Raw genomic sequence first — 115,343 nt, forward strand, 5'->3', positions numbered from 1 at the left:
ATCAGGCGCCGTTGCTTGCTCCTTCGTCGCCTACGCAACGACACCTGATCGACGGGACGGCCGCGAACCCGGCCGCTGCGCGACCGGCCCCTCCCTAGGGGTCGGGGTTCTGGGGTTCGATTCGGGTTGGTTGAGCGTCGGCACGCTCGAGGTCGGGATTGCGGGGTCGGGCCTATTCGACGGTGACCGACTTGGCGAGGTTGCGGGGTTTGTCCACGTCGTAGCCCAGCGCCTGTGCTACCTCGGCGGCGAAGATCTGTAGCGGCACTGTGGACAGCAACGGCTGGTACAGGGTCGGGGCGGCGGGGATCTCGATCAGGTCGTCGGCGAACGGGCGCACGGTGTCGTCGCCCTCCTCGGCGATCACGATCGTGCGGGCGCCGCGCGCCTGGATCTCGCGAATGTTGCTGAGCAGCTTGGAATGCAGCACCGCGCGGCCCTTCGGCGACGGCATCACGATGATCACCGGCAGGCCTTGTTCGATCAGGGCGATCGGCCCGTGCTTGAGCTCGCCCGCGGCGAATCCCTCGGCGTGCAGGTAGGCCAGTTCCTTGAGCTTGAGCGCGCCTTCGAGCGCCACCGGGTAGCCCACGTGGCGACCGAGGAACAGCACCGTCGGCACATGCGCCAGTTCGCGTGCGATGGCCCGCACCTGCGGCGCGGTCTCGAGTACCCGGGAGATCAGCTTCGGCATCGACTCGAGTTCGGCGAACTCGCGGGCCACCTCGTCGGGGTACTTGGTCCCGCGCGCCTGCGCCAGGGCCAGACCGACCAGATAGTTGGCGGCTACCTGCGCCAGGAACGCCTTGGTCGAGGCGACTCCGATCTCGGGCCCGGTGCGCGTGTAGATCACCGCGTCGGACTCGCGCGGAATCTGCGCCCCGTTGGTGTTGCAGATCGCCAACACGCGCGCCTTCTGCTCCTTGGCGTGGCGCACCGCTTCGAGGGTGTCGGCGGTCTCACCGGACTGCGAGATCGCCACCACCAGTGTCGACCGGTCCAGAACCGGGTCGCGGTAACGGAATTCGCTGGCGAGCTCCACCTCCACCGGCACCCGGGTCCAGTGCTCGATCGCGTATTTGGCGAGCAAGCCGGAATGATACGAACTGCCGCAGGCGACGACGAACACCTTGTCGAACTCGCGCAGCTCCTGGTCGGCGAGGCGCTGTTCGTCGAGGACGATCCGGCCGCCCTTCTCGTCGATGACGAAATGCCCCAGCAGGGTGTCGGCGACGGCGGTCGGCTGCTCCTCGATCTCCTTGAGCATGAAGTAGTCGTGGCCGCCCTTCTCGGCGGCGGCGAGGTCCCAGTCGATGGTGAACGGCCTGCTGTGCACACCCTCGGTGTTGCCCGCGAAGTCGGTGACGCGGTAGCCCTCCGCGGTGATCACCACGGCCTGGTTCTGTCCGAGCTCGACCGCCTCGCGGGTGTGCTCGATGAACGCGGTGACATCGGAGGCGATGAACATCTCGCCCTCACCGACCCCGACGACCAGCGGCGTCGACCGCCGAGCCGCCACGATCGTGCCGGGATGATCGGCATGGGTGAACACCAACGTGAACGCGCCCTCCAGCCGCTGCAACACGGCATGGACACTCGCGGTGAACTCGCCCGCGGTGGGGCCGTCGGCGTACGCGCGCGACACCAGATGCACCGCGACCTCGGTATCGGTATCGCTGAGCAGCTCCACACCGGCTTCCTCGAGCTCGCGGCGCAGCGGCGCGAAGTTCTCGATGATGCCGTTGTGGACGACGGCGAGCTTGCCGGAGATGTCGCGATGGGGGTGCGCGTTGCGGTCGGTTGGCGCGCCGTGCGTGGCCCAGCGGGTATGCCCCATCCCGGTCGACCCGGCGAACCGCTCGGTGCCCGCCTCGCCGAGTTCGGCTTCCAGATTCGCCAGCCGTCCGGCCTTACGTTCGACCGCGAGAGCACCGTTTCCGTCGAGAATCGCGACCCCCGCGGAGTCGTATCCGCGGTACTCCATACGTCGTAACGCGTCGACGACAACGCCCAGCGCATCCCGGTATCCGACGTACCCCACGATTCCGCACATGGTCCCCCACCCTACTGATCGGATACTCTTCTCGCCGTGTCGGTGTCTGCAAAATCGCTCGTGAGCGCCCTGTCCATGCGCGGCCCCCACCGGGTGCTGCGTGGGAATCTAGGGATCGCAGGTCAGCCGGGTGTGGTGTACACGCCCGAGTCCGGACTTGACCTGCCCGCTGTCGCGTTCGCGCACGGCTGGCTGACCAGCGCCGAGAACTACAAGAGCTTGCTCGAGCACATCGCGTCGTGGGGTTTCGTGGTCGCCGCGCCCGATACCGAGCGCGGCCCGATCCCGTCACATCTGGACCTCGGCACCGACTTGCTCACCACGCTCGACATCGTCAGCAAGGTCCGGCTCGGTGACGGCACCATCAGTGTCCGCCCCGACCGTCTCGCCCTCGCCGGCCACGGTATGGGCGCGGGCGCCGCCGTGATCGCCGCAGCTCAACGCCGGGTCGCCACCGTCGTGGCGCTCTTCCCCGCACCGACCTCCCCCGCCGCGGAGAACATCGCCCCCGACCTCGACACGCCCGGCCTGATCCTGACCGGTGACGACCTCGACTCGGTCAGCTCCAACGCCCGCGCCCTCGCCGCGGCCTGGTCGGGCTCGTCGCTCCTGCGCACCATCGACGGCGCCTCCCACAACGGCATCATCGAAGGCCGTCGCCTCTTCGCCGCTCTCGGCGCGGGCCGCTACGAACACAAAACCGACAAGACCACCCGCGCCCTGGTCACCGGCTACCTCCTCGCCACCCTCCTCGCCGACAAGAAGTACGCGATCTTCGCCGACCCCGAAGCCGAGATCCCCCACACGAAGGTGGTCGACCCGCACGCGGAGGTCGAGGTCGAGGCACCGAAGTTGTCCATCGGCACGGTCGCCAAACTGATCCGGGGCTAGGCATCGCCAACCGAACTGCTGCGCAACACAGTTCAGATGTCGCCACGTTCCGGTGCGCCCGAATCGGTCCCAACTCCCAACCGGATTCCCATTTCCGCTGAGGATCAAGTCATCGGTTGCCCCGCGCGGTGATCACCGGCAATGCCTGGAAACGGTGTGGCTCTTCGACGCATCCGACGACACCCCATCGGTGTTGCATCGCAATGACAGCCAATCTCGCATAAATGCGTTGCAGCAGAGCCTTTTTGCGCCAAGCACCGAGTCGATGAACACTTGTAGAACTCGGTGACAGAGCCCGCTACCGAGCTGATGGCGCCACTACTATCGGTGGCCGAGCGTCGGGGGCGGTTCAACCTGGCGGGGGCTTTGGGACGGGGAATTCATGCAGGTTTCGCCAGCCGAACTGCGGGCAGTCGCAGTCGAGATGGATCGGATCGCCGACGAAGGGATCGGCCGGCTCCCGGTGATCGATACGCCGGGATTTCTGGGAACCCTCGGCGCCTTTATGGCCGGGTCGGATGTCGGGCCGGAGTTGGACAAGATCGAGCCCGCCCGTACCCGTAGCTTGAAGGTGGCCGGTGGACGGTATCGGGAACTGGGCGCGGTGTTGCGCGCGTCCGCGGACGCCTATACCGATTCCGACCTCGCCGCCGCCACGCGCATCGCCGCGCTCAGCGATCTGAACACCGGGGAGATGCCGCAGTGAAGCGACCGAATCCGGGTCTGGTTCGTTACTGGAACATCGATCTCGCGTCGACCGCGACTAAGGCGACGGCTATCGCCGACGGAATTCGCACCTCGGTCGAGCAGATGCACCGGGCCATTGACGCGATGAATTGGTCAGGCCAGGCGCGGCAAGCGGCGGACACCCGGTGCCAGCGCGAGGTGACGCAGATGCGGGTGCTCGCCGCCGCCTACGACGATCTGGCAACCGCGCTCAACAACGGGCATTCGCAGATGGGCCCACCGGTGTCCACCTTGCGGGCCGACTACGCCTCGCTGGTCAGCGACCGGTATATCGTCCATTTCGACTGGACCGTCGTCAATGAATCAGATGACGATGCGCGGAATCAGGAAGCTGCCAACCAAACCATTCGCCTGCAGCGTCTCGCCGACGAACTCGGATGGGCCGACCACAACTGTGCCCAAGCGGTAAGCAAGGCCGTCGACGCCATCAATCAGCTCACGCCGGAAACGGCCGGCCTGAATCCACGCCTCGCGCGCGAGGATGTCGACGCCTTCCGCAACGGGACCGCGACGACTGAGCAAATACAGCGGCTGCGCTGGGCGACGACGCTGAGCCCGGAGCAGATCGATGCATGGCCAGCGGCCAACAGGTAGTCATCCCCCAGCAGCAACTGGACTATCTGACGTCGGTGATGCGCGACCTCGACGGGATGTCGGTCACCCAGATCTCGCAGATCGGCGCTGGGCTGCCCAATGGTCAGGACAAAGTGGTGCAGGCCGGTCTTGCCGACGCCATCCAGTTGGCATCGAACCCACAGGTGACCTCGAGCGGCTTGACAGCGGCGCAGGGCGGAAAAGTCGGTGTGGATTTCGGTGGGTTGGGCGCTTTGCCCTCACAACTACGAACAACGCTCACCGAGGATCCGAAGAACTCGCTCACCAAGAAGGACGACCTGCTGACGGTGTCGAACATTCTCGGCAAGGGGTCCCCCTTGCTCGCGGAAGGCACCGACGCCGACCGCGCGCTGCTCAACCAAGCTGTCAATATCGCAAGTCGCGACAGCTATCCGGTGGTGCCGGGCGGAGCGGATGTCACGGGCTTTACCGACACGACGGACGACAGCATCGCCAGCAAAATACTCAGTCAAGCCGGTGGCGACCGGGCGGCGGTGCATGACCTCCTCACCGGACAAGGCATGGACGCCGTACTGGCGCCCGGGGAGAAATTCGACAACCAGGCTGCGATCGGCACCTTGCTGGACCACAACTGGCACGGATCCGATGATGGTGTCACCACGGTTCTGAAGACCATTGACGACAATGCCACATCATCGAACTCGCACGTGAATTCCGAGGCGGGTCAATCGGCTCGCCAGCTCGCGAATTATGTCTCGACCCACCGTGAAGCATTGCTGAATCTGACCGATGAGACCGGCGGTCCGGGAAATCTGCTCCAAGATCCGGTGAGTATCGGCAGCGCCAATCCGCAAATGACCGCCCAGCTCGGCGACACGCTGGCGAACTATATTCCCGCGATGGCTGGGGTACGCGACAGCGATCTGGCCGCTCACGGATTCTATGACAACAACGGCGGCGACTTCGATAAAAAGGCCATGACGAACGTTTTCGCCGTCATCGATTCCGACCCGGACGCGGCAAAACAGTTCAATGCGAATGCCTACCAGGCGGTCGCCGACCTCAATCAGAAGTTCGGCGCGACCGGCGCGACAGACTACTCGCTGGCAGAATGGGGTGCCCGCATCGACCAGGCTGCTCAGGACGGGGCTCTGCTCGAGATCGGCACCAGAGAAGCAGACGCGGCCACGGCGCAAAAGGAGAAAATGGCGCTATTCGACAGCGTTCGGGAGGTCGGGGCATTCGGCTTGAAGCGAATTCCGCTGGCTGGAGACCTACTGGAACTCGGCTGGAAATCGACATCGCCGGAGGTACGACTGGGTGCGTTGGGGACTGTTCCCGAGGTGGCAACCCATGTCGACACCTCGAACTATGGCAGCACACCGGCGCAGACATACAACATCTTGCAAGGTATCGCGAACTCGCCCGGGCATCCCGACCTTCGGTCCGACCCCAACATCGGCCGCTACTTTGATCAGGAGACCGGCCAACTCCGTTCCTTCGATGAGATTCGCCACGAGGGCGGGAGACCCGCGGGCACGAACCTTCCCGAACTGAACACGAACGTAGCGAAGTACGCCCCCACTGTGTCCGAATATCGTGACCGATGGGACAGCGGACACGGTCGCGAGCCCGGTGACGCTCCGAAATGAGACGTTACGCAAGGGCGCTGGGCGCGGGGTTGCCGGTCATCACTCTGCTCGTGTTGAGCGGCCTCGCTGGTGATGTACCGAGGCCGCCCCACATCTGGAAGGACCGATACCAGTACAACTTCCGTTGGGCGTCACCTTCGGGCGTAGATCTGAATTCGGAAATCGCGATTCAGGTTCGGTCCTATGTCGAGACCGCGTTTCTGAACGGAGCGGGTGAGACAGACTGGCGCGAGATATGGAAACGGATGGGAGTCGCCGAGAACCAGCTTTTCAGCCCGCTCGCGCTGCAGTTCGACGAACGCGCAACCGACCCCGATTGGACGATTCGGGGTACGGCCTACGCTTCCTTGACTGCTGTCCAGCGGCACGACATCCCACCACCGTACGATCGACGGACTCCCCCGAATCGGTGGTATTTGACTGCGACGGTGTGTGTTTGGGGCACCGGATTGGCGTACGGCGATATGTCCGGGGAGTACTACTCGGGTCGGTACGCGGCCTTACGTTCGGGCAGGCTCGAGCTGGTCTTCTCGCTGCCCGGTGGTGGGGTAGCCGATCCTGATGCCCGAATCTCGGGGCCAGCTCGGTACCCCACTCGCGACTACTTCGGCGACTGGATCCAGTCGTGGCGGGTAGTCACGCCAGACCTCGAACGAGGTTCCGGCAACCCTGAAACATGTCGGCTCCCTTCCGAGTTCCCCGACGCGCTCGACCCAGGCGAGTATGTCGAGAAACCCTCGGTGCGAGTCCCCCCGCCCGAGGTACTTCCGCCCTACCCCGGCTGGCCCGAATAGGTCGCCACGGCGCACATCCGTTCTCCGCCGAGCCGTCAGTTGAGCTCGGAAACCACGTTGCGCGAGGCAGCACCGTCGACCCCTACTACGTGTCGGCGGCGCTGCCGTCACTCATCGCCGGTACTGAAACGCTCAGACGAGCCAACTCTTGCGCTGGTAGTACTCGGCTTCGGGATCGTCGTCGTCCAGGGGAGCAGCGCGGTCATTAGCCCGTCGAGCGGCGACGGACCGGGCGATGGCTTCGCGCTGCTCTCTTGCCGCGGTTTCCTGACGCTCGCGTTCCTCCGCTTCGATCCGTTCCCGCTCTTCGGCTTCGGCAGCTTCGCGCTCCCTGGCCGCATGAATCTCGGCGAGGATCTCGTGACCATTGTTGCGCACGGCGAGGCTGCTGCGCATCTCGTCGTACTCGTCGTCCAGAATCTGCACCCGGCGAAGGAACTCGTGAGCGCCTTCGTCGATCCGCGATCGACTCATGACGAAATCCTCTCAACTCGTTGATTCACAGCGGTCCCGCCTCCGACAACACCGCACCGCTGTCACCCGGATCGGGTTGTTGCTGACCCACCGGGTACTGCTCCGCCCAGTGCTCGCCGTCGGGCTCGTTGTCCGCGCTGGGCCCGGCGGCGGTCCCCGGCACACCCTCGGCGGCATAGCCTTTGGCGTTGAGCGAGCCGGTCGGGTTGGCCGTCGCGCCCGAGGACGTCCCCTGTTCGGCATCCTCGAGATCGGTCGGGCCCTGACCTGTGCCGGTCTCCGGTGTGCCCGAACCGATTGCGCCGCTGGACTGATCGTCGCTGATCACCGGAATGCCGTTCGCGTCCAGCGTCATGCCGTATTCGTGGGAGTTGCCAGCGGAATCGGTGGTACTCACCGTGAGTTGGCCGTTCTCATCGGTTCCCACACTGACCTGGGTGCCGTTCAGGTCGAATGTCGCGCCACCGGACAGCAAGCTGCTCAACTGGCTGGATATCGACGCGAAACCCTCTTGGACCGAGGTACTGAGCGAGGTGAGGCCGGAACTGATCGTCTCCGCTGTGGTCGTGACAAGCGATTCGAGTTCGCTCACCGAGGACACGAGCGAGGTGAGGCTGGACACCACCTCGCTGACCGTATCGGTGATGTCGCTGATCGTATCGGTGATGTCGTCATCATCGTCGTCATCATCATCATCGTCGTCCTTGGTGGTCGACGGATCCTCGGTGGTCGCCGGTTTGGTCGACGTGTCCTCCGTTGTCGTCGGTGTGCCACCGGTCGACGTGGTGTCGCCCTTGGACGTATCTTTCGTTGTGGGCTGTTCCGTTGTCACAGGTGTCTGCGGCTTGCTCGACTCCTGCGGCATCGGGTAAGCGCCGGTATCCAGCTTGTTCAGGGCTTCGACAAGAACACCATAAATTCGACGAACTTCGGTGTCGACCTCTTTACACAGCTGAATGAATTTGTCGTACGTTGCGTGGACGTGCGGCATGAAGATATCGACCAGCCACTGCTTCGCCTTCTTGCCTGCGTCAGAATCCGGTTCATACGCTACTTCTTGTATGTATTCATCGATCGCGGTGCGGCTCATCCCACTGCTGTTCTGCTGCGGTATGTCAGGCGTATTGGGTGACCAAAAGCTCTGGACCGTAACCGCTTTGTGCCGCACAGCAGTGCGCAGCGCGGTCGCGGCATTGCTGAGCTCCAGTGATATCGTCGCAGCTTCGGTGCGATCTTGTTCGGCACGCATAATCTGCGTATTCAGCATATTGGACGCGGAGTCGCCCGCCTGCCCCTGCCATATCGACGGCAACGCGGAGAGCTGCCGTCGCTGCTCGTCGATCTCGCCGGGCAATTTAGCCATTACCTTGGACAGCGCCGTGGACATCCGATCGATTGCCGCGATATCCATACCGCGTTCGGTATCGTATTTCGCGTAGATCGAATCGAAATCACTGTTCGCTCCCGCGAGCAATTCTGCCCGAGCGGGAGCATGAGTAGCAGCTGACGCCCGTCCGTAGCGCGGCAGATATTCGACGAAATACTGCAAACCTTCCGCACCGAGGTCGAGCATCTCGTCGGCGCCACCGCCGGTAGGAATATTCGCCCAGGTCGGGGTGTCAGCCATGGACGCCCCCGGACACCACGGCCGGATGTGTCGACACGATCGCGCGCATCACAGGTTCACCCCGGCGGCGGTGATCTTCTTGACGTTGGCATCGTCGACCGTCGCGTACGTATCGGCGCTGGTCCCGAACTGAACGCCCGTCTTGTCGATCGCGGTCTGCCAGTTCTTCAACCAGGTCTCGACCTTGCCGATCACACCCCCGACCTTCGTCCCCTCGGCACCGTAGTCGCGACCGGCTTGCGCGGCGGTGAAGGACCAGCCCTTGACATCGGCCGAGCAGGTCCCGATGTCGGCTGCCGACGCCTTCAAGTTCGACGCGGCCTTACGCAGAGCCGTCGGGTCGACAGTCACTGAATCGCCCACTTCCCCCTCCTTCTGGTCGAGCGCCGGCAGGCGCACTACTCCCTTAGACGCGCCACAACCGGGATCGGTTCCACGATCACACGACGAATACCGCTGTGCTCGGATTCGATCACAGCGGCACCCTCGTGCGCTACTTCTCCAAATTCCCCTGATCGGTCTTGCGCCACTCCGATGTCCCATCGGGATGGCGGTGGTACTCCCACGCGGCGTAGTCGCCGTCTTCCTCGACGACGGTGACGTGATCGGCCAGGCCGTCGTGGTCGTAGTCGGACCAGATGCTGGTCGAGTCGGCGTCGCTGGTGGAGAGGGAGTCCACGACGCCGTCGTGGTCGAGGTCGAGGGATGGGTTGTTCAGCTCGACGGGGCCGAGGCCACCCAGGGACGAGTGGGCATCGATGTCGGGTAGGCCGAGGCCGGGGAACTCACCCGAGGTGACCATGACTGCTCCTCCAACGCAAAACTCGCGGATGACGACGTGGCGGGGTTGCGACCATCTTGTCATCCGCGAGCCGTCGCCGGACGGTTCGGGTCTACTTGCTCGGGATGAGGATCCACAGCGCCAGGTAGATCAGGAACTGCGGGCCGGGAAGCAGGCACGACACGACGAAGACCAGGCGGACGATGCTGGGGTTCCAGCCGTAGCGCTCGGCGAGGCCACCGCAGACGCCTGCGATCCACTTGTTGCTGGTCGAACGGGTGAGGCGGCGGGCGGGGGCGGTCATGGTGTTGCCTTCCTGTGGAGCGGTGATGTCTCCACTGTGCCGTCGCGGCGCCACCGCCCGCATCGGTCCACAGACCCATACGCACCCTGATTTCGACGGGCCCCGACCTCAGGGTCGGACCCCGAGACGGGCACAATTGTCGAGGTGAGCACGACATTGCACGCCAGCGGCCTGTCCGCGGGGCACGCCGAACGGACCCTGTTCGCCGACCTCGATTTCACTCTCGCCCCCGGCGATGTGATCGGGCTGGTCGGGGTGAACGGCGCGGGCAAGTCGACGCTGCTGCGGATGCTGGCCGAGCGCCGGCCGGGCGAGGGCACCATCGCGTTGAGCCCGCCGGATGCGACCGTCGGCTATCTGACGCAGGAGCCCGAGCGCATCGAGGGTGAGACGGTGCTCGAATTCCTCTCGCGTCGAACCGGAGTCGCGCACGCCCAGCGGGTGATGGACGCCGCGGCCGAACGCCTCGGCGACGGCGGCGACGACGACTACTCGCCCGCGCTGGAGCACTGGCTGGCGCTGGGCGGGGCCGATCTCGATCAGCGCGCCGAGGAGGTCGCCGCGGATCTGGGCCTGACCCACGGCTTGGCCGGCGGGCTCGACACCCCGATGACGGGGCTGTCCGGCGGCCAGGCCGCGCGCGCGGGGTTGGCTTCGGTGTTGTTGTCGCGCTTCGACATTCTGTTGCTCGACGAGCCGACCAACGACCTCGATCTCGACGGCCTGGACCGGCTGGAACGGTTCGTCACCGGTGTGCGCGTACCGCTCATGGTCATCAGCCACGATCGAGAGTTCTTGGCGCGCACCGTGAACAGCGTCCTCGAACTCGATCTGGCCCAGCAGCAGACCGGCTTCTACGACGGCGGCTACGACTCCTATCTCGCCGAACGCGAGATCGCTCGCAAGCACACCCGCGAGGCCTACGACGAATTCGCCGACACCAAAGCGGGTTTGGAGTCACGTGCGCAGATGCAGCGCAATTGGCTCGAGCACGGCGTGCGCAACGCGCGGCGCAAGGGCAAGAACGACTCCGACAAGATGGGCCGCAAGACCCGCGCGGAATCCACCGAGAAGCAGGCCGCCAAGGCCCGCCAGACGCAGCGCCGGATCGAACGCCTCGAGGTGGTCGACGAGCCGCGCAAGGAGTGGGAGCTGCGCATGGAGATCGCGACCGCCCCGCGCAGCGGCGCGGTGGTGGCCACCGCCAACAACGCCACCCTCGCACGCGGCGAGTTCACCCTGGGCCCGATCACCACTCAGATCGACTGGGCCGACCGGATCGTGCTCACCGGCGCCAACGGCTCGGGCAAGTCGACCCTGCTCGGGCTGCTGCTCGGCAAGATCGCACCCGATTCCGGTTCGGCCGCACTGGGTTCCGGTGTCGAGATCGGCGAGGTCGACCAGGCGCGCGGGCTGTTCCGCGGTGCCGACGCGCTGGCCGACACCTTCGCCGCGGCGATGCCGGACTGGCCCGATGCCGAGGTCCGCACGCTGCTGGCCAAATTCGGCCTGCGCGGTCCGCACGTGACCCGCGCCTGCGACACGCTGTCCCCCGGCGAACGCACCCGCGCGGCGCTGGCCCTGCTCCAGGCGCGCGGGGTGAACCTGCTGGTCCTCGACGAACCGACCAACCACCTCGACCTGCCCGCCATCGAACAACTGGAGCAGGCCGTCGAATCCTTCACCGGCACGTTGATTCTGGTGACCCATGATCGCCGGATGCTGGATTCTGTTCGTGCCACCCGCCGTTGGCATATGTCCGGTGGGCTTCTCAGCGAGGAATAGACGCATGGACTACGCATTAGGTATCGACACCCGAATCACCCTGCTCGTCACCGGATTCCTCTTCCTGAGCGCGTTGCTGCTCGGAGTGTGGAAGTACCACGGCATCCGGGTCGACGGCGCGGCGCACGTGTATGTCGACATCGCCCACCGCGCCGCGCTGATGTACTCCTTCGCGGGGATCCTGCTCGCGGTATTCACCGAGCTCAGCGCCTGGCCGACGATCGTCAACCTGACCGCCGACCTGGTGGTGCTCGCGTTCTTCGCCGGTGCGATCGCCAGCTACGCCCTGCACGGGCTGCGCCGCGACACCACCAATCAGTTCGGCGGGAAGCGGATTCCCACCGAACTACGGCTGTCGATGTACGGGCTGATCGCGGGCGAGATCGGCGGCTTCGCAGTGTTGTTCAGTGGTTTCGTCGCCGAACAGTTCTAGAACGACTGCACCACAGCGGGTTCGGCCGCACCGAACAGGTCGATGTCGGAGCCGAGCTTGGCCCCGATCAGTCCGGCGCCCAAGGTGACACCGAGCACAGCGAATACCGCGATGGCCGAACGCGAGCGCGGCATCCGTGGCGCCGCGAAAGCCCGGGGGCGTGGCGCCTCGGCGACCGATTCATAGCCGGACTGACCGTAACCCTCGTCCCGAATCGGCACGGTGGGCGAATACCCCTGCGGCACTTCGCGGCACCCCGGCCGACCACAGGCCCCGCCACAGCGGTGCGGCTGGTCGGCCTCGCCGTACTCGTACGGGTACTGGTCCTGGTAGTTGCGGGCAGGCGGCGGCACCATGATCGGCCCCCTTCGAATCGTGCTGCGCGCCAGAATAATCGCCTGCGCCTAGCAGCACACACGCGCTACGGGGCACACAGGTCCTAACGGCGTACCCCTGATACTAGTTGGGCCTCGTGGAACACGCCACAGCGACGATCGCCGGAATGGTCGTCCCGACGACTAGACCGCGGCGACCCGCTTGGCCAGATCGTCAGCCAGCGCACGCGCCTGCGCGGGATCGGTGGCCTCCACCATCACCCGTACCAACTGCTCGGTCCCGCTGGGCCGCAACAGCACTCGCCCGGTCTCCCCCAGCATCCGCTCGGCCTCCGCGACCGCCTCCAGCACCTCGGGCGCGACCGCGACAGCGCCCTTGTCGGACACCGCGACATTGATCAACACCTGCGGCACCGTGGTCATCACCGACGCCAGCGAGGCCAACGTGGCCTTGGTCTGCGCCATCCGCGCCATCAACCGCAGGCCGGTGAGCACCCCGTCGCCGGTGGTGCCGAACCGCGGGAACACCACATGTCCGGACTGCTCCCCGCCCAGGCTGTACCCGCCGCGACGCAACTCCTCGAGCACGTACCGGTCGCCGACAGCGGCGGTGATCACGGTGATCTCGGCAGCGCGCATCGCGATGTGCAGGCCGAGGTTGCTCATCACGGTGGCGACGAGCGTGTTGTCGACCAGCTCGCCCGCTTCCCGCATAGCCAGCGCGAGCACCGCCATGATCGCGTCACCGTCGACGATCTCGCCCGCCGCGTCGACGGCGAGGCAGCGATCGGCGTCACCGTCGAGCGCGATGCCGAGGTCGGCGCCGTGTTGCAGGACCGCGCGCCGCACGGTGCCCAGATGGGTCGAGCCGCAACCGTCGTTGATGTTGAGCCCGTTGGGTTCAGCGTTGATCGCGATCACCGTCGCGCCCGCCTCCCGGTACACCTGCGGGGCCACCTCGGCGGCCGCGCCGTGCGCGCAGTCGACGACAACGGTGAGCCCGGACAGATCCTGGCCGGTGGATTCGAGCAGATGCTCGACATAGCGTTCGTGCGTGCCCTCGACGGTGTAGTCACCACGCACCCGGCCGATGCCCGCGCCGGTCGGGCGCACGGTGACGCCTTCGGCGATCAGGGCCTCGATCCGCGCTTCGATCGCGTCGTCGAGCTTGTGCCCACCCGCCGCGAAGATCTTGATGCCGTTGTCGGGCATGGGGTTGTGCGAGGCGGAGATCATCACGCCGAAGCACGCGTCGTACAGGCCGGTCAGGTAGGCCACGGCCGGAGTCGGCAGCACGCCCACCGAGAGAACATCGACGCCGACGGAGGTCAAGCCCGCGGTGACAGCGGCCTCGAGCATCTCGCCGCTGGCGCGGGGGTCGCGACCGAGCACCGCGACCGGGCGCTTCTTGCCGCGGATGAGCACCTGCGCCGCCGCGGCGGCCACGCGCATCGCCAGCTCCGGGCTCAGCGACTCATTGGCGAGCCCGCGAACACCGTCTGTGCCGAACAGCCGTCCCATAAAAACCCTCTACCAGTCGTAGGTCCCCGAATACAGCACGAGAGCAGGCAACCAGCGGTGCTGGAAGCCTGCTCTCGCACACAAGCTCCGCCGACCAGGCCCATCCCCACTCGCGCGGGGAGCATACCTAGCGTATGCGAAGGCCAGGAGTCGACAGTGCGTAAATCAGCGCTTCGAGTACTGAGGCGCCTTACGGGCCTTCTTCAGGCCGTACTTCTTACGCTCGGTGGCACGCGGGTCACGCGTCAGGAAGCCGGCACGCTTGAGCGCGGGACGGTCGTCCGGGGTGACCTCGATGAGCGCGCGGGCGATGGCCAGACGCAGAGCGCCTGCCTGACCCGACGGGCCGCCACCGACCAGGCGAGCGAAGATGTCGAAGTTCTCGACACGCTCGACCAGGACCAGCGGGGACTTCACGAGCTGCTGGTGCACCTTGTTCGGGAAGTAATCCTCGATGGTGCGGCCGTTGAGCTCGAAGTTGCCCGAACCGGGCACCAGGCGAACGCGGACAACGGCTTCCTTGCGGCGGCCGACGGTCTGCACCGGGCGGTCGATGGTGATCGGCTCGAAGGCCAGCTCTTCCTCGACGTATTCGCCTTCGGCGTAGCCTTCGCCGTCTTCGACGATCTCGACGACGACCTCATCGGTGGCGTCGAACTCTTCGGCTGCGAACTCTTCAGGAGCGGTCACTGGGCCACCTGCTTGATCTCGAACGGAACCGGCTGCTGCGCGGCGTGGGGGTGGTTCGGGCCTGCGTAGACCTTCAGCTTGCCCGCGATCGCGTTACCCAGCTTGTTCTTCGGGATCATGCCCTTGACGGCCTTCTCCACGAGACGATCGGGACGGGTCGCCAACACCTCGCCGACAGTGCGCGACTTGAGGCCGCCCGGGTGTCCGCTGTGGTGGTGGATGAGCTTGTCCTGCTTCTTGTTGCCCGAGATGGCAACCTTGTCCGCGTTGATGATGATGACGAAGTCGCCACCATCGACGTGGGGTGCGTAGGTCGGCTTGCCCTTGCCGCGCAGCAGGCCAGCGGCCTGCACGGCGAGACGGCCGAGGACTACGTCAGTGGCGTCGATGACGTACCACTTGCGGGTGACGTCACCCGCCTTGGGGCTGTACGTAGGCACAGTCGTTCCCTGTCTGTCGTCGGTGTTGCCGGCCCTGATGTGTGGATCGAGACTGTCCTGGCGGCCGGTGGAGACCCAGGACATCGAGGAGACGCCGATCCGCGAACGGTTCGACGCTCCACACGCCAACCGGCAACGATACCAGCCACGCATCACCGACCCGCAATCGGGAGGTGCTAGATCACCACTGGCGGACCCGGGTCGGTCGCCCGCGCGGGACCGGGAATCAGATAGCGCAGGGTGTCGGTGCCGGGGTTGACGCAGGCGGACTCGTCGACCAGCAGGCCACGCGCGGTCTCGACACCGTCGCGCGGGACCATGTTCGCGTAGGGGGTGAACGCGCAACTCGCCGGTTCAGCGGCGGAGGCGACGGCGGAATCCGGCTGGAACGCGACCAGCGCCAGCGCGCCGACCACCGCCGGTGTGCCGAAGAAGCCCTTCTTCACCTTCCCGAGCAGTTTCGCGCGGCGATCCTCGCCCGCGTCGTTGTCGTCGAGAGCGTGCCGCGGTGCGCCTGCGGGCGGACCGGAACTCGGCGGGGGTTGCGTGACGGGCGGACCGGCGACGAATCCGGCCGGTCCCGGTGGCTGGGCGGCGGGCGGTGCCGTGGGCTGCGCACCCCAGCCGACCTGTGCGGCGACCGACTGACCAGGATGTCCCGAGTCCGGATAGTCGTCCTCCTCGTCGTCGGCCTCTGGCTCGGTGACCAGCAGATGCGCGGCGCCGAGAACCAGCGCGTGCATCGGATGGTCGGCCACGTGCAGACGCTGGCCCAGATGGTTCTGGAAGGCGAGGCGCAGGGCGTCGTTGAAGCAGACGTTGCCCGCGAGCAGCACGGTCGAGGTGTCGGCGCCGATCGAGCGGGCCGCGGCCATCGCCTCGATCACCACATTGTCGGCCGTGCGGGCCTCACGCAGCGCCTCGGCGCCGACCGAGACCTCCGTCGATTCGGTCGGCTGTTCGTCGTCGCCGTGCACCGCGACGACCAGCAGCGAGCGACCGTCGGAGTAGATCCCGGTGGCGCCGATGCCGGTGCGGTGTCGCTCGCTGGGCGGGGAGACCAGGCCGAGCGCGCGCACATAGCCCGAGAGCGCGACGCTCTCCGGCAGTGGTTCCACGGTCACGTCGAGTTGCTCGACCAGCGCCGCGTACACCTCGACCTTGTCCTCGGGCCAGCTGTCCGGATAGGGCAGCGCCACCAGTTGTGGCTTCCCCTGGAGGTACTTGCCGATCGCGGCCAGCGGGTTGTAGAGCCGGGCCCGGAAGACCAGCTCGGCGGGCCAGGTGGCACCGGCGATCACGATCTGCGGGTGGCCGAGGATGTCGCGCACATCGGCGATCGCCATCCCCAGGTCCGGTCGCTGCCGGTCGACGCCGGCGGTATGCAACCGGCCCGCGGCATCGGCGAGCAGGTAGGCGGGCGGGGTATAGGTGCCCTCGACCTGTACCGGGCGGACCGGGGTCGCGCCGCCACCCGCGGCCACGGACACCACGTCCCACCCCAGATGTAGGGCCCCAACTCGAACGGTCACAGGACCAAGTGTGCCCGGTCGATGACAGACCCGCGCATCTCACCCGAATAAACGATGCTGACCTGCCCGATCATGCTGTGCACATCGCGGCATGCTCGGGCGCCCTGCGTGGTTACGCGAGCTGCCGCCTCCGGGCGCTGACCGATCATGCCTGTGACTTCTTCAGCCGGAGCCGGCTCCACGTGAACAGAGCGAGGATCGACGTGATCACGACGAGCATCACGATGTCGAGGATCCAGATCCCCGCACTGTGCGCCCACAGCGGATCGTCCTGCGACCCGAAGACCAGCTTCGTCAGATCCACCGTCGACGCGCCGGCCGCGTAACCCCAGCGGGAGGGGAACAGGTACGAGATCTGCTCGAGGCCGACCCGGTCGGTCACCGGGATCAGGCCACCCGCCATCACCAGCTGCACCATGATCATCACCACGAGCATCGGCATGACCTGCTCGTTGGACTTGGCCAGACTCGACATCAGCAGACCGAACACCACGCAGCACACCGCGGTCATCGCGATATCGAAATACAGCTCCACGCTGCCGTTCGGGATCAACGCCCCGGCGCCCGGCGGCTTCTTGCCGATGAATGTGATACCGATCAGCACCGCCGACTGCAGGAACGCGGTCACGCTGAACACCACGATCTTGGCCATCAGATACGCCGAGGGCAGCAGGCCGACCGCGCGTTCACGCTGGAAGATCGACCGTTCGCCGACCAGGTCGCGCACGCTGAGCGTGGCGCCCATGAAGCACGCGCCCAGGATCAGCACCACCAGCAACTGCTGGGCCTCACCGCCGCTCTCGCGCCCGAACGAGCCGTCGGGTAGCTGCACCAGCGCGCCCTCGGTGAACCCGTCACTGCCCGGAACCACCAGTGACAACGCGCCGAGGATGAACGGCAGCACCACCAGGAAGATCAAATAGCCCCGGTCGGAGAAGATCAACCGCAACTGCCTGCGCGACAACGTGCTGAACTGGCGCATCGCACTCGACTGCGGCGGCGCGCCCACGTTGCCGCGAGTGGGCTGCGCGGGCGGCGGTGGCGGCACATAGGCCTGTCGGGATCGGTATTTCGCGAAAGCCTGATCGGGATTGGCCGCGACCTCGGCGAAGATCTCCGCCCAGTCGCTCGTCCCCATCGCCGCGCCGACCCCACCGGGGTGACCGGCGAACGCCGTCTTGCCACCGGGGGCAAGCAGCACCACCTGGTCACACATATCGAGGCAGGCGACCGAGTGCGTCACCACGATCACCACGCGACCGGCGTCGGCCAGTTCGCGCAGCATCTGCATGACCTGCCGGTCCAGCGCCGGGTCCAGACCCGAGGTCGGCTCGTCGAGGATCAGCAGCGACGGACCGGTGAGCAGTTCCATCGCCACCGACGCGCGCTTGCGCTGGCCGCCGGAGAGCCGGTCCACCCGGGTATCGGCGTGCTGGGTGAGCGAAAGCTCTTGCAGCACACCGTCGATCACCTTCTGCCGATCGGACTTGGTGGTATCCGGCGGCAGTCGGAGCTCGGCGGCGAAACCGAGCGCCTGGCGGACCGTGAGCTGACGGTGCAGCACGTCGTCCTGCGGCACCATGCCGATGCGCGAACGCAGCGCCTCGTACTCGGCGTGCAGGTTGCGGCCCTCGAAGGTCACTACACCGCCGGAGGGCTGGGTATTGCCCGCGATCAGCTTCGACAGCGTCGACTTGCCCGCGCCCGACGGTCCGATCAGCGCGGTCAAGGTGCCCCGCCCCGCCGTCATGTTCACATCGACGAGCAGCTGTTTGTTGTTCTCGACCGTGAACCCGACCCCGTGCACCGACAGTCCCTGCTCGGCGACCGGCTTCTGCCGATGCGCCAGCGCGCCCTGGGTGACGACGAAGTCGATATTGCCGATGGTGACGATGTCGCGCTCGCGCAGCACCGAACGCTGCTGGCGGTGACCGTTGACGAAGGTGCCGTTGGCCGAGCCGAGATCCTCGATCACCAGGCCCTCGGGCGAGGCCAACAACTTCGCGTGCGCGCGCGAGGCCAGCGGATCGTTCACCACGATCTGGTTGTCCGAGGTGCGGCCGATGCTCAAGCCGCCGGGCGGAATGCGATCACCGCGCGCGACCGGTTCGGTCGAGGCGGCCTTGCGGACCGGCGGCAGCATCGACGAATCGGCGCGGCGGGTCATATTGATGTTGTCCTGCGGCTGCGCGGGCAACTGCGAGGTCGGTACGTATTGCGGTGGCTGTTGTGGCGGGCGCGACGGCGGCTGGAAACCCGGATACGGCTGCTGCGGACGCGGTTGCTGGTGGTGAGGTTGCTGCTGGTGCGGCTGTTGCTGCGGTTGCGACGGCGGCGCGACCATGGTCGCCGCGTGGCGCGCCCCAGGCGCCGCGGGGACCAGGTGCAGCAGCGGCCCGGTGATCGCGTCACCCAGGCGAACCTGGGTCGGTCGGTCGATCGAGACAGGCTGATTCAGCCTGCGCGCGTCGACGAAGACGCCGTTCGTACTGCCGTTGTCGGCGAGCACCCAGGCGCCGTTGCTGAATCGAAGAGTGGCGTGCACACGAGAGACCAGCGGGCTGTCCACGAACAGGGTGACCTCGGGCGCGCGGCCCATGGTGATCTGCTGACTCGCTTCGAAGACTCGTTCGGTTCCATCATGGCGCACGGTGATGGTCTGCGCCCCCGGTGAAGACATGGAGCGGATACTATGCCATCGTCCGGACATCGGCGGTGCCCCCGAGACGGCTCGACGCCCGATCCGGCGATCGACCTGCACGTGAATCCGGCCGACCAGGGGGACTGATGCCGAAAGCCCAAGTGTTCATGGCGATCTCTGTCGTGCTATGCGCGCTGATGGGTGTCGGCTGCACGCGGGCGATCGACGGCCACGGCGTCTCGATCTACGACGACCCGTTCCAAGTGGCGGGATTGCCGACCACCGGCGGGCCGAACGGTCCGCGCACCGGCATCCCGGATTCGCCCCTCACCGCGTCCAACGGCGACGGCGGCGAGGTGGACAAGCTGGCGCTCAACGCGATCGACGACATCCAGTCCTACTGGCAGGCGGGCTTCGGCGCCGAATTCCCCGGCGAGACCTTCGACCCGGTCGAGAAGCTGATCTCCTGGAACGCGCGCGCCTCGCGTAACCAAGCCGTCGAATTCTGCAAGGAAACCACCTACCACCTGGTCAATGCCGCCTACTGCCGCAGCGACAACTCCATCGGCTGGGACCGCGAGATGCTGCTGCCCACCATGAGCGAGACCTTCGGCGCGATGTCGGTGGTGATGGTGCTCGCCCATGAATACGGCCACGCCATCCAGAGCATGGCCAAGATGGTCACCAAGAAGACGCCGGTCCTGGTGAAGGAACAGCAGGCCGACTGCTTCGCGGGCGCCTTCATGCGCCATGTCGCGGAAGGCAAGTCGAAGCACTTCACGATCAACACCTCCGACGGCCTGAATTCCGTTCTGGCCGCGACCGTCTCGATTCGCGACTCCGATCCCGACGACCCGGAGAGCGTGCACGGTTCGGCCTTCGAACGCGTCACCGCGGTCCAGATCGGCTTCACCGACGGACCGCGCGGCTGCAAGGGCATCGACTCCGAGGAGATCGACCAGCGCCGCGGCGATCTTCCGCAGAGCTACGGAGGAGCATCCGGCGAACAAGAGGTGTCGAAATCGAGCTTGATCGAATTGAGCAAGGCTCTCGCGTCGATCATGCCGACCAAGCCCAACCCAGTCTTCAGCTACGGTGGTGCCGTCATCACCTGCAACAACGGAGTTTCCACCGAACCCGTTTCGTACTGCCCATCGAGCAATACGATCGCGATCGACATTCCGGGCCTGGCCCAACGCAGCTCCAACTCAGCCGACGAAGACGGTCCGTTGCCTGTCAAAGTCAGCGGCGACTACAACGCGTACATCGCGGTGATCTCGAGATACACGCTGGCCGTGCAGAAGAGCCAGAACCAACCGCTCACGGGAGCGAAAACCGGACTCAGGGCCGCGTGCCTCTCCGGTGCCGTCACCCGAGAACTCGCCCGTCCGGATCGCCCCGTGTCCCAGGGGGACATCATGCTGGCCGCGGGCGATCTGGACGAGGCCGTCTCCGGTCTCCTCACCGACGGGCTGGCCGCCAGCGATACCGAGGCGAAAACGGTGCCGAGCGGATTCGCCCGCATCGACGCGTTCCGAGCAGGCGTGCTCGGCGGCCCCGCCCCGTGCTCGGCCAGGTACGAATAGCGACAGTCGAGCAAACCGACAACCGGTTGGATTACAGGACTCAGCCGAACGGTGGTGGGGCGGCTGGTTCGTAGCGCAGCACTCGGTTGCCGATCATCACCTCGGTGCCAGGGACCAGGATCATCGGCTGGTTCGGGGTTAGGCGGACCCAGTCGCGGTAGCCGGGGTGCCTGCTGCGGGTTCCGTTGGTGGAACCGCGATCGATGAGTTGTACGTCCCAATTCACCAGGTGCACTTCGGCATGCGCGCGCGACATGCCACCGGAGGTGTCGTCGATGCGCAGCGGGATGAGTCCGCGTTGGGCGGCGTCGGAGTGCTCGGGGTCGCGCCCGATCACCGCGTCGGCGGCCATCAGGTAGGTCATGCCGTCGTCGAGCACGAGCATGCCCAGCGGTGGGCGAACCACCTCGGCGAGGGATTGGGTCTGGTCGACCGGCATGCCGCACACCGTGCAGAACGCCGAGCGCGGATCACTGGGATGGGCACGCGCGCACTTGAATCCCATCACCTTCACCGCCAGCACCGTCGACTTGGCGGTGGCCTCGAGCCTGCGCTGCAGGTCGGGATCGGGTTCGGGTGCCGGATTGGTTCCGGAAAGCCGGGTTTCGGCGTTGTGTGGGTCGACGATCGGGGTGTCGACCGTGCCGGTGACCGCGTCCATCAGCGATGTCGCCGGCTGCATCCCGGTCGCGGGCTGCTCGCTGGGTCGCGGATCCGATTGCGGCGCACGCGGTTCCCGATCGATGCGCGCGGTAGCCGGTGGCGGCCTGCGTGTTCCGCCAACAGGTTCCGCGGTCCGCACCCGACTGCGCACATCGTTGGACCACATCACGGCCCCGCCCGCCTGCGCGATTCCCTCCACCAGCCAACCGATTCCGCGCTCGAGCGGAAGGTCCGGAATCCGCCCCTTGGCGTCATCGACGAACAGCGCGACAGCCTTCGCCGGCTCGGACGCGACCCGGTCGACGGTGAACGCCGCGTCACTGCCGCGGTAGTACTCCGGGCCTCGTTCGTCGGCGAGTACCGCCGTCACCGAACCGTGCAGGAAGATCGCCACGCCACCGTTGTCGGCGGCCGAGAGCACCCCGAAATCGATCGGCACACCCGGCGAGATCTGCTCGGCGTACTTCATCAGCCACCGAGTCGCCTCACGCGCCACCACCGAACCCGGCCCCGACGGCGCTTGCTCGTGCGCGTCGCGCACCAGCTCCGCCAGCGATTCCAGCGCGATCGCGGCGGTATCACCGGGCGTGAGCCTGCCCTGCCCGCGATGGGCGACCACGATCACCGCGCCCGCGACCCGTGCGACGGCGTGACTTCCGAGTACCACTTCGACCTGCCGATCCCTCACAGGTATCGGTCTCCACCGGAACTGCGCAGCAGGGGGGTCGCCATGACATCCAGAGTATGGCAAGCACCCCACATAGGTCCCCCTGGGCGGGTTCGGTCCGGTAACTTCGTATCGAGTAGCCGATGGCGGAGGTGAGCACCTCGCGGCGGACATCGAGGGGCTTGTGATGATCGGTTCGACCAAATTTCGCATCGGGCTCGCCTTGTGTGGCGCCCTGATCACCCTCACCGGCTGCGCGGTCAGCGGCACGCCCGTCGCCGGTGAGCCCGATGTGCGTGGCCTGGAGACCGGGACCTTCGCCACCGACCGGCATACCTACACCGCCACCGCGGGCAACCGAGGCGCGATCGTCGAGGGTGCGCGGATGTCGGCGGCCGTGGTGCCCGCCCTGCGCATCGATCCCTCGCTCTCGCACGGACGCGGCGGCGTGATCATCCCCGATATCGAACGCGCGCTGGATTTCATCGCGAATGTCTCCAAACCCGTTCTGGAGAAACGCAAATTCGTGACCGGCTACGTCGCGCTCGGCGCCGACCGGGCCGATCCGGACGGCAAGTCCCGACCCAGCGCTGACGCGACCGCCCTGACCACAGCGCTGTTGCGTTTCCCCACCGCGGCCGCCGCCACTCTCGCCGCGCGGGAACTCGAGGACGTCGACCTGGCCGTCTCCCCCGACAACCGCAAACTCTCCTCGACCAAATACCCCGACGCCTACCTCCACTGGCGCCCCGGCGTGCCGACCATCGGCGCCTTTCTCGCCCACGACGAGTTCGTGATCTCACTGTTCATCCAGCGTCCCAAGGCCGACGCGACCGACCTCACCGCCTGGGTCGACCAGAATCTCGCCGCCGAACTCACCCAGCTGGCGAAGTTCGCCCCCACACCCGCCGAGAAGATCTCCGATCTGGCCGTCGACCCCACCGGGCTCCTCGCCCGTGCCGTAGTCGCCGACCGTTCCGCCATGCACCCCGACCAGTACTCCTTCGCCACCTACGCCCCACAACACCTCGTCAACAAGGCCGCCGACCTCACGGTCCGCCAGAACCTCGTCGACGCGACAGGAGTCGAGGCGCACGCGGTGGTCGACGGCGGCGCCGTCACCCGGGTCCGCGACCAGTCCGCCGCCAACGCCCTCATGCAGGGCCTCATCGATTCGGCGGGCCAATACGACCCGATCACCGCCCCCGCCGACGTCCCCACCGCGACCTGCCTCAAGCTCAACGACAGCGGCAACAAGGAAGACGACTACGTCTACCGCTGCTATGTCACCTACAAGCGCTACCTCGCCATGGTCAGCGCAGACGGTGAACCCGAGGTCCGCCAGAAGATCACCGCCCAGTACGCCCTGCTGGCCAATAGTCTGTGAGCTCGCTCGACCCCACTCCTCGATAGCGGTGACGTAGGATTCCGCCGACAATCGTTTCGGGGAGGAATGAGTTTGCGAGCCACCAAAGTGGTCGGTCTCCTGGCGACCGCGCTGTTGACCACCGTCGTCACGGCCTGTGCTGATCCCGTTGAGATCGCCGCCATCGACACCCCGGTGGACCTCGCCACTCTCGATGTCGGCAACTATCCGACCCAACCCCGCGAGGTCGGGACGGTCTCGAACCAGGACCAGGCCCGCTTCGTCGAGGCCGAACGGCTCGGCGATTTCGTGCCGACGCCCGCCGATATCGATCCCCGATTCGTCCACACCAATCCATCGATCGCGTCGGTCTTCCTCGATGCCAGAGCCGCGCTGGGCAAGATCATGGCCGTCGACCGGTTCACCGAGGTCGCCCCCGACTTCATCGGCGGTTTCGTGAGCTCGGCGCAGACCAAGCCCACGAATATGGGCATCGACATGGTGAACGCGGTCATGATCTTCCCCGACGCGCAGAAGGCCGCCACCGCCGCGACCGAGCTGGAGAAGGTGGACTTCGGCTACGCCCCGAACAACCAGCCCATCGAGATCCCCGGCTACCCGGCGGCGACCGCGCACTGGCAACCGGATCAGCAGTCGATCGGATCCTGGTTCGCCACCGGCCATCTGGTGATCTACACCTGGGTCTACGACTACCTGATGACCTGGCTGGAGAAGGTCGACAAGCAAGCACTGCTCGACCTCACCCGTAAAAGCCTCGACACGATCGTCCCCGCGGTCGCGAAGTTCACCCCCACCCCCAGCACCGACCTGATGAGCCTGCAGCGCGACCGCGACGGCATGCTCGGCCGCACCGCACCCCGTCCCCGCGAGGATTCCTGGATCAACCCGCCGGGCGTCTACACGGGCCGCACCGCCCGCCACTTCGTCTCCGACCCCGTGGACACGGCGAAGATGATCGACGACCACGGCATCGACCTGTACGCCAACGACGGCGCCGAGGTCTACCGAGCCCGCGATATCGCAGGCGCCCAGGGCGTGCGGGACGAACTCGGCGGCGTCACCCGCAAATTCACCGCGTCCGCCGCGCCGAAGAACCTGCCGAGCGCCCAGTGCAAGGAATACATCGGCAGACAACAGCGGATCGCGATCCGCTTCTATTGCGCGGTGTCCTACGACCGCTACGCCGCCTATGTCTGGTCGAACCAGCTCCTCGACGCCCAACAGCGAATCTCGGCCCAGTACGCGTTGCTGGTGAACGCAGCATGAGAATTCGACACGCGGTGCTGGCTGCCGTACTCGCCACCACCCTGACCGCGTGCGGCTCCACCCTGTCCGGGCAGGCGCTGCCCGGCGAGATGGATGTTCGTTCCCTCGATGTCGGCTCCTATCCCACCGAGCCGATCAACGCCCACGACGACGATCCGGTCCCGCCGTTCTACGAGATGTACGAGGTAGCGGCGATGCGGATCGCCGACTATGTGATCAACTCGCGCGACGTCGACGCCCAGATGACCTACGGCAAACGCGCGACCACCGTCTCCGCAGGCGTCATGCCGTCGGCTCTCGGCGACGCGTCCGCGATGTCGGCCGTCGCCAAGCAGCACAAGATGCTGTACGGCTTCGAATCCAATGGCGCCGCGAAGGATTCGCGCGTCGAGACCTCCGGTGACTGGCCGACGAAGAAGGCCGACAACCGGCTCACCGCCACCACGATGGTCCTGCAGTTCCCCGACTCGGACCAGGCGTCCGCCGCCGCGAAAGAGTTCTACGACACCGACTTCGCGATGAAGGCAGGCCGCAACCAGCCCGTCGCCATCCCCGGACACCCTGCGGCCCTGTCCCATTGGCGTCCGGACTCCCCCTTCCTGCGCACCATTCTCCCCCACGGCCCCTACGTGATCGCCTTCCTGCTCTCGGTCCCCACACCCGATCAGCAGGCACTCACCGCCCTCGCCGCGAACGCCTTCACCGAGCAGATCGCGGCACTGGCCGAAACCACGCCACTGACCGACGAAGAGGTCATGACGCTGCCGTGGGACCCCGACCACCTCCTGATGCGCACCCTCAACCCCGACCAGCTGGCCAACCCAGAGGGCTCCGGCTACTACCTGGTCACCGGCAAACACGGCATCCTGCACTACGCGGGCGACCAGCTCCCCACCGATCGCCACTACATCGACGAGCGACTCACCGAGATGAGCGCCCAACAGGTAGCCCTGTCCTGGGGCTCGATCGCCGTCCGCACCCCCGACGAGCACACCGCCCGCCGCGCGGTCACCGAGAAGTTGTTCCTCTGGCAGGTAGAAGCCGCAGCCGCCAACCCACCCAACCTCCCCGACACCGCCTGCGCGGAGAACAAACGCCCCGGCGCCTCGAAACGGTTCAGCTGCATCCTCGCCTACAAGGAATACGTCGGAATAGTAAGCGGCAACCAGCTTTTGGATGCCCATCAACGTGCGGCCGCGCAATATGCACTATTCGCAAACGCACGGTGACGACCCGGTGGACGCCGGTACGGACACCTACCGTCCTCCCTCCGCCACATCGACGATCACGACCTGAGAGGGTCGACAAGCGTCGAGCGCGCGACCCTTGTGTGAGTGCTATCTTCTCTGGAGCGCTTGGCTGGCGGGGTGGCAAGAGCCCCGAGGTGCTGCGCCCGGGGTTCGGAGACCGGGGAGTTCGTATGGAGGGGAATACATGAGGAGAACGAGCGCGGCGCTGTTCGCGGCGGGGGTAGCCATGACTGTCGCCACCGCCGCCGGGTGTGGCGATTCGCCGGAAGCAGCAGACACACCCGTGGCGGCGCAAGTCGACCTGAGTAGCCTCGATGTCGGCAACCTGAAGACCGAGCCAAAGATCTACGGCAAGGTCACCAGCCTCGAACAAGCTCGCGCAGTCGAAGCGATGCGAATGGCGAACTACATCGCACTTCCGATGGAAATCGACCCTGCGGTTATCGTCGCTCCACCGGCCATGTCTGGAGCAGTTCGGTTGTTCACCGACTTCGGCTCCAGCGTGATCAAGGGGCGTATGAAGGCCGATCCCAATAGATTGAACGAACTGATCAAGGGTTTCATCGGAGGCTTTGTCAGCACCGGACAAACAAGCACAAAAGGGCACCTCTCGCAGGAGCTCGACAATACGGTCATGCTTTTCGACAGCGAACAAGAGGCGCTCGCCGCAGCCGACATCTTGGCAACCGAGGAATTCGGAACCGCTCCGACCAACACCCCTGTGGAGATCAAACAGTATCCCGCTGCGCGCGCACATGTAGATCCAGGGCAGGCGGGAATGTTTCACTCCTGGATCGCTGTTGGCAGATACGTTATTGCCACGTATCTCTACGATAATGTCATGTCGACGCTTAAAACGCACGACAGCGAGAAGCTGGCGACTCGAGCCGAGAGCAGTATCAGCAAAATATCCGCTGGACTGAAAGACTATTCGCCACCACGCCTCGACAAACTACTGGAATCCAACATAGACCTGGACGGAATGCTCGGCTTAGCTTTGCCGACGGTAGGAATCGACGGTGCACAACGCGGCATACCCGGCGTTTATACCCGACACGGAGGCCTTCATATTTCGGGAAGCCCGGAATCTGACGCCAAGTTGTTCGAGGAAACCGGCGTGGACCGAATCTCATGGCAGGGGGACTTCGTGTACCGCGCCAAAGACGCGCAGGGGGCACAGAAAATCGCCGAAGAGCACGGGCAACCATCTAAGTTCTTCCGTCGCGTGGAATCTCCAAAAAATCTCCCCAACGCGCTCTGTAAGGAATATGTCGGCCCATCCGCGTATGCGGTCAAATTCTACTGCTCCGTCTCCTACGGCAGGTATTCGGCTGAAGTTGCGGCATCACAGCTGAAGGATGTGCATCAGCGTATATCGGCGCAGTATTCCATTTTGGCGAAGAGTAAGTAGGGAATAGATGGACCAGAGATCACCGAGGCTTTCGCGGACAATACGCCTTTCGGTACGTATGGCCTCCATTATCACCGCACTCTCCGTTTCCGGCTGCGACTCTACAGTAACAGGCTCCTCAACACCTGCCGAACTCGATGTTCGCAAGCTGGATGTCGGATCTTATTCCACTACTCCGTTGGATATGCGATACACCTACCAGAACGACCTCAGCGGCGGTCTGAAACTCGCCGTAATGCGATTGTCCGACCATGTCGTCACCGGCATGGATATCGATCCTCGATTCAAGTACAGCACCGGGTCGATTCCGTTTGTCGACGCGGCGAAAGCTACTACGGTACTTGCCGACGTCACCAAACCGGTCCTCGAACGGAACAAGATGATGTTCGGCTTCGCCTCGGGCAGCGTGGACAAGGAGCCGGATAAATCAGGCAAGAAGGTCGACGGGCAATCGTTTACCACCGTCGCGGTCATGCAGTTTCCGAATGAATCGGTAGCGAAACAGGCGGCGACGGAGATCGCCGAGGCGGACTTCGCCGTAGCTGCGGACAAGAACGAAAAGGTCCCGCTGCCCAGCTATCCCGAAGCACACACACACTGGCGCCCCGGCGTCGCCACCATCGGTTCGGTGATGGCCAAAGGCAGCTACGTCATCAGCCTGTACCTCAGCAACACCACCCCGGATCTCGCTGCCCTCACGAATCTGGCCGAAAAGTCCTACGCCGCACAGATTCCCCGCCTCGATGCGCTCGAGCCGCTGACCGCGGAAGGAGTGCTGTTCCTGGAAAATGATCCAGATGGGATGCTCAGGCGCACCTTCAACCCCAACGCAATGGGGCTACCCGATCCCGGCAAACAGGGCTCATACACCATGCAGGGCTTCCTGCATCAAGTAGCCAACACAGCCCGGTGGAAAGAAACCCTCACCGATGTCGGACTCGACCGCTTCTCGCTGAGCTACGCGGGCTCGTTTTCCACCTCGATGCTGTTTCGGACTCGTGACGCCGAGTCCGCACGACGCCTCGCGTCCACGATCTTGGATGGCGTCTACCCTGGTGTCGCGGACGCACCTGCCGCTCTACCCGACGCGAAATGCGGCGAAGGAAAGTCGACGGATGACATCGAGAAGAAGCGGTTCCGGTGTGTCGTCACCTACCGCGAGTACACCGCCACGGTCGAGGCCGACCAGCTACGCGATGCTCATCAGCGGGCTGCCGCTCAATACGCGCTCCTCGCGAACAGTCAGTAACGCCCGGCTCGCCCATCCGACAGACGCTGCAACGAACAGAAAGAACGCCTCGCTGATGCAGGACAGGAGACAGTCAGTATGGCGATGAGTCCTGGCACCATCGTCGGCGGATACCGAATTGATCGGATCCTCGGCGCAGGCGGTATGGGCACCGTCTACCTCGGAAAACACCCCAGTCTTCCTCGGATGGATGCACTGAAGGTGCTGAGTCCGGAACTCTCTCGTGACCACGAGTTCCGGGCGCGGTTCGAACGCGAAGCCAACCTCGCCGCCGGGCTCGATCACCCGAATATCGTGTCGGTGTACAACCGTGGCGAAGAGCATGGCCAGCTGTGGATCGCGATGCAGTACGTGCCCGGAACCGACGCGTCGGCGGAGAGCGCTCGCGACCGTCACGCGATGACGCCGCTCCGAGCGCTGCGAATCGTGACAGAAGTCGGAAAAGGCCTCGACTACGCGCACCGAAAAGGTTTGCTACACAGAGACGTCAAGCCCGCGAACTTCTTGCTGTCGAATTCCGATGGGGATGAAGACGAACGGGTCCTCCTCACCGATTTCGGTGTCGCGAAGTCGAACGACGATGCCAGTGAGCTCACGCAAACCGGCAGCTTCCTCGCGACGATCGCGTACGCACCCCCTGAGCAATTGTCGGGCGGCGCGCTCGACCACCGAGCCGACATCTATAGCTTGGCGTGTTCGTTCTACAAACTGCTGACCGGCCAAAACCCTTATCCCGCAGCTCAACCGGCCATGGTGATGATGGGGCATCTTCACGAACCACCGCCTCGGGCTACCGCAGTGAACCCTGGCCTGCCCCCAGCGTTGGACCACGTTTTCGCGCGTGCGATGGCGAAGAACTCCGCCGAGAGATTCAGCACCTGCCGAGAGTTCACTGACGCGGCAGCCGCCGCGTTGACCCCGGGCCACAATCCGGTGTCGACAAACACCTCACCGACCTATCCGATTCAGGTCCTCGGTCCAGAAACAGGTTCTCACTACTACACCCAGCAGCACGTGCCGCCTGCCCCCGGACCGCTGCGGCCGAGCCACCGTGGCAAGTGGATAGCTGCCGCCGCCGTGGCCGCTGCCGCCGCGGTCGCCGTGACGATCGGAATCGTTGCCCTGCAGGACGATCCAGGTACCGCCGCGTCGACACCGGTCCCCTCGACCTCGAAGGTGCTCTCGCCAATCGAGAAGTCGCGGAAGGAGAATCCCGCCTTCGAGGGGAAGCCGGTTGTCATGGTGGATGTCTTCGACGCCGGCGCGAACTCTTTCGATGCGGGGATGGGCGTCTTCCTGTCGCCTTCACCTCAAACCAGATTTCTCGGCGACCTCGGTCTCGTCTACAGCCCGACCTACACACAGAACGGTGACGAAGTCTCGCCCCGTCCGATCGCCAAAGACGATCGCTACACGGCACTGTCGAATGTCACCAACGGGTACATCCTTGCTGTCCGAAGCGATTCCAAAGCCGGTGGGGGCGGCTTGCTCGGATTACCTTCCGCGATCACCAGCTCGCGGGCAACAGTCATCGTGATCGACGACCCCGCAGCAGTGGCCGCGATGCGGAACTGGTCGATGAGCTCTGAACAGACGCTGATCGACAAGGTTGTTCCCGTCCTGCAGACGCAGATCAAATAGGCGATGCGGCACGAGCATCGCCTGCGGTAGTAGGAATCGGACATGGCCACGCGCCCGAAGGTGCGGTAAGGTCCACGGCAGTTGCCGTGCCCGCAGCGCGACCAGCCTGCGACGGGGAGGAGGGGGGACCACGGCGACGATGGTCATCAGTTGCGACGCCGACGTTTGCACTGGCCATCGACACTGTCGCCACCGGTTCGTCCGGACGAACCGGCAGTACGACGAACGCCGCGGACGGCGGTGAACGGGGACGTCCGAACCTTTCGAAAATTGGATGGAACCGATCGCCCGCAGCTCGCGTCCAACTAGATGAAGAGGTCGAATGCCGCGGAGCATCGCGACCTGACCCATTCGGAGAGGATCCACTATGGCAGTGAAAGCGTCAGTCAACGCGGAAGCCGTTAAGACGTTCGCGCACGGCTGCGAAGACAAGCACGCCGCGCTCGTGAAGGCAATCCGGGACCTCAAGACTTTCGAGGACCAGCTCACGGCCACGTGGACGGGTGAGGCGAAGTTCGCGTTCGACTCGTTCATGGAGCGGTACTACTTCCAGGCTGACAAGCTGAACGACAAGCTTCTGCAGACCGTCGAGAACCTGATGACCACCAGCGGGAAGTTCACGAACGCTGACGAGGCGTTCCGCGACACCGTGGCGTCGCACACGTCGAGCCTCGACCTCCCCGCCCTGTAGTCCTCACTCACACATTCGACTGATTCGAAGGAGATCTCATGACCAACATCTCTGCCAAGTTCGGCGAGGTCGCAGCCACTGCCGATGAAATTCGGAACGCTGCGCAGGGCGTCCAGAACATGCTCGAAGACTTCAAGAACGAAGTTGCGAAGTTTGTCGCCGAGAGCTGGGACGAAGGTAGCGCCTCCGAGGCCTTCCGTACCCTGCAGGCTACCTGGGACACCCACTCTGTGCAGTTGCAGACGACGCTGGACGGTGCCGCGAGGCTCGTCAGCAGCGGTAACTCCGATCTGCAGAGCACGGATACGGCCCTCGCCGGCCTGTTCTGAGCCACACCTCTTCGAGCCCCCGAGCTACTTGCTCGGGGGCTCGAATTGTCTCTACTGCAGGCGATTTCGAACCGACGCCGACATAAGTGCGCTATTGCAGCGCTACCCGACCGCGACTCGGTCGATCTAGAACCCAGCGCGTTCGAGGTACTTCAAGGCAGAATCTTTGTCTTTGAAGCCTGACATCACCGTGTACAGCTTCGTCGCCGTGTTGAAAGTTTCCACCGTGGCCCCACCACCCGGAATCGTGTCATCGATGCGGATCTTCTTCTCGCCCTTGTCGATCAGCCATTCCGGGTGCTGACTGCTCCACTGACGGAGTAGCTTGTCCGGGTTGGTGTCGATCCACGCGATCGGGTAGCGGTCGATATCAACGGCTGTTCTGAGCAGGCCTACCGTCAGGCTGTTCTTGGCCGGCACTGTGAAGACCACTCGCACCGCGAACTGGTCGTTGCCGATCGGAGCCTTCTCGGTGATGGTGTTGACGGCAACGACTTCACGTAGAGGCGCGGGCAAGGCTTCGAGGACGAGCTTGGCGTCGGCCGAAACAGGTTGCGTTGCCGCCTTGGTCGTCGTCGGTGCGGCTTTCGAGGTGCTCTTCGCAGAGGTTGTCGCGGCAGGCGCTTCCTGGACTGCCGATGGGGACGCTGCGACCGTTCCCGCATCACCGTTGCCTCCGCTGGAAACAGCGATAACCCCGACGACCAGCGCACCGATGACGACAACGGCGCCACCGACCAACACGAGGGGCGATTTCCACCACGGGTTCTGCTGCGGCGGTTGAGGCCATCCCTGCTGCGGGGGTTGACCCCAACCCTGTTGTTGACCTCCCTGCTGCGGTTGCGGCAACGAGCCATACTGCGGCGGCTGCATCGGCGGATAGGGCTGCTGACCGGCGTACGGCTGCGGCGCACCCTGACCAGGGGCCCAACCCGGACCCTGCTGCGGCGGTGGATAAGTCATGGTTTCCCTCCCAATTCACAGGCCGCACAGGAGAAACAGGCGACCCGCTGCGAGCGTACTTGCGCACACCGCCGAACCCGAATCGAGGCGATCCACTTGATCAAATGAAGACGTGGGGGCACGGGGACGCTGGGAAGTCACTGGACGAATCACTCCGAATCCGTCACGGCATTCGTCACCGCCACGCCTCGACAATCGAGGAAGCTCTCCTGACCCGCTACCGGGCGGATATCGCTATGGCCCGACGTGGACCGCGCCGACTACCTGTTCACAGGCTGTCATCACGCCGTCCCAACCTCCTGCGGCATACTGGCAACCCACGCTGACCTGGACTCCGCGTTCGACGAGGACCTGCCAGCGGACTGTTGACCCGTCGGCGGGGCGCTCTTCGTAGGAAAGCCCGGGACGGCCGGCGAAGACTACGTCTCGGCGCACGGGGGTGACGGTGCCTGCGGGCTTTGCGGCGATTTGGGCGGCGAGGTCGGCGGCGACCTCGTCGTAGCCCGCACTGGCGCTGACCGGTTTCTGGGTGATGGTGATGCGGTGGCGTGCGGCATCGTCGGGAGTCAGGTCGGCGCGGGCGTCGGTGGCGGTGGTGCGGTGCCAGCCCGCGGGGATCTCTACTACTACGCGGCCGACTGTGGCGGTGGTGGGTTTCGGCTGCGGCTTCGCCGATGTGGGCTGTGGCTTAGCCGATGTGGGTTGCGGCGCGGCGCTCGTCACGACGGGAATCGGGGTGGTCGCGACCGCGGCGGTGGCCTGCTGGTCACCGGAGCCGAACAGGAAGAAGCCACCGATCGCCGCCGCTGCGACAACAGCGGCGAGAGCCGCGGCGCCGAGGTAGAGCGGGCGGCGATCGACCGGGTTGGTCGCCGCGGCGCGTTCGCGCAGGGGCTGCATCCACTCGGCCGCGGGCGGGATGTTCGGCGTGTAGGCGGGGGCCTTGTGCGTAGGGCGCGCCAGGTCCGTTCCGGTCAATGGGCTGACGGGTACATCCGCACCGCAAGCACTTTCGACAGCGGCGGTCACCGCGGCCAGTATCGCCGGATCGGTGGCCCCGAACACCTGGACGACATCGGCGGGACGGTCGGCGAGCAGGCGGCCCAGCAGCGCGACGAGCTGACCGAACCCCTCCTCGCCTGCGAGTTCGGAGGCCGCGAGATTCGGTTCGACCTCGACCGCCTCGACATGGGTGCCGTACGTGTCGTAGGTGACCGAGGCGACCGAGGTCGACAGCGTACCGAACTCGATGATCGCGGTGCGGCGGCTACGGCTGGCGGCGACATCGATCGCCGACGCCCGCAGCGCGCAGGTCTCGAATACGACCTCGTGGGTGAATCGCTGTGCCGTGGTGCCGAACAGGTCGAGCTCGGGTTGCCCCCACCAGGTGGGGTGCACGACGACGATCCGCTCACACAGCGGCGTCACCCGCAGGGTGTCCATGATCGCCCCGAGCACCGCGGACAGGGCCTGGTCCACCGTCGGCATCCGAGGCGGCAACGCGAGCACACCGCCGGACAGGTACTGCACCACCGACACCGCCTGGGTGGGTGGGGTCAGCGGCTCACCGACGACGAGATCGGAACCGTTGCTGCCCAACACAACCGACGGTGCGACATCGCAGTGGGTGGTGGCGCCACGCGCCCACACTTTGGCTTCGCTGACAACGAGCTCGACGACGGTCATTCCGGTTGCGGCATCCAGGCGGTCTGGACCAGGCCCTCGGTATTGCGCGTGACGTAGGTGCCACGCCCGGCGGGCTTGGGGCCGGGACGCGTGGTACCGACCATGACGCCTTCGTCCTTGCTGCAGCTCATCACCAGCGCCGCCGAACCGAGGTCCTTCATCCGGGCCAGCGTCGCCTCGTACATGGCCCGACTCGCGCCGCCGGAACGGCGCGCGATGATCAGGTGGAAACCGAGGTCTCGGGCATGCGGCAGATGTTCGACCAGTGCCGCGACGGGGTTGCCCGAAGAGGTGGCGACCAGGTCGTAGTCGTCGACGAGCACATACAGTTCGGGACCGGTCCACCACGAACGCTCACGCAGCTGTTGCGGCGTCACCTCCGGACCGGGGGTCCGCTTGGCGACATACGCCGCGAGGTCGGCCATGTTCTGGGTGAATTGCGGTGCGGTGGAACCATATCCGGCCTGGTAGCCCTCGGGAATGATGCCCAGCATCGAGCGGCGGTAGTCGCCGACGATGAACCGTGCCTCATTGGGGGTGTTCGACGCGGCGATACCCTCGATGATCGAGCGCAGCAGTGTGGTCTTACCGGATTCGGAGTCGCCGATGATGATGAAGTGCGGGCTCTCCGCGAAGTCGATGTAGATCGGAGCGAGCTCGGCCTCGTTGATGCCGATCGGGATTCGCAGGCACTTGGTCGCCGGATCGACGCGCGAAGGCCAGTTACCCGCCAGGTACAGCAGCTGTTCGCGGGGCAGCTGGTCGGGCAGCATGCGCACCTGCGGGGCGGGACGGCCCGGTGTCATCCGGGCGATCGTCTCGACGGCGGAGGACACCGCCTGACCCAGATTCGACGGATCGGAGGATCCGTCGATGCGCGGCAGCGCGGTGAGCATGTGCAGGCACTCCGCCGTCATACCGCGACCGGGGCGCCCCTGCGGAACCAGCGACGCGAACTTGCGGCCGAGGTCGGAATCCATCGGATCGCCGAGGCGCAGCTCGATGCGGGTGCCGATCTGGTCCTTGAGCGCGGGGCGTGCTTCGGCCCAGCGGGCGAGCGCGATCACCACGTGCACGCCATACGAAAGACCCTGCACCGCAAGGTTCATGATGACCTGCTCGAGCGCGTCGAAGTCCTGGCGGATCGAGCCGTAGCCGTCGATGACGAGGAACACGTCACCGAACGGATCCTCGTGCGCGCCCTGGGCGGCCGGACTCGATGCCGGGTCCATCGAGCGCAGGCGCCGGAACTCGACCATCGACTCGATGCCGAGCTGACGGAACTTCGCCTCACGCGTACGAACGATCGTGGTCATCTCGGCGACGGTGCGCCGGACCTGATCCTCGTCGAGACGGCTCGCCACCGAACCCACATGCGGCAGACCCTGCAGGCTGGTCAGCGTGCCACCACCGAAGTCGAGGCAGTAGAACTGCACCTGCTCGGCGGTGTGGGTGAGCGCCATCGCCATGATCATCGACCGCAGGGCGGTCGACTTGCCCGACTGTGGACCACCGACGATCGCGACGTTGCCGCGCGAACCCGACAGGTCGACCACGAACGGGTCGCGGCGCTGGTCGTAGGGACGGTCGACGATACCCATGGGAGCACGCAGGGTGGCGATCGCGGCGAATTCGCCGGTGAGGATCGAGCGCGGCACGAGCTGATCCATGGTCGGCGCTTCGTCGAGCGGCGGCAGCCAGATCTCGTGCGCCGGTCGGCCGTGGCCCGAGATGCGCGAAACCAGCATGTTCAGGTTCGACATCTGCTCGTTGTCGTCGCCGACCGGTTCCGGCTCGAACGCGGCCTCCACCGGCAGCGGAACCCGATCGGACGTGCGGAAGCCGACGTGGGTCGCCGCGAAAGGCCTTGCGTTGACGTCGATCTCGCCGCCGACGATGCCGGCGCTGGTGACCTCGCGGGCCGAACCGCCACCGACATAGGGACCCGACACGTAGGACGCCTGGAAGCGCTGGATCTCACCCGAGTCGGACTTCAGGTAGCCGCCACCGGGGGTGCTCGGCAGGTTGTAGGCATCGGGGACGCCGAGGACCTGACGGGACTCGTTGGCGGAGAACGTCTTCAGGCCGATGCGGTAGGACAGGTGTGATTCCAGGCCTTTGAGTTTGCCTTCCTCCAGGCGCTGCGAGGCGAGCAGCAGGTGGACCTGCAGCGAGCGACCGAGACGGCCGATCATCACGAACAGTTCCGCGAAGTCGGGGTGCTGGGTGAGCAGTTCGGAGAACTCGTCGAGCACGACGAACAGCGCGGGCAGCGGGTCCAGGTCGGCTCCCGCCGCGCGGGCCTTCTCGTATTCGGAGACGTTGGCGAAGTTGCCCGCCTGCCGCAGGACTTCCTGGCGGCGGTTCATCTCGCCCGCCAGCGCGTCCTTCATACGGTCGACGAGGTCGGCTTCGTCCTCGAGGTTGGTGATGACCGCCGCTACGTGCGGGACGCCGTCGAGACCGAGGAAGGTGGCGCCACCCTTGAAGTCGACGAGGACCAGGTTGAGCTGGTCGGGCGAGTGGGTGGCGAGCAGGCTGAGCACCAGGGTGCGCAGGAATTCCGATTTACCGGAACCGGTCGCGCCGATGCACAGGCCGTGCGGGCCCATGCCGTTCTCCGCCGCTTCCTTGATGTCGAGTTCCACCGGGGCACCGTCGGCGCCGATGCCGAACGGCACCCGCAGTCGTTCGCGGCCGTAGCGGGGTCGCCAGGCGCTGGCCGGGTTGAAGTTGCCGATATCGCCCAGGCTCATCAGCTGCGACCAGGTGGAGATCGTCTCGGTCTCGTCGGTCTCGACATCGCTGCTGCGCTGGGTCGCGGCGCGGTAGGGCGCGAGCCTGCGGGCGAGCTGCTGGGCCTGCTCGGCGCTGACCCGGTCGATGGTGGCGAAGCGTTCCTGGTTGCCGGTGGCACCGCGGCCGAGGCACTCACCGTCCTCGACCACCATCTTGATGCCGCGCGAAACAGCAAGGCGTGGTGCGTAATTGCACAGGTCGATGATGGTGACACCCTCGTACCCGGACTCGCGCAGCTGGTCGTCTTCGGCCTCGAGCAGGCCACCGTCGACGACGATCACCACGTGCACCATGTTCGGGTTGTTCGGCTGGTTACGCGAGTACCGCACCCGGTTGCCGAGCAGCGGATGCAGGCCGCTCATCGCCTCACGGATGGAACCGTAGAACATGCGCTGGGTGCCGATGCCGTCCTGGGAATCGGGGTGCTGGGTGTGTGGGAGCCACTTGGTCCACTCCCACTCGCGGGCGGTGTCCGGGCCACAGACCACGGCGACGAGCACCTGGTCGGGCGCCTGGAACATGCACAGCTGCAACAACATCGCGCGCGTCATGTCGCGGGCTTGCGCGCGGTCGCCGTCGAGGGCGACGGTGCCGAAGCCCTTCACCGCGATGGCGGTGGGCAGGTCGGGAACCGTGGAATGCGCGCGCACGAAACGACGCAGCGACACCGCGGCGATGGGCTCCAGCTCTTCGACGGGGCCAGTTTCGGGGGCTACCAGCCTGGTCGCCAGGCGCTGACCACCGAGGCCGATGCGCGCGTGGCAGAAATCCTTGTCGCCGGAGCGGCGCTCCCACATCCGGCTGGTGCCCGCGAGCATCCAGATCAGGCCGGGCTCGGGATGACTCCACTCGACGGCGGCGCGCTGCTGCTTGGCGGTCTCGTCGACATCTTTACGGACCTGATCGAGATAACGCAGGTAGTCCTTGCGATCCTCGTTGGCCTCAGCGGCCTTGGCGCCCTTGCCACCACCCTGTCCGAACATGGTGACCATCGACATGATCATCATCATCGGGAACATCATCGACATCGGGTTGGACAGCATACCGCTGCCCTGGGTGAACATCAGCGCCATCATGCCGACCATGCCGACGACCATCACGACGGGCATCAGCTTCGCGAGCAGGTTTCCCGGGGTGATCCGGGGGATCTCCGGCGGCGGCTGCAACGTGACCTCGCCACCCGGTGTACGCGGCATCTCGCGCCGGGCACGGCGCTGGAACCTGACTGTGCTCATGGTCGAAGACTCCCCCTGCTTGACTACTCGCTCATCTGTCGTCGCGACGGGCTCAGTGTAGAGGTCGTGGCCGACATGTCGTATGGTTCGTCAGGCATTCTGCTGTCCGAACGGTGGGTTCCGCAAACTGTCGGCCGTGTGAGCGGTCGAGCGGAAACACGAGGTAAAGACGGAACTGGGGGAGTTTTGACGCACGCGCGACTCGATCATGTGGAAGAGGACTCCGCACGCGGCATCGTACGCGCGCCGGACCTTGCCCGAGTAACCATCCTGGCCAAGCACACGCAGGTAGACATGGCTATTCCGGTCGATGTGCCGGTCGCTCTCGTCATCCCCAGCGTGGTCGACATGGTCGCGCAGCACAGCCGCTCGAATGATTTCGACAACGACGGTGAACGCTACGAGCCCGCCGAATGGGTACTCGCCCGCATCGGCCACCCCCCGTTCTCGAACTCGCTGAGCCTCGGCGAACAAGGCGTCCGCGACGGCGAACTGCTCATGCTGGAGAGCGCCTCGCACGCGGCACCGACGCCACTGTTCGACGACATCATGTACAACGTCGCGGTCGCCGACGCCGACCACTACCGCAGCTGGACGCCGAGAACCGCCCGCGTCACCGGTTCGGTGCTCGCCGCGCTCACCATGCTGGTCGGCTGCTTCGGCCTGCTGGCCGCGCCGGATGCGTTGCCGTTCTGGGTTTCCGGATCGCTCGCGTTGCTGGTCGCGATCCTCTGCGTGGTGGCGGGCACGGTGCTGAGCCGGATGTATCGCGACGGCTCGGCCGCGCTCGTGCTCGCGGGCTGCGCGCTGCCGACCGCGTTCACCGGCGGCATGCTGCTCGTCCCCGATCACTACGGCGCCGCGCACCTGCTGCTCGGATTCACCCTGCTCGGGTCCGTCGCGGTGCTCGCCTGGCGGGTCACCGGCATCGGCCTCGCGCTGTTCATCGGCACGGCGACCCTCTCGGTGTTCGGCGTGCCCGCCGCCCTGGTCGGGCTGCTCACCGAGCAACCGGCCAAGGCGATCGGCGCGGTCGTCGCCGCGCTCGGTTTGGCCGGACTCTCACTCGCGCCGCGTGTTTCGATGCTGCTGGCCAAGCTGCCGTTGCCGCCGGTCCCCTCCCCCGGCACCCCGATCGACCCGACCGAGGACGATCCCGACGACCATCGCGCCCTACCGACCCTCGACGCGCTGCGGGCGCGTTCGGAGCGGGCACGCAACTACCTCGCGGGCCTGGTGAGCGCGACCACGCTGGTCACCGTCGCCGGCGCGCTGCTGGCCATCGACGCGGGCGCCGAAGATCCCTACTGGCCGGGCATCTCGCTCGCGCTGGTGTGCGCGGTGGTGCTGATGTTCCGCAGCCGCACCTACGCGGGCGCCGAGCAGGCCATCGTGCTGATCGCGGGCGGTGCGGCGATCGTGCTGATCATGCTGGTCGGCGTCGCGCTCGAAATGCGCCAGCCCCTGGTCGTTTTCGGTGCCGCGCTGGTGATTCTGATCTCGGCGCTGGTGATGGGTCTGATCGTGCCGAATCAGTCCGCGACGCCGCCGATGCGCCGGGCCGTCGAGCTGCTCGAGTACGCGTTCGTCGCCGCGGTGCTGCCGCTGGTGTTCTGGGTCGCCGATCTCTACTCGCTGGTACGCGGGCTGTGAGGCTCGGCCTTCGACTGACGGCCGTTGCTCTTGTCGTCGGTCTGAACGCCGGGTTCGGTGTGAGCGGAACGGCTTTCGCCGATCGGCCGCCCGCGATCGACCCCGGGATGCTGCCCTCGGGTGATCCCGCCGCGCCGCCGGACAAGACCGAGCGCGGCAGTGGCACCAACGGGCTGTGCTTTCGCACCCAGGCGAGCACCTCACTGGCGGTGATCCCACCGAGCCAGCGCTCACTCGATCTGGAACGAGCCTGGGAATTCTCCCGTGGCGCAGGACAACTCGTCGCCGTGATCGACACCGGGGTGGAACCGCATCCCCGCCTACCCGATCTGTGGGCGGGTGGGGACTATGTGGCCGCCGGCGGCAACGGCACCGAGGACTGCGATGTGCACGGCACGGTGGTGGCCGGCATCATCGGTGCGACCAAAATCGACAACCAGGGCTTCTCCGGCGTCGCCCCCGAGGCTCGCATCCTGAGCATTCGCCAGACCAGCTCGCTCTACCAGTCCGAGGGCGCGGGTCGCAACAAGGGACCCGACGACTTTCCCGAGGGCTACGGCAAAGTCTCCTCGCTCGCGAGCGCGATCCGGCGGGCTGCCGATTTCGGCGCCCGGGTGATCAACATCTCGCTGGTCGCCTGCAACAGCGGTTCCCCGGCCGGCGAGACCGCGTTCCGCGCGCTCGGCGCGGCGGTGCAGTACGCCGCGGTCGTGAAGGACGCGGTGATCGTCAGCTCGGCGGGTAACTCCGACAATGCCTGCAAGTCAGGCAATCCCGGGCCCGACCCGCTCAAACCCGCGCAGGATCTGTGGAGCACGATCCGCACCTACGTGAACCCGGCCTGGTACGACGAGTACGTGCTCTCGGTCGGTTCGATCGGCGCCAACGGCGCTCCCTCGTCGTTCTCCGTGCCCGGACCGTGGGTCGGTATCGCCGCACCCGGTGAAGGCATCACGTCGCTCGACGCCAGGACCGGCGGCATCTCCGACGGCAAATACGACAACCAGGGCAAGTACATGGCGTACAGCGGAACGAGTTTCGCCTCGCCCTATGTCGCCGGTGTCGCCGCGCTGGTGCGTGACAGGTTCCCCGATCTGACTGCCAAGCAGGTCATCCAGCGGCTGCAGGCCACGGCCCACGCGCCGGCCGAGGGCTGGAATCCGTACATCGGCTACGGCGCCGTCGACCCCGTCGCCGCGCTGACGAACGAAGTGCCGAGGGAACTTCCGCCGAAGCAGGCCAGCCCGGCACGCAGCATGCAGCTCGCGGTGCCCGCACCGCCCGCGCAGGCGGACAACACCGCGCGCAACGTGGCACTGATCGGATCCGGCGCGATCGGCCTCATCCTTGTCCTCGGTGTGCTGGCGTCCTTCCCGATCCGCCGCAAATTCGGGATGTCGGCCGACGATCTGTGACCTGCTCGACCAAAGAGCAAGGTACGGTCGGCGGGCCAGAGCCCGTCGACCCAGGTAGCCGCATGAATTCGTCAACGACCGACCGTTCACTCACTCGCCGACAGCGGTGGGAGCGCGCGACCAATCTGCCGTTGATGGCGCTCGCGGTGGTGTTCGTCATCATGTACGCGTGGCGGGTGCTCGACACCGAGGTCTCGCCGCGGCTCGACACCGGTCTCGTGCTGGCCGATATCGCGATCTGGGTGGTGTTCTTCGTCGATTTCGTGGTCAGGTTCGGGCTCTCGGGCAACCGGCTGCGTTTCGTTCGCAAGCATCCTCTCGACCTGCTGGTCGTGTTGGTGCCGCCGTTTCGCCCGCTGCGTCTGCTCCGAGCTTCCCTGCTCCTGCTCGACACCCTCAACCGCGCGACGCACCCGCGCACCCGTCTGGTGACCTTCGTAGCCACCAGTTCCATCCTGATCCTGTTGCTGTCGAGTCTGGCCTTCTTCGACGCGGAGTACGGCGCGCCCGACTCCAAGATCGAGACCTTCGGTGACGCGCTGTGGTGGTCGGCGGTCTCGGTGACCACGGTCGGCTACGGCGACGTCTACCCGGTGACCACCGAGGGCCGACTGGTCTCGCTGGTCCTGATGACCCTGGGCATCGGCCTGATCTCCTTCGCCATCGGCACCATGACCAGCTGGGTCGTCGAACAACTCAAGACCGTCGACGATGCTGCCGACCGGGCCGAGAGCATGCTGCGCGAGCTGGTCGACGAGGTCAAAGCCCTTCGGACCGAGGTCGCCGAGCTGCGCGCCGATCCAGCGAAGCCGACGACCCGCTAATTCACTGTGGCGACAGGCTTCTTGGCGGGCGAGGCATCGGGCGCGACACCATCGTGGGCGACCATCGCCTCTTCCCGACCCATCGTCGGCCCACCCGCGAGCAGTCCGATGATCGGCCACGGCGCCGGTTCCGCGGTGACCTGCTCGAGGCCGAGAGCCTTGACCGCGTCGGTGTTCTTGATGCCGAAGCGAACCCCGGTGTCGGCGATGTAGAACAGGCTGTCCTTGCGGCGGCTGTTCGGTTCGATACCGGTGGACTGTACGTAGGCGCCGGACGCGGGCGGGATGAAGACGGTGTCGGCGTTGGGGCCCGCGCCGTCGGCCTGTGCCAGGCCGACCATCTTCGCCTTGTCCGGGATCGGCAGGTCGATGCCGGACAACAGGGTCAATTCGGCGCGCGCGGTCGCGTCGGTGTTGTCGGTGGCGCCCGCGATCGGCTTCCACGACATGCAGCTGACCGGCTGGTCGTTGGCGGTGATCAACGTCGGCCGGTCGCGCGGGTAGTCCTGCACCTTCAGCGGGTGCTGCAGGGTCGGTGCGAAGGTGCGGTCCGTGGACTGGATCGTGGTGCCGTTCATCAGCGTCGGATAGAAATTGCGGATGATCTGGGCGGTGATCGCCGAAATCGGCTGCAGTCCGTCCTGGAGCACGACGAAGTTCTGATTGGGTTCGTTGAAGATCTGGACCACGTCACCGATCTTGTGGCCGCTCACGTTGTAAGACGGTGTGGCGCCGGGGTTGTCGATGACCGGTGTGATGAGCGGCAGCACTTCGGGGATCGCGTTGAGCAGCCCCTCGCTGATCGGACGCGGCGTCAGACCGGTGACGCCGAGCGCGTGGGTGACCGCCGGATCATCCATCTTCACGCGGGCACGCTTGCCGTCGTAGACCAGGTAGACCGCGTCCTTGCCCTTCACGAGCATGGCCTTGCCCGCGTCGACCTTCGACGCCTTCGCGCCCAGGCTCGGCTCGCCCGCCAGCACCGATGTGGTCAGATCCGTTGTGCCGTCGGACTTGAGCTGATCGCACACCGTCCAGGTGCGGCCCTTGCCGCCCTTGTCGTAGAGGATCGACGACGGGGCGCCCGGAATACCGATCAGCTGACCGCGCGGCTTCTTCCCGAGCTCGGATTCCTTGACGATCGCCGCCTTGGACGCCTCACCGGCCGCCAGCCGGGCCGAGGCCAGGTTCAGCGCGGGATGCACCACATTGTCGACGACCACGTAGACGCCGCCGGATTCCTTGGCGATCAGGATCTTGCTGTCGCCGATCTTGTCCTGCGGGCGCAACAGCGCGAGCACGCCACACCCCGCGAGGACCACGATGCCGAGCACCAGTCCGACCAGGTAGGCGCGGGTCTGCGCGCGCATCGGGTCGTGCAGCATGCGCACATCCCGGCGTACCAGGGCGTGTTCCATTCGCCGCACCAGGAAGCGGTATCCGCTGACCTGCCAGCGCGTAGTGGGTTTTGAAGGCATGGTTCCTCCCCCGAACAGTGCTCTCGTCCGGGCAACACAGTACAGTTCCCGGCAACAGTTGTTCGCATTCGGCCATCGGCCGATCGACAATCGGGTACCTGGGGGAGGAACGAATGGCTGAGTTCACCGGGGCGGGACCGCGCCCGCTGTTCGGTCGGATTTCGCTGCCGCACCTACTCATTGCGCAGGTCCTCGGCCTGATCGCGGGGGTTGTCGCGCTGGTCGTCGGGCTCGCTCCGCTGCCGTCGCTCGCCATCGCCCTCGTGGTGGCGCTGGTGCCGCTGATCCCGATCGGCAAGCGCACGATCCTCGATTGGATCTCGACCGTTCGCCGGTATTCCGGCAAGCGCGACTACACACTCGGCGACACCGTCGACTTCCGTGACACCGACGGGCGTTCACTCGGCCTGTACTGGGACGGCAGTCGTGTGGTCACCGTCGTCGAGGTGCTGCCGCCACGCGGCGGGCTGACCAGAATCGCCCGCACCGCCGTGCACGCCTCACACCTGTTGCCGCTGCCCGAACTTGCCGCGTGCCTCAATCAGCACGACATCCTCCTGAGCGGGATCGACATCATCAGCCACGGCCACCGCAGCCGGTCCGGTACGCCGGCGGGCGCGATCTACGAATCGCTGCTCGGCCCGCTGCCCGCGACCGCGCACCGCACGGTATGGCTGGCGATCAGCTTCGACGCGGTGGCCTGCCCCGATGCGACGGCCCGTCGTGGTGGCGGCACCGATGGCGCCTCCCGCTCGGTCACCATCGCCACCCAGCGGATCATGCGCACGCTCGAGGACGCCGACTGCAACGCGCGCATCCTCACCGCGCCGGAGATCCGGAAGGCCGTGCAGCAGATCACCGCCGGTCTCGACCCGCGCACGCTGAGTCAGCGGTGGAAGTACGCCGAGATCGGCAATGCGGTGAACATCGGCAGTGCGGTGGATCCCAAGCAACTCGGTTCGGATCTGCTCGCACAGCTGTGGGTCGCGCCGTCGCGGGGCACCACGGTCGCCGTGCGGCTGCGTCCCGGTAGCGACGCCGAGTCCGTGAGTGTCGGCGCCGCATGGCGATTGACCGCGCGTGAACTGCCGGAGAAGACCAAGTCCAAGGGCATGGTGTCGATGAGCGGGCGTCATCGCGACGCGCTGCTGGCGCACCTGCCCATCGCGGTGCCCGGCGTCGACGACACGATCCCGACCATCGAGTACCCGATCGACGTCATCGGCGCGCTGCATCTGCCGTCTTCGGGTTGCGGGCAGCTGCTCGGCTCCGACGACGAGGGCAACGGCGTCGCCACCAGGATCGTCGGCGCCGGTATCTCCACCGTGTATGTCGCCGGTGAGCTGTATCTGGCGCAGCAGTTGGTGTTTCGCGCGCTGGCTGTGGGCGAGCGGGTGCTGGTGCGCACCGACCGGGCGCAGGCCTGGGAGCAGTTGGTGACCACCGTCGGCAATCCGGAGCGGCTGACCATCGCCGTCGAAACACACCAGTCCGACGCGGGTTTCACCGCGACAGTGGTGGACGGCGTACTCGCGCCCGCCCCGCACGCCGGTGTCACCACGATCTATCTCACCGGCGATCCGAACGGCTGGCCCGCTTCGCGTCCCGACCTGGAGATCTACCAGCCCGGTGCGATCGGCAACCGGGTGGTGCTGCGTACGGGAACGACCAGGGTGAATCTCACGCTGGTGTCGATTCCGCGTGAGTCGACCTATATCGGCCAGCCGCGCGGTCAGCGCACGATGGCGTCGGCCTGATCGGTTCGCCGTACCGACTCAGCCCGGATAGGGTTCCACGGTCCTAGCCGCCCGCAAAGTCGTTCCCCACCAGGCCAATTGGTTCAGCATGCGGTCGCACGCGTCGATCGCGGCGGCGTCGTCGGTCATGCCGGTCTTGTCGAAGCGGCGTTTGGCCTGGGCGAAGCTCACCGATTCGCGCACCGACACCATGTGCAGCTCCGCGATCACCTGACGCAACTGCTCGACCGCGCGCAACCCACCCGACAGCCCGCCATAGGACACGAACCCGATCGGCTTGGCCCGCCACTCGTACTTGGCGCTGTCGAGCGCGGTCTTCAGTGCGGCCGGATACCCGTGGTTGTACTCGGAGGTGACGGCGACGAACGCGTCCGCACCGGCCAACCTGGCCCGGAACGCCTCGACCTCCGGCGTTTCGGTGAGGTCGACGGGCAGCGCCAGATCACGCAGATCGAGCACCCCCACCTCGAATTCCGGCCGCTCCCCCAGCGCGGTCACCAGCCAGCCTGCCACCACGGGCGCGAATCGCTCGGGCCGGGTGCTGGCGACGATGATCTCCAACCGCAGCGGTGCATTCATGGCGCCGAGCTTATCGACCGCGATTCGCCCCGGTACCGCAGCCGCTGATCCGGTCGTGCACGATAGTGCTGTCGGTTTCGTTCATGGAGCGCTGGGGGTCGCGCGTGATTGTCGGACGTTGGCAGTTGGTGGAGACGTTGGGGACGTCGAGAGATTGGTCGATGCTGACCGCGGGGACCACGCCGCGCGAGTGGGCGTCGTATCAACGGGCTGTGCCCGCCCGGTTGCAGCCGCTGATCGCGGCCGCGCACCAGACGGGAGCGCCGGTGGAGGAGTTGTTGCCGAAGTCGCGTAATTCCTGGTCGGAGTTGCGGTTTCGCGCGGTTCCGGTGTTGTGGCCGGATTCGTCGGTGCACGCGGTGAAGGTGTGGGTGGGACCGCGAGCTCCGGCGGAGGAGCTGGGGGTGGCCCCGTTCCAGGTCGACGCGCACGCGCGCGTGGTACGCACTCATCCTGCCGGACTCGGACCCCACTTCGGTTCGACCCCGGTCGAATACAGCGGCGCCGAGCCGTTCGAGCGCATCGAGCGCTTCGATCAGGCTCTGGAATTCGTTGCCGCGCTGCACCGTTCGCAACCGAGTAGCCGGTGGTCGGGTGTCGCCACTGTCCATTCGAAGTCGGGTCCGCGCTCGTTGCTGGTGGCCGCGCGCAACGGCGACGACACACAGCGGTTCGCCTGGCGTGGACTGGCCGTCGACGTCACCGATAGCGTTGCCCCGCAACTCAAGTCGTTCGAGGCCACGACGCTCGACCTGCTACGCGAGTCCCAACCCGGTCTCTACCTGGTCATCGTCGACACGGCCCAGTTTCGCGCGGTGCGGTGGGTCACCGAGCCGGTGCCGGGGTTGACCTGGCGCGGGGTCGACGAGCGGACCGTCCCGCATCCCGACGATCGGCCCCGGATCGCCGCACTGCGGGCCGAGGTCTTGGCCGGTGCCACGCGCGCGGGGCTGCGCGGGTTGCGACTGGCCGCCGAGGCCGGCGGCTGGCTCACCGTCGACGTCGAGGTGTCACCGCTGCCCGGCGGCGGCGCGGCGCCTGCTTTCCTGCTCGCTCAGTTGCAGGTCACCGCGCAGCCGGGGTGATCACGGCAGTTCGAAGGGCAGCGATACCCCAGCGTGCACGCGGCAGCGCTCGCAGGTATCGGTGCCCTCGACCGCGGTGACCGCGCGGCGCATGAGCTCCTTGAAGGGGCCGAGGTTCTTCTTGAATTCGGCGAACACGTCGACCGCGTGCACACCGTCACCCTCTTCGAGACCGGCGTCCAGGTCGGTGACGAGAGCGACTGCCGCGTAGCACATTTCGAGTTCACGTGCGAGGACGGCTTCGGGATGTCCGGTCATGTTGACCAGGTCCCAGCCCTGCCCGGCGAACCAGCGGCTCTCGGCGCGGGTGGAGAAACGCGGACCCTGGACGACGACCATCGTGCCGGAATCCTCGACCCGGAGACCACCGATGGACGGCACCGCCTCCGATGACGGCGCTTGTGCGAGACCCGCGTGGTCCGGCTCGGCGACCACTCGCGGACCCGCCGCGCGCACCGCCGCGGCGCGCAGATCATCGCAGTAGGGGTCGGCGAAGGAAACGTGGACGCCGCCGCCGTCGAAGTAGGTCTGTGGGCGACCCGAGGTCCGGTCGACGAGCTGGTCCGGCACCGCCACGGTGCCCGGCCCCCAATCGGCGCGCAGGCTCCCGACCGCGCACGGCGCGAACACCCGGCGAACCCCGAGCGAACGCAGCGCCCACATATTCGCCTGGTACGGCAGGGTGTGCGGCGCGAACTCGTGCTGCTTGCCGTGCCGAGGCAGGAAGGCGACGGCGCGGCCTTCGACCTCCCCGATCGCGACCGGCGCGCTCGGCGCGCCATACGGTGTGTCGACCTCGACGTGCACCGCGTCGTGGTCGAAGAAGTCATAGAAACCGCTGCCGCCGATGACGGCGAGGGCGGGCCGGGGAAGCGAACTCATGGCCCGATTCTTCCGCCCGGGCAGACCGCGCCCAGCACCGGGGGACCTGTCATCTGACAACGCGACCCGGAAACTGTACCCTAGGGGGGTATTAGTTCGCCACGCGAGCTACCAGGCAGGCGAGGAGATCTACGGTGACCACACCCACCCCCGACACCGCGACCGGCGACGAGCACGCGGGCCACGGCTACATCACCGCCAAGGACGACTACCTCAAGCGCCTGCGCCGCATCGAGGGACAGTCGCGTGGGCTCCAGCGGATGGTCGAAGAGGAGAAGTACTGCATCGACATCCTCACCCAGGTCTCCGCCATGACCAAAGCCCTGCAGGCCGTCGCGATGGGACTGCTCGAGGACCACATCTCGCACTGTGTCGTCGACGCGGCGATCGCGGGCGGCCCCGAGGCCGAAGCCAAGATCAAAGAGGCCACCGACGCGATCGCCCGGCTGGTCAGATCCTGACATCGCGGGTCGCCGGGCCCCGTTGAAGCGCCCGACACACTCGCGCGCGGTGTCCCGGCGGCGGTGAGTGAGCGTGTTTACTGGTGGTTGCCAGCAGGATGCTCGTCGACGCACCACCTGGAGGACACGTCCATGTCTGCCGATTCCGCCGTCCTGTCCGTGCGCTCCGAGGACGGCCGCTCGTTCGTCGTCGACAACGCCGCGGCCAGCCCCTTCCCCGCCGGTTCCCTCATCGTGGTCAGTTGCGCGGGCCGCAGGCAGCTCGCGCTGGTCGAGGAACGCACGGCGACAGTGCCTGTCGGGTTGCGCGGCAGGTTGATCGGCGAACTCACCGCAGAGGGAATCGACACCAGGGCAAGTCACGCCTTCGACGGCGGCGAGATCAGCCCCGCCGATCGCGACACCGTCGCCGCGCTGCACCACACCACGGGCGCCGAACTCGAGATCGGGGTGAGCCTGTCCGCGCCCGGCGGGCCGGCCCGGCTGCTGCCCGCCCGGTTCAATCGGCACACGTTCTGGTGTGGGCAGAGCGGTTCGGGCAAGACCTACGCCCTCGGCGTCGTCCTCGAACAACTCATCGCGCACACCGCGCTGCCGATCGTCGTCTTCGACCCGAACTCCGATTTCGTCCGTATCGGCGAGGTGCTTCCCGGCGCTACCGGTCCCACCGCGGATGCTCTGCGCCAGCGCGATATCCGCGTCCTCCGACCGAAATCCGACCCGCCGGGTCGCCTGCGGGCGAAGTTCATCGACATGCCTCTGACGTCGAAGGCCGCTGTGTTGCAACTGGATCCGGTGGCCGATCGGGAGGAGTTCAACGAGCTGGTCCATCTGTCATCGGCGATGACCGGCGAAATCCCCGATGTCCTCGACAATCTGCGCGGCGCCGAGAGTCCCGCGCGCCGCCGCCTCGCGATGCGGGTGGAGAACCTGGGGCTGCTCGACTGGGAGGTCTGGGCGGGAGGCGATCGGGCGGTCACCGACATCGTCGCCGAACGCCCCGACGTGACGGTCCTGGATCTCGGTGGGTTCTCCACGCCCGCACAGCAACTCGTTGTCGCACTGTCACTGCTCGACGATCTGTGGGCCAGACGCGAAGAACGTCGCCCGGTCCTGCTGGTGATCGACGAAGCCCACAACCTCGCCTCGCCCCGACTCGATTCGCCGGTGGCCGTCGCGGTGTGCGAGCGATTGATCCAGATCGCCGCCGAGGGACGCAAGTTCGGACTGTGGTTGCTGCTCTCGACACAACGTCCGTCGAAGGTGCACCCCGGCATCATCTCCCAGTGCGACAACCTCGCCCTGATGAAGATGACCTCCCCGGCCGACCTGGCCGAACTCGGGACCTACTTCGGCTACGCCCCGAGCGGCCTGCTCGCCCAGGCGCCCTGGTTCCGACAGGGCGAGGCGTTGTTCGCGGGCGGATTCGTCCCGACGCCCGCGTTGGCCGAAGTGAACGCCCGGCTGACCCGTGAGGCGGGCGCCGATGTCGCGGTGCCGCTGCGATGACGTCGGGCTTCGTCGCCCTGTGGTTCGCGGCCGTCGTCTCAGGACCCCGCGAGTCCGACTCGTACCGGCTCACGCCGCACGACCCGGCCACTCGGCACCCGCAGCGACTGCGAGCGCTCCCCGCGGGGCGCGGGGGCCACGACCGGACGCACGCCCCGACCGAGATCCAGATCGGCGTAGAGCAGGCCCTCCTGGCCCTCCGCCAGCGGTGCGGCGAGTTCGAGTCCACCGGGTCCGAAGATCCGTGAGACCCCGCCGCCACCACGCAGCAGACGCCGCTCCGGCATCCGCGCGTCGACGACCTCCCAGCCCGCCACCGGCACCACCGCGACGGGCGCGACGACATAGGTCGACCCGTCCATCGCGTAGCGGACACTGGCGGCGGTATTCAGATCGGGCCCCCATTCTTTGCCCTCGCCGTAATACACGGTAAAGCCCGACCACGCGGCGACGTGGATCTGCTCGCGCTGTTCGTGCATCCGCGCGCGCAGGTCGGCACGGAGGTGGTCGGCACCGCCGAGCACACCGATCCGGCCGTGCACGGTGTCGCGAACCAGCGGTTCCCCACCGGACGCGGCATTGAAGACCGTGCGTTCGAGCCCGGTCGGTTCCGCTTTGCGAGCGATGGTGACGGTGCCGTCGGCATCGATCAACGCCTGCGACATGAAAACCTCATGTCCGGCCCGCTCGGCAATGCCGATCGAGACGTGCACGCCCGTGCGGCGGGCGGCGTAGGCGATGGCGCGCAGTTCGGGGCCGTCGGCGGTCAGCGCGTTGGCCAGGTATCTGGCCAGGAATTCCTCGCCCCAATCGACCGAATTGAGCCACATCCACCACGGAAATCCGGGGAGAAATGTCTCCGGAAAGGCGAGCACTTGCGCGCCGCCTCGCTCGGCCGACTCGACATATTCGATTGTCTGTTCGACTCCGGCGGACAGATTCAACCACTTCGGCTCGGCTTGCACCGCTGCCACACGTACTCTACTCATCGTGTCCCCTATGTCGCCCAACCATTGAAGAGTGTTCAATTCACTCTCTCGCAGAATGGCGCCATACAAACTGTCATACCGTGCCAGTTCACTGACCGTGTGTGCCAATCCGGCGATTTCGATGAGTTTTGCCCGGGTTCTGGCGAATATCGCCCGGTAACGGGCGGGATCAGACGGCCAGCGCGCTCGACGCGAGCATGCGGAATTCGCCGGGGGTCATACCTGTTTCCAACCGGAAGGCCCGGAAGAAGTGTCGTTCGGAAGCGAAGCCGGAAGCGAGCGCGACGGTCGCCGTCGCCCGGCCGGGGTCACGGGTGAGCAGCGTGCGCGCGCATTCCACCCGCATACGCCGCAATACGGCACTGAGCCCGTCTTCCACATCACCGAAGAGCCGGTACAGCGTTCTGCGCGATACCAGGCAGGCGCGGGCGATATCGTCGATCGTCAAGCTCGGGTCGGCGCACCTGGTCCGCATGAAAGCGAGCACCTGCTCGCGCGACAATGCCTGCGCGGGTTGATCCGACGGGATTTCCGCCGCGGCCAGCCGGATCGCCGAGGCGAGCAATTTGATGCCGTTGACGGCCAGGACGGTCGCATGGCCGGGCGAGCTCTGCTGGATGCGGGCCAGATCGCGAAAGAAGCCGGCGACCACCCCACCCGCGCTGTCGGAGCTGACCGTCACCGCGGTCGGCAACGGGGACGCGCCGGGGCCGAGCTGTTGAAGCAGGACCTCGAGCGGCGTCTGGACCACGACCTGGGACCACGGGCCGTCGAGGTCCCAGTGATAGGGGCGCGAGGTGTCGTAGAAAACCATGTCACCGGGGCCGACCAGGGCGACTCGACCGTCTTGGTGCAGCAGCCCGGAACCTTCGGTCAGGATGGAGACGAGCAGGAATTCGCCCGCGGTCTTCGCTATCCCGGCCCGGGTGCGGCGGATCCGCTGGCCGCTCGCGCTGATCGTCGACAGTTCGAAGCCGGGCTGGCTACTGCGCTCGATCCGGCCGTGGAAGGTGCCCTCGTCACGCGGGTCCGCCATCAGCGGGACGTAACTCTCCGACAGCAGCGACTCCCATTCGGCAAACGATTCGCGTTCTCCGGCACAAGCCTGCGCATTCTCCATGCCAACCACCTCGCTCCCTATCCGAGTCGAACAGCAAACAGTTGGCGTCGCACAATATTCGGGATCGCCCGTGGCCGAGCCTGCCAGATCAAGCGTCCAATTTCCATCGATTGTTTCCGAATGGGATGGTCTGCCGATACCGGAAATGCATCTAGCACTGACGATTCCAGCGGATATCCGTCCCGGGTCTTTCAGAATGAAACCTCCACGTGAGGTACATCACCTAACCCGGGTTGACGGTAATCGTCAGCTGACAGGGGATCCGGAGCGAGCTATCACACGGTATTCGCCCGGCGTCATACCCGTCGCCACGTGAAACGCACGATAGAACTGCCGCTCGGTGGCGAAACCCGATGCGGTCGCTACCGCCGCGATCGAACGGAAGTCGCTCGCCACCAGCAACACCCGCGCCCGCTCCAACCGCATTTCGCGCAGCACCGCCCCCAGCCCGCCCTCGAACTCCGCGACCACCCGATAGAGCGTGCGTCGCGACACCCGGCAGCCGTCCGCGATCCGCTCGATCGTCAGTCCGGGGTCGGTGAAGTTGGCGCGCAGGTAATCCAGCACCTGCTGCCCGTTCACCGCCTCGATCTGCGCCCGGCCGGGTCGCTCGCCCGAGGCGATGGCCGCCGCCGCCCCGAGCAGGTCGATGCCGCTGCTCGCGAGCACCGCCGCCGATGCCGGATCGGTGCTGTGCAACTGGGCGACCTGACGGAAGAATCTGGCGAGCATGGGCCCGACGCCCCCGTCCCTGATCACCATTCCGGCAGGTAGTGCGTCGGCACGGATACCCAGGTAGTCGACGACCCGCTGACGGGGCACCCGGACCGTGAGGTCCTCGATCAGACCCTGGGAGCACCACCGAATCGGCTGCGAGGTGTCGTAGAAGATCATCGCGCCCGGCGCCAGCTCGACGCGGTTGCCCGCGTGCTCCACCTCGGCATGCCCCGCGAGCACCACGCTACCGATGACATGGAATTCATCGGCCTTCGCGATATGCCTACGCGTACGGCGTAATTCGTGACCCTCGGCAACCACCGTGCCCACCGAAATATCCCCGAAGTCGGCCGACCTGATCCTACCCTCGAACGGGCGCGACACAGTGGGCGCTATCGATACCTCGGTGATAGCGCCGGCAACCAGCTGCTCCCAATACCCGAAGGCATCCGGCGCCGCTATCCGCGCGGTCGAGCAGATCTCGGGAAATCCCTCGAACGCCGTCATCGCCGGATTCCGCTATTCCACAGCGACTACCGGGACGGCGGCATCTGATACGACCGCTTCCCGTTCATCGAATGAGGCCGGGGAGGTATTCATAGTCCGCACCTATTTCTATCGCCGTACCAACACTCGATAGAAACCTAGCACCGCCACCCGAAAACACACCGGCGACGTGCGTGCGGGTGACGTAACCGGCAGCGCCACAACGGTGTTGCTCATTCGCGGGTTGTCGGCAACGTGCCGTAGCGATATCGAATCACCATTCGTATTGGTGAATGTCACAAATCCGGAGAAAGGTTACGGCTATTAGTCGCCGCAGCAACCGCCTTCGGGCGCCGGGACCGTTCTGGATTCCCGGGTTTGCGCGTTGCGGGCGGCGAGGTCGGCGTCGGCCGGATAGTCGACCGCGACAAGGCTCAAACCGTGGGCGGGAGCGACGGTGACCGAGCTGGATCGTGCGGTCTCGGCGAGCAGCGTCGTGGTCCATTCGGGGGCGCGGCGGCCTTCGCCGACCGCGAGGACTGCGCCGACGAGGCTGCGGACCATCGACCAGCAGAAGGCATCGGCGCTCACGGAGGCGGTGAGCAGTTCGCCGTCACGGTCCCAGTCGAAGCGCTGGAGCTCACGGATGGTCGTCGCGCCTTCGCGGCGGCGGCAGAAAGCGGCGAAGTCGTGCAGGCCCAACAGGTTTCGAGAGGCGGCGCGCATGGCCTCCAGATCGACCCCTGGCTTACACGGCACCACCCCGCGCGCCTGCAACGGCTGGGCGCCGTAAGGGGCCGTCGTGAGCCGATAGAGGTAGTGGCGGCGCATCGCGGAGAATCGGGCGTCGAATTCGGCGGGGGCGGTGCGGATATCGGTGATCCGCACATCCTTGGGCAGAAACTTGGCCATTCGGTACAGCAACTTGTCGGCGTCGAACTCCGCCGCGGTGTCGAAGTGCGCGACCTGGCCCTCGGCGTGCACGCCCGCGTCCGTCCGGCCTGCGACCGTCAGCTGCAGGGGTTCACGCAACACCTTCGACAGCGACTCCTCCAGTACGCCCTGCACGGTGCGCAATCCCGGTTGACGTGCCCAGCCGGTGAAATCGGTGCCGTCATAACTGATCCCGAGCCGCACCCGAGTCATGCCATCCTCCTGAATTCGCACGCGGAAAAGAACCGAGCCCGCCACCCACGAAGGGTGACGGGCTCGGCAGGACGCCTGGGGATCAGGCGTCCTTCTTGTCCTCGGTGGCCTCTGCAGCCGGAGCGTCGGCCGCGGCCTCGGTCTCGTCGGCGACGGTCTCGTCGACGACCTCAGCGGCCGGAGCCTCTTCGGTCTTCTGCGAAGCGGCGACGCGACGGGCCCGATCGGCCTCGTTGGTCACGGTCTTCTCGCGGACGAGTTCGATGATGGCCATCGGCGCGTTGTCACCCTTGCGCGGCAGCGCCTTGGTGATCCGCGTGTAGCCACCCTCGCGACCCTCGAACGAGGGACCGATGTCGGCGAACAGGACGTGGACGACGTCCTTGTTGCGGATGTCCTTCATCACCTCACGACGGTCGGCGAGGCTGCCGCCCTTCGCCTTGGTGATGATCTTCTCGGCGTAGGGACGAACCGCCTTGGCCTTGGCCTCGGTGGTCGTGATCCGACCGTGCTCGAAAAGCGCCGTGGCCAGGTTGGCGAAGATCGCCTTCTGGTGCGACGCCGAGCCGCCGAACCGGCGGCCCTTCTTGGGCTTGGGCATTGTGGGTTTCTCCTGGGCGTATTAAAGCTGTTCGGTTTCGGCGTAGTCCTGCTCGCCGCCGTCGGTATCACTGAACGTGCCGCTGTCGCTCCACGTTCCGGTGCTCGCGTCGTAACCCACCACGGAGGACGGGTCGAACGACGCCGGGCTGTCCTTGAGCGAGAGGCCGAGCGTGTGCAGCTTGACCTTCACCTCGTCGATGGACTTCTGGCCGAAGTTGCGGATGTCGAGCAGGTCCGACTCGGTGCGGGCAACGAGCTCGCCCACCGTGTGCACACCCTCGCGCTTGAGGCAGTTGTAGGACCGGACGGTGAGATCCAGGTCCTCGATCGGCAGACCGAAGGAGGCGATGTGATCCGCCTCGGCCGGGCTGGGGCCGATCTCGATGCCCTCGGCTTCGACGTTGAGCTCACGGGCCAGGCCGAAGAGCTCGACCAGGGTCTTACCGGCCGAAGCCAGCGCGTCCCGAGCCGTGATGGAGTTCTTGGTCTCCACGTCGAGGATGAGACGGTCGAAGTCGGTGCGCTGCTCGACACGGGTGGCCTCGACCTTGTAGGTCACCTTGAGCACCGGGGAGTAGATCGAATCCACCGGGATCCGGCCGATTTCCGCGCCGGTCGCCTTGTTCTGCACGGCGGGCACGTAACCGCGACCCCGCTCGACGACGAGCTCGATCTCGAGCTTGCCCTTGTCGTTCAGGGTGGCGATGTGCATGTCCGGGTTGTGCACGATGACGCCGGCGGGCGGGACGATGTCACCGGCGGCGACGGTGCCCGGGCCCTGCTTACGCACGTACATGGTGACCGGCTCGTCCTCTTCGGAGGACACGACCAGACCCTTGAGGTTCAGGATGATGTCGGTGACATCTTCCTTCACGCCGGGGACGGTGGTGAACTCGTGCAGGACGCCGTCGATGCGGATGCTCGTGACCGCGGCCCCCGGGATGGAGGACAGCAGGGTACGACGCAGCGAGTTGCCGAGGGTGTAACCGAAGCCCGGCTCGAGGGGTTCGATGGTGAACTTCGAGCGGTTCTCCGCCACAACCTCTTCGGTCAGTGTCGGACGCTGGGAAATCAGCATGAGGATCTACTTCCTGTTCAGGGCATCCGCTATTTGATGCCTCGTCAGTGATTGCGGGGGTCGCCGCGTGGCGACCCCCACCGTTAAGCGATTACTTCGAGTAGTACTCGACGATGAGCTGTTCCTGCAGCGGCACATCGATCTGCGCGCGCTCGGGCAGCTGGTGCACCAGGATGCGCAGGCGGCCGGGGACGACCTGCAGCCAACCGGGGACCGGACGGTCGCCGACGGTCTCGCGAGCCACCTGGAACGGCAGCGTCGGGAGCGACTTCTCCTTGACATCGATGATGTCGTACTGGGAGACCTGGTAGCTGGGGACGTTCACCTTGACACCGTTGACGATGAAGTGACCGTGGCTGACCAGCTGGCGGGCCTGACGACGGGTACGGGCCAGACCGGCGCGGTACACGACGTTGTCCAGACGAGCCTCGAGCAGACGGAGCAGGTTGTCGCCGGTCTTACCCTTGAGGCGGTTGGCCTCTTCGTAGTAACGACGGAACTGCTTCTCCATGACGCCGTACGAGAAGCGAGCCTTCTGCTTCTCCTGCAGCTGCATGAGGTACTCGGATTCCTTGATCCGCGCGCGGCCGTGCTGGCCGGGCGGGTAAGGACGACGCTCGAACGCCTGGTCGCCTCCGACGAGGTCGACGCGCAGACGACGCGACTTGCGGGTGATGGGGCCTGTATAACGTGCCATGTGTTATCTGTTCCTTTCCCGCTTTAGACGCGACGCCGCTTGGGCGGACGGCAGCCGTTGTGCGGCTGCGGAGTGACATCGGAGATCGAGCCCACTTCCAGGCCTGCGGCCTGCAGCGAACGGATCGCGGTCTCGCGGCCCGAACCCGGGCCCTTCACGAACACGTCGACCTTCTTGACGCCGTTCTCCTGCGCCTTGCGGGCAGCGTTCTCGGCAGCGAGCTGCGCGGCGAACGGGGTGCTCTTACGCGAACCCTTGAAACCGACGTGACCCGACGACGCCCACGAGATGACATTGCCCTCGGGGTCGGTGATCGAGACGATGGTGTTGTTGAACGTGCTCTTGATGTGCGCGTGGCCGTGCGGGATGTTCTTCTTATCCCGGCGACGCGACTTCTGAGTCTTCTTCGGGCCAGCGGCCCGGCTCTTCGGAGGCATACGCTATCCCTACTTCTTCTTGCCGGCGACGGTCTTCTTCGGACCCTTGCGCGTACGCGCGTTGGTCTTGGTGCGCTGACCACGAACGGGCAGGCCACGACGGTGGCGGATGCCCTGGTAGCAGCCGATCTCGATCTTGCGACGAATATCGGCCTGAACCTCGCGGCGCAGGTCACCTTCGACCTTGTAGTCCGAAGCCTCGATGTACTCGCGGAGCTTCGCCAGGTCGTCGTCGTTCAGGTCCTTGGAGCGCAGGTCGGGGCTGACGCCCGTCTCGGCCAGGATCTGGGTGGCGCGGGTGCGCCCGATTCCGAAAATGTAGGTCAGCGCGATCTCCATGCGCTTTTCGCGCGGGAGATCAACGCCCATCAGACGTGCCATGTGGCAGGTTCCTTAATGGTTGCGGAGGTCTGCTCCCCGTCCGTCCCCCCGTGTACCGAGTGGGGGCACCGGCCTCCGTGCCGGTGGATGGCGCGCACACGTACGTACGCGCTGGATCTGGGAGTGCTTCTTTCGGTCAGTCCGATCAGACGATCGGTGCCCGGTGGTGCTGCGTTGAACGGGTCCCTCGGCAAGCCTCGGGAACGCTGTATCAGCCCTGACGCTGCTTGTGGCGCAGGTTGTCGCAGATCACCATGACCCGACCATGACGGCGGATCACCTTGCACTTCTCGCAGATCTTCTTGACGCTCGGATTAACCTTCACGTCAGTCCAATCTTGTATTGGTCCACACAGGTGGTGTGAACACAGTTTTTCCCCAGCCAGAGGACCGGGGAAGTCTGGTGTGCGTCCCGTTGCCGGGACGCTGTGCGACGCCGCGCGCCGGTGAGGCTCGCGACGCCGTCAGGCATCACTTGTAGCGGTAGACAATCCGGCCGCGTGAGAGGTCGTACGGCGACAGCTCGACGACCACGCGGTCTTCCGGAAGGATACGAATGTAGTGCTGCCGCATCTTTCCGCTGATGTGCGCGAGAACCTTGTGACCGTTCTCGAGCTCGATCCGGAACATCGCATTGGGCAGCGGCTCGACAACTCGACCCTCGACCTCGATGGCCCCGTCTTTCTTCGCCATATCCTCCGCGATCCCGGTTACGCTCAACCTGAGTTTGGATTACTCGTGCTGCTCACGCGCAACGGTCGACGACGAACAGTCGACATGCATGCGAACAGTCGGCGCATAGGTGCACCGCCGCTCAAGCTTACCGGGCCGGGCGGCCAGAGGCAAAAATGCCCCGAACCGTACACCCTGATCGGACCTCGCGTCGCGCAATCGGGCCGCCTTCGAGCGCGGCGCCCGGGACACGGTGGCGTGCCACCATGCGGCCACCACGGCATTGGTGTTGTCGCGTAAACTCTGCGACGTCGGAGAAGTGGGTCGATCAGATCGGGGGACCCTGGTGAGCGAGGCGTGCCGGTGAGCCGCAACAACGACAGCCTCCCCATGCTGCCGCCGTGGCTGTCGGAGAGCGACGTCACACAGGTCGGTTACGAGGCTCCGGTCGAGAACCTGCCCCAGGACGACGAGATCGATGAGGCGCCCAAGCGCCGCCGGTTCATGGGCGGGCGCGGTGACGACGCCTCGCGCAAGGAAAAAGGCAGGCGCCGCCGCAAGGAGCGCGAGCCCGAGGACGAGGCGGCCGCGCGTCCGGGCGGGCACGCCGACCAGCAACGCACCGCCGAACCGACCCCCCAGGCCGGTTCCGGCTGGTCGACCCCGCAGCAGCCCGCCGATCCGCTGATCCCCGGCCCGTCCCACCAGCAGCCCCGCTACGAAGAGCCGCGCCCACAGCCCACCTACGATCAGCCCACACGCGGCGACGATCGCGGCGCGGCGCAGTACCAGCAGCCCCACCAGCCGCCGCCCGCACAGCCGAACGCCGGGTGGCAGGCTGCCCCGAATCCGCTGAACCCGCCGATCGGCGCCCCGCCGGCAGCGGCCGACCCGGCACCGCGACCGGTCGCAGGCGATCCGTCGCCGATTCCGGGCCCCTCGGCCGCGGATCCGGCGCCATGGGCGGGTGGTCAGGCCTCGACGACGACACCTCCGTGGTCGACGACCCAGCCACCGGCGGTGCACCCACCGACGCCCATCGATACGCCCCCGCCGCTCCCGCCCACCGCCGGGCCCACACACGCGGGCCCGGCGACGCCGACCAGCGAGGCGGACCACGCGGCGAACGCGCTCCCGACGCGCACACCGGCACCGCCGTCCACCGGCTTCACCCCACTCGGTCCCAACCAGCAGCGCCCCGATCTCCCGCCACCCCCTCCCCTGCCCGACCCGCCCGCGCGACCGACCCAGGCCCCGCCGCGCCTGACCGTCCCGACGCAAGCGACCGAATCACGACCGGTCGCCGCCCAACAGCCGGGCCACACGTCGGAGCCGATCGCCGCCGCCCAACCGGTAGCGCAGGTGGGCCACGCGTCGGAACCGGTCGCCACACCGAGCGAGCTCGGAATACCCGTCACCGAGGCGTCCTCGACGACCGCGTCGAGCCGGATCGAGCAGTCCGCCGAGGTGGCACCACACCCGGCGCCGGCGATCCACGAGGCCGAGCAGACCGCACCGCCGCGCCGGGCGGTCGCCGAGGTCCCCGAATCATCGACGACGACAACCGAGTCCGGTGACTCGCCGACATCCGGTGCCCGTCACTCGGTCGGCGGGTGGTCGATGCCCGCCGAGGACGCGGCCGCGAACACGCCGCGCCCGGATGCCGCCCAGCCGACCGTCGCCGACCCGCGGCCAACTGCCGTTGCGGCCACCACGGCCGAGCCACAGCCGACGCGGGACTCGTTCGCCGAGCCGACTCAGCCGCCGGAACCGGCCGAACGTGACGTTTCCACACCCCATTCGGGACCGGCATCGCCGACGCACCCCGGTACTGATCCACGGTCGGAGATCGGGTCGCGATCCTCGCAGGCCATCGGCGAGTCGGTGTCCCAGCCACAAACGCCGGACCGCTCGACGGCCGAAGCGTCGTCGGATATCCGCCCCACGGGCGAATCCGCGCCACGGCACGGATCGCCGTACAGCTCCGACGAGTCTGCGCTCGCGCAGCACTCCCCGGTTGCCGAGCAGCGGTCGCCGTATGCCTCGGGCGAGCAGGTCCCGCCGTCGACTTACCCTGGAACGCAATACAATTCGGTTCCCGGCGACCCCGTACCGGCTGTCCCGACGCACGCCCCGGATGGACAGACCGAGGTAGTACGGTCCGACGATCCTCGACTGCGCACCCGTGTGCCGAGCAGCGAAGCGAGCCGAGGGGGCGGGGCGGAACCCACCCGCGCCGCGCAAACCGGCTATCGCGCGGGCGAATTCGTGCAAGCGGCCGATGCGGCGTCGCCGTACCCCCGCCCCGACGGCACGCCGGCCCAGCACCAGCAGCCCGACGGTCTGCCCACCTACGGTCCCGACGGCGTCGCTCAGCGTCCCGACGGTGCCCCACCGCGGCATCGGCCCGATTCCGCCCCCGCGCAGCAACCCGCAGGCACACCCGTGCCGCAGTATCAGCAGCCGAATCAAGGGGCACACCAACAGTTCCCGCCCAACGGTCCAGCACCGCAGTATCTGCCCGACGGCACGCCCGCACCGCAGTACCAGCAGCCGCAAGGCCCCGGCCCGCAGTACCAGCAGCCGCAGGGCCCCGGCCCGCAGTATCAGCCGGACGGCACGCCCGCACCGCAGTACCAGCAGCCCCAAGGCACCGGCCCGCAGTACCAGCAGCCGAACGCGCCGCAGCAGTACCAGCAGCCGGGCAACTACCAGCAAGGTCAGCAGCAGCCCTACGGCCAACCGGGTTGGGGCGCACAGCCGCAGGGTTATCAGCCCTCGCTCGACGATGTGCCGCTCAAGCGCGCGAAGAAGGCCCCGGGCAGCGGTTGGCGCAAGGCCGTGCACCACGTGTCCGGTGGCGCGATCAACCCGGGGATGTCCGCCGAGGAGCTGCGACTGCAGGAACTCGTGGCCCGTATCCGCCAACCCGTGCGCGGCGACTACCGCATCGCGGTCCTGTCCTTGAAGGGCGGCGTCGGCAAGACCACCACCACCACCGGTCTCGGCTCGATCTTCGCCTCGATCCGTGGCGACCGCGTGATCGCCGTCGACGCCAACCCCGACTTCGGTACGCTCTCGCAGCGCGTCGCCATCCAGACCCGCTCGACCGTGCGCGATCTGCTGCTCGATCCGGCGATCCAGCGCTACTCCGATGTCCGCAGGCACACATCGCAGGGCTCGAGCCGCCTGGAAGTTCTTGCCAGCGAGCGCGATCCGGCCGCGTCGGAAGCGTTCAACGACGAGGAATACCGGGCCGTCGCCCGCATCCTGCAGCGCTTCTACAACATCATTCTCACCGACTGCGGCACCGGTCTGATGCACTCGGCGATGAGCGGGGTCCTCGATCTCGCCCATTCGCTCGTGCTGATCTCCTCGGCCGCCATCGACGGCGCCCGCAGTGCCGCCGCGACGCTGGACTGGCTGTCGCTGCACGGCCACGACCACCTGGTCCGCAACGCGGTGGTGGTGATCAACCTCCCGCGCGAGGGCTCACCCAATGTCGGCGTCCAGCAGCTGCGCGAGTATTTCCTGTCCCGCTGCCGCGCGGTGCACATCATCCCGTTCGACGAGCATCTCTCCGAGGGCGCCGAGATCGACCTGCACCGCCTGCACAAGTCCACCAAGCGTGCCTACGTGGAACTGGCGGCGACGGTGGCCGACGAGTTCAGCGTCCACCACAACCGCCTCGGCTGACCCACACCGCGCCCGCGGTCACACGGGCGCGGTGTGACCGCGGTTCGGGTCACCACTCGGGCAGCCGCCTGCGCCCGGCCAGTACGTCGCGCACCAGATCGTCGTAGGCATCGGCCAATTCGGCGAGGTGGTGCCACGCGCAGTGCAGCATCTCGTCGTTGGCCGACAGCGTCATCAGGGCGTGGTGCGCGCGCACGGAAGCCTCGGCCATACGGTCGATGACCGCGCCGACGGTCTCGGTGTGCAGCGTGGCACCGAGCCGGTGCTGCGGGATCGCGCGCAGCACCCAATCATCGATCGCCAGCACCAGTTCGCTACGCCGACAGTCTATTTCGCGCAGAACCACCGGATCTGTGTCGACTCGGCCCCCGCGCCCCACGATGCGTTTCTCGTGCAGCACAGCGAGATCGCGCGCGAACCACAGCAGCGGTCCCCCCACCACTCGATGTCCGCGACACGCCCGGACGAGAATGTCGGATAGGGGTAACAGACCGGTAGCTGCCGGGGGCCCGGCGGTCTCGACACTCCGCATGGTGTCGGGGAAAGCCATTACAACTGTAGAACTCTCCGAACCAGCCACGTTGCCTCGCCGTCATCGCCGCAGAGCACCGGATCAGGACGTTCATTACAATAAACCTCGCAAGCTTTCTGTCAAGCATTGCTCGGCCGTAGGTAACCGAACCGAGTACACTTCGTTACCTGCACGACCTAACCGAGGAGCACGATGGCGGACGGTCCGACCTATCTCCGGATCGCGAACCTCCTCCGCGAGGAGATCCACGCGGGCACTTGGAAACCGGGTGATCGGTTACCCAGTCACTCCGAGCTCGCCGATCAGATGCAGGTCTCGATCACCACCTCACGCAATGCGATTCAGGTGCTCGTCGCTGAGAATCTCGTCTACACAGCGACTTCTCGCGGCACCATCGTCCGAAACCAGGAGATCCTGGAATCGGTGGTCACCGACCACATCCGGCGTGACCGCCCCGAGTCCGCGCACGACATCTTCGAGGAGATCGCGCGCGCGGCCAATCGCGAACCGTCCAAGCAGTTCAGCACCAGGATGGAACCCGCGAACGCCGAGGTCGCGCGCTGGCTCGGCGTCATCGCCGATTCCTGGGTGCTCGCCCGCACCGTCGTGCAGTACCTGGACAACGAACCGTGGTCGTGGGAGGTGAGTTTCTACCCTCGCGATCTCGCCGAAGCCGCAGGCATCGACTCCCCGCACGACATCCCCGAGGGCACCACCCGCCGCCTGGCCGACCGCGGTTACGGCGAGACCGCCCACCGCGACACCGTCTTGGCGCGCGCCGCCACCGCCGAGGAAGCGGCGGTGCTCGGCGTCGCCACCGGCACCGTCCTGCTCGATCACCTGCGCATCGGCGCCAATCACGAGCGCGTCACCCGTGCCACCCGACACCGTTCGCTGGCAGGGCGCAACCAGCTGGCCTACCAGCTCGGCGACACCACGGGCACCGACGTCATAGCCCGCACACTGGGCATCGCACCCGGGCTGGCCGTCACCACGTCATGACGGTGCGCCTGCGCCCGGCCACCCTGGGCGACCTGCCGCTGATCTGTCGCCTGCGCGTCCAGCGCACGGCGTGGCTGACCGCACGCGGGTCGGACCAGTGGACGGTGGCCGGGCGTGGACGACCGATCGAGATCTTCGCCGGGGCGGTCGGGCGGTCGCTGGATCGGGGTGAGACCTGGATCGCGGAGGTTGACGGTGAGCCGGCGGGGACGATCACAGTCGATCACCGTGCCGACCCCGGCCTGTGGTCGGCATGGGAGCTGGCGGAGTCGGTGATCGTGCATTTCATGATCGTCGACCTGCGGTTCGCGGGTCTGCGGGTCGGGCACCGGATGCTCGCCCACGCCGCCCGGCTGGCCGACCAGAAGCACCGCGACTGGGTCCGCCTCGACGCCTGGACCGCCAATCGCCAACTCCACGACTACTACCGCCGCGCCGGCTTCACCCTGGCCCGCATCGCCGACCCGCTGGCGACCGGCCCGTCCTGCGCGCTGTTCGAACGCCGCGTCGACAGCTGGTGCGGTCCACCGGTACATCGGGCGGTCCACCGGCGTTCCGCTCCGGTACTGCCGCTGGTGAATCACTTCCCCGGCTGAGCGCCAGGACGACGCTACAGCGGCGGCAGGTCGGCGATCTGCACGAGTTCGATGCCCTGGCTACGGGAGACCAGGGTGCCTCGGCCGGGCGGCATCTTGCTCGGGCGAACATCGCCGATCAGCTTTCCCTCGTCCCGAGAACCGCTCATGATCAGCGTCTGCACCGACAGGTTCTTCATCGCGCCGAGCACCGGGTCGTACAACGCACGCGACGCGCCGCCGATGCGGCGCGTGACGACCAGGTGCAGGCCGATATCACGCGCCTGTGGCAGGTATTCGAGCAGCGGGGCGAAGGGGTTGACCGATCCGGTGACCACCATGTCGTAGTCGTCGACGACGACGTAGATCTCCGGACCCGACCACCAACTGCGTTCGCGCAGTTGCTGCTGGGTGATGTCGGAACCGGGAATTCGCTTGGCCAGGTAGGCCGCCACCTCGGCGATCATCGGCCCGCAGGTCTGCGACGAGGTCGAGTAACCTGCCAGCTGATCGCCCTCGAGCACGCCGAGCATGGTGCGCCGGTAGTCGATCAGGATGACCCGCGCCTGGGACGCGTCGGACTGTTCGGCGATGCTCATCACGATGTTGCGCAGCAGCGTGGTCTTGCCGCATTCCACGTCCGCGAAGGCCATGAAGTGTGGTTCGAGACCGAAATCCAGCATCAGCGGCTGCAATTCGGATTCGCCGAGACCCACGACGATCTTGGTGCGGTCGAGTGCGGCGCCCTGCGCCTTGGCGGTGGCGACGACCTCGTCGCGCGGGAAGCTCAGCGGCAGCATGCGCACCTGCGGCGCGCGCCGTCCCGGGTACAGCGCGATGAGTTCTTCGCGCGCCCGGGTGACACCGTCGGCGACCGTGGACGGGTCGGAGTCCGAATCCAGCCGGGGCAGCGCGATCAACATGTGCAACTGTTCGCGGGTGAGACCGCGCCCCGGCCTGCCGACCGGAACCTGGTGCGCGGTGCGCCGGTTCATCTCCGAGTCGCCGGGATCGCCGAGACGCAGTTCAAGCCTGGTACCGACCTGGTCCTTGACCACCGGCCGGATCTCGGCCCAGCGCGAGGCGCCGATCATCAGGTGGACGCCGAAGGAAAGGCCCTGCGTGGCAATGGCATTGATCAGCGGTTCGAGGATGTCGAACTCCTCGCGGATGGCGCCCCAGCCGTCGATCACCAGGAACACGTCACCGAACTGGTCGGCGGCGAGCAGGTCGCCCGGCGCCGCGGTGGTGCCGTTGATCTGGCGGGCCTCGTGCGCGGAGAACTTGCGCCTGCGGAACTCGGCCATCGACTCGATGCCGAGCTCGGCGAACCGTTCCTCGCGCTGTCGCATGAGGGTGGTGAGCTCGGCGATGGTGCGGCGCACCCGGTCGCCGTCGAGACGACCGGCGACCGAACCGACGTGCGGGATCCCGACCAGACCGGCCATGCTGCCGCCACCGAAGTCGAGGCAGTAGAACTGCACCTGTTCCGGGGTGTGCGTGGCCGCCGCGGCCAGGATGATCGTGCGCAACGTGGTCGACTTGCCCGACTGCGGGCCGCCGACCACCGCGACATTGCCCTGGGCCCCGGCGAGATTGATGGTGAGCACGTCGCGGCGCTGCTCGTACGGCTTGTCGATGACACCGATCGGCATCCACAGCTGACCGTGCCGGTTCACCGGCGAACGCCAGTCCGGGTCGGGCAGCAGCATGTCGGCGGTCGGCGATTCCTCCAGCGGCGGCAACCAGACCTCGTGGGCGGGTCTGCCGTGCCCGGTGAGCCGCTTGACCACCACGTCGAGCAACGAATCCGGGATGCCCTCCTCGGCGCTCTGCCCACCGGCCGGAGGCGGGGGCGGTAGTTCCGGGCGACCGCGCAGGATCGGGTCGGTCTCCTCGTGTTCGGGCTCGAGCTCCACGGCTTCGACGGGAGCGGCGGTGAACACCACCGGCCGTTGCCCGCCGACCGGCGCGCCGTCGTCGTCGATGACCGTGCCGACCGGCGCGACATAGGAACCCGAGACATAGCTCGCGTTGAAGCGAAGCGGTTCGGAGGCATCGCTTTTGAGGTAGCCCGCGCCGGGCACGCTGGGCAGGTGGTAGGCATCGGTGATGCCGAGTACCGCGCGTGATTCGTTGGCCGAGAAGGTGCGCAGGCCGATCCGGTAGGACAGGTGTGATTCCAGACCGCGCAGCTTGTTCTCCTCCAGGCGCTGCGAGGCCAGCAGCAGGTGCACGTGCAGCGAACGGCCGAGGCGCCCGATCATCACGAACAGCTCGGCGAAATCCGGTTTCTGCGAGAGCAATTCGGAGAACTCGTCGACGACCACGAACAGGGCAGGCAGCGGATCGAGCGGAACGCCCGCCGCCCTTGCCTTCTCGTAGTCGGTGACGTTGGCGTAGTTGCCCGCCGAGCGCAACAGCTCCTGGCGGCGGTTCATCTCACCGGCGAGCGCGTCCTTCATGCGGTCGACCAGGGAGAGCTCGTCCTCGAGGTTGGTGATCACGGCCGCGACGTGCGGCAACGAGTCGAGGCCGAGGAACGTCGCGCCGCCCTTGAAGTCGACGAGCACCAGGTTCAGGGCGTCCGGCGAGTGTGTGGTGACCAGCGAAAGTACGAGCGTACGAAGGAATTCCGATTTGCCGGAGCCGGTGGCGCCGATGCACAGACCGTGCGGGCCCATGCCGTTCTCGGCCGACTCCTTGATGTCGATCTCGACCGGCGTGCCGTCCGGGGTGATACCGATCGGCACCCGCAGGCGTTCCCGCGCGGTTCGCGGGCGCCACACCCTGGCCGGGTCGATCTGGGCGGCGTCGGGAATGCGCAGCAGTGCCATCAGGCCGGGGTCGCTGGTGGTGCCCTCCCCCAGGCTGACGATCTGCGCGGCCGTCGCGAGCCGGTAGCGGGCGAGTGAGCGCGCGAAGGCGGCCGCCTCGGCCGGGCTGACCTCGTCGGCGGTGGCGAACCGTTCCACCCCGGCGGCGCTGCGCGCCGACACCGTGCCGTCGGCGACGACCAGTTGCAGGCCGCGGCGCGCCGCGAGTCCGTTCTCGGGCGCGGTCAGATCCAGCACGGTCACCGAGTCGAGGCCGGATTCGCTGATGATGCGCTCGTTGCCGCTGATGTAGCCGTCATCGATCACGACCACCAGATGCAACCGGCCCTGGGTCGGCTGTGGATTGCGCATGAATCGGCCGCGCTCCATCAACTCGGTCTGCAACGCCGATTCGAGCTCGCCCAACGAGGTGTACATCATCCGCGCTGTGCCGAGTCCGTCGCGCACCGACGGATGCTGCACGTGCGGAAGCCATTTCGCCCAGGCCCACTGGGTATCGGGATCGGCGCAGACGATGGCGACGACGAGATTGTCGGGCCCGTGGAAGGTGGTCAGTTCCATCAGCATCGCCCGCACCAGCTCGCGGCCCTCGTCGAGGTCACCGCCGATATTGATGGCGGGAAAAGCACGCAGCGACACCGCGGTCGGCAGGTCGTGCACCACCGAATGGGTGCGAACGAAACGGCGCAGTGCCACCGTGGACACCGGCTCCAGATCCTCGAGCGGGCCGGTTTCCGGCCTGGCCAGCTTGGTGGCCAGGCGATGGCTGCCGACGCCGACGCGCACATGACCGAAGTCGGGGTCGTTGGGGCGGCGCTCCCACATCCGCCTGCTGCCGATCAGCGAGGGCAGATCGGCGGGTTCGGGATGACTCCAGCCCAGCGTCTCCAGCTGTTTGGTGCCGGTGGTGCGCACGTCCTTGCGCACCTGATCGAGATACCGGAAGTAGTCCTTGCGTTCCTCGTTGAGCTCGACGGCGCGCTTGGGGCCACCGCCGCGCATGCCCGCCATCATGCCGACCATCGACATGAGCATCATCATCGGGAACATCATCATCATCGGATTGGCCAGCAGATTGCGGCCCATCGTGACCATCATCGCGATCATGCCGACCACCGCGACCACCATGATGACGGGCATCAGCTTCATCATCAGCGGCGACGGGATGGCGCGCTGGATCTCCGGCGGCGGGGTGAGCGCGACCTCACCGCCCGGTGCGCGCGGCGGCGCGATCCGGGGGCGACGGACGAAACCTTCGGTTGCCATCGGTCCCTCTACTCCTCGAATTCCTGATTGAGGTCGACACCGCGCCGACGGAACGGGAAGCCGAACGCGGCGCCGATTCCCAAGGCGCCCAACAGAAACAGCGACCCGGCGACCGCGACCTGACGCGGCCGCGAATCCGGGGCAGGCGCCGCGTAAGGTTCGGCGATCGGGTGGCCGACGTCGGCGCCCCGGCTCGGCGGCTCGTCGGGCAACGGTGCGGTGAGCGCCGCGAGCGGGTCGATCAGACCCGCGCCGATGGCGTCGTCGCGCCCGCGCCCCGGTGCGTGCGCGGTGCGGGTGATCCGTTCGATCACCTGCTGGGCGGACAGGTCGGGAAAGCGTGACCGGATCAGCGCGGCCAATCCGGCGACATACGGTGCGGCGAAACTGGTTCCGTCGACCGGCTGGACGCCCTCCATCGTCTGCACGCCGTCGACCAGCCCGGTGCCGCCGGGCTTGCTGTCCAGCGACACGATATTGCGGCCGATCGCGGCGGCTCCGACCCACGGCCCGCGCAGCGACAGCGTCGAGGGTTGGCCGTCGACGTCGACCGAACCGACCGACAGCACATACGGGGTGAACCACGCCGGGGACGCGACCGTGGTCACCGAACCCCAGCCGGACCCCTCGTTCTGGTTCTGGCACGGTCCGCCCTGCTCCACATTGCCCGCGGCGGCCACGACCACCACATTGCGCTCGTAGGCGTATTTCACGGCGGCGCCGAGCGCACCGTCGGCGGTATTGGAACCGGCTGCGGTGCAGGCTACCTCGGAGATGTTGATGACGGTGGCGCCCATGTCCACCGCGCGGACGACCGCGCCGGCGAGGGTGAGCACGCTGCCGTAGCCGTCGCTGCGCAGCGCACCGTCCTGCTTGCCCGAGCCCTGGCGATCCTTGCGGTCGTAGGCGAGGCTGAGTTGGCGGATGGCCAGGATCTCCGCGTCCGGGGCGACACCGACGAACGGGTCGGCGGGCGAGGGCCGGGCGGCGATGATGCCCGCCACCAATGTGCCGTGGCCGTCGCAGTCGACGGTGCCGTCGGAATCGCTCACATAGTCACCGCCCGCCTGCAGCGCGGGCAGACGCGGATGCCGGTTGACGCCGGTGTCGATCACGGCCACCTTCTGCCCGGCTCCCCGGCTGAACTGCCAGGCCGAGGGGAGATCGAGGACCTGCTGCGACATCGGCGGTTCGATCGGCACGTTGCCGCGCAGCACCGGTTCGGCACACAGCTCGCGCTGTTCGGTCGCCTCGAGCGGAGCCGGTCTACCGCTCAGCGCCAGCGCGGCGTCGAGCGCGCCCGGATCGATCCGCGGCGGCGCGATGGCGCCCGCGGGCATCGGGAATCCGGCGACCGCGCCGAGCACGGTCGCCGCACAGGTGAGCCGCAGCAGCGCGCGCCGCGAGGCTGCGCCGGTCATATGTTACGGGCGGTCGAGTACACATCCATCACCCACAGTGCCAGCGGGATCATCGTGATGATCAACAGGTACTCGAAGATCTCGATCATCCGCCTCGTCACCGGTGTCACTTCGACATGTGGCCCGATGACGCCGAACCCGATGACCGCACCCGCGGTGACCAACAGCAGTGCCACCGCGACGAATTCGAGCGATTCGTGCCCGAGGCCGAGGCCGGTGAGCAGCGCGAGCTGGGTGAGTGCGCCCGCGATGATCAGGGTGGCGGCCTGCACCAGGTCGGCGTAGGAGCGACCGCGCAGACACAGCACGATCGCCGCGACCGCCGCCAGGGCGACACCGCCGGAGTGGAACGAGCCGAACGGGTCGGCCGCCCCGACGGCGCCGATCAACGCGGCGAGCGCGCAGGCGACGACGAGGCCGGTCTGGATCTGATTGGCGACGCGAGCGCGTTCACCGAGACCGGCCGCCGAGGGCAGCGCGATCGCGCCGACCGCGCCGACGCCCTCGATGGTGGGGCGCTGTTCGTGATCGGCGGGGTCGATCGCCCCGCCCGCGGTCGGCACCGGCGGAATCGGCAGCCTCGCCGTCACCGCGGCCAGACGTGGTACCGAGGACAGCAGCATCACCGCCGCCACGAGTACCCCGGCGAACAGCTTGGCCAGTCCCGGATGCCAGATCAGGTAGATCGCACCGGATACCGCGCCGAACACGCTGACCGTGATCGCGGCGGCGAACAAACCGGCGCCGATTCCGGTGACCCGATATCCGATCACCGCGGCGACCAGGAGCAGCACGCTGCCGAGCAATAGGCTGCCCGCGCCGAGCTGTCCCGGCACCACGAGCGCGCCACCGCCGAGCAACAGCAGCAGCGCGTCCAGCGAAAGCCAGTTCGCGGTAATCGAATCCGTGAATTTCCGCGCCGCGATTCCGGCCGCCGCCGACGCCGCGATCCCGGTGCCCAGCAGCGCGAACGCCGGTGCGAGCGGATCGGAGTGGGCGCGCGAGACGATCAGCAGCGCGAGCGCGGCGATGATCGAGACGGTAGCCAGCACCAGCCCGGTCCAGCGGGCGGCCGATCCGGACCAACCGCGGAATTCGCCTGCGGTGAGCCGGGATACCGCATCGATGACGTCGTCGAACAGCGCGGGCGACTCCCTGCGGGTCACCGGGCTCAGCACCAGCAGCTCACCGTCGTAGACCTCGGCCTCGGTGAGCGTGCGGCTGGGTGCGAGAGGGTCCTGTCCGAGGCGCGCCAACGTCCAGTGCTGCGCACGGACCGGGGCGGAGTCCTCGTCGCCATCGGGCAGGCGTGGGTTGCGCGAGCGGATCAGCGCTACCAGATCACCGATGAATCCGGCGATCGGAACCGTTGCGGGCAGACCTATGTCGAGTTGCGTATCACCCCCGATCACTGAAACTCGGCATAGTTCCGGCTCATTGCCTAACAACGTCGACACCAGTGATGAACTCTCAGTCGTAGCTGACTACTTCCGTTGCGACCACACGGCAGCGTTACCTAATCTAACGGACAGGGCAAACCGGCGCGATCGAAGTCCTACCGCCGGATTGAACACCAGCTGTCCATCAGACGAAGATTTCGGGGTCCGACACCACATGCCAGACATTCGCCAGGCTCAGCGCGCCTTCGACGCGGGCGTCCTCTCGCTCGGTCTGTCCATCGACGGTCAGGAGTCCGCGCGCGACGAGGACTACGCGAAGCTGGCTTTCCAGCGCGCGACGGAATGGGATTCGTCGATGTGCGACGCGTGGCTGGGTCGCGCGGCGGCCGGCGAGGTGACCAAGGAGGTGCTGTTCAATCTGCATCGCACCAGCCTCGAGTCACTCGGTCGCGAGCAGCGCCGGATCGGCCTCGCCCCGCGCGCCATGGCCGGACGCTTCCTGCCCGGACTCTACATCGACTACCCGCTGGCCGGGCTCACCGAGATCTGGCTGGCCTGGGCATCGCAGCTGATCGCCGACACCGACTACGACCAGGCCGAGCAGGTGCTCGATGAACTGGCGAGGTTGCGCGGCAGTCGCGCCGAGGACCCCGACAAGCAGATCGATGATCGGATCAGCGCCTACATCCGCGCCATCCTGCACTACAACACGCAGCGCTGGTCGGATGTGATGACCGTGCTGGCGGGCTCGGAAAGCTGGAAAGACCCCTACCTGGCCACCGGCGCGAACGTGATGGTCGGTACCGCGTGCGCGCAGCTGGGATTGTTCGGCGAGGCGATCCGGCGCATGGAACAGGCCGAGGCGGGCCCGATTCCGTCAGCCAAGTTCACCGCCATGTACAACCGTGGCCTGTGCCTGCGGGAATCGGGTAACGAGACCGAGGCCCAGAAGCTGTTCGAGCAGGTCTACTCACAGCTGCCCGACTTCGCCGCCAACACCACCGCGATGCGCGACCGCACCTTCCGGATCGTGGTCACCAGCCGCGAGGTGATCGACGCGCGCACCGACAAGTGGGATGCCAACTCGGCGCCGACGCTGGCCTCGATGAACGAGGCCGCCGCCGAGGACCGTGCCAAGACCGTGCTCGCCGAGGCGCGCGCCCAGCTCGACAAGCAGGTGGGACTGGCCTCGGTGAAGAACCAGGTGGCCAAGTTGCAGTCCTCGGCACAGCTGGCCAAGATCCGCGCGGGCAAGGGCCTGTCGAGCCAATCCCGTGGCCAGCACCTGGCTTTCACCGGTCCGCCCGGTACCGGCAAGACCACCATCGCGCGGGTGGTCGCCAAGATCTACTGCGGTGTCGGACTGTTGAAGACCGACAAGGTGGTCGAGGCCAAGCGGGTCGACTTCGTGAGCCAGAACCTCGGCGGCACGGCGATCAAGTCGGAGAAGCTGATCGACAGCGCGATGGACGGCGTGCTGTTCATCGACGAGGCCTACACGCTGATCCAGACCGGACTCTCGGGCGGCGACGCCTTCGGTCGCGAGGCGGTGGACACGCTGCTGGCGCGCATGGAGAACGACCGTGACCGGCTCGTGGTGATCATCGCCGGGTACGACGGCGAGATCGACCGGCTGCTCGCCGCCAACGACGGTTTGGCCTCCCGGTTCGCCAAACGTCTGCAATTCCCGTCCTACACCGCTGCCGAGCTCGGGCAGATCGGCGAAATCGTGGCCAACAGCCGGGATTCGCAACTGTCACCGGAGTCGCTGGCCACCCTGATCGAGACCTGCGATCACCTCTACAACCTGGAGAGCACCGATCAGAGCGGGCAACCGCGCCGCGGTGTCGACCTCGCCGGCAACGGTCGCTTCATCCGCAATGTGATCGAGTCGGCCGAGGAGGAACGGGAGTTCCGGCTGGCCAATACCGAGGGACTCGACCTGGCCGAGGTCGACGACGACGTGCTGATGCGCATCGAGGAGCCCGACATGCGGACCGCACTCGCCGGGATCGTCGCCACCCTCGGTATCGGGCAGATCCCGAACCTGAGCTGAACGCCGGAGCGTGGTGCGAATGCGCGCCCTGCCCTGATCTTTTCGGCTACTTACTGGCCGAAGGTAGCGAATCGTAGCTGGTCAGTGCGTCTTTCGCGGACAGCGTCGGGCCGGGGACGAGCTGGCCGACGACCGACCACGGCGCGAGCCTGGGTTTGTCACCGAGGCCGAGTACCGCGGCGGTGGCGGCGTCAGGGATACCGTAGCGAATCCCGTTGTCCGCCACGTAGAACAGCGATTCACGTCGCAGACTCCCCGACTCCGCGCCGGTGACCTGGACGAATTCGCCGGTGCTCGGCGCCAGGTACACGGCGTCCATCCGGTTGCCCGAACCGTCGGCGGTCGCGAGCGTCACCGGCTTGGCCGCGGCGGCCAGCGGCAGTTTCGTTCCGGCGAGCAACGTCACCGCGGCGCGTTCGGTCGGTCCGTCCACCGACTTGCCCTGTGCGGTGGCCTCACCGGGATCCTTGGCCCAGTTCACACACGCCACGGGGGCATCCTCGGCGGACAGGATCCGCGGCTTGTGCTCGGGAAACGCGTCGATCGGCAAGGTGTGCAGCATCGCCATCTTGTCGAGCGCGTCCGGCGCCAGCGCGGCGATCTCGCGCATGCCCCGCGAGTCAGCGTTGCGCAGCAGGTCGGCGGTGAACTTCGAGACCCGCTGCACGCCGTCGGCGAGCACCACGTACATCGTCTCCTTGCCCGCGGCCTCGACGCCGGTCACCGAGATGATGCCGCCGATCGGCACATTCGACAGCTTGCCGGGCCCTGGTTCGCCCGCGCGCTCGATCGCCGGCACGGTGAGCGGCGGGGCCTGGGTGGTCGCGCCGAGCACCGCGCTGCCGATCGGACGGACCTGCTGTCCGGTCAGGCCGAGGGTGCGGGCGAGCACCGAGTTGTTCGGGTCGACCTCGGCCCTGGTCCCCTGGTAGACGAGAAAGATCTTGTCGCTGTGGCGCATCAGCATGGCGTCGTCGGCGCCGACGGGGCCGATCCGGTCACCGGTCTCCAGCTTGCCGACGATGGCGGTGGTGAGGCCGCCGCCCGCACCGGAGGCGCTCCCCGCGGCCGAGAGCGGGGTGGTCTCGCACAGCGTCCAATTCGAGCTGGACCCCTGCTTGGAACCCGGCATGGCCGCCGGGGCACCGGGTATGCCGAGCAGTGGACCGCGCGGCATCGAGCCGAGCTTGTCGTCCTTGACCGATTTCGGCGCCTGCGCGTTGCCCGCGATGAGCCGGGCCGAGGCCAGATTGAGCACCGGGTGGAGGGTTTTCTCGCCCTCTTTCGCCTCGACGACCACATACATGGCGCCGCTCTGCTTCCCGGTGACGATCAGTGCGTCACCGATCGCGCCCTGCGGTTTCAGGAACCCGAGGATGGCCGCCCCCGCCACGATGATCAGACCGAGAACCGCGCCGACCATCAGCGACCGGCTCTGCGACTTCATCGGGTCGTGCAACATGCGCACATCACGGCGGACCAGCGCATGGTCAAGCCTGCGCAGCAGAAAGCGATAACCATTGACCTGGGCTTTGGTTGTCAGCTGTGCCGGCACAGGGACTCCATTGCTGAGTTGATCACCATCTCGTCGGACACGGTACCGTAAATCCGGAACTTGTCCTTCACCATGATTCGACGTACGCCAAGCGGGGACAACGGCTTTGAACAACAGTATGAATGCCGGGCAAACCGGCAGCGCACACGTCTACGACACCCTGCGCGACCCGGAATTCTGGTTGTTCCGGATGTATCCGCTGCGTGCGTGTGTGCCGACCGCGATACTCGCGGCGATCGTGGCCTGGATCGTACTGGCGACGACCGATTCGGGCTACGGAGCGATCGGCGCCGCCGCGGCCGTGCTGTTGATCGGGCTCGTACCGATCCGTCGACGCCCCCCGGCGATCCGCATCGGCGACTGGTCGGCCCGTCGCCTGCGCGGGCGCGCCGACACCCTCGATCGAGCGCCCGCGTTCGATGTACCGCTGCCGGAGGGCGGCGGCTGCGGCGTGCGCTGGGACGGCGATCTGTTGCTCACCATGCTGCGCATCGACCCGCCACCGGACGCCCTCACCCTGCTGCGCAGCGGCTCGCTCAGTGCCGACCAGTTGCTGCCGCTCACCGAAGTGGCACGCTGCCTCGAACAATTCGATGTGGGGCTGGTGAGCATCGATGTGATCTCCACCGGCGCGCGTACGGCGGGCACCGGCGCGGCCGCACACCTGTACAACCGGATCCTCGGCCCGCTGCCCGCCATCGCGCACCGGACCAGCTGGCTCGTCCTTCGCCTCGACCCCGTGGCCAACGCGACCGCCGTCGACAAGCGCGGCGGCGGCGCGACCGGGGCGCTGCGCACCATGATCATCGCCACCCGCCGGGTCGCGAATCGGCTGGCCACCCAGGGCATCGACGCCGCGGTGCTCACCGCGACCGAGATGAACAGCGCCCTGCGCGAACTGTCCTACGGCTTCGACCCGCTGCGGCTGACCGAGTCGGCGCACGGCTTGGAGTCCGAGTTCGGCAGGCATCTGACGCACTACCAGCTCACCGCGCCGATGATCGGCACCAACGGACTGGCCGAGATCTGGTCGCTGCCCACCCTGTCGACCACCGTCACCCTGCGCCTGCACCCCGGCGCGGGCCGGATCGGACGCGCGGACGACAAAGCCGGGACCGTCGTGCTCAACGCCGTCGTCCGCTTCGATTCGGCCGAGCCCTACAGCAAGGCACCGATCGCCGGGCTGCGCGAGCTTCCCGGCAGTCAGCGCCGAATCCTGCTCGACACCTTGCCCATCGGCGCCGCCGACGACCTCGGCGGTCGCGACGGCTACCGCGGCACCCTCACCGCGCTCACCGACATCGCCGTGCCGACGACCGGCTGCGGCCAGCTGATCGGCGCCGACGAACGCGGCCAGGGTATCGCCGTCCCACTGATCGGCGCGGGCACCCGCCACGTCGACGTGATCGGCAATCTGGACCTGGCTCAGCAGGTGATCCTGCGGGCCACCGCACTCGGCGCCCACGCCATCGTCCATACCGCCCGCCCGCAGGCCTGGCAGTCGATGGTCGCCAATCTGGCTACGCCCCAGCTGCTCTCGATCGCGCCACGCGCCGCGGGCGCGACCCCCCAGGCCCCGCCCGGCCCGCCGCCGGTCCCCGCCGCCCCCTACCCCACCACCACCGTCCTGGTGTTCGACGGCATCGCACCGACCACCCATCTGGGTGGGGCCACCTTCATCGAAATCCGCACCACCGAACGCGATCCCGACGCCCTACCGCCCGACGTGACCCTCATCCAGGACCCCCACGCCCCCAACCGGATCACCGTCAGAACCAGCACCGGCAGCGCGACCGTGTCGATGGTGACAACCCCCGACGAAATGCACTACATCGGCGAATCACTGGCAGCCCGCTGACCCCAGGCGGATAAGCCTCGCCCGCACCCAGCTCGGTCACACCGGCACAGCCCGGGGCCGCCCGTTCGTCACGGTGTCCCCGCCGAGCGGTTGAACTCAGCGACCGGATCCCGGACGCACGTCAGCCAGCCCACAACACCAATCCCATCGCACAGCACCAGAACCCACCCAACGCCACCCCGCCCGGGCCGACCCCGAGGAGGCCCACGCCCGCGCAGCGGGCGTAGCGGCCCGGCCGCCCGAAAAACGGGGCGGGACAAAGTGCCGAAGGCACAAGTCCCGCCCCGTTTTTCGGGTGGCCCCCAGGGGGCCGCGCTCGAGCGCGCCAGCGCTCCTAAAAGTCAGCGAAGCCGTCGCCGACCTTGCCGTCGGCCTCGAGCGCGCGGTTGAGCGCGGCTTCGACCTGAGCGGCGAGCTTGTCGAGCTTGTCGAGGGTGTCGGTCAGCTCGGTGGTGACGTTCTTGTGCGCGGTGTCGAAGGTCGAGATCGCCTGGTCACCCTGGAGGTTGTTCCGGAAATCCGAAGCGGCGCCCTCGAGTTCGTCGATTTCGCCCTTCATCTTCCCGCCGTAGGTCTGCAGGTCGCTGAACAGCTCGTTCATCGCGGCGGGATCATAAAGAATGGTCATAGCTTGAGTCCTGTTCGTGTCGCGGTCAGAGGTTGGTGAGGCTGCCGCCACCGCCGGTGGAACCACCACCGGACAGGCCTTGGCCGTCCATGTTCACCAGGGTGGACTTACCGGTGCTGACCGCTTCGGTGAGCCGGTCGAACTTCTTGTTCAGTGCATCGGACTCGTCGTGCCAGGCCTGGGCGACCTTCACGAACTCGTCGGAGGCGTCACCCTTCCAGCCGCGGAGCACGGCCTGGGCGGCGTCATCGATCTGGCCTACCGACGTGCGGAGGTTGCCGATGCTGCTTTCGAGCTTGGAGACGACGCCGTCTACGCCGCCGGCTTCTACACCTACTGGTCCCTGAGGGGGCATGTGCCGAACCTTTCCTACTTGATGGTTGAAACGAGAGATGGCTTAATCTGGCCGCCACCCCCCACCGGGAAGCCCCTCGAGGAGCGCACCGATCGCCTGCGTGAGGCGGTGATCGGTGCCCGGCGTGATGGTCGACCACACCTGCCCGTCGGGCGCCGTCATCGGCGCCACGACGATCCGGCCGCGCGCGGTGTCGTACACCGCGACCGCGCCAGGGGCTCGGGTGGTCAGCCCGTCGTGGTGGACTACGGCGACGATCTCGGTGTAGCCATGGCAGGTGCCGAAGGCCGCGCCGAGCACGGTCGCCTGATGCGCGTCGATACCGAGCGCGTACATCGCGTCCACGTACTCAGAAGTTGTCTCGGCCGCGTCGAGACGCGCGGCGAGGTCGTCGGCCGCGACGCTCACCGGCGCTACCTCGGCGGGCGCGCTGGTCGGCAGCGCGGCGAGGAGCAGGCGGGTGAGTTCGCGGTCGGATCCGTCGATGGTGTCGGTGGCGATCTCGAAGGTCTCGCCGGTGCGGACCGCGCTGGCGTGACCGGAACCGCGGCGGGCCACACAGATTCGCCGGCCGTCGTCGCCGTAGCCACGGGCGACGAGTTCGGCGTCGGGTTGGGACAGGGTGTGCAGCGCGCCCGCCAGATCGGGTTCGACATCGCCGTAGGTGTCGAAGATGCCGGTGGCGGTGAGTTCGGCGACCGCGGCGTCGCGGGCCGCGCGCCACGCGTCGAAGGTGTCCTGCCGCGGGCCGACGGCGAGCACCAGCGGCAGGGTCTGTACTCCGAGCCGGTCGGCGACGGCGAGCAGCGCGTCGTTGGTGAGGGTGGTCATGGCCGGCCCTCCGCGGTGGCGGTGCCGCCGGTCTGCGTGGCGGCGCGTTCGGCGACGCCGAGCACCGCGGGCGCGGCCTGGATCTCGCCTTCGGCGACCAGCTGGTCGGACTCCTCGTAGGCAAGTCCCGCGCGCGGGAAGCGGGCGGAGTCCTGGCCTCCACCTTGCGCCATCGCCCCGGGGACGAGCGGCGCGGACTGCCCGGCGGGCGTGGTCGTGACCGGCGCGGACTGAGTCGTCACGCTCGTCGCGGTCGCTGATTGGACGAAAGTCGCCGCGCGGTAAGCCGTTTGCACGGGTGCGGGCATCGACGGCAGCATGCCGAGTCCGATCGCGCCGACCCCGGATGTCACCGCGGCATTCGGTGTCGGCGGCGCGTTCTGGCCCGACTTCTCACCGGTCAGCGCGGCCTCCGGGGCGATCGGCGGCGGCGGCGCGTGCAGCCAGGGCGTCGCCAGCGGTTCGGTGGCCGCCTCGTAGCTGCGCATCACCCGGGAGGCGACGGCTTTGGCCATGTCGGCGTCGGCGTCGGTCTGCGCCGCGATCGCCTTGATCGGCGCGCCGAGGGCGGCACCGACCTGTTCCAGCGCCTGCTGCATCGCCGTGATCGCGGCGATGTCGGCCGTGTCGGGCATGGCGATGGCCGCCACCTCGTAGGCGAGGACCTGGGCCTGCATCCTGGCCGCGTTGGCGGTCGCGGCCGCCGCGGTCTCGAGCAACCACTCGCGCAGCGTCGAGATCCGTTCCCACACGAGCTCGCTGCTCCCGGACTTCCAGGAGCCACGCAAGGTCTGCAGCACCTGCTCGTAGTCGAGCACGGCCGCGCCGAAGGCCGCGGCGAGCCGCGTCCAGGCGGCGGCCGCGTCGGCCATCGGCATCGGTCCGGCACCGGTGGTGAGGTCGGTGGCGAGCTTGTCCGGCTCGCGCGCCTCCCACACCACTCCGGTGAACCCGGGCTGCGGTGGTTCGATCATTATCCGTTGAAACCGCTGGTGTTGTCGGTTTCCATCTGGTCGAAGTCGCTCACCTGCGCGCGCAGGGTGGCGGCGAGCTTGTTCATCTCGTGCGCGCCCGCCTCGGCGCCGGTCAGGTAGTCGTCGGCGACGCCGTTGGCCGTGTTCGCGGCGCGCACCGACACCTCCTCGATGCCGGCCGGGGCGACGTGCAGCGCCGGTGCCACCGCGGTCAGTTCGGTGGTGAGCCGGTCGGCGATGCCGTCCAGCGCCGCCGCGGCTTTACTCGCCGCGGCCGAATCGAATTCGAAGGTGTTACTCATCTGCCACTCCTGTCATGGTCGTGCCGCGTCACAGTGAGAGTTCTTTGTCCGGCGGCGCTTCGGCGACCACCGGTTCGGCGGCGCCGACGACCGGGGTCGCCACCCCCGCGATCTGGCCGACGACTTCGTCGCCGTGATTTCCGGTGACCAGCTGCGAGTGCACGGCCTCGTTGCCGCCGCCCTCCACCGCGCGCGCCATCGGCATGCCCGCGCCGGCACCACCCATCGGCATCATTCCCGGCGACGAGCCGCCCGCCGATGCCGTGGTCACGCTCGCGCCGCCGGCCGTGGTAGCGCCCACGCCGCCGACCCCACCGGTGGCGCCGACGGTGGACAGACCGCTCGCGCGACCGCCCTGCCACGGACTCAGCGGCGACGCCGCCGAGCCGACGCCGCCGATCGCACCGACACCACCGATCGCGCCGCCTCCGCCGCCACCGCTCGCCGCTGCCAGTTCCTCGGCGGATTCCTCCCCGGTCACGGAGATATCGGCGCCGGTGGTCGTCGAGTCGCCGGTGGCACTGGTCGACAGTGAACTCACCTGTTCGGCGAGCGAACCGAGTGAGGAGACCGCGGTGCTCGCGGTGCTGATCAACGGCGAGATCAGGCTCATCAGCTGACTCAGCGAGTCGCTGCCCGCGTCTACGCCGGACGGCGCGTCGGTGACCTGGACCTTCTCCCCCGCCTGCGTCATCTCGCCGCTGCGCGCCAGCATCTCGGCCTTGGTCTCGGCGGTGATCGCCAGGCCCTCGGCCATCGCCTCCGTGGTCGCCGCGATCAGTACGGCCTGACCACCCGGCGTGAGCATGTAGAGCGGTGCGAGCGCCAGGGTGGCCGAGTAGCGGGCGATCACCGCGGTCAGCTTGGCGCCACCGACGGCGACGTTGCCCGCCGCCTGGGCGAGCACGGCCTTCTCCTGGGTGCTCTGCGTGGCGAGTTTGGCGCCGTCGGCCTGTGCCGTGGTCGCCTTGGTGGTCGCCTCCGTCGCCGCGGCGCTCTGCCACAGCTGCATCACCGTCTGCAGCGCGGTGGAGCCGAGCGACATCACCGTCTCAAGCACCGAGGTGATATTCGTCAGTGCCTCAGCGGGATTGCTCGACGTGCCGGTGCCAGAGGTCGTGCCGGTGCCACCGAGCGCCCCGGTACCGAACGCGGAAGCCAGTTCGGTGAGCGGCTGCATCAACGCCGTCAGATCGAGGGTGGGCAGCGCGGGCATTTCCGGCAGCTGGATGAACTCGGGCAGCTGCGGCAACTGGGGCAACCCCATCGAGCCGAGCACCTGACTCACCGGCTGATCCAGCATCGGCGCGAACGAACTACCGCGCAGCACCTCGAGCACCGTCGGATCGACCGACGCCGCCACGCCGGCCGGATCTCCCCCTGGATACGTCATCGCTACTGATCGACCGCCGAGATACCGAGCGTGGACGCGCCGTCGGCGCCCTCATAGGTGGCGGCGGCCTGGGTGGCGGTCAACGCCGTACCCGCGTGCACCGCGGCCAGCTGGGCCACCGAGCTGAGGTGGTTGGCCTGCGCGTAGGCGAACGACATCAGGAATTCCTGGCCGATCAGGCCGAAGACGGGCACCGCGGCTGTCATCGTGGCGGCCTGGTCGACCGCGCCCGCCTGGGCGACCCCCGCCGCCATCGTGGCCGAAGCGCCCGCGTACGCACGAACTGCATCCGGAACTACCGCAACATGGTTCATGGCTATCGTCCAATCTCGAAACAGCCCATGGTGTTTCGTTACTTTATCTACCCGTCCGAACCCGACACCACACAAATAGGCGGTGAAGATCAGCTGAATCTCACGTACCCGCCCGGTTGTAAGCCATGACCAGTTCGGCCCGCTCGCCGAGGGCACGGTGCGCGGCGGCCCGCGCGGTCTCTACCAGCTCGCGTTCGAAATCGGCCGGCGCCAACTTGGCGATCGCCGCGCTGAACTCGAGCCCGACCAGCGCGCCCGTTCCGTCGACCGTCACTGTCACCGCACCGTCGGGCGAGATCTCTTGCACCCGAATGTCATTGGTCGACTCGGCCAGGTCCTGCAACCGATAGAGCTGACCCTGCACCTTCGCGATCAGCTCGTCCATGGTTTCGACCATCGCCCTGCCCTCTCCGCTCGCTAGACCGACCGCAGCCAGCTGTCCGGCTCGGTGTCGTATTCCTGCTCCTCGACGATCTCCGCCGCCGCGACCTCGGCCTCGGTCGGCAGTCCTGTCGCCGCCAGCAGCGCCGGGTCGAACCCGGCCTCCGCCAACTGATTACGCCGCGCCAGACCCGCCCGCTTGGCCGACTTCCGGCACAACCGCAGGATCTCGGCGGCCAGCTCGGCGGGGTCGCGGCGGACCTGTTCGCGATCCACCGTGATCCCCACCGGCAGTCCCTGCTCGGTGGTACGCACCACGATGGCGCCGGTCACCGACGACGCGCTGAACTCGGTCGGAAACTCGTCCACGACTCCCCCTTTCGGCTGCCCCGACATCCCTACGCCCGATCATCCCTGATGGCTCTGACAACTTCCGCGATCTGCGCGTTGATCAGCGACACCACCCGCCGCCGATCGGCACCGACAGCCACCCGCGGCGTACCGGGCACCAGCACATAGCGACCGTCATCGGTCAGGTCGCGCCAGCCGAGCCGCAGGCGCACGATGCCGCGCGGACCGAATCGCGACCAGCCCTGCTCGATGTCGATGAAGCCGTCCCGATCGAGCGGCGCCTGCTGAAAGGTCACCGTGCGCACCGCGGCATCGTCGTCGTAGTGCTGAACCAGCGAGCGGCCGTAGGAGTGATCGAACTGGTCGTCGGCCGGTTCGTCGAGGCGGATCTCCTGGCCGCGGCCCGCTTCGGCCGGGGGCAGATGGCCCGCGACCACGTCGCCCAGCGACAGCGCGTCGTGGCGGGTGATGACGAATCCCTCGGAGTGGTACAGGGTTCGACCCGGACGCTGGCGCACCAGGTACCCCACATCGCCCTTGCGCGCCGCGAGCATGCGCACCGAGAACGCGGGATCGGTGAGTCGCTCACCGCCGCCGTACCCACGCACGATCAGCCGGATATCGGGATGGGTGAGCACCTCGATGATGTCGTCGAGCTCGTGCCCCCACCGTTGCCTGATGGTCGTCCAGTTCTGCTTCAGCGCGAACTTCGCGGCATCGGCGGTATTCGCCTCACTGCTGTGGATGAACGGGTCCGGCATGTACTCCTCGTCGATGCCCGCCCACAGCGCATCGAACTCGTCGCCGGTGAATTCCCAGGTGGGCGTCACTGTTCCACCACCGGCCTCGCGACGATCGGCGCGTCGCCGAGCGCTTCGTCCAGGTGGGTCGTCGAATCGAGGTAGTCGGCCCGCTTGTGTTCCTTCTGCTGACCCTGACCACCGCCGGCGCCACCCATCGGCGACATCGGCATACCGCCCATCGGCGAACCGGCCGCCGACGCCGCGACGCCCGTGCGGAAGCCCTCCACACCCGTGGCCGATGCCCGAGGGAACAGCTTCGAGGCGCTGTCCAGACTGGGTGACAGCGCGGCGGCACCCGCGCCCGCACCGGCGCCACCGCCGCCCGCACCCGAGCCACCGCCGCCACCGCCGCCCTTGCTCGCCGCGCTGAGTGCCTTCTTGGCCTGCTCCTGCAGCGAACCGAGCGCGGTGGAGCTCGGAAGGCCCGCCAGGGCACTCTGTTCCGCGGCCGCGCTCGCCTGATCCACGGCCGACTGCGCGGCCGAGCTGGCCTGTTCGAGACCGGATTGCAGGGCCGAGGTCAACTGGTCGGTCGCCGACGAACCCGTCGACCCGGTCGAGCCGGTGGACCCCGTCGAACCGGTCGAACCGGTGCCCGTGGTGCCGGTGCTGCCCTTGCCCGACTGGCTACCGGACTGCAGTTGCGCCAGCTCCGCCAAGGCGCTCTTGAACGCGGCGGAGGTGCCTGCCGAACCCGATCCGCTGCCCGAACCCGATCCGCTGCCGCTTCCGGAGCCGTTCCCGTTGCCGTTGCCATTGCCGTTGCCGGTTCCGTTCCCGGAGGTCGGCGCGGTCGGCTCGGGCAGAGTGGGAAGGTGACTCGTGGTGCTGTTGAGCCCGGGGACGTAGGTATTCCACATCACCTGACGACCGTTCTTGGCGCAAGCCTCCTTGTCGGCCTGTGCCTGTGTGCCGTTGGGATCGGCGTAGCACCGGGGCAACATGAGCGCGGTCGCCAGGCCTTTGGAGGTGGCATTGATCCAGCCGACGGTGTAATCGAGTGCGGCGCCGACCTGTTTCGTCTGATCGACCAGCAGCCCGTTGGCCTCGTGATAGGCCGACATCGCCGACATGGCGCGCGTGGCGCCGCCCGGACTGGTCCAACTCTTCTTGCTCGCTTCGACTTTGGCGTTCAGGTCGTCGAAACCTGTTTTGAGCCAGCCCGCCAGATCACCCCAATACAACGCGTGGTGGATCAGGTTCCCGGGAACCGTCGACAGCGAATTCATGATCGTCTGGAGTTGGCTGTAGTTGTAGCCGCCGGGGCTCTCCGCCTTCATTCCCGCCGGATCGAAGGTTTTGCCGTCGGCCAGGATCTTCGGCAGGTTCACCGCGGTCGCCACCGCCGGATATTGGACGACCGTGGGCGGCAGGGCCGTCTTCGGCATGCCGGCGCTGCGGCCCTGCTCGATCTTGGTGCGCAGCGCGTCCAGATCCACCTTGCTGCCGTCCTCGGCGCCCTTGTAATGCCGGGCCGCGTCGAGGAAGGTGTCGGCGACATTGTCGAGTACCGTCTCGTGCTTGCCGAGTACGGTCTTCAGCTGACCGGCCTTGTCCTCGAACTGCTTCGACAGTTGCCTGCCCGACTCCAGCGAGGAGAACTCGGGCAGGTTCGAGACCAGGTCAACTTGGTTTTTCACCGAGTTGACCCAGTAGCGCGCGTTGTTGGCGGCTTCGACCAGGTTCGGCAACGCCGACGGCTCGAGCATCAGCGATCCGTCCGAGGCCGCCGAACGCAGCCCCGCCCACTGATCCTGCGCCGATGGTCCCGTCATGAAGTCGACCCTCCCTGTCCGTACCGGTGTCGCCCCGCGCCCCGCCTGGCACCGCTACCACGACACCGCCGATTCGCACGGCTTGCTAACGATTCTACGGTCTGTCACGTGAATTACGCATGTACGGCAGCGATCTCAGCGGTGGCGATGGTCCGACCATCTCCGGCCATCGCGATCACCAGCCCGCGTCGGTAGCCGGCCGCGACGGATCACGCGATCCGTCCTCGTCGCCGGTCGAGAGCCGTTCCCGCTCAGGCGAGTTGGGTGGCTCCAGCGAGGCTTCCACCGGCTGCGGAATGGCGAAACCGTCCATGTCGTCGACCAACTCGGTGATCTTCGGCAGGCGGGCGCGTTCACGCTGGATCGGCGCCATCAGCGCCTGTGTCTTGCGGGCCACCTCGACCGAGGCCTGCTGCGCGGCCTCGGTCACGGCCTTGGCGATCTCGGTGTAGGTGAGGTCGTCGATATCGGGGGTGAACTTCGTCTCGATGACCTTGTAATCGGCGTTGACCGTCACCGTCACCCGTTTGCGCACGGTAGCGCTGGCGATGATCTCGGCGCGGTCCCGCTGGACCTGCGCGATCGCGCGCATCTGGATCTGGACTGTCTCGAGGATGTCCGCCATCTGGGCTTTGGCGTGCTCATTGGCCATTCCCGATTCCCTCCCACTCGCGAGCGTCGAGCCCGTCGCCTCAGCCGAGCACACCACACCTGCCACACCCACGCAACACCACAATTCCGGGGGTCAGGTCGCGAGACCGACCGTGTGGGTACCGGTCACACCGGCGAGATTCAGCTGGAACCAGGCGGAATCGACGTTGTAGACATCGTCGGGAAAGACGCGGGTGAACGCCTGCCTGGCCACGGCCGCGCGCTCGGCGGCCTCGACCAGACCGGGGATCGCTTCCCGCTGCGCCTGACCGGCTTTCGCGCCGAGCAAGCCGGTCAGCACGTCGACGACGGTCCTGGCGTCCCACATTCCCGGGACGGCGGGAGTCAACGCGTCGGCACCGGCCGACGCGCCCCGGTACCAGCGCCCACCCTCCCACCAGTAGCAGAAGGTCAGCAGACCGTTCTCGGCGCGGCGGTTGATCACCGGCTCGGCGACCCAGTCCGGGGCGCCGAGGTAGAAGTCCGGCATCGGGAGGCCTTTGTTGTAGACGGCGTCGAGTTCCGGTGCGTCCCATACCCCGCCGGAGAGCACCGCCCGATCGCCGGGGAGCAGGCACAGGGTGGAGCCACTGTGCTTGGAACCCTCGAAGACATGGAAGGCCGGTGTCACGCGTGGTCCCCACTTGGACCCGATCGCGACGAACGCGGCGGCGATCAGCGCCCACCGACGAGCCAGCAGATCGAGCGGCGGGAATTCCACGTTCGGCGCCGATCCGATCGCGATGCGACCCGCCGCGGTATCGGCGCGCGCCTGCTCGGCGGCGGCCAGTGGACCGCGGATCTGCCGGTTGCCGTGACCGACGTAGGCGGCCAGCCAGATCGGCAGCCGATCACGCGGATAGATCTCGATGTCGGTGCGGTACACCGTCGGTGGGAACAGTTGGTCGTCCGGGAACGGGTCGTCGCCGTAGTCGAATTCGACGGTCATCCGGCCTGCGTTGCTCAGCGTGAGCAGGTAGCGCCACCACGGTCCGTCGCCCATCGACGCGGAAACATGCCGGTGCTCGCGCAACAGATCCAGCAGTTCCGGGCTCGGGAACACCCGGGCGAACCGGTCCTGCTCATCGTGGAACACGACCATCGATACCTCGGCCGCCGCCGTCATCGCGAAGGACGCCTCGACCTCGGTCCAGCCCGGCGGACCCAGCGCCGCCAGCGTTTTCGCGATGCGATGGCTCAACGCGGCGGAGCGCTGCGTGATCTCGTCGTCGGCGGCCACCACCGTGGTGAGGGTGAATCCGAGATCGGGATCCCCGGCCAGCTCGTCAGCCACTGCGCACTCCTGTTGCCTAATCCTGATTCTCGCCGTGCCGCGCGGTCACGGTACCGGCCTCGTCCCATTCGGTTCGGGTGAGCAGCGCGCCGTCGGGGGCGAAAACGGTCTCTTCCTTGCGATTCCCGCCGGGGAACCAGGTGCGCCAGGTACCCACCTCGTGCCGATCGGCGTATTCGCCGGTGTAGCGCGGGGTCCCGTCTAGGTACCAGCCGCGGATCGGTCCGTCGGGGTAGCCGTCGGCGTAGCCGGACAGCTCGGTGATGGGGCTGCTCGGGGCCGGGCGGCGGAACTGCCTGCCGGTGAACGGCTCGGCGGCGTAGTACATCCGGCCCTGATCGTCGTCCCAGCGGAACGCGGGATCATCGGCCGGCACGGCGTCGGCCGCGATGCCCTTGCGGGTGCGCTCGTCCTCGAATTCGAGCACCTCACCCGCCGGGTTCCACACCGAGTGGGTGAGCAGCGTGCCCTCGATGTCGTAGACGTCCTCGAGGCGGCGGGCGCCGTCGGGATACCACTCCTGCCAGGTACCCACGGGCCGGTTGCGGTAGAACTCGCCGTTGTAGCGCATGGTGCCGTCGGGGTACCAGCCCGTCCAGTCGCCGTCGCGGTCGCCGTCGTCATAGCTCCAGAACTCGCGCCAGGTGCCGTCGGCGCGGGTCTGGGTCACCGCGCCGCTGTAGGGCTCGCCCCGGTACGACAACCTGCCGGTCGTCGCGTCGATCGTCACATCCGGATCGCTCAGTTCGATCGGATCGTCACTCACTTTCGAAACCTCTCCGATCGTCTCAGACTCGGTCGCTGAAGATTGTCATCCGGCCTGCCGGATCGGCAACCACGTTACGGATCAGCAACCCGAGGTCCAGCTCGGGCGGGAGCGAACGGTAGATCAGCTCACCCATCGGCCTGCCGTCGACCGCGACCGAGAACCGCGTCATCCGCTGCCGGGAACGCTCCCAGCCCACGTGCGCGGCCCAGGTGAGCTCGATCGGTTGCGCGCCGACCTGCACCATCAGCCGATCGGCGAGGCGATAGAAGATCACCGTCACCCCGCCGAGATCGGCGTAGAGGCCGTCGGCGCCGAGCTGTCCCGGCGCCGCCGGTCGCAACGCACCGGACCGCGGATCGAACTCGGCGGGCACGCCACCGCCATACGGACGGACGATCAAGACGATGCGCTCGGTCGGCGGCTGATACTCCGGTCGATAGGGCCTGCGGGCATCGCCGCGCCCACCGGCGGGCGGCGTCATCGGGGGCGGATACATCGGCGCACCGCTCTGCGGATTGCCGGTACCCGGCTGCTGCCAACCGGATCGGTCGAGAGCTGGGTTGCCATTCCCTGGGAAATAGGGCTGACCGTTACCCGGCGGATACGGCTGGCCATTGCCTGGCGGGAACGACTGGCTATTGCCCGGCGGATACAGCTGACCGCTACCCGGCGGGTACGGCTGACCGTTTCCGGGCTGGAACGGCTGACCACCGCCCGGCGGGTACGGCTGACCATTGCCCGGCGGGTACGGCTCACCTCCCGTCGGCGGGAACGGCAGATCAGAACCGGACGGTTGAGTTCCCCACGGCGGCAACGGCGGCAAGCTCGGGACGCCGCCGGGCGGCGTCGGCTGAACCGGCCACGACGGCACGGTCGGTTCGTGCGGCGACGGCTGCGGCGGCACCGTGTCGGTCGGAGTCGGCTCCGACGGCAACGGCGGTACGGGCGGCAGTGGGGGTACGGGAGGAACAGGCAGTTCTGGCGGCACGGGCGGTTGCGGTGGCACCGGCGGTTGCGGTGGCACCGAAGGCTGTGGCGGCACAGGCGGTTGCGGCACGGACGGCGGCAACGGTGGCTGCGACGGCTTCGGAACGTCTGGCGGACACGGTGGATTCGGCCGATCCGGCGGAGTCGGCGGGAGCGGTGGCCTCGGCGGCTCGGGCGGCTCAGACGTCAATGTCAGTGGCGGCACCGGCCATTCGACAGCGTCGAACACCGGTACCTCCAGCTCCACCTCGTACTCGTGCGGCGGATGCGGAATATGCGACCGCAGGGCCGACCCCGGCAACTCCCGGCGCACACCGGTCCTATCTCCGTCCGGTGACAGCGGCGGCACCCCCGACCCATCCGGATCGAATCCCTTGTCCGGATTCGCATCCGAGCCGTCGGGCTCGCTCGGATCGACTCCCTGATCCGGATCGGCGGAAGGACGCCGTCCCGACCCGTCACCGGACTCCGACACCGGCGGCACGGACGAACCGGTGCCATCGGCATCGTCGTCGGCCCCGGGACGGTGGATCCCCCGGCCCGGCCGCTGATCCTTCGGGATTCCGGGATCGCCCGGATCTGTCACCGGGTCGAGCACCGGCGGCGCGGCGGGATCACGTGGCCGAGGCCGACTGGTTTCGGCTTCTTTCGCGACGACAGGTTCAGTGGCACGCCGCTGTGAGCCGTCACCGACTTCCGACGAACCGGCCGGCTCGGACCGGTGGGCCCCATCGCCGTGCTGCGAGCCCCTCGCAACACCGGGGTCGCCCGGGTCGATGACCGGATCGAAAATGACAGGATGGCGCCCATCGCCCTGCGAGTGAGACCGGTCCGCGTCGCCGAGATCGGTGTTCCCGGTTCCGGGCCGGTCTCCGGAACGGTCGACCGATGAGGTTCCGTTGTCGCCGTTGGTCTCCGGACCAGCGGGCAACCCGGGACGCACCGGTGTGCCGGACACCGCCGGTGCCCCGGGACGCACGGGCGCACCGGGCACCGGGCGAGGGCTCGGTGCACCGTTTCGGTGCGACGCGGGCGCACCCTCGGACAGCCTGCCGTTCAGCGCGGGCGTGTCCGCACCACCGAGCGCGGGATCGGTCACGAACGGCTCGTTGAACAGCGCGCGCAAGCGGGCGATATCGGCGGCCCGCGCGCGGATCTCGTCACGGATCTGCTCGTGCACCGCGGCGAGTTTGTCCAGGGTCAGGCGTTCGTGCTTGTCGATGCGGCCGTCGCGGAACCAGTCGTAGACCTTCGCGACCTTCTCGTCGTCGGCGTCGGTGATGTCGGCGCCGAGAAGTCGGGCGTGGTCGCGGCTGGGTCCGGGGACAGCATTGTCGGGCGCGGCGGACGCGGCCGAGCGGGAACCGAGGTCGTCGGCCCCTACTTCGCGCAGGAAGTCGAGGGCATCGCGCGGATGAACCGGCGGGTCATCGCCGATCGCCCGCGGGTCGGCATCGGGCTGGTAGACCAGGTTGTCGGCGTAGGGGTCGACCTCGGCCAGCGCCCGCACGTAATCGGCGAGCGGTCCGGTGAGATCGTCCAGATCGCCGCGGGCGGCCCGGTTGGACAGTGCCTCGGCCAGTGCGGTGGCATTCAGCGGCAGACCGTCACGGGGCAACCCGAGATGGGGGGCGAGCGCGGCCCGCGCGGCGTCGACGGCGGTCGGGTCGAGGGCACGCAGCAGCTTCGCGTATTCGGTGAGGTCGGCGGCCCGCTGACGATGCAGTTCCACCCTGGTCGCGGGATCGGCGAGGCGATCGGCGACCAGTTCCGGGGCGAGGTCGCCCGCGTCGACACCGAACCGCAGTGCCAGCGCGCTGCGTGCGTTGTGCAGCGCGTTGAAATTGTCGACCGCGTCAACGGTGAGCGCGTAGTCGACCAAGCCTTCGAGCTGCCTGGCCCGCACCTGATTGGCCCGGTCCAGTTCGGCGAGCAGATCGTTGAGCCGCTCGGGCGACAGGTTCGACGGGTCATCGATCCCGAGCCGTCGCGCCACCTCGGCGACCTCGGCGCGCACCTGCGCGAGCGAACGCGGCTCCCCGACAGCCTGATTCGCCTCGGCGACAGCGGGCAGGTTCGGCTCCGGCACGGTGTGGCGGGCCGGCGAATCGACCATCCGCCACGGACCGGTGCCGTCGCGGACCATCGTCGCGTCGACGGTGCGACCGTCCAGCTCGCCACGCAGGTGACGCACCTGCGGCGCGTCGACCTCCCTGATCCGCACGCGCCCGTGGTCGTCGACCCCGACGATCCTGATCTGGATGTCGACCTCACCACGGTTGAGCCGGTCGATGAAGCCCGGGTCGGCCTCGGCGAGCGCCCGCGCAAACGCGGCTTCGTGCCCCGTACCGGTGTCGACGATCGCGATCGTGCCGCTCTCCGGATCGAGGACGAGTCGGTCACCGGTATCGCTTTTGGTGAAATCAGCTGTCCGCCGGGCGAATTCATCGAGGACCCCGACATTGTCGTCGAGCTGGTCGCGCAGCTTCGCGATCTCGGTGTCGAGATTGTCGACCAGCGCCTCGAGGTCGGTGCCCGCGAGGTGTGCCCAGGTGGATCGCTCGTCGCGCAGCCCCGCGCGGCGCAAGGCGTCGTCGAAGATCTTGCGCGCGTCGTCGGCGTGGATGGTCTGCGAGCCGCCGTCGTCGCTCAGATCGGGCCAGAGGTCGACCCATTCGCCGCCGTTGTTCACCCCGCGCCAGTTCAGCAGGTCGAAGCTGTAGTTCTCGCCCCTGGCCGCGATGACTTCCTTGAGATAGGCGCCCAGCGGGTCTTTGCTGAAGAAGTTGGCGGGCCGGAAGGGGATGTCGGCGTGTTCGGCGTTGAAGAAGCGGGCGGCTGCCTCCAGCGCCTGGATCACACCGTCGCGGCGCAATAGCCGGTACTGCGCCTCGGCCAGTGCGTTGCGCAGGCCCTCTTCGCTGAAATCGGTGATCCGTAGACCGAGTTCACCGGCGAGCGCGTCGAGCACGGTGGCGTCGGCGAGGCGCTGGTTGACAGCGTCGACCACCTCCCGCAACCACGGCGGCAGCGGTTCGGCCGGTTCGACAGGGCGCTGTGGTTCGGTGGGGAGCTGTTGCCGCTCACCGGCTTCCGGCAGTTCCGCGGCCTGCCTGGCCGCGAGTTCAGCCGGCGTCAGGCTCTCCGGTTCGAGCAGATGCGCCAGCCCCGCGTCGCGCAGGTCCTGCTCGATCCGACGACGTAGTTCCGGGTCGGCATCGGAGATCCACGGCTTGTACTCACTGCCATCGAGATTGCGCAGCGGCAGGAACTCACCCGCCTGATCGGCGATCCGCGAGGACAGGTGCCTCAGGATCGGCACCAGCTCGCGCTTGCGCCACATGTCGATGCCCTCTTTGAGGATGCGCACCGGGTTGAACTTGATTTGCAGCTGCTCGTACTCGCCGCCGGGGACGTCCGGGGTCGAGTCCTTGACGGTGGTCAGTGGCAGCCCGGCGTCGTGGCCCAGCAACGACTGACCGGCACTGTCCATGCTCGAACCGGACGGATACTTCGGGTTCTCACCGAGGAACGACCGGTTGGCGATCCGGTCCCAGAGCCTGCGCAACCAGGTCTTCTTCGGTGTCTCGACCGCCTTCTCGGCGGCCGGCGGCCGTGGCGTCGGCTCGGGTCGCGCCACAGGTTCCAGATGCCAGGCATCCGGCCCGTCCTCGACCCGCCGCACCACGGTCTGATCGCCGTCGACATCGACCGACAGCATCCGATCGTCGAGCGCGGTGCGCGCCAGGCGGTCCAGATGCGCGAGGTCGGCCGCGTCGCGAGCCACCGAGGCACGCAACCGGACGATGTCGTCGGCGGCCCGGACCAGACCCGGATCGCCGGGCAGCCCCAACCGGGCGGCCCACTGTCGCGCGGCGGCCTCGCGCACGGCCCGCTGCCCCGGGTCGGTGGCGGCCTCGGCATGCCGCACCGCCGAGGCGAACGCCTCGACCGCGCCCGCCCGCAACACCTGCCGGTAGCGCGCCGCATCGAGCGAACCCGGATCGGTCAGGTCGACGCCGAACCTGGCGGTGAGCCGATCGAGAGCCTGCTGGGCAGGTTCCATCCGTGGCGCGCCCGGCTGCGCGCCCTCGTCCGGCGGCAGCACCGCGGACGGTCGCAGCGGCTGCGCCTGCGGATCCGGTTGCGGCTCAGCGCCGAGACCGGGACGCGAGCCGTCATCGAGTCCGGCCCGCAGCAGGTCGTCGGCCATCTCGGCGCGCACCTGAGGGTCACCTTCGACCCGCCAGTGCTCCTGCCCGTCCTGCAGCTGGTCGAGATCGAGCGGCTCGTAGTCGTCGGGGTACCGCATGGGCTTGCCGAGTTCGGCGTCGGGATCCAGCGCGCTGTCGAGGAATCCACGCGCCCGCGCCATATCGGCGATCTCGGCGAGCGCCCCGAGCGGATCACGCTGCCCGGTGAGCGCGTCACCGAGACCGAGCCCTTCGGCCAGCCTGCGCACCTGCTCGGCCTGCTCCGGCGTGAGCGGCGGCACGTCGGCGGTGGTCGAGGGCGGCTGATCGCTGAGATCCTGGAGGAATCGGCGCACGTCGTCGAGGAGATCGCCGCGCTGCTGAGCGCGGGTCGGCGGGTCGGCGGGCGTCTCACTGCCCGGCTGAACCAGGTCGGCGTCGCCGGGCACGGCCAGTTCGGCGGGCGGCTTCGGCAGACCGCGATCCAGCGGCGACGAACTCTTCGCCGGCTCTTCGGGTTCCGGGCTGATCGTGGTCGGCGGATGCGCCGGTGGCTTCGACGGCGGGCCGCCGGGCGCGAGACCGGAGGTGGGCGGATCGCCGGATTCGTCGTCACCTCGCGTTCCCTCGTCACCATCGCGCGACCCCTCGGCACCGGTCGGCCGCGAGTTCGCCTCATCACCGTTCGCCCCGGCTTCCAGAGCCGCGGGCGGGCGAGGCATACCCGATTCCGAGCCGGGCGTGCGGTTCGAATCGACGGGCGCGGTGCCGTCGGCGCCGATGGCCGCCGGACCGGCGGGCAAACCAGGACGAACAGGCGCACCCGAACCGGGCAAACCCGGTCCCGGGGTCGGCGTCCCGGTCCGGTCCGCCCCGGGCGCGGTCTCGGATGGTCCGTCGAGTGCGGGCCGATCCGACCCGGTGATCTCCGGGTCGGTGACGAACGGTTCGTTGAGCAACGCGCGCAGCCTGGCGATGTCGGCGGCCCGCTGCCGGATCTCGTCGCGGATCTCCGCGTGCACCCGCGCGAGCTGTTCGAGGGTGAGGCGCTCGTGCTTGTCGATACGGCCGTCGCGGAACCACTCGTAGACCTGGGCCACCCGCCTGTCGTCGGCATCGGTCAGGTCGACGCCGAGCAGCCGGGAGTGGTCGCGGCTGGGACCTTGGACGGCGTCCTCGGGCGCGGGTGGCAGCGGCGACCGATCGCGGAGATCGTCGGCTCCCACTTCACGCAGGAAGTCGAGGGCATCGCGATCGTGCACCGGCGGATCTTCGCCGATGGCGCGGGGATCGGCCGCCGGGTTGTAGACCATGTTCTCGGCATACGGGTCGACGTCGGCGAGCGCGCGCACATAGTCCGCGAGCGGCCCGGTGAGATCGTCGAGCCGGCCGCGCGCGGCCCGGTTGGACAGGGCCTCGGCCAGCGCGGTCGCGTCCAGCGCCGGCCCGCCGCGCGGCAACCCGAGATGCGGGACGAGCGCGTCGCGGGCGGCGTCGACGGCGGCCGGGTCGAGCGCGCGCAGCAGCTTCGCGTAGTCGGTGAGATTCGCCGACCGCTGACGGTGCAGCTCCACTCGCGTCGTGGGATCGGCGAGCCCGCGGGCGATCACCTCCGGGCTCAGCGCCTCCGGCGTGACGCCCAGCCGCAGCGCCAACGCGCTGCGCGCCTTGTGCAGCGCGTTGAAGTTGTCGATCGCGTCGGCACTGCGCGCGTAGTCGACCAGCCCCTCGACCTGCCTGGCCCGCACCTGATTGGCACGTTCCTGCTCGGCGAGCAACCGGTCGAGCTGTTCCCCCGACAGGTTCGTCGGGTCGTCGATGCCGAGCCGCCCCGCCACCTCGGCGATATCGGCCCTGAGCTCGGCGAGCGAACGCAATTCCGGCACAGGCAGATTCGTGTCCTGCGCTACGGCGGGCAGGTTGGCGGTCGGCTCGGCGCCCGTGGGCGGTCGCTCGATCTGCCGCCACGGTCCGGTCCCGTCACGCACCATCGTCGCGTCGACGGTGCGCCCGTCCACCTCGGTGCGCAGGTGCCGCACCTGCGGCGCGTCGGCTTCGAGGATGTGCACGCGGCCGTCGCCATCGATCCCGACCACACGGATCTCGATGTCGATCTCGCCGCGGTTGAGCCGGTCGAGGAAATCGGCGTCGGCCGCGGCGAGGGCACGGGCCAGCGCGGCCTCGTGCCCGGCGCCGGTGTCGACGATCGCGATCCTGCCGTTCTCGGTGTCGACCACGAGCCGGTCGCCGCTGTCGCTGTCGTTGAAATCGGCTACCCGACGGGTGAATTCGCCGAGCGCCCCGGCATTGTCGTCCAGTTGCGCGCGCAGCCTGGCGACCTCGCCGTCGAGATTGTTGACCAGTGCCTCCAGGTCCGCCCCGGCGAGGTGGGCCCAGGTGGACCGTTCGTCACGCAGCCCCGCGCGACGCAGCGCGTCGTCGAAGATCTTGCGCGCGTCCTCGGCGTGGACGGTCGGCTCGCCACCGTCGTCGCTGAGATCGCCCCAGATGTTGACCCATTCGCCGCCGTTGTTCACCCCGCGCCAATTCAGCATCGCCAAGCTGAATTCGTCGCCCCTGGCCGCGACGACTTCCTTGAGGTAGGCGCCGAGCGGGTCCTTGCTGTGGAAGTTGGCGGGCCGGAACGGGATCTGCGCGTGCTCGGCGTTGAAGAATCGCGCGGCGGCTTCCAGCGCCTGGATCACACCGTCGCGGCGCAGCAACCGGTATTCGGCCTCGGCGACGGCCTTGCGCAGCCCGTCTTCGCTGAAATCGGTGAGCTGGACTCCGAGTTCGCGGGCCAGCGCTTCGAGCACGGCCGCGTCGGAGATTCGCCCGTTGACCGCGTCGACCACCTCCCGCAGCCACGGCGGCAGCGGTTCGGCGATGGCGGGGACTTCCTCGCCCCTGCTCGAAATCTGTACCGGTTCATCGGATCCCGGTATTTCCCTCGGCTGCCTCGCGGCCAGCTCCTCGGGCGTCAAGCTCTCCACTTCGAGCAGATGCCCCAGCCCCGCGTCGCGCAGATCCTGTTCGATCTGGCGACGCAGCTGTGGGTCGGCATCGGAGATCCACGGCTTGTACTCACTGCCATCCAGATTGCGCAACGGCAGGAACTCACCCGCCTGATCGGCGATCCGCGAGGACAGGTGCCGGAGAATCGGCACCAGCTCGCGGTTCTGCCACATGAGCACACCCTCTTTGAGGATGCGCGCCGGATTGAACTTGAGCTGCAGCTGCTCGTATTCACCGCCGGGCGCGTCCGGCGTCGAGTCCTTCACCGTGGTCAGTGGCAGCCCGGCGCCGTGGCCGAGCAACGACTGACCGGCGCTGTCCATGCTCGATCCGGACGGATACTTCGGACTGTCGCCGTAATATCCACGGTTGACCAGCCGGTCCCACAGCTTGCGCAGCCAGGTCTTCTTCGGCGCCACCTCGACGGCTTTGCCGGTGGTCGGCGTATACGGCGTCGGCTCGGGCCGGGCGAGGGGTTCGAGATGCCAGGCGTCGGGCCCGTCCGCCACCAGCCGCACCAGCGTCTTGTCGCCCTCGACATCCAGCGACAGCACGCGATCGTCGAGCTCGGTGCGCAGCAGATGATCCAGGTGCGCCAGGTCACCGGCGTCACCCGCGATACCGGAGCGCAACCGAACGATGTCATCGGCGGCGCGGACGAGCCCGGGATCGGCCGCCAGACCCAGGCGCGCGGCCCAGCGGCGCGCGATGGCCTCGCGCAGCGCCCGCTGCTGCGGATCGGTAGCGGCCTCGGCATGCCGGACCGCCGAGGCGAACGCCTCGACCGCGCCCGCCCGCAACAACTGCCGATACCGCGCGGCATCGAGCGAACCCGAATCGGTGGGGTCGACGCCGAACCTGGCGGCCAGCCGATCCAGTGCCTGCTGCGCGGGCTCGATCCGCGGACCACCCGGTTGGCGCGCGCCGTCTTCCGGCGGCAGTATCGAGGACGGCCGCAACGGCGTAGCCTGCGGGTCCGGCTCCGACTCGGTACCGAGCGAGGGGCGTGTGTCGTCGTCGAGTCCGGCCAGCCGCAGTTCCTCGGCCATCTCGGCGCGCACCTGCGGATCGCCCTCGACCCGCCAGTGGTCGAGTCCGTCTTGCAACTCGTCGACGTCGAGCGGTTCGTAGTCGTCGGGGTACCGCATGGGCTTGCCGAGTTCGGCGTCGGGATCCAGCGCGCTGTCGAGGAATCCCCGCGCCCGCGCCATATCGGCGATCTCGGCGAGCGCCCCGAGCGGATCACGCTGCCCGGTGAGCGCCTCACCGAGACCGAGACCCTCGGCCAGCCTGCGCACCTGCTCGGCCTGCTCCGGCGTGAGCGGCGGCACGTCGGCGGTGGTAGAGGGCGGCAGATCGCTCAGTTCCCGCAGGAACTGGTGGACGTCGTCGAGGAAATCTCTGCGTTGTCGCACGCGTTCGGGTACGTCGCCGGTATCGGCACCGTCGGTGACCGGCTGGTCCAGGGCAGCGTCGCCGGGTACGGCGAGCTCTGCGGGCGCTTTCGGCAGACCGAAGTCCAGCGGCGACGAATTCCTCTGCGGCTCTTCGGGTTCAGGGCCGGACGCGGTCGGCGGACGCGACGGCGGCTCGGACGGCGGGCCGCCGGGCGAGGTCTGGGCCGGGGGCGGATCACCCGAATCGTCGTCATCGTCACGCGAACTGTCGTCCTCACGCGAACCGTCACCCTGACGTGAACCGTCGTCATCGCGCGAAACGCCTTCGGAGCGCGAACCTTCGACGGTCTCGTCTGTCGACCCGCCGTCGCCCTCGTGCCGCGAGGCAGCGCCCTGCCGTTCGACCGCGGCGGCGAACCTGGCGGCCATTTCCGCACGGGCGGCATCGAATTCCTGCTGCGCCCGCAGATACGACTCGAGGGCCTTCGCGTCGGCCAACGCTTCGGCATCGAGGTCCTCCGGGCGTACCCGCGCGGCCTCGGCGAGCTCGGCCCGCAGCGCGTCGAACTGCTGCTGCGCGGCGAGGTAGGACTCGAGCGCGGCCAGGTCGGCTTCGACCTCCGGGTCGTCGCGGCGCTGCGCGGACTCCCGCGCCTCCTGGGCGGCCAATTCTTCGAACCGCGCGGCGATCTGGGACTGCGCGGCGTCGAACTCACGCTGTGCCCGCAGATACGACTCCAACGCGGCCAGATCCGCGTCGATACCGTCGAGGTTGTTCAGCGCGTCGTCGAGGGTCTCGTCGGCCAGTTCGGCGCGGCGCTCGTCGGCCTGGTCGGCGAGCTTGTTCTGGCGCTCGACGGCATCGTCGATCATCGCCAGCGGATCGACCGGGTCGCCGGGGCCGACGAGATCGTCGAGCGAGGCGATCGGCTCGGCCAGTTCGTCGGCGACCTCGTCCAGCTTGCGCATGGTCTGGTCGAGCTTCGCGTCGGCCCGGTCGTCGAGATCGGTGCCGCGCTCCGGCGGCACCTCGGATCGGCTCGAATCAGGTTGTGGACCATGTGGTTTCGTACGAGGTCCGCCGGTGGACTCACCACCCGCCGGTGCGGCGGGCAGCCCGCGCGGCCCCTCGCCCAGTGCGGGCTGCCCCGCACCGGGATCTCGGCGGAGTGCGGGGGAATCGCCGGGCGGCAGGTCCGCCACCGGCCGGTAGAACTCGTCGGTGAGCGCCCGCAGCCGATTGATCTGCTCGGTCCTGGTGCGGATCTCCTCCCGGATGGCCGCGATCTCGGCAACCAGCTTCTCCGGGCTGAGCCCTTCGTGCTTCTCGATCTTGCCGTCGCGGTACGCCTCGTAGATCTCGACGAACTTCGCGCCGTCGGCAGTGGAGATATCGACCCCGGCCAACCGCGCCCAGTCCAAATTCGGCTGCGGGCGTGATCTGTCGGGGTCGACCGGTTCGTCCGCGCCGTACGCGCGGGCGAGGTTGTCGGCGACCTGGGCCGCGAAGTCCAGCGCACTCGCGCCGGGCGCGACAGGGTCGACCACCGCGCGCAGGTCGTGTACCACGTCGCGGTCGTAGATGTGCGGGTCGCCGGTGGTCCGCGGGTCCGCGGCGCTGTCGCCCTTCGGCACGTCCTTGTACGGGTCGATCGTCAGCAGCGCGTCGGCGTAGGCGGTGAGCGCGGCCAGTGCCTCGTCGCCGCGACCGAGTCGCTGCATCCGCATCACGCGCCTGCGCAGCGCGGTCGGGTCGATGCCGCTGTTGGCCGGACCCACCTTCGAGCGGCCGGTGAGACTGTCGGTCTTGCTGACAGTGGGCCGCAGCTTCTCGGGGTCGCCGGGGCTCAGCGCCCTGATCAACGCCTCCTGGGCCGCCTTCACCGCGGCCGCGTCCACGTTCTTCAGCTGCTGGGAGTAGCCGTTGGTCTTCTTCGGATCACGCGTCGACCCATCGAGCAGATCCTCGAACTGCTGATTACGCGCGGCTTTTCGCTGCTTCGAATCGAGCAGGGCCTCGGCGATGCGCGCGGCGGTGAGCTCGGCTTCCGGAATGCCGAGGCGGGTCGCCAACCGGCCGCGCGCGTCGCCGACGAGATGGAAGGTCTCGATATCGGACATGGTGCGCGCGTAGTCGGCCAGCGCCTCGGTCTGCCCGGCGCGCACCGCGTTGTCCAGGCTCAGCGCGCGCAGGGTATCGCCGATGTTGTCGGGGTGCAGCGCCGCCGGTCCGAGGTTCATCTGCCGGGCGAGGTCGACGATCTCGCGCACCATCTCGGCGCGATCGCGCGGCAGCGGCGGCGTGTCGGGGGTCGGTTGGATCGGATGCCACCGGCCGTCCTCGCCGCGGATCATCGTCACCTGTAGCTCGGCGCCGTCGACGACGCGGCGAATGTGCTGCACCTCCGGCGTCGCCACCGGGTCGAGGAACTGTCGACCGGCGCCGTCGGCGTGCACCGCCCGGAAATCCGGTTTCAGCACCCCGTTGTCGATGTCGGTACCGAGCTCGGGATTGTCACGCAGCGCGCGTGCCAGCGCCTCGGTGCGATCGAGCGGACCGTCGAGGACGAGCAGCCGGTCGGGTCCGCCGTCCGCGTCCGGCACCCGGGCCACCTGATCGCCGTAGGTCGTGCCGACGGGTTCGGTGCCGTCGCCCTGCAGGACCGGCTGCGCCGCGGCGACGAAGTCGGCCAGGTTCTGCGCCCGCTGCCGTGCCGATTCGCGCAGCTCGTTCAGCGTCGGTTCCAGGCGGTCGCCGGTCAGATCACCCAGGTCACGGCCGAACATCGCCGCCCAGGCGGACAATTCGTCGCGCAGCTGATCGCGGCGCAGGGCATGCTCGAAGAATTCACGGGCCCGTGCCTGGTCGCGACCGGGTTCGCGGTCATCGAGGAAGCTGGCCCATTCGGGCAGCCGGTCCGCGCCGTTACCGACCCGGTCGTAGTCGCGCAGCGTGGTGCTGCCGTCGAAGGCGACGATCAGATCGCGGAGGAACCGGCCGAGGGGGTCGTTGTCGAGGAAGCTGACCTCGTTCGAGAACGGCACGGGGCGTGGGGAATTCGTGTCACCCCAGTGACCGCGTCGCGTCCGTTCACCCTCGACCTGATCGTCGAGATCGTCGTAATCGGTGGTGTCGTCGCGCGGTTCGCCCGATTCGACCTCGCGCAGCCGCTCCGACTCCGGCAGAGTGCGCCCGTCCGGCGTGACAGTCGGGTCCGCCTCTGCCGGATGATCGGCGCGGCGGTAGGGGCGGGTCTGTTCTTCCTCGGCGCGCCGCGCCGCGTCAGCCAGTCCCTCGACCGCGCCGATCTCGCGCAGCACCCGGTGGGTCTGCCGGTCGATCGCCCGGCGTACGTCCTGCGGTCCGTCGCCGTCGAGGTCGATACCGAGGCGGTCGGCCATCTCGGTCAGGGTCTCGCCCTCGGGCGGGGGCCCCTGTTGCACCTGCTCCGGATCCAGGGGCGGAATGGGTGTTTCCTCCATCGCCCGCGCCTCGTCGACGTCGATGAGTCCGTTGAATTCCAGATCATCGATCAGGTCCTGGCGCAGCCGCGGATCGCGGGCGCTGTCGAACAGCTCCCGCAGGATGTCGCGGGCGTCATCGGCGCTCATCCGGTTGGCCAGGAACTCGCTGACCACGGTGTCGCGCACCGCGTTCGGGTCGGCGTCGGAGATCCACGGCCGATACTCGGTACCGTCCGGGAAATACACCGGGTGGTAGTCGCCCGCCACATCGGCCTCGCGCCCCATGACGCCACCGACGATCGGCAGATGCTCACGGTTGTGCCATACGGTGAGCCCTTCCTTGCCGATGCGTGCCACGTTCAGCGCGGGATCGCCCGCGCCCGCCGGCGGTTCGCTGATCACCGGACCATCCACCGGCGGCGCGGGCGTCGCGGGCGTCGGCGGCGCGGGCGGGTCGGTCAGCAGGTGCGCGCCGCCGCTCACGCCGTCGCGCACAGCGGTCTGCCCGCGCCCGTCGAGCCCCGAGCCGGACGGGTACTTGAGATTCAGACCTTGATACCCGGCATTGAGGTCATCGACCAGTCTCCGCAGGACACTGCGATTGTCGACCGCGGGAATGTCGGTGCCGTTGCGCGCGGGCGAGTTCTGTGTCCCGTCGTCTGCCTCGTCACGCGCCACCACCCACTGCCCGTCGGCCAACCGGACATGCAGCGCGACGACCTCTCCATCGGCCCCGAGCTCGACCCGCACCTCACGCTGCGTCGACTCGGGATCGGCGAATTCGGGTCTTTGCGGGGAGTTTTCGTCGTCGTCATCCCCCATCCAGTCCCGGTTGTCGGCGTCGGTGTCCGGCTGATCCGGCGTGTCCGTGCTGTCGTCGGGCACATTCATGTAGTCGGTGGTGACGCCGTCGTCGGTGGACCGGTCGATCGTGGCGGGGTCGGCGCCGAAGGGCAACGGGACGTCGGCGAGCAGGTCGACGCCGTCGCGGTCGAGCCGCAACTCGGTGACGGTGACCTTCCCATCGGCATCGGCATGCACCAGCCGGTATTCGACTCGAAGGGTGCCGTCCTCCATGGCCGCGCGCAGCTGGGCCACCGCGTCCCGGATCGCCCGTCCTTCCGGACTGTCGGGGTCGATGCCACGGTCGAGCATCTGCTCGGGCGTCTCGTTGAGCAAACGCACGAGGTTGCGGTCCTTGTTCAGGATGTGGCGCAGGTACTCCGGTGAACCCTGTTCGGCACTGATGACTTTGGAGCCACCGAGCGTGGACCCGACGCCCTTCGCCTCGACGATCAACAGCGTCGGTCCCGAGTCGCCGTCCGCACGCGGAACGAACGACGCGATATCGACCACACCCGCGCCGTCGAACGCGCCCTCGAAGGGCGAGAGCGCGACCGCGCCCGGCCGCGCATCCGGATCGAGGGCATAGTCGAGACCGGCCAGCTCACCGAGCTTCTTGGAGACCTCGACCATTTCGCGTCCGCGGTCGTTGTAATCGGTGGCGACGTCCTCGAGATCGTCGAGCAGTTCGCGCTTACGGCTCCGTTCCTGCTCGCTCAGTGTGGTGTCGGCGCGCAATTCCTGACGCAGGCTCTTGATCTTGTCCGACAGCGCCTTCGGCGCGAGTTCGTGCCTGTCCTCGAGCCCGAACTCTTTCATGAGCTTGGCGAGCTCTTTGCCGATCTTGTTCCGCACACGCTGCAGTTCGATCCGCTCGGCGGAGGCGGCGGTCAGCTCCGCCTGGCGACCCGGGTCCCGCATCACGTGCGGCTCTGGAACGCCCTTCTGCGCGCGGTGCTCGTACTCGCCGCCGGTGAGGTGGTCCTTGACGAACCCGCCGGAGTTGTACAGCCGGAAGTCGACGTTGCGTTTGGTCCCGGGCGGATCGTCGTTGTGATGCCAGGTGCCGTCCGCGTCGCGGAAGCTGTCGGGCCGGTCGCCGGGCCGATGCAGTTTCCCGTCGTCGCCACGTTCCATGCCGGGCGGCACCGGATCGTCGTCGCCCATGAAGTCGGTCTCGGGGTATTCGGGTGAGACCAACCTGGGTTCGAGGGGGTTGCCCTCCCTGGCCGCCTGTTCCAGATCGGAGTGCCGAATCGGGTCGACCCGGGGTGCGCCTTCGTCGATGATGTGGCCCGCGGTGCTCTCGGTGCCCTGCACCACCCGGGTGCAGTTGGCGCAGCAGGGCGCTTCGCCACGGCCGGGCACGTACGGCGAGTTGAGGATCGAGGCCAGTCCGTCGAAGTCGGTCGGCAGCTGATTGCCGGGTTCACGCTGCTGGTTGAGCAGCTCCCGGTCGTGCAGGGCGGCGTTGGTGCCCCGAACCTCGGCGTGCCCGAGCGGGTTGTCCGCGTGCGGGAAGCGGGTCAGGTCGCCCCCGTTGTAGAAGACGTCCTCGGGGTCCTGGTAGCGGGCGACGTTGTCGCGCAACGTCTCGTGCATCTCGGAGGGATGGATGCGCTGGTCGGAGGTGCCGTTGGCGGCTTCGTACACGCGGCCGGTCAGACGGTCGATCGTGATCGAGGTGACGTGGCCCCGCCGCGCCACCGGCAGCCGGTCGGCCTCGGCCTTCGCCAAACGCTCGGCGGGCGAATTGCCCGCCTCGGCTTCGGCTTTGTCGGCCGCGAGGAAGTTGTCGAGGGCGGTCTTGGCGGCGGCCGCGTCCGCCTTGGCTGCCGCGACGTCGTCCTGCGCGCGGCGCACCTGCTCCGCGCCGTCCTCTGCGCCGCGATCGCGTGCGTTCTGCGCCTCCTTGAGCGCCATGATGGCATCACGTACGCCCCGGCCCGCCGCCGCCTTCTGCGCTTCCAGCCCCTTCTGCTGAGCCTTGTGCTGCTCGTATTCGGCTACCAGCGCCGCATCCGGCTTCGATGCTTCCACGAACGCGTCGCCGCGTTCGGCACTGAGCCGGTGGGAGAACTCGTCGATCGGTTCCCCGCCGACATGGGTGATCCGGGGCGGATCGCCCGCGGTCTGCACCATGGGGTCGTTCGGATCCAGTACGCCGAGCAGGTGCGCGTCCACACCGGGCGTCCGGCTGAACGGGGCGTTGGCGGTCCCGGTTTCGGGCGTGAGGAACGACATCGCGGCGGGGCGGGTCGGCGGGTCCTGGTCGCTCATGAAGTCGACGAGCCCGCGATCCAGCGGCGGACCGTCACCGTCGAGGCTGTCGCGATCGCGAGGATCCGACGGCTCGGAATCCGTTCTGGGCGAGGGTGAATCGCCCGATGTCGGTGCGGAATCCGGGCTGAACGTGCGCCACTTGCCACCGCGATCGATCACGGGCTCGGACCCCGGCTCCCGCCGCACACCGACTCGATCGGTCGGCGCGGTGACATCGACCCCGAGCTGATCCGCGATGTACTGCGCCCAGCCCTTGCTGTTGCCCGCGTGGCAGGAGAGCAGCCGGATCGGCGTTCCCGGAACGTAATTCGGGTTGCTGCGGATCGCGTCGACGATATCGCGAGGGTGGACCGGATCCCCGTTGCTCGGGGTCACCGAGCCGTCACGCCGTCCGTGCACGACCACATCGTGGGAGCCGTCGTTGCGGACGTTCTCGCTCACGCGGTGCGTGCGGGCGTCCTCACCGATGGCGGTGCCGGTCGGATGGTGCACAACGCCTTGGCCGTTGGGTAGCCGGGTGTCATAGACCGGGCCGCTGTCGTTGTCGTGTTGCGGCTGCCTGCGATCGTCGCCGGAGTCGGCGCGGTCGCGCGGCGCGGTGGCATCGTCGGCGCCCGGTCGGCCCGGACGACTCGTCTCCGGGCCCGACCGCGCAGGGTTCGCGCCCGGGTCCGCACCGACGATCGGCACCACCGGCGCGATAGCGGCGAGCGGATCGGTCTCCGGCCGAACCTCGGAGTCCCCGGCGCGAGTCCGGTCGGCGGTGGCCTGCGGCTCGCCCGCCCGGGTCGGCGGCGCTTCGCCCGGCGCGGCCCGCAACCCTTGTGGCGGCGTCTCGGCCAGACCCGCGCCGCGCTGTTCACCCATACCAGCGCGGGTTTCGCCATCGGGTCGGCTAGTGGCGCCGGAATCCGCAGCGGGGCTCCGTGACTCATCGACAGTGGGACTATCGGTTCTGACTCCCGGTGCGCCGGAACGGCTGTCGGGTCCGGACTGTGTGCCGTTGGTCAACCCCGCACGAACATCCGATGCGCCAGGGCGAGCGGCGGGCTGCGAATTCTGCGCCGGCGTCGAATGCTGCCCCGGGGTGGACTGCTGGCTCGGAGTTGATTGCGTTGGCGCAGTCGGAGATTGAGTGGGGCCCGCAGCGGGCTGACCGGCCGTCGGCGCCCCGGCCTGATGGGTGACCGGCGCCTGACCGGTCGCGGCGGGTGCGGGCCCCGCCGCCGCGGGCCCGGCACCCGCCACACCCGCGGGCATCGGTGCCCCGGCCTGCGTCGCGGCGTCCCGGCTGGTCGCCGGACTGTCGTTGACCTGGGTAACCGGCTGACCACTCGACTGTGCGTCGGTGCGGGTCCCCTCATCGACACTCGCGCCGTCGGCCCGATCGTCTTCGCCCGCCCGCGATGTGTCCTGACCGGAATCCGCCTGTGCCGCAGGACCTTCTCCGTCAGCGCGCGCGCCCCCGTCTTGACGGCCACCGTCGCTCGTCGGCGATTCGCCGCCCTGCACCTCGGGTTTGGAATCCTGGCGTCCCCCGCCCGCGCCCTCGGCCGAGGACTGCCCGTCCTCGCCGGAGCGCTGATTCGATTGTCCCTCTTCGGAATTCGTCGGCCCCGCGGCTTCCCCCTCGGGCGACTGCGTACTTCCGGCGGGGCGCATCGACTGGCCGTCGTCACCGGCTCCCGCCCGCGACTCACCCGAACCCTCACCGCCCATGGTGTCGTCGCCGCCCGCACCGGCCCGCACGCCGTCGTCACCACCGGCGCCGGTCGCGTCGTCGTCGGCACCGGCCCGGTTCTCGCCTTCGCCGCCGGGACGGTTGGACGACCCGTCACCGACACCGTCGCCCTGCCCGAATGTTCCGAGGTCGTAGCCGGGACCCATGGCGTCGCGAATCTGCGAGCTGAAGCTCGGCCGTTCGAACAGACCGGGTTTCATCGCCGACCAGGCGGAATTCGCCCCGGCCTTGTTCAGGCCCGACAGACCACCGTTGGTGGCGCCCGCACTCCACATGAGGGGGTCCGACGCCGCGGTCTTCAGGTTGTTCCAGGCCTGATCCCACCCCTGCGTCACGCCCTCGTACCCGAACTGGCCGAGCATGCCGCCGCCCGCGCCGACCAGACCGGCGCCGGTGCCGGTGATCGCGCCCTTGAGCCAGGGCGCCATCCCATCGCCGAGTCGTTTGCCGAGGAAGTGACCGAACGGCCCGGCCGCCAGACCACCGGCGGCCGAGCTGACCGCGGCCGCCTTGACCTGGTTCCAGTCGACCTCCTTGCGGTGGCCCTGATCCACCTGCCACTGCTGCGTGCCGAGTTCCTGCAGGGTGCCGAGCGCGGTGTCGATCGCCACGTGCTGGCCGATGAACTTCAGGACGCGGGTGATCACCGCCTTCGCGCCGTGGCGCAGGATCGCCGCGATCACGCGGCCGAAGATCGTGCGCGCCACCACCCGGGTCGCCGCGATCGCGGCCGCCTCCACCGCGGGCGCTGTCGGCGGAAACACCCACGCCGCAGCGAGTTCCAGCGCCAGCAAGCCCAGCGAGGACAGGAACATGATCTTGGTGTATTCGATCTCGGTGCCGGTCTGATACACCGAGTCGCCGAGGATGTCGAACAGTTCGCCCAGCTTGGTCACCGACTGGTCGCCGCGAGCCATCCCCTCGAAGGCTTTGAGCATGGCGTCGACGCCCTCGCCCTGCGGATATGCCTTGAACGCAGCGTCTTTGGCGGCATCGACATCGTCGACGAGACCACGAAGACCGTCCGCGGCCGTGCGCCAGTCCTCGGCCATGGCCCACATCTCGTCTTCATTGCCCTCCGGCCACTCCATGCCGGCAAGAATCGAGAGCCAATGCAGCCCAGAGGGGAGATCGATCATGGAGCGCTACGTCACCAACTCGAGTCCGTGAACGTCGCCATCGCCCCTCATCCCTCAATAGTGATGCCCGGTCGAGCACACCACAACTCGTTCGCCCACGCAACAGAGTCTCAGGCACCGGCGAAGCCGCGGTGACGGCGGAATGAACGCCGAGCGGCCGGAACGAGCCCCGCGCGGGCGACTTGACGACCAGCCGGTGCGGGCGAAGGATCGAGGTCGGCGGCCCGCCGACGAGCAGGCACGACCGGCAACCCGCGCCGCTGCGCACGGCAGCCGTACACAGACTTCACCCAAACCGAGAACGGGACGCACACAATGGAATTGAAGCCGGTGGCCATGTACCGCGAGATGTACGAGCGCGGGCACGACGAACTGCCCTCGGTATTCGACGCGTCCACCGGTACCGTCGAGGACGACCGCGACCGGATTCTGAAGTACATGCGCGAGGTCCGCGCCATCTTCGACGTCATGGGCGAATCCCCCGACCTGTTCATCAGAGACGCCGACATCGAGGGCGGCCCCTCCCTGTACTCCGACGGCGTCTGGATCTGGCGCGAGGACTCGCTGAAGTACCTCGCCGAGCAGGCCCTCGTCCTGCCCACCGAGTTCATAGAACACGTCCGTGCCCTCGACTACGCTCCCCAGAACTTCGACACCCGGGACCCCGATTTCGACGCGGCGTTCCTGTCGTACTTCTGACCGAGAGGAAAGGCACCGAATGACGAACTGGCACGCGATGTCCGCCGAACAGGCAGCCGCGCTAGCGAGCGGCCTGCACACCCTCGACTGGTCGTGGTCGGTCGACGACGCCCCGGCTGTCGTCGAGAAGTTCGGATGGCGCACCGTCTCCAGCCGACCACGGCGGATCACGATCGACATCGGGCTCGGCCCGGACAGCGGCTCGATCCGCGCCAAGAACGGCCAGGTCACCAGCATCGAGTTGCAACTCACCGACTTCGCCGACGCGGACGAGAATGCGCAGGTCGCAACAGCTTTCGACAGTTTCACCGCAGCGATCACCGCCGAGCTCGGCGAGCCGACCGTACGCGTGGCGGGTCCGCCCCCGCAGAACCGCTGGGCCGGGGCCGAGGCCACCCTCGTGCTCGAACGTTCCGCTGCCTCGGTGTGGCTGTATCTGGTCACCAATGCGCGTCTTGCCGCCGACGATCGCAATATCGCGCTCGACGAGCAAGGCCTGTTGTGACCGACTGGACCGAGTTCGCCCATGGGCTCGCCACCGAACTCGCGGCGGCGCCCGAGACCACGGTGCTGGTGATCGGTGAATCGGCGCCTTCGGGTGCGCGACGTTTCGCCCAGTTCCGCAAGACCGGCGAGGCGGTGTCGGCCGAACTCACCGGCGACGAATGGCTCGAGCCCGAATTCCGCCCCGACGACCACGGCATCCGGGCGATCACCGAAGCGGGCTGGCATCTCCCTGACGAAGCTCATATGGGCAACTGGTGGACCGAATTCCCCTGGCCGGTCGACACCGACGACTACCAGCGGCTCGCCGCGATCACTGTCGCCGGACTCCGCGACGGCTTCGGCATCGGCTCCCCGCTGACGCTGTCCTACAAGGGCTGGGTCGAGCGTGCCGGGAACAGCGACCTGCACCTGCCCGGCCTCGGCATCCCGGACGCGAGTTGACCCGCTTCCGGACTCCCACCGAGGCCCAGAGCTCGACGAGTGACCGCCCGACTACGTCAAGCCGTCGCGGTTGCCCTTTTCCATCTTGTCGATGTAATCGGCACTCTCGGTCTGACCGTCGGCGAAGTCGCCCATGGACGTGGCCATGGTCTTGACGTTCTCGCTGGTGTTGGTCCACGAGGAGTCGTAGCCGTCGTCGCCGCCGGGACCGTTGTTGAAGGACTTGCCGAGTTTGTCGTTGCCCCAGACGTTTCCGCGCCCGGTCAATGAACTGTTCAGCGTATTGATGATGTCGGTGAGTTGGTTGCTGACACCGCGCGACTTTCCGGCCGCGGTCCGGAAGTCGTCGGCGTCGTATTCGAATGCCATCGCGCTCATCCCTCCACAAGTGATGCCTTTCGAGCACACCACAACTCATTCGCGTGCGCAACAGTCTCGCACAACGGCCCGAACCCGGGATGACACCGCCGTGAACGGCGGGTTCCCTAAGCGTTTGCCTCCCAGTGCGATTCCACGCGCGACATCATGCGCTCGATGGACGCGTCGACCTTGTCGGCCAGGTCGGCCCGCGATATCGGTGCGGCGACGGGGTTTTCGCTGGGCAGTTCGATGACATAGCGACCGTTGTCGGGAAGATCGCGCCACACCAGGATGTCGCGATGCATGCCACGCGAGCCGAACATGGACTGGTTCTGCAGGATGTTGATGGTGCCGGTGCGGTCGGCGGGAATCTCGAAGAATTCCGCGCTGCGGCGCGCGATCCCGGTATCGGCCTCGTCGAACACCATCGAGACGCGTGCCGCGTAGGGATCCGGATCGGGTTGCCGATCGGCGACCAGCGGGATCACCCCGCCCTTGGCAGGCCCGACCTTCGGCATCATGTCGAGGATCGCCTCGGTGAGACCGTGTGGGCCACAATCGGTCAGGATGAAGCCGCCGCTGTGCGCCGGGGTGGCACCGGGCAACTGGCGGATCACGTAGCCGTTGGCGCCCGCCCGCGCGGCGCGCGCTTTGACCCACCGCTGCGCGTCGTCGCGCTCACGGTCGTTCCAGGCCCGCAGCCGCAGGTAGACATCGGGACGCGCGAGCACATCCAGCGCCGTGCGCAACGCGGGATCGATCTCGGCTTGCAGACGCTGCCAGGTGTCGTATTTCTCCTGATCGAAGTCGTACATCAGCATGGTGGTGGACAGGAAGCTCAGCGGGCGCGGCATATGGCCGCCGACCAGACGGTCCCACAGCACCTTGAACTCGACATCGGTGAATTCCCAGGTCCGGCTCATGCGTCGGCCGCCGGACGCGCGTGGGCGGCACTGGAGCCCTCGGTGACCTCGCCGCCGGTCTCGGTGCTGTAGGCGGCATCGGCGCCCACCCCGACCGGTATCACCGGCACCCCGGTACTGGCGGCGATCACCGGTTCCACGAGATCGCCGAGCGAGCTGAAATCGGGCAGGCTGGGCAGCGAGGCGCGCGGGAAGGCCGAACCCACCCCGTCATCGACCGCTTCCTCGACCGGGAGCCCCGCCACCACGACCGGTTCCGCGGGCTCCTCGACCGTGAGACCGAGCTGTTCGGCGATGGATTGCAACTCGGGGTTGGCTTCGAGCAGCTGCGCGAACTCCGGCGATTCCGAGATCGCGGTGGCCAGATCGGGGAACTGGCCCAGCAGTGCGGTGAGCTGGGACAGGTCGGGCACAGCCCCGGACAGGTCGGTCGAGGCGATCTGCTGCAGGGCCTGGGTCACGCTCGGCAGCGCCTGGGTGAGGGAGGAGATCACCCCGGAGATGGTCGACATCAGCGAGGAGATGGCATCCGAGCCGGAACTGCCGGTCGAGCTCTGTGTTCCCGCGATATTGCCCGCGCTGGTTCCTCCCGAGCCGGAGCCCGAGCCCGAGCCCGACCCGGTCCCCGAGGAACCGCCGGTGCCGCTCTGACCGGTGCCCTTGCCCTGATTGGCCAAGGCTTGCTGTGCCGCCATGAACTCGGCCGAGGGCTGGCCGCTGCCCTGCTGCTGGCTGCTCGCCTGCTGACCGGCGCTCGATTGCTGGCCACCCCCGGACTGCTGGCCACCCCCGGACTGCTGACCGCCACCGGACTGCTGGCCGCCACCGTTGTTGTTCTGACCACCGTTGTTGTTCTGACCGCCGTTGTCGTCCGTTTTCGGCGGCGGCCCGATCGTCCCCTTCGGCGCCGCGGGCAAGACCTCGGCCGGGAACATCTTCTGGGTCTGCTTGAGACCGTCGATGTAGTGCTTGCGATAGAGCTCCTGGACCTCACCCACATCGTCACCGCAGCCCTCATCGGGCGAGACCGGCATGCAGGAGTTGGTGGCGTACAACCAGTCCGCGGTGTACTGCAGGTTCGCCTTCATCAATTTGAACGACCCGGCGAGCCCGGAAACCGACTGGGAGAACCCCTGCACCGCGGTCAGCGCGCTGTCACCGCCCTGGCTCTCCCATTTGGTGGAGGTGATCGTCTGCATCGCCTGACTCAGGTCGTAGGCGGCGCCCTCGAGCTGGCTGGCCATCAGACCCCAGATCGGCGCGTCCTCGGTGATCTCGGTCCAACCGATGCGGTAGCCGAGGTCGTAGAGATCACGCCAGCCCATGCTGGACGGTTCCCGGTACGGGATCTCGCCCTCGACCGGTTCGGGCTTGGCCGTCACGTCCTTGGGCACGCTGGCTTTGTCGATATCGTCGTTGTGCTGGACGATGATCTTGCCGTCGCGCATTTCGATGTCCTGGTTGGCGGGATTGTAGGTACCCGCGTTCTTCACCGCGCCCGACAAATCCTTTCGACCGGGATTCGACGACACACCGCCGAGGTCGGTTTTCTTCTGTTTCAAGGTCGCCAGTTCCGAGGCCGAGAGTTCGTCGGTACCGGTGTATTTCTCACCCGCGTCCTTGAACATGTCGACCATGTCCTCCAGCGAGTCGACGAACTTGCCGAGAGTGTCCTTGCACTCGGTGGCCTCGGTGACGAATCGCGGCTGCAAGCGTTCCGGGGCGTAGACCTCGGCCCCGCCGAGCTTCGACATCGTGAAGACATTGAGCTGCCTGCTCTCGATCAGGTCGCGACAGCCCTTGATGATTTCGATGGCCGTGCTGCACGCCTTGGCGGCATCGAGCGCGGCGCCCGTTTCGACCTTGATCTTCGCCTTGCCCGCCAGCCCCTCGAAGGGAGAATCGCCCACGCCAACCGCTCCTCGCAGCACCCCACCGACGACCCTCGCGCAGCCGGCTCGATCGCCTCGCAGTCTAGTGAGCGATGCGAAATATGCACAGCCACACGAAAACTCCGACCCGCGTGGAGATGAACTTCCGAGTTCCGCCGAGGATCGGGCAGCCGTCGCCGATCTGTGACAAACTCGAACAACCACCAGCGGCCGGTCACCGACCGTGCTCCAACGATTGATGAGGCCAGGATTGACGTCGCGACGGAACCGCTCATGACCGACCTGAGCGACCTCGAACGTCGCGTCGCGGCCAATCGCGCCAATATCCGCAGCCAGACCGCTGACGACTATCTGCGGCTGGCCGGTTCCCTCACCGAGCTCGCCCAGGGCCTGCTCGCCACCCGCGACGACCCGTCGGGGCGCGATCGCACCGCCGAGGCGCTCGAGCCCGCGCAGGAAGCGGTGGCGATCCGGCTGCACTGGCTGGTCGGCGGGTTCGTCTCCTACGAGTACGCGGGTGCGTTGCAGGACGCGTTGCGGTTGTTCGAGCAGGCGACCCGGCTGGTCGGGCATCGACAGCTGGCGACCAACACCATTCGCAGTGCCTGTTCGGCATACCGACAGGTCGCGCAGGACTACCCGGATGTATCAGCCATGTGCGCCGACGGGTTGTCCAAGTGCGGCGTGTGGTTGATGCGGCTCGATCACGACGCGGCGGTGGCAGCCAGCGAGTCGGCGGTGCGCATTCGCGCGGCCATGTACGCGCGCGCTTCCGAACAACCGGGCAAGTACCTGGCGAGCCTGAGTACCCTGTTGCGAACCCTCATGGTGGGGCGCTCACGCAAGCAGGCCATCGCCAGCTACCGCACGTTGTATTCCGAGGTCACCACCACCGCCGCCACGGCGAAACTGCGCGAAACCCGGGTCGAGGAACTGGACCTCACGGTCAAGACCACCCAGGCGCTCGTGAAACTGGGCGCGCCGACGCTGGAACGCGCGGGACGGCTCACCCAGCAGCAGATCCTGTACCAGTCGGGTGGCGACCTGGCCACGATCGACGAGATCAACTGGCGGCTGGCCCTCGTTGGCCTCAAGCCCCTGGCGGCCGGGGCGATGCCGGAGCCGCCGTCGCGACCGGTCGAGATCTCGGCGACCTACGGCGCCATCGCCGTCCGGTGCTCGGCGCCGGACGCGCTCGATCAGGTGCGCGCCGCGATCACCGCCGCCTACGCCCAGCACGGCGCGGAACCTGTCGACGCGGGCCGGTTCGCCGGCGTGCACGACAAGCACTGGGGCGTCAAGGAACCGAAGACCAATCTCGAGACCGAACTCGGCGCCGATGTGGTGCTCGTCGAGAAGTCCTCCGGTAGCTGGATCTCGGTGAAGAGCCTCAACTGGGAGATCGGCGCGCTCGGCAACCACCCACTCGCCGTTGCTCTTTCGATGAAATGGCCGGTCCTTACCGTCGCCACCATCGAGAAGATCTCCTACGAACTGTGCCTCTACGACAGCGGCGTCGCCACCCAGTACGCCGCACTCGGCAGGCCCGCGGGTCAGGCGCCCCTCGACACCCCGCTGGCCCCACTGGATTTCGCGACCCTTGCCGACTATGGGGCCGACTACGCCTCAGAAACCCAGGTCAGAGCCGCCTTCGGCAATGCCGAGATGTTCGCCAAGGTCACCGAACTCCCCGGCGCGGGCATCCGCCAGTCCGCGGAGAAAGCCCCGCTCACCGACTACGGCCCGAACATCCTCTTCTTCGGAAAGAGCTGAATCCGCACAGCGAAAAGCCGCTGCCTCCCCATCGAGAGGCAGCGGCTTTGCCGGTCAGGAGTCCCGTCGCGCGTCCCGTTTGATCCTGGCCGCGCTACCGAAACAGCCGGCTGCGGCGATCAGCAGTCCCGTGGTGACAGCACCGGTGAGACCGCTCGGCTCCACGCCGAACACCGAGAACAAGACAATGAACAGCCCGACGCCCCCCAGTGCCGCAATACCCCCCATGAATAGATTCTTACGTTGCTGCACTTGATCTTCCGTCATGGAAATCAAACTATCCCACCTGGATAAACAACGTGAATTCCTGCACCACAAGGAATTACAATCGTCAATCCGAATATTTCACAGCGCCGAAAACAGATGATTCGGTCCCCCGCATTGCCGTCGAGCACGGCCACCCGGCATGATCGACAGCCATGCGAGTACTGCTGCAGCGTGTGACCAGCGCCCAGGTGAGCGTCGACGATCAGGTGGTCGGCCGCATCGATCCGGCGGCGACCGGTGTCCCCCACGGCCTACTCGCCCTGGTCGGCGCTACCCACACCGACACCGCGGCCATCGCGAAAGCCTTGGCCGACAAGACGTATCGGTTGCGCATCCTCGACGGCGAACGCTCCGCCGCCGATCTGAACGCCCCCATCCTGGTGGTCAGCCAGTTCACCCTCTACGCCAACACCGCGAAGGGCAGGCGTCCGTCCTGGAACGCCGCCGCCCCCGGCGCACTCGCCGAACCGCTCGTGGACACCTTCGCCGAAACGCTGCGTGAACTGGGCGCCACCGTCGCCACCGGGAAGTTCGGCGCCCATATGCGGATCGAGCTCACCAATGACGGCCCGATCACCGTTCTGCTCGAGGGCTGACTACGGCTACTCCGGGCGCAGGGTGAGAATGCGCGGCCCGTCCTCGGTCACCGCGACGCTGTGCTCCCAGTGCGCGGCCCGCGAACCGTCGGTGGTGACCACAGTCCAGTCGTCGTCGAGAGTCTTGGTATCGGTGGTACCGAGCGTCAGCATCGGCTCGATCGCCAACACCGACCCGACCACCAGGCGCGGCCCCTTACCGGGCGCGCCCTCATTGGGCAGGAACGGATCCATGTGCATCTCGCGGCCGATGGCGTGGCCACCGTAACCGTCGACGATGCCGTACCGACGACCGTGCGCCTGCTCGGCCGCGCGCGTGCCCAGCTCGATGGCATGCGAGACATCGGTCAGCCGATTGTCCGGCAGCATCGCCGCGATACCGGTCTCCATCGACAGCCTGGTCGCCTCACTCAGCAACTGATCGGCCTCGATGATGGTGCCGATGCCGAACGTCCACGCCGAGTCGCCGTGCCAGCCATCGAGGATGGCGCCACAGTCGATGGATACCAGATCGCCCTCGGCGAGAATGTCACTCGCCGAGGGGATCCCGTGGACCACGCGGTCGTTGACCGAAGAACAGATCGAGCCGGGGAACCCGTGATAACCCTTGAACGACGGGATAGCGCCCGCGTCGCGGATCGTCGCCTCGGCGACCTCGTCGAGTTCCAGCGTCGAGACGCCGGGCTTGGCCGCCGCGCGAACGGCGACGAGCGTGGCACCGACGATCGCGCCCGCTGCCTGCATGGCATCGAGCTCGCCCGCCGAGCGGAACGGCACGACCTTCTTCTTACGGTTGAAGACCATCCGGCCTCAGTACTCCGATCCGCTGATTACTGACCGAGCGCCGCGAGCGCCCGCGCGTTGACCTCATCGACCTCGCCGATGCCATCGACGGTCACGACCAGACCGTCGTAGTGCTCGAGCAGCGGCTCGGTCTCCTCACGGTAGACCCGCAGCCGGTTGCGGATGACGTCCTCGGTGTCGTCGGCACGCCCACGGGCGAGCATGCGCTCGACCACGGTGTCCTCGGCGACCACGAAGCACAGGACGGCGTCGAGCACCGCACCGTTGTGCTCGAGGATCTTCTTCAGCGCATCGGCCTGGTCGACCGTGCGCGGGTAACCGTCGAGCACGAAACCGTTCGCGGCGTCGGGCTCGCCGACACGCGCCTCGACCATGCGATTGGTGACATCGCTGGGGACCAGGTCGCCCGCGTCCATGTACTTCTGTGCCTCGCGACCGAGCGCGGTCTGCTGGCTGATATTCGCGCGGAAGAGGTCTCCGGTGGAGATGTGCGGAACGCCCAGCTTCTCTGACAGCAGGACGGCCTGAGTACCTTTGCCGGCACCCGGCGGACCGAGCAGAACAACTCTCACTTGAGGAACCCTTCGTAATTTCGATTCATCAGCTGGCTCTCGATCTGCTTGACCGTGTCGAGACCCACGCTGACCATGATGAGCACCGCGGTACCGCCGAACGGCAGGTTGGCCGCTCCGCCATTGGCACCCATGTCCAGGAACAGGTTCGGGAGAACGGCGACCAAACCGAGGTAGATCGAGCCAGGCAGGGTGATGCGGCTCAGTACATAGTTGAGATAATCGGCGGTCGGCTTGCCCGGACGGTAACCGGGAATGAAGCCGCCGAATTTCTTCATCTCATCCGCGCGTTCCTCCGGGTTGAAGGTGATCGCGACGTAGAAGTAGGTGAAGAACACGATCAGACCGAAGTAGATCGCG

89 protein-coding genes (1 of these 89 running past the window's edge) are annotated in these 115,343 nt (G+C 67.5%); 32 read left to right on the forward strand and 57 right to left on the reverse strand.

All coding sequences use genetic code 11. The features are described from left to right. Positions 1-172: 172 nt before the first annotated feature. The gene (gene glmS / locus NA12_RS08440) at positions 173-2,053 is read right to left on the reverse strand and encodes a glutamine--fructose-6-phosphate transaminase (isomerizing) (RefSeq protein WP_067448100.1); all 1,881 of its coding nucleotides are present in this window, start codon (positions 2,051-2,053) and stop codon (positions 173-175) included. Positions 2,054-2,089: 36 nt separating this feature from the next. Between glmS and NA12_RS08445 the strand changes: the two genes are divergently transcribed. From NA12_RS08445 to NA12_RS08460, 4 genes are all read left to right on the forward strand, one after another. Beyond that, positions 2,090-2,944 (forward strand): dienelactone hydrolase family protein, encoded by an 855-nt coding sequence (locus NA12_RS08445; RefSeq protein ID WP_067448102.1) that lies wholly within the window; start codon positions 2,090-2,092, stop codon positions 2,942-2,944. 382 nt (positions 2,945-3,326) lie between these two features. Then, positions 3,327-3,650, forward strand: coding sequence for a type VII secretion target (locus NA12_RS08450; protein WP_084472535.1), 324 nt, complete (start codon positions 3,327-3,329; stop codon positions 3,648-3,650). Next, the gene (locus NA12_RS08455) at positions 3,647-4,285 is read left to right on the forward strand and encodes a WXG100 family type VII secretion target (RefSeq protein WP_067448106.1); all 639 of its coding nucleotides are present in this window, start codon (positions 3,647-3,649) and stop codon (positions 4,283-4,285) included. The genes NA12_RS08450 and NA12_RS08455 overlap by 4 nt, the downstream gene beginning before the upstream one ends. Then, positions 4,264-5,919, forward strand: a complete 1,656-nt coding sequence (locus NA12_RS08460; RefSeq protein WP_067448108.1) for a TPR repeat domain-containing protein — start codon at positions 4,264-4,266, stop codon at positions 5,917-5,919. Before NA12_RS08455 ends, NA12_RS08460 begins: the two co-directional genes overlap by 22 nt. A 926-nt stretch (positions 5,920-6,845) precedes the next feature. Here NA12_RS08460 and NA12_RS08465 read toward each other — a convergent pair. From NA12_RS08465 to NA12_RS08485, 5 genes are all read right to left on the reverse strand, one after another. Beyond that, positions 6,846-7,187, reverse strand: coding sequence for a hypothetical protein (locus NA12_RS08465; RefSeq protein WP_067448110.1), 342 nt, complete (start codon positions 7,185-7,187; stop codon positions 6,846-6,848). Between the two features lie 25 nt (positions 7,188-7,212). Further along, positions 7,213-8,814 (reverse strand): hypothetical protein, encoded by a 1,602-nt coding sequence (locus tag NA12_RS08470; protein WP_067448111.1) that lies wholly within the window; start codon positions 8,812-8,814, stop codon positions 7,213-7,215. Between the two features lie 48 nt (positions 8,815-8,862). Next, positions 8,863-9,177 carry a type VII secretion target gene (locus tag NA12_RS08475; RefSeq protein WP_067448407.1) on the reverse strand — a complete coding sequence of 105 codons (315 nt, stop codon included), beginning with the start codon at positions 9,175-9,177 and terminating at the stop codon, positions 8,863-8,865. Between the two features lie 130 nt (positions 9,178-9,307). After that, the gene (locus NA12_RS08480) at positions 9,308-9,616 is read right to left on the reverse strand and encodes a DUF6802 family protein (RefSeq protein WP_067448113.1); all 309 of its coding nucleotides are present in this window, start codon (positions 9,614-9,616) and stop codon (positions 9,308-9,310) included. Positions 9,617-9,707: 91 nt separating this feature from the next. Next, positions 9,708-9,899 (reverse strand): PspC domain-containing protein, encoded by a 192-nt coding sequence (locus NA12_RS08485; RefSeq protein WP_067448409.1) that lies wholly within the window; start codon positions 9,897-9,899, stop codon positions 9,708-9,710. 198 nt (positions 9,900-10,097) lie between these two features. On the opposite strand from NA12_RS08485, the gene NA12_RS08490 reads away from it, so the two are divergent. Together NA12_RS08490 and NA12_RS08495 are read left to right on the forward strand one after the other, a co-directional pair. After that, positions 10,098-11,684 (forward strand): ABC-F family ATP-binding cassette domain-containing protein, encoded by a 1,587-nt coding sequence (locus NA12_RS08490; protein ID WP_424453549.1) that lies wholly within the window; start codon positions 10,098-10,100, stop codon positions 11,682-11,684. Positions 11,685-11,688: 4 nt separating this feature from the next. Further along, positions 11,689-12,117 (forward strand): hypothetical protein, encoded by a 429-nt coding sequence (locus NA12_RS08495; protein ID WP_067448117.1) that lies wholly within the window; start codon positions 11,689-11,691, stop codon positions 12,115-12,117. Here the strand turns inward: NA12_RS08495 and NA12_RS08500 are convergent. From NA12_RS08500 to NA12_RS08525, 6 genes are all read right to left on the reverse strand, one after another. Continuing rightward, positions 12,114-12,473, reverse strand: a complete 360-nt coding sequence (locus tag NA12_RS08500; protein WP_067448119.1) for a hypothetical protein — start codon at positions 12,471-12,473, stop codon at positions 12,114-12,116. The two genes, NA12_RS08495 and NA12_RS08500, sit on opposite strands and share 4 nt — an antisense overlap. 162 nt (positions 12,474-12,635) lie before the next feature. Next, positions 12,636-13,973, reverse strand: a complete 1,338-nt coding sequence (gene glmM / locus NA12_RS08505) for a phosphoglucosamine mutase (protein ID WP_067448121.1) — start codon at positions 13,971-13,973, stop codon at positions 12,636-12,638. 165 nt (positions 13,974-14,138) lie between these two features. Next, entirely contained in the window at positions 14,139-14,663 is a 525-nt protein-coding gene (gene rpsI, locus NA12_RS08510; RefSeq protein WP_084472537.1) for a 30S ribosomal protein S9, read from the reverse strand. Continuing rightward, the gene (gene rplM / locus NA12_RS08515; protein WP_022567307.1) at positions 14,660-15,103 is read right to left on the reverse strand and encodes a 50S ribosomal protein L13; all 444 of its coding nucleotides are present in this window, start codon (positions 15,101-15,103) and stop codon (positions 14,660-14,662) included. The genes rpsI and rplM overlap by 4 nt, the downstream gene beginning before the upstream one ends. Before the next feature lie 176 nt (positions 15,104-15,279). Next, complete coding sequence (locus NA12_RS08520; protein ID WP_243655053.1) at positions 15,280-16,635, reverse strand: hypothetical protein; 1,356 nt, start codon at positions 16,633-16,635, stop codon at positions 15,280-15,282. A gap of 145 nt (positions 16,636-16,780) precedes the next feature. After that, the gene (locus tag NA12_RS08525) at positions 16,781-19,315 is read right to left on the reverse strand and encodes an ATP-binding cassette domain-containing protein (RefSeq protein ID WP_067448125.1); all 2,535 of its coding nucleotides are present in this window, start codon (positions 19,313-19,315) and stop codon (positions 16,781-16,783) included. Positions 19,316-19,422: 107 nt separating this feature from the next. Between NA12_RS08525 and NA12_RS08530 the strand changes: the two genes are divergently transcribed. Beyond that, a complete protein-coding gene (locus NA12_RS08530) occupies positions 19,423-20,862 on the forward strand; it encodes a neutral zinc metallopeptidase (RefSeq protein WP_067448127.1) in 1,440 nt (479 codons plus the stop codon). Positions 20,863-20,902: 40 nt separating this feature from the next. On the opposite strand, the gene NA12_RS08535 is transcribed toward NA12_RS08530, so the two are convergent. Then, positions 20,903-22,213: an FHA domain-containing protein gene (locus NA12_RS08535; RefSeq protein ID WP_067448129.1), complete on the reverse strand. Its 1,311-nt coding sequence runs from the start codon at positions 22,211-22,213 to the stop codon at positions 20,903-20,905. Positions 22,214-22,379: 166 nt separating this feature from the next. On the opposite strand from NA12_RS08535, the gene NA12_RS08540 reads away from it, so the two are divergent. The 8 genes from NA12_RS08540 to NA12_RS08575 all read left to right on the forward strand — a co-directional run bounded on the left by NA12_RS08540 (position 22,380) and on the right by NA12_RS08575 (position 31,416). Then, positions 22,380-23,579, forward strand: coding sequence for a DUF7373 family lipoprotein (locus tag NA12_RS08540; protein ID WP_067448131.1), 1,200 nt, complete (start codon positions 22,380-22,382; stop codon positions 23,577-23,579). 66 nt (positions 23,580-23,645) lie between these two features. Further along, positions 23,646-24,845, forward strand: a complete 1,200-nt coding sequence (locus tag NA12_RS08545) for a DUF7373 family lipoprotein (protein WP_067448133.1) — start codon at positions 23,646-23,648, stop codon at positions 24,843-24,845. Beyond that, complete coding sequence (locus NA12_RS08550) at positions 24,842-26,074, forward strand: DUF7373 family lipoprotein (protein ID WP_132370159.1); 1,233 nt, start codon at positions 24,842-24,844, stop codon at positions 26,072-26,074. The genes NA12_RS08545 and NA12_RS08550 overlap by 4 nt, the downstream gene beginning before the upstream one ends. 247 nt (positions 26,075-26,321) lie before the next feature. Continuing rightward, positions 26,322-27,506: a DUF7373 family lipoprotein gene (locus tag NA12_RS08555; protein ID WP_169810411.1), complete on the forward strand. Its 1,185-nt coding sequence runs from the start codon at positions 26,322-26,324 to the stop codon at positions 27,504-27,506. A gap of 58 nt (positions 27,507-27,564) precedes the next feature. Continuing rightward, on the forward strand, positions 27,565-28,755 hold the full coding sequence (locus tag NA12_RS08560) for a DUF7373 family lipoprotein (protein WP_132370157.1): 1,191 nt from the start codon (positions 27,565-27,567) through the stop codon (positions 28,753-28,755). A gap of 78 nt (positions 28,756-28,833) precedes the next feature. After that, positions 28,834-30,396 carry a serine/threonine-protein kinase gene (locus NA12_RS08565; protein WP_067448141.1) on the forward strand — a complete coding sequence of 521 codons (1,563 nt, stop codon included), beginning with the start codon at positions 28,834-28,836 and terminating at the stop codon, positions 30,394-30,396. Positions 30,397-30,763: 367 nt separating this feature from the next. Further along, positions 30,764-31,087, forward strand: a complete 324-nt coding sequence (locus tag NA12_RS08570; RefSeq protein WP_067448143.1) for a WXG100 family type VII secretion target — start codon at positions 30,764-30,766, stop codon at positions 31,085-31,087. A gap of 38 nt (positions 31,088-31,125) precedes the next feature. Continuing rightward, positions 31,126-31,416, forward strand: a complete 291-nt coding sequence (locus NA12_RS08575) for a WXG100 family type VII secretion target (protein WP_067448145.1) — start codon at positions 31,126-31,128, stop codon at positions 31,414-31,416. A gap of 126 nt (positions 31,417-31,542) precedes the next feature. On the opposite strand, the gene NA12_RS08580 is transcribed toward NA12_RS08575, so the two are convergent. From NA12_RS08580 to eccCa (NA12_RS08590), 3 genes are all read right to left on the reverse strand, one after another. Further along, positions 31,543-32,379, reverse strand: a complete 837-nt coding sequence (locus tag NA12_RS08580) for a hypothetical protein (RefSeq protein ID WP_132370155.1) — start codon at positions 32,377-32,379, stop codon at positions 31,543-31,545. Between the two features lie 234 nt (positions 32,380-32,613). Beyond that, on the reverse strand, positions 32,614-34,065 hold the full coding sequence (locus NA12_RS08585) for a type VII secretion-associated protein (RefSeq protein WP_067448150.1): 1,452 nt from the start codon (positions 34,063-34,065) through the stop codon (positions 32,614-32,616). Beyond that, complete coding sequence (gene eccCa, locus NA12_RS08590; RefSeq protein ID WP_067448152.1) at positions 34,062-38,099, reverse strand: type VII secretion protein EccCa; 4,038 nt, start codon at positions 38,097-38,099, stop codon at positions 34,062-34,064. The genes NA12_RS08585 and eccCa (NA12_RS08590) overlap by 4 nt, the downstream gene beginning before the upstream one ends. A gap of 186 nt (positions 38,100-38,285) precedes the next feature. Between eccCa (NA12_RS08590) and eccD (NA12_RS08595) the strand changes: the two genes are divergently transcribed. The 3 genes from eccD (NA12_RS08595) (at position 38,286) to NA12_RS08605 (ending at position 41,991) form a co-directional block, all read left to right on the forward strand. Beyond that, entirely contained in the window at positions 38,286-39,752 is a 1,467-nt protein-coding gene (gene eccD / locus NA12_RS08595; RefSeq protein ID WP_067448154.1) for a type VII secretion integral membrane protein EccD, read from the forward strand. 59 nt (positions 39,753-39,811) lie between these two features. Next, positions 39,812-41,167, forward strand: coding sequence for a type VII secretion-associated serine protease mycosin (gene mycP, locus NA12_RS08600; RefSeq protein WP_243655051.1), 1,356 nt, complete (start codon positions 39,812-39,814; stop codon positions 41,165-41,167). A gap of 62 nt (positions 41,168-41,229) precedes the next feature. Continuing rightward, a complete protein-coding gene (locus NA12_RS08605) occupies positions 41,230-41,991 on the forward strand; it encodes a potassium channel family protein (protein ID WP_067448156.1) in 762 nt (253 codons plus the stop codon). On the opposite strand, the gene eccB (NA12_RS08610) is transcribed toward NA12_RS08605, so the two are convergent. Beyond that, a complete protein-coding gene (gene eccB / locus NA12_RS08610; protein ID WP_067448158.1) occupies positions 41,988-43,469 on the reverse strand; it encodes a type VII secretion protein EccB in 1,482 nt (493 codons plus the stop codon). The two genes, NA12_RS08605 and eccB (NA12_RS08610), sit on opposite strands and share 4 nt — an antisense overlap. Positions 43,470-43,582: 113 nt before the next feature. On the opposite strand from eccB (NA12_RS08610), the gene eccE (NA12_RS08615) reads away from it, so the two are divergent. Beyond that, the gene (eccE, locus tag NA12_RS08615) at positions 43,583-45,226 is read left to right on the forward strand and encodes a type VII secretion protein EccE (RefSeq protein ID WP_067448160.1); all 1,644 of its coding nucleotides are present in this window, start codon (positions 43,583-43,585) and stop codon (positions 45,224-45,226) included. A gap of 18 nt (positions 45,227-45,244) precedes the next feature. On the opposite strand, the gene NA12_RS08620 is transcribed toward eccE (NA12_RS08615), so the two are convergent. Then, on the reverse strand, positions 45,245-45,805 hold the full coding sequence (locus tag NA12_RS08620) for an NADPH-dependent FMN reductase (protein ID WP_067448162.1): 561 nt from the start codon (positions 45,803-45,805) through the stop codon (positions 45,245-45,247). A gap of 83 nt (positions 45,806-45,888) precedes the next feature. On the opposite strand from NA12_RS08620, the gene NA12_RS08625 reads away from it, so the two are divergent. Continuing rightward, the gene (locus NA12_RS08625; RefSeq protein WP_255284071.1) at positions 45,889-46,890 is read left to right on the forward strand and encodes a GAF domain-containing protein; all 1,002 of its coding nucleotides are present in this window, start codon (positions 45,889-45,891) and stop codon (positions 46,888-46,890) included. On the opposite strand, the gene mtnP is transcribed toward NA12_RS08625, so the two are convergent. Next, the gene (gene mtnP / locus NA12_RS08630; RefSeq protein ID WP_067448164.1) at positions 46,891-47,772 is read right to left on the reverse strand and encodes an S-methyl-5'-thioadenosine phosphorylase; all 882 of its coding nucleotides are present in this window, start codon (positions 47,770-47,772) and stop codon (positions 46,891-46,893) included. Between the two features lie 134 nt (positions 47,773-47,906). Between mtnP and NA12_RS08635 the strand changes: the two genes are divergently transcribed. Further along, positions 47,907-48,233, forward strand: a complete 327-nt coding sequence (locus tag NA12_RS08635; protein WP_067448166.1) for a metal-sensitive transcriptional regulator — start codon at positions 47,907-47,909, stop codon at positions 48,231-48,233. Between the two features lie 132 nt (positions 48,234-48,365). Then, on the forward strand, positions 48,366-49,742 hold the full coding sequence (locus NA12_RS08640) for an ATP-binding protein (RefSeq protein ID WP_084472539.1): 1,377 nt from the start codon (positions 48,366-48,368) through the stop codon (positions 49,740-49,742). Between the two features lie 38 nt (positions 49,743-49,780). Here NA12_RS08640 and NA12_RS08645 read toward each other — a convergent pair whose 3' ends face one another. From NA12_RS08645 to infA, 11 genes are all read right to left on the reverse strand, one after another. After that, positions 49,781-50,731, reverse strand: a complete 951-nt coding sequence (locus tag NA12_RS08645; RefSeq protein ID WP_067448168.1) for a nitrilase-related carbon-nitrogen hydrolase — start codon at positions 50,729-50,731, stop codon at positions 49,781-49,783. Between the two features lie 169 nt (positions 50,732-50,900). Then, a complete protein-coding gene (locus NA12_RS08650) occupies positions 50,901-51,851 on the reverse strand; it encodes an AraC-like ligand-binding domain-containing protein (protein ID WP_067448170.1) in 951 nt (316 codons plus the stop codon). Positions 51,852-52,097: 246 nt separating this feature from the next. Next, positions 52,098-53,075 carry an AraC-like ligand-binding domain-containing protein gene (locus NA12_RS08655; RefSeq protein WP_067448172.1) on the reverse strand — a complete coding sequence of 326 codons (978 nt, stop codon included), beginning with the start codon at positions 53,073-53,075 and terminating at the stop codon, positions 52,098-52,100. Between the two features lie 303 nt (positions 53,076-53,378). After that, positions 53,379-54,191 carry a tRNA pseudouridine(38-40) synthase TruA gene (gene truA, locus NA12_RS08660; protein WP_067448419.1) on the reverse strand — a complete coding sequence of 271 codons (813 nt, stop codon included), beginning with the start codon at positions 54,189-54,191 and terminating at the stop codon, positions 53,379-53,381. A 91-nt stretch (positions 54,192-54,282) separates the two neighbouring features. After that, positions 54,283-54,801 carry a 50S ribosomal protein L17 gene (rplQ, locus tag NA12_RS08665; RefSeq protein ID WP_067448174.1) on the reverse strand — a complete coding sequence of 173 codons (519 nt, stop codon included), beginning with the start codon at positions 54,799-54,801 and terminating at the stop codon, positions 54,283-54,285. A 21-nt stretch (positions 54,802-54,822) separates the two neighbouring features. After that, positions 54,823-55,881, reverse strand: a complete 1,059-nt coding sequence (locus NA12_RS08670; RefSeq protein WP_067448176.1) for a DNA-directed RNA polymerase subunit alpha — start codon at positions 55,879-55,881, stop codon at positions 54,823-54,825. A 91-nt stretch (positions 55,882-55,972) separates the two neighbouring features. Next, positions 55,973-56,578, reverse strand: coding sequence for a 30S ribosomal protein S4 (rpsD, locus tag NA12_RS08675; RefSeq protein WP_067448178.1), 606 nt, complete (start codon positions 56,576-56,578; stop codon positions 55,973-55,975). 23 nt (positions 56,579-56,601) lie between these two features. Beyond that, positions 56,602-57,015 carry a 30S ribosomal protein S11 gene (gene rpsK / locus NA12_RS08680; RefSeq protein WP_019045110.1) on the reverse strand — a complete coding sequence of 138 codons (414 nt, stop codon included), beginning with the start codon at positions 57,013-57,015 and terminating at the stop codon, positions 56,602-56,604. A gap of 9 nt (positions 57,016-57,024) precedes the next feature. After that, entirely contained in the window at positions 57,025-57,396 is a 372-nt protein-coding gene (gene rpsM / locus NA12_RS08685) for a 30S ribosomal protein S13 (protein ID WP_067448181.1), read from the reverse strand. A gap of 211 nt (positions 57,397-57,607) precedes the next feature. Beyond that, positions 57,608-57,721, reverse strand: coding sequence for a 50S ribosomal protein L36 (gene rpmJ, locus NA12_RS33025; RefSeq protein WP_056818299.1), 114 nt, complete (start codon positions 57,719-57,721; stop codon positions 57,608-57,610). 145 nt (positions 57,722-57,866) lie between these two features. Further along, a complete protein-coding gene (gene infA / locus NA12_RS08690; RefSeq protein WP_003418601.1) occupies positions 57,867-58,088 on the reverse strand; it encodes a translation initiation factor IF-1 in 222 nt (73 codons plus the stop codon). 342 nt (positions 58,089-58,430) lie between these two features. Here infA and NA12_RS34595 point away from each other — a divergent pair, with 342 nt between their 5' ends. After that, positions 58,431-61,763, forward strand: coding sequence for a MinD/ParA family ATP-binding protein (locus tag NA12_RS34595; RefSeq protein ID WP_243655049.1), 3,333 nt, complete (start codon positions 58,431-58,433; stop codon positions 61,761-61,763). Positions 61,764-61,812: 49 nt separating this feature from the next. Here NA12_RS34595 and NA12_RS08700 read toward each other — a convergent pair whose 3' ends face one another. Then, entirely contained in the window at positions 61,813-62,205 is a 393-nt protein-coding gene (locus tag NA12_RS08700) for a DUF4254 domain-containing protein (protein ID WP_084472541.1), read from the reverse strand. A gap of 282 nt (positions 62,206-62,487) precedes the next feature. Here NA12_RS08700 and NA12_RS08705 point away from each other — a divergent pair, with 282 nt between their 5' ends. Together NA12_RS08705 and NA12_RS08710 are read left to right on the forward strand one after the other, a co-directional pair. Next, complete coding sequence (locus NA12_RS08705) at positions 62,488-63,297, forward strand: GntR family transcriptional regulator (RefSeq protein WP_067448185.1); 810 nt, start codon at positions 62,488-62,490, stop codon at positions 63,295-63,297. Next, positions 63,294-63,893: a GNAT family N-acetyltransferase gene (locus tag NA12_RS08710; RefSeq protein WP_067448187.1), complete on the forward strand. Its 600-nt coding sequence runs from the start codon at positions 63,294-63,296 to the stop codon at positions 63,891-63,893. The genes NA12_RS08705 and NA12_RS08710 overlap by 4 nt, the downstream gene beginning before the upstream one ends. A 14-nt stretch (positions 63,894-63,907) precedes the next feature. Here the strand turns inward: NA12_RS08710 and eccCa (NA12_RS08715) are convergent, their stop codons facing one another. From eccCa (NA12_RS08715) to eccD (NA12_RS08725), 3 genes are read right to left on the reverse strand one after another with little or no spacing between them, the layout of a single operon-like run. Further along, positions 63,908-67,975, reverse strand: coding sequence for a type VII secretion protein EccCa (gene eccCa, locus NA12_RS08715; RefSeq protein ID WP_067448189.1), 4,068 nt, complete (start codon positions 67,973-67,975; stop codon positions 63,908-63,910). Between the two features lie 8 nt (positions 67,976-67,983). After that, the gene (mycP, locus tag NA12_RS08720; RefSeq protein ID WP_067448191.1) at positions 67,984-69,396 is read right to left on the reverse strand and encodes a type VII secretion-associated serine protease mycosin; all 1,413 of its coding nucleotides are present in this window, start codon (positions 69,394-69,396) and stop codon (positions 67,984-67,986) included. Continuing rightward, positions 69,393-70,853: a type VII secretion integral membrane protein EccD gene (gene eccD, locus NA12_RS08725; protein WP_255284072.1), complete on the reverse strand. Its 1,461-nt coding sequence runs from the start codon at positions 70,851-70,853 to the stop codon at positions 69,393-69,395. Before eccD (NA12_RS08725) ends, mycP (NA12_RS08720) begins: the two co-directional genes overlap by 4 nt. A gap of 157 nt (positions 70,854-71,010) precedes the next feature. Here eccD (NA12_RS08725) and eccA point away from each other — a divergent pair, with 157 nt between their 5' ends. Next, positions 71,011-72,852 carry a type VII secretion AAA-ATPase EccA gene (eccA, locus tag NA12_RS08730; RefSeq protein WP_067448195.1) on the forward strand — a complete coding sequence of 614 codons (1,842 nt, stop codon included), beginning with the start codon at positions 71,011-71,013 and terminating at the stop codon, positions 72,850-72,852. Positions 72,853-72,898: 46 nt separating this feature from the next. Here the strand turns inward: eccA and eccB (NA12_RS08735) are convergent, their stop codons facing one another. Continuing rightward, positions 72,899-74,407, reverse strand: a complete 1,509-nt coding sequence (gene eccB / locus NA12_RS08735) for a type VII secretion protein EccB (RefSeq protein WP_067448197.1) — start codon at positions 74,405-74,407, stop codon at positions 72,899-72,901. A 118-nt stretch (positions 74,408-74,525) separates the two neighbouring features. Here eccB (NA12_RS08735) and eccE (NA12_RS08740) point away from each other — a divergent pair, with 118 nt between their 5' ends. Then, positions 74,526-76,265: a type VII secretion protein EccE gene (gene eccE / locus NA12_RS08740; protein ID WP_067448423.1), complete on the forward strand. Its 1,740-nt coding sequence runs from the start codon at positions 74,526-74,528 to the stop codon at positions 76,263-76,265. Positions 76,266-76,599: 334 nt separating this feature from the next. Here eccE (NA12_RS08740) and NA12_RS08745 read toward each other — a convergent pair whose 3' ends face one another. From NA12_RS08745 to NA12_RS08815, 15 genes are all read right to left on the reverse strand, one after another. After that, positions 76,600-76,893, reverse strand: coding sequence for a WXG100 family type VII secretion target (locus NA12_RS08745; RefSeq protein ID WP_067448199.1), 294 nt, complete (start codon positions 76,891-76,893; stop codon positions 76,600-76,602). Positions 76,894-76,918: 25 nt separating this feature from the next. After that, positions 76,919-77,248, reverse strand: a complete 330-nt coding sequence (locus NA12_RS08750; protein WP_062984147.1) for a WXG100 family type VII secretion target — start codon at positions 77,246-77,248, stop codon at positions 76,919-76,921. Between the two features lie 42 nt (positions 77,249-77,290). Beyond that, positions 77,291-78,079 (reverse strand): ESX secretion-associated protein EspG, encoded by a 789-nt coding sequence (locus NA12_RS08755; protein WP_067448201.1) that lies wholly within the window; start codon positions 78,077-78,079, stop codon positions 77,291-77,293. Beyond that, positions 78,076-79,053, reverse strand: coding sequence for a PPE domain-containing protein (locus tag NA12_RS08760; protein ID WP_067448203.1), 978 nt, complete (start codon positions 79,051-79,053; stop codon positions 78,076-78,078). The genes NA12_RS08755 and NA12_RS08760 overlap by 4 nt, the downstream gene beginning before the upstream one ends. After that, a complete protein-coding gene (locus NA12_RS08765; protein WP_067448205.1) occupies positions 79,053-79,355 on the reverse strand; it encodes a PE family protein in 303 nt (100 codons plus the stop codon). Before NA12_RS08765 ends, NA12_RS08760 begins: the two co-directional genes overlap by 1 nt. Positions 79,356-79,383: 28 nt before the next feature. After that, the gene (locus NA12_RS08770) at positions 79,384-80,748 is read right to left on the reverse strand and encodes a hypothetical protein (RefSeq protein ID WP_243655048.1); all 1,365 of its coding nucleotides are present in this window, start codon (positions 80,746-80,748) and stop codon (positions 79,384-79,386) included. 2 nt (positions 80,749-80,750) lie between these two features. After that, positions 80,751-81,062 (reverse strand): type VII secretion target, encoded by a 312-nt coding sequence (locus tag NA12_RS08775; RefSeq protein WP_067448207.1) that lies wholly within the window; start codon positions 81,060-81,062, stop codon positions 80,751-80,753. 100 nt (positions 81,063-81,162) lie between these two features. Continuing rightward, complete coding sequence (locus NA12_RS08780; RefSeq protein ID WP_243655047.1) at positions 81,163-81,447, reverse strand: YbaB/EbfC family nucleoid-associated protein; 285 nt, start codon at positions 81,445-81,447, stop codon at positions 81,163-81,165. A 32-nt stretch (positions 81,448-81,479) separates the two neighbouring features. Next, on the reverse strand, positions 81,480-81,812 hold the full coding sequence (locus NA12_RS08785; protein WP_084472542.1) for a hypothetical protein: 333 nt from the start codon (positions 81,810-81,812) through the stop codon (positions 81,480-81,482). Between the two features lie 29 nt (positions 81,813-81,841). Beyond that, on the reverse strand, positions 81,842-82,624 hold the full coding sequence (locus NA12_RS08790; protein WP_067448213.1) for an ESX secretion-associated protein EspG: 783 nt from the start codon (positions 82,622-82,624) through the stop codon (positions 81,842-81,844). Further along, positions 82,621-84,372: a hypothetical protein gene (locus NA12_RS34320; RefSeq protein WP_067448215.1), complete on the reverse strand. Its 1,752-nt coding sequence runs from the start codon at positions 84,370-84,372 to the stop codon at positions 82,621-82,623. Before NA12_RS34320 ends, NA12_RS08790 begins: the two co-directional genes overlap by 4 nt. Positions 84,373-84,547: 175 nt before the next feature. Further along, positions 84,548-85,024 carry a YbaB/EbfC family nucleoid-associated protein gene (locus tag NA12_RS08800; RefSeq protein WP_067448217.1) on the reverse strand — a complete coding sequence of 159 codons (477 nt, stop codon included), beginning with the start codon at positions 85,022-85,024 and terminating at the stop codon, positions 84,548-84,550. Between the two features lie 93 nt (positions 85,025-85,117). Next, positions 85,118-86,317 carry a hypothetical protein gene (locus tag NA12_RS08805; protein WP_067448219.1) on the reverse strand — a complete coding sequence of 400 codons (1,200 nt, stop codon included), beginning with the start codon at positions 86,315-86,317 and terminating at the stop codon, positions 85,118-85,120. A 16-nt stretch (positions 86,318-86,333) separates the two neighbouring features. Next, positions 86,334-87,083: a toxin-antitoxin system YwqK family antitoxin gene (locus NA12_RS08810; protein WP_067448221.1), complete on the reverse strand. Its 750-nt coding sequence runs from the start codon at positions 87,081-87,083 to the stop codon at positions 86,334-86,336. Positions 87,084-87,105: 22 nt separating this feature from the next. Further along, entirely contained in the window at positions 87,106-106,149 is a 19,044-nt protein-coding gene (locus NA12_RS08815) for a WXG100-like domain-containing protein (protein WP_443093711.1), read from the reverse strand. A 315-nt stretch (positions 106,150-106,464) separates the two neighbouring features. Between NA12_RS08815 and NA12_RS08820 the strand changes: the two genes are divergently transcribed. From NA12_RS08820 to NA12_RS08830, 3 genes are read left to right on the forward strand one after another with little or no spacing between them, the layout of a single operon-like run. After that, positions 106,465-106,848, forward strand: a complete 384-nt coding sequence (locus NA12_RS08820) for a hypothetical protein (protein WP_067448226.1) — start codon at positions 106,465-106,467, stop codon at positions 106,846-106,848. Positions 106,849-106,867: 19 nt separating this feature from the next. Beyond that, positions 106,868-107,353 carry a DUF6301 family protein gene (locus tag NA12_RS08825; protein ID WP_067448228.1) on the forward strand — a complete coding sequence of 162 codons (486 nt, stop codon included), beginning with the start codon at positions 106,868-106,870 and terminating at the stop codon, positions 107,351-107,353. Beyond that, positions 107,350-107,796 (forward strand): TY-Chap domain-containing protein, encoded by a 447-nt coding sequence (locus tag NA12_RS08830; protein ID WP_067448230.1) that lies wholly within the window; start codon positions 107,350-107,352, stop codon positions 107,794-107,796. The genes NA12_RS08825 and NA12_RS08830 overlap by 4 nt, the downstream gene beginning before the upstream one ends. 51 nt (positions 107,797-107,847) lie before the next feature. Here NA12_RS08830 and NA12_RS08835 read toward each other — a convergent pair whose 3' ends face one another. The 3 genes from NA12_RS08835 to NA12_RS08845 form a co-directional block, all read right to left on the reverse strand. Beyond that, positions 107,848-108,165, reverse strand: coding sequence for a hypothetical protein (locus NA12_RS08835; protein WP_132370151.1), 318 nt, complete (start codon positions 108,163-108,165; stop codon positions 107,848-107,850). Between the two features lie 116 nt (positions 108,166-108,281). Next, the gene (locus NA12_RS08840; RefSeq protein WP_067448234.1) at positions 108,282-109,079 is read right to left on the reverse strand and encodes an ESX secretion-associated protein EspG; all 798 of its coding nucleotides are present in this window, start codon (positions 109,077-109,079) and stop codon (positions 108,282-108,284) included. Continuing rightward, the gene (locus NA12_RS08845) at positions 109,076-110,989 is read right to left on the reverse strand and encodes a hypothetical protein (RefSeq protein ID WP_067448236.1); all 1,914 of its coding nucleotides are present in this window, start codon (positions 110,987-110,989) and stop codon (positions 109,076-109,078) included. Before NA12_RS08845 ends, NA12_RS08840 begins: the two co-directional genes overlap by 4 nt. Positions 110,990-111,244: 255 nt before the next feature. Here NA12_RS08845 and NA12_RS08850 point away from each other — a divergent pair, with 255 nt between their 5' ends. Then, positions 111,245-112,744, forward strand: a complete 1,500-nt coding sequence (locus NA12_RS08850) for a hypothetical protein (RefSeq protein WP_067448238.1) — start codon at positions 111,245-111,247, stop codon at positions 112,742-112,744. A gap of 54 nt (positions 112,745-112,798) precedes the next feature. Here NA12_RS08850 and NA12_RS08855 read toward each other — a convergent pair whose 3' ends face one another. Continuing rightward, on the reverse strand, positions 112,799-113,011 hold the full coding sequence (locus tag NA12_RS08855; protein WP_067448240.1) for a hypothetical protein: 213 nt from the start codon (positions 113,009-113,011) through the stop codon (positions 112,799-112,801). Between the two features lie 152 nt (positions 113,012-113,163). Between NA12_RS08855 and dtd the strand changes: the two genes are divergently transcribed. Next, positions 113,164-113,607: a D-aminoacyl-tRNA deacylase gene (gene dtd / locus NA12_RS08860; protein ID WP_067448242.1), complete on the forward strand. Its 444-nt coding sequence runs from the start codon at positions 113,164-113,166 to the stop codon at positions 113,605-113,607. Between the two features lie 6 nt (positions 113,608-113,613). Here dtd and map read toward each other — a convergent pair whose 3' ends face one another. The 3 genes in view from map to secY are tightly spaced (at most 26 nt apart) and all read right to left on the reverse strand, a layout consistent with a single transcriptional unit that may run on beyond the window. Then, positions 113,614-114,411 carry a type I methionyl aminopeptidase gene (gene map, locus NA12_RS08865; RefSeq protein ID WP_067448244.1) on the reverse strand — a complete coding sequence of 266 codons (798 nt, stop codon included), beginning with the start codon at positions 114,409-114,411 and terminating at the stop codon, positions 113,614-113,616. A 26-nt stretch (positions 114,412-114,437) separates the two neighbouring features. Then, entirely contained in the window at positions 114,438-114,983 is a 546-nt protein-coding gene (locus NA12_RS08870; RefSeq protein WP_067448246.1) for an adenylate kinase, read from the reverse strand. Continuing rightward, positions 114,980-115,343 carry the end of a preprotein translocase subunit SecY gene (gene secY / locus NA12_RS08875; RefSeq protein ID WP_067448248.1) on the reverse strand. It continues 959 nt past the right edge of the window, so 364 of the gene's 1,323 nt are visible here — the last part of the coding sequence; its start codon lies off the right edge, out of view — the gene reads right to left on this strand; it ends in the stop codon at positions 114,980-114,982. The genes NA12_RS08870 and secY overlap by 4 nt, the downstream gene beginning before the upstream one ends.

The organism is Nocardia alba NBRC 108234, assembly GCF_001612665.1.
Classification (GTDB): Bacteria; Actinomycetota; Actinomycetes; order Mycobacteriales; family Mycobacteriaceae; genus Nocardia; species Nocardia alba.

Bases quoted from the DNA above. Each gene is read 5' to 3' on its own strand.
- glmS (WP_067448100.1), bottom strand. From the start codon at position 2,053: ATGTGCGGAATCGTGGGGTACGTCGGATACCGGGATGCGCTGGGCGTT.
- NA12_RS08450 (WP_084472535.1), top strand. From the start codon at position 3,327: ATGCAGGTTTCGCCAGCCGAACTGCGGGCAGTCGCAGTCGAGATGGAT.
- NA12_RS08460 (WP_067448108.1), top strand. From the start codon at position 4,264: ATGGCCAGCGGCCAACAGGTAGTCATCCCCCAGCAGCAACTGGACTAT.
- NA12_RS08465 (WP_067448110.1), bottom strand. From the start codon at position 7,187: ATGAGTCGATCGCGGATCGACGAAGGCGCTCACGAGTTCCTTCGCCGG.
- NA12_RS08470 (WP_067448111.1), bottom strand. From the start codon at position 8,814: ATGGCTGACACCCCGACCTGGGCGAATATTCCTACCGGCGGTGGCGCC.
- NA12_RS08480 (WP_067448113.1), bottom strand. From the start codon at position 9,616: ATGGTCACCTCGGGTGAGTTCCCCGGCCTCGGCCTACCCGACATCGAT.
- NA12_RS08485 (WP_067448409.1), bottom strand. From the start codon at position 9,899: ATGACCGCCCCCGCCCGCCGCCTCACCCGTTCGACCAGCAACAAGTGG.
- NA12_RS08495 (WP_067448117.1), top strand. From the start codon at position 11,689: ATGGACTACGCATTAGGTATCGACACCCGAATCACCCTGCTCGTCACC.
- NA12_RS08500 (WP_067448119.1), bottom strand. From the start codon at position 12,473: ATGGTGCCGCCGCCTGCCCGCAACTACCAGGACCAGTACCCGTACGAG.
- glmM (WP_067448121.1), bottom strand. From the start codon at position 13,973: ATGGGACGGCTGTTCGGCACAGACGGTGTTCGCGGGCTCGCCAATGAG.
- NA12_RS08525 (WP_067448125.1), bottom strand. From the start codon at position 19,315: ATGTCTTCACCGGGGGCGCAGACCATCACCGTGCGCCATGATGGAACC.
- NA12_RS08530 (WP_067448127.1), top strand. From the start codon at position 19,423: ATGCCGAAAGCCCAAGTGTTCATGGCGATCTCTGTCGTGCTATGCGCG.
- NA12_RS08540 (WP_067448131.1), top strand. From the start codon at position 22,380: ATGATCGGTTCGACCAAATTTCGCATCGGGCTCGCCTTGTGTGGCGCC.
- NA12_RS08545 (WP_067448133.1), top strand. From the start codon at position 23,646: ATGAGTTTGCGAGCCACCAAAGTGGTCGGTCTCCTGGCGACCGCGCTG.
- NA12_RS08550 (WP_132370159.1), top strand. From the start codon at position 24,842: ATGAGAATTCGACACGCGGTGCTGGCTGCCGTACTCGCCACCACCCTG.
- NA12_RS08555 (WP_169810411.1), top strand. From the start codon at position 26,322: ATGACTGTCGCCACCGCCGCCGGGTGTGGCGATTCGCCGGAAGCAGCA.
- NA12_RS08560 (WP_132370157.1), top strand. From the start codon at position 27,565: ATGGCCTCCATTATCACCGCACTCTCCGTTTCCGGCTGCGACTCTACA.
- NA12_RS08565 (WP_067448141.1), top strand. From the start codon at position 28,834: ATGGCGATGAGTCCTGGCACCATCGTCGGCGGATACCGAATTGATCGG.
- NA12_RS08570 (WP_067448143.1), top strand. From the start codon at position 30,764: ATGGCAGTGAAAGCGTCAGTCAACGCGGAAGCCGTTAAGACGTTCGCG.
- NA12_RS08575 (WP_067448145.1), top strand. From the start codon at position 31,126: ATGACCAACATCTCTGCCAAGTTCGGCGAGGTCGCAGCCACTGCCGAT.
- NA12_RS08580 (WP_132370155.1), bottom strand. From the start codon at position 32,379: ATGACTTATCCACCGCCGCAGCAGGGTCCGGGTTGGGCCCCTGGTCAG.
- NA12_RS08585 (WP_067448150.1), bottom strand. From the start codon at position 34,065: ATGACCGTCGTCGAGCTCGTTGTCAGCGAAGCCAAAGTGTGGGCGCGT.
- eccCa (WP_067448152.1), bottom strand. From the start codon at position 38,099: ATGAGCACAGTCAGGTTCCAGCGCCGTGCCCGGCGCGAGATGCCGCGT.
- NA12_RS08605 (WP_067448156.1), top strand. From the start codon at position 41,230: ATGAATTCGTCAACGACCGACCGTTCACTCACTCGCCGACAGCGGTGG.
- eccB (WP_067448158.1), bottom strand. From the start codon at position 43,469: ATGCCTTCAAAACCCACTACGCGCTGGCAGGTCAGCGGATACCGCTTC.
- eccE (WP_067448160.1), top strand. From the start codon at position 43,583: ATGGCTGAGTTCACCGGGGCGGGACCGCGCCCGCTGTTCGGTCGGATT.
- NA12_RS08620 (WP_067448162.1), bottom strand. From the start codon at position 45,805: ATGAATGCACCGCTGCGGTTGGAGATCATCGTCGCCAGCACCCGGCCC.
- NA12_RS08625 (WP_255284071.1), top strand. From the start codon at position 45,889: ATGGAGCGCTGGGGGTCGCGCGTGATTGTCGGACGTTGGCAGTTGGTG.
- mtnP (WP_067448164.1), bottom strand. From the start codon at position 47,772: ATGAGTTCGCTTCCCCGGCCCGCCCTCGCCGTCATCGGCGGCAGCGGT.
- NA12_RS08640 (WP_084472539.1), top strand. From the start codon at position 48,366: ATGTCTGCCGATTCCGCCGTCCTGTCCGTGCGCTCCGAGGACGGCCGC.
- NA12_RS08645 (WP_067448168.1), bottom strand. From the start codon at position 50,731: ATGAGTAGAGTACGTGTGGCAGCGGTGCAAGCCGAGCCGAAGTGGTTG.
- NA12_RS08650 (WP_067448170.1), bottom strand. From the start codon at position 51,851: ATGGAGAATGCGCAGGCTTGTGCCGGAGAACGCGAATCGTTTGCCGAA.
- NA12_RS08655 (WP_067448172.1), bottom strand. From the start codon at position 53,075: ATGACGGCGTTCGAGGGATTTCCCGAGATCTGCTCGACCGCGCGGATA.
- rplQ (WP_067448174.1), bottom strand. From the start codon at position 54,801: ATGCCCAAGCCCAAGAAGGGCCGCCGGTTCGGCGGCTCGGCGTCGCAC.
- NA12_RS08670 (WP_067448176.1), bottom strand. From the start codon at position 55,881: ATGCTGATTTCCCAGCGTCCGACACTGACCGAAGAGGTTGTGGCGGAG.
- rpsD (WP_067448178.1), bottom strand. From the start codon at position 56,578: ATGGCACGTTATACAGGCCCCATCACCCGCAAGTCGCGTCGTCTGCGC.
- rpsK (WP_019045110.1), bottom strand. From the start codon at position 57,015: ATGCCTCCGAAGAGCCGGGCCGCTGGCCCGAAGAAGACTCAGAAGTCG.
- rpsM (WP_067448181.1), bottom strand. From the start codon at position 57,396: ATGGCACGTCTGATGGGCGTTGATCTCCCGCGCGAAAAGCGCATGGAG.
- infA (WP_003418601.1), bottom strand. From the start codon at position 58,088: ATGGCGAAGAAAGACGGGGCCATCGAGGTCGAGGGTCGAGTTGTCGAG.
- NA12_RS08705 (WP_067448185.1), top strand. From the start codon at position 62,488: ATGGCGGACGGTCCGACCTATCTCCGGATCGCGAACCTCCTCCGCGAG.
- NA12_RS08710 (WP_067448187.1), top strand. From the start codon at position 63,294: ATGACGGTGCGCCTGCGCCCGGCCACCCTGGGCGACCTGCCGCTGATC.
- eccCa (WP_067448189.1), bottom strand. From the start codon at position 67,975: ATGGCAACCGAAGGTTTCGTCCGTCGCCCCCGGATCGCGCCGCCGCGC.
- mycP (WP_067448191.1), bottom strand. From the start codon at position 69,396: ATGACCGGCGCAGCCTCGCGGCGCGCGCTGCTGCGGCTCACCTGTGCG.
- eccA (WP_067448195.1), top strand. From the start codon at position 71,011: ATGCCAGACATTCGCCAGGCTCAGCGCGCCTTCGACGCGGGCGTCCTC.
- eccE (WP_067448423.1), top strand. From the start codon at position 74,526: ATGAATGCCGGGCAAACCGGCAGCGCACACGTCTACGACACCCTGCGC.
- NA12_RS08745 (WP_067448199.1), bottom strand. From the start codon at position 76,893: ATGACCATTCTTTATGATCCCGCCGCGATGAACGAGCTGTTCAGCGAC.
- NA12_RS08750 (WP_062984147.1), bottom strand. From the start codon at position 77,248: ATGCCCCCTCAGGGACCAGTAGGTGTAGAAGCCGGCGGCGTAGACGGC.
- NA12_RS08755 (WP_067448201.1), bottom strand. From the start codon at position 78,079: ATGACCACCCTCACCAACGACGCGCTGCTCGCCGTCGCCGACCGGCTC.
- NA12_RS08760 (WP_067448203.1), bottom strand. From the start codon at position 79,053: ATGATCGAACCACCGCAGCCCGGGTTCACCGGAGTGGTGTGGGAGGCG.
- NA12_RS08765 (WP_067448205.1), bottom strand. From the start codon at position 79,355: ATGAGTAACACCTTCGAATTCGATTCGGCCGCGGCGAGTAAAGCCGCG.
- NA12_RS08770 (WP_243655048.1), bottom strand. From the start codon at position 80,748: ATGACGTATCCAGGGGGAGATCCGGCCGGCGTGGCGGCGTCGGTCGAT.
- NA12_RS08775 (WP_067448207.1), bottom strand. From the start codon at position 81,062: ATGAACCATGTTGCGGTAGTTCCGGATGCAGTTCGTGCGTACGCGGGC.
- NA12_RS08780 (WP_243655047.1), bottom strand. From the start codon at position 81,447: ATGGACGAGCTGATCGCGAAGGTGCAGGGTCAGCTCTATCGGTTGCAG.
- NA12_RS34320 (WP_067448215.1), bottom strand. From the start codon at position 84,372: ATGACGGGACCATCGGCGCAGGATCAGTGGGCGGGGCTGCGTTCGGCG.
- NA12_RS08800 (WP_067448217.1), bottom strand. From the start codon at position 85,024: ATGGCCAATGAGCACGCCAAAGCCCAGATGGCGGACATCCTCGAGACA.
- NA12_RS08815 (WP_443093711.1), bottom strand. From the start codon at position 106,149: ATGATCGATCTCCCCTCTGGGCTGCATTGGCTCTCGATTCTTGCCGGC.
- NA12_RS08820 (WP_067448226.1), top strand. From the start codon at position 106,465: ATGGAATTGAAGCCGGTGGCCATGTACCGCGAGATGTACGAGCGCGGG.
- NA12_RS08825 (WP_067448228.1), top strand. From the start codon at position 106,868: ATGACGAACTGGCACGCGATGTCCGCCGAACAGGCAGCCGCGCTAGCG.
- NA12_RS08835 (WP_132370151.1), bottom strand. From the start codon at position 108,165: ATGGCATTCGAATACGACGCCGACGACTTCCGGACCGCGGCCGGAAAG.
- NA12_RS08840 (WP_067448234.1), bottom strand. From the start codon at position 109,079: ATGAGCCGGACCTGGGAATTCACCGATGTCGAGTTCAAGGTGCTGTGG.
- NA12_RS08850 (WP_067448238.1), top strand. From the start codon at position 111,245: ATGACCGACCTGAGCGACCTCGAACGTCGCGTCGCGGCCAATCGCGCC.
- NA12_RS08855 (WP_067448240.1), bottom strand. From the start codon at position 113,011: ATGACGGAAGATCAAGTGCAGCAACGTAAGAATCTATTCATGGGGGGT.
- dtd (WP_067448242.1), top strand. From the start codon at position 113,164: ATGCGAGTACTGCTGCAGCGTGTGACCAGCGCCCAGGTGAGCGTCGAC.
- map (WP_067448244.1), bottom strand. From the start codon at position 114,411: ATGGTCTTCAACCGTAAGAAGAAGGTCGTGCCGTTCCGCTCGGCGGGC.